This is a genomic window from Streptomyces sp. NPDC005878 (assembly GCF_040629815.1).
In the GTDB taxonomy this organism is placed as follows: Bacteria; Actinomycetota; Actinomycetes; order Streptomycetales; family Streptomycetaceae; genus Streptomyces.
On the sequence record NZ_JBEXWK010000001.1, the window covers coordinates 167,368 to 277,339 of the forward strand.

Here is a 109,972-nt window from a genome sequence, read left to right on the forward strand (position 1 = left end):
CCCATCGCGGTCGTCTCCAGCGACGAACGCGGCGAGTACTGCGTGGAACTGGGCGCCAAGGGCTACATCAACCGCCGCGACTTCGACCACTGGGGCCGGCTGCCCGACACCTCCGACGACGACGCCATGGCCCAGTGGCTCAAGGGCGCGCGCGCCTTCGGCCGCCGCTTCTGGGAGGTGCTGGGTGAGCGCCGGGCGCCCAGGATCGTCCTGGAGCACTCGGGCGCCGACACCATCCCGACCTCCATGTACCTGTGCGACAACGCGGGCATGGTCGTCATCTGCGGCGGCACCACCGGCTACAACGGCGACGTGGACCTGCGGTTCCTGTGGATGCGCCAGAAGCGGCTCCAGGGCTCCCACGTCTCCAACGCGCGCGAGGCCCGTGAGGTCACCACGCTCATCGACCAGGGGCTGCTCGACCCGTGTCTGTCGCTCACCCTCGGCTTCGAGGAGATCGGCAAGGCCCACCAGCTGATCCACGACAACCAGCATCCGGCCGGGAACATGGCGGTCCTGGTCAACGCCAAGGAGTAGCGGTTTGGTCGGGCCGCCGCACCACGGGGGCGGCGGCCCAGCTGAACACCCCGGGCCCGGCCCGGCGCACCCGGACGTCGAGGACATGGCCGGGCAGTGCCCTCGGCCGGGCGCGGAAGCCGCCGGGCACCGGACGTGCCTCGATCGCGAGCAGAGTGGCCGGTGCCTGTCCGGCGGGCAGCAGGGCGGCGAACGCCTTGTAGGCCGCCTCCTTGGCCGAGAACACGGCGAGGAGCCGACGCGCCGCCGTCGGGGCGGACGTGCCGTCCGTCCAGGTCCGCTCGTCGGGCCCGAGCACGATGTGCGCGCTCTCCAGGGGTAGTTCGCGCAGTTCGAGGTCGCACCCCACGGCGTGGAAGCGCGTGAGGGACGCGGCGAGCGCGACGGCGAGGCCGCCGGAGTGGCTGATCGAACCCACCCGCCCGGCGGGGAACCGGGGCCGTCTGCCGTCGCGGAGGATCTCCGGTACGGGATGCCCGGGCCCGGCCAGCGCCCGGCGGGCGGCGAGGCGTCCGGCCAGGAAGTCACGGCGGCGCGGCGGCGGCATGGCGGCGGCGAGTTCACGCTCCCCGGGCCCCGCCGGGCACGTTTGCGGTTCGCCTGCCCGTGCCAGGCCGAGCGAGAGCCCTTCGGCGTGCAGGGCGGGACGCAACAGAAGCAGCGCGTGCTCGGCGGCTGCCGGGCCGGGGTCCGGGTCCGGCCCGATGCCATCTGAGTCCGGGTCCGGCCGGACGCCACCTGAGTCCGGGTACGGCCGGGTGACACCGAAGGCCGGGTGCGGCCGGGTGGTACGGGCGCCCGGCGCCCGGTCCACCACCTCGCGCCGCCCCGCGGCTTCACGCACGCAGCAGCTTCTTGATGATCTTCCCGGCCGGGTTGCGCGGCACCTGGTCGATGAACTCGATGCGCCGGGGGCGCTTGTACGAGGCGAGCCGCTGGGCGAGATGCGTCTGCAACTCGGCGGCCGCGGTGCCCTCCTCGGCGACGACGTACGCCAGCGGGACCTCGCCGAAGTCCTCGTCCGGCACCCCGACGACCGCCGCGTCGCGTACCGCCGGGTGGGCCTGGAGGGCGCGCTCGATCTCCGAGGGGTAGACGTTCTGGCCGGCCCGGATGATCAGGTCCTTGCTGCGGTCGATCAGCCGGATCAGTCCGTCCCGGTCGATGTGGCCGAGGTCGCCGGTGCGGATCCAGCCGTCCACGGTGATCTCGGCCGTGGCCGCCTCGTCGCCCCAGTAGCCGCGCATCAGCCCGGGTCCGCGCACCCAGATCTCCCCGATCGCGCCGGGCGCCACCTCCTGGCCGCGCTCGTCCAGGGCGCGCGCGGACATCCCCGGGACGACCCGGCCGGCCGGGATCACCTCGGGCACCGCGTCGGGTGCCGGGTGCTCCTCCGGGCCCAGCGTGACGAACGGGCCGCCGACCTCGGTCATCCCGTACACCTGGCGGAAGCCGCAGCCGAGCCGTTCGACGGCCTCGGCGTAGATGTCCGGCGGCATGGGCGCGGCTCCGTACAGGATCTCGCGCAGGGTGGAGAGGTCCGTGGTCTCGGCGGACTTCGCGCGCAGCAGGAAGCGGAGCATCTGCGGGACGAGCCAGACGTGGGTGGCGCGGTGGGTCTCGATGGCGGCGAGCGCGGTCTGCGGCTTGAAGCCGGGCATCAGGACCACGGTCGCGCCAGCCGCCATGTAGGTCAGCGAGACGACCATGCTGCCGTGGTAGAGCGGGCAGCAGTTGACCAGCACCATGGCGTCGTCGGGCCGGGCCACGGCCAGCCAGCCGAGCGCGATGGCGCGGAACGAGGCGTGGTCGACGGTGACGCCCTTGGCCTGCCCGGTCGTCGCGGAGGTGTGCAGGATCGCCGCGGGGGCGTCGTCCGGGATGTCGTCGAGCGCCGGTCCGCCCTCGGCGCCGAGCGCGGCGAACGCCTCGTCGTCCAGCGGGATACGGGTGCGCACCGGCAGGTCCGGGTGGCGGGCCAGCAGCGCCGCCTCGCCGATCACCGCGACGGCGCCGGTGCGTTCGACGATCCCGGTCACCTCGGCCGGGGTCAGGCTGTGGTTGAGGGGGACGAAGAGCGCGCCGATACGGGCGAGCGCGAAGTACGTCTCCAGGACCTCGACGCGGTCCAGGGAGAGCACGGCGACGCGGTCGCCGGGCCGGATGCCGAGCCCGGCGAGTCCGTGCGCGAGGGCGATGCCGCGGTCGTGGAACTGGGCCCAGGTGACGGAGCGGTGCTCGTCCACCAGGGCCGTCCGGTCCGGGAAGCACTGGCGGTTGCGCTCCGCCAACTGGGTCAGCCACATCAGGCGGCGCCCGGCTGCGGGGTGGCGGCGTCGCGGCCGGCGATGAACCGCTCGTAGTCGGCGATGGTGGTCAGGCCCTCCATGTCCTCGGCCGTCACCTCGACGCCGGTGCGCTGCTCGATGAGCAGGATCAGCCGGACGAGGTCGCCGGAGTCGATCCCGCTGGCGCTGAGGTCCTCGTCGTCGCCGATGGCCTCGGCGAACTCCGGTGTGCCGGTCAGCTCGACCAGCATCGTCCTGATGGTGCTCATGGGCGTACCCCTCTCGTTGCACGGACTACCGAAGAGAGAGGCGCGGCCGGTCCCGCGCACTCCCCCGCCCCCGCGTGACCTTCGTCACGGGCCGACGGCATGTGCCCGGGGATTGGGCGCCCCGGGCCCGGCCTCTTCCTTCTGTGAAGGCACCGCCACCGCGGCGGTACGGGACGAAGGGGTGGTCGACGGCGTGGAGCAGCTCAACGCGCACTTCGAGGCGCTGCTCGCGGCCGGGGAGCAGATCGAGCCCCGGGACTGGATGCCCGACGGCTACCGGCGGATGCTGATCCGGCAGATCTCCCAGCACGCGCACTCCGAGATCATCGGTATGCAGCCCGAGGGCTCCTGGCTCACCCGGGCCCCCTCACTGCACCGCAAGGCCAGTCTGCTGGCGAAGGTGCAGGACGAGGCGGGCCACGGGCTCTACCTCTACTCGGCGGCGGAGACCCTCGGGGTGTCGCGCGCCGAGCTCCTCGACGCGCTGCACAGCGGCCACCAGCGGTACGCGGCCACCTTCAACCACCCCGCCCTGACCTGGGCCGACACCGGTGCCATCGCCTGGCTCACGGACGGCGCGGCCGTCGTCAACCAGGCCCCGCTGTGCCACACCTCGTACGGGCCGTACGCGCGGGCGATGCGCCGGGTGTGCCAGGAGGAGGCGTTCCACGTCCGCCAGGGCTACGACGTGCTGTGGTCGCTGTGCCGGGGGACGCCCGAGCAGAAGCAGATGGCACAGGACGCGGTCGACCGCTGGTGGCTGCCGGCCGTGGCCCTGATGTTCGGGCCGCCGGACACGGTGGCGGGCGGCGCGGACGACCGCACCGCCGCCATGGGCGCCGCCGTCTCGCAGCGGTCGATGGCCTGGGGCATCAAGCGGCACACCAACGACGAGCTGCGCCAGCGGTTCGTCGACAACGTGGTGCCGCAGGCGGAGCGGATGGGGGTGACCCTGCCCGATCCGGCGATCCGCTGGAACGAGGAGCGGGGGCACTACGACTTCAGCCCCATCGACTGGCAGTTGTTCCGCGGCGCCCTCGGCGACGGCTCGCAGTGCAGTCGCCGGCGGCTCGCCCACCGGGTGGCGGCGCACGAGGACGGCGCCTGGGTCCGCGAGGCCGTCGACGCCTACGCGGCGGGCCTGGCCGACGGGACGGACGGCGACGACGAGGAAAGGCACGTGGCATGAGCGAGCGGTCCGCACGGGGGCTGACGCCGTGGGAGGTGTTCATCCGGCCGCGCCGGGGCCTGGCCCACCAGCACGTGGGCTCGGTGCACGGCGCCGACGCCGACATGGCGCTCGCCAACGCCCGTGACCTGTACACGCGCCGGGGCGAGACGGTGTCGGTGTGGGTGGTGCGCTCCGACGCGGTGCACGCCGCCTCGCCGAGCGAGAAGGACCCGTTCTTCAGCAACGCCGCCCACAAGCCGTACCGCTACCCCGAGCACTACATCCCGCTGAACGAGGAGAGCGGCCATGACGGCTGAGCCCTCCCGTACGGACGCGGACCTCGCCGCCTACGTCCTGCGGCTCGGTGACGACGCGCTGGTGCTGTGCCAGCGGCTGTGCTCCCTGGTGACCCGGGCCCCCACCATCGAGGAGGACCTGGCGCTCGCCAACATCGCGCTCGACCTGCTCGGCCACGCCCGCACCCTGCTCGCGTACAGCGGCCGCCTCGACGGCACCGGCCGCGGCGAGGACGAACTGGCCTACCAGCGCACCGATCGCGAGTTCCGCAACGTCCTCCTGACGGAGCTGGCGCCCGCCGACTTCGCGGTGACGGTCGCCCGCCAGCTGGTGTACGCGCACTACAGCACGCTGCTGTGGAGCGCGCTGGAGAAGTCCCGCGACGACACCCTGGCGGCCTTCGGTGCCCGCGCCGCCCGTGAGGCGGAGTACCACCGGATGCACGCCGACCAGTGGACGGTCCGCCTGGGCCGGGGCACCGCGGAGAGCCGTCGCCGGATGCGGGCCGGGCTGGACCTGGTGTGGCCGTACGTGGACGAACTCTTCGCGGCGGACGACCTGGTGGAGCGGCTGGACGCGGACGGGACCGCCGTCGCCCCGGCGCGGCTGCGCGAGGAGTGGGAACGCGGTGTGACCGCCGTCCTCGACGACGCGCGCCTCACGGTGCCCACTGCGTCATGGCGGGCGACGGGCGGCCGGGACGGGCTGCACACCGAGGAGTTCGCGCCGCTGATGGCCGAGTTCCGGTCCGTGCGCCTCCAGTACCCGGGAGGCACCTGGTGAGTACCGCGCGGCTGGACGCCGACGAGGTGCGGGCCCGGGTGAACACCGTGCCCGACCCCGAACTCCCCATGATCACGCTGGCCGACCTCGGGGTCATCCGCGCGGTCGCGGCGGCGGACGACGGCGCCCTGGAGGTCGTCATCACCCCGACCTACCTCGGCTGCCCCGCCATGCCCGAGATCGAGGCCGGGATCCGGGCCGTGCTCACCGAGAGCGGCCACCCCGACGCCCGGGTGCGTCAGGTGCTCTCGCCCGCCTGGACCACCGACTGGATCACCGCAGAGGGCCGCCGCAAGCTCTCCGAGCACGGCATCGTGCCGCCCGGCTCCGCGCGGGCCCCCCTGTCGGTCCGGCTCGGTACGGGCGTGCCCTGCCCGCACTGCGGCTCGGTGGCGACCCGGCCGCAGAGCCCGTTCGGGGCGACCCGCTGCCAAGCCGTCCTGGTGTGCACCGCGTGCCGGGAGACCTTCGCGCATCTGAAGGCGATGTGACGCGCCATCATGACGACAGTGACGCCAGTGACGACTGACGGCGCCCCGGTGGCCGCGCGCCGGGCGACCGGCTGGTACCGGCTGCCGGTCACCGCGGTGGAGGCGGTGGGCGAGGAGTCGGTGGCGATCAGCCTGGCCGTGCCCGGCCCGCTCACGGAGGTCTTCGCGCACCGCGCCGGCCAGCACGTGGTCGTCCGGCACCGGCCCGAGGGGCGGGAGCTGCGGCGCAGCTACTCGGTCTGTCTGCCGCCCCGCGATCCGGCGGGTCTGCGGATCGTGGTCAAGCGCCTGGGCGCGGACGGCTTCGCCGAGTACGCCACCACGGACCTCGCCGTCGGCGACACCCTCGAACTCGGCCCGCCCACGGGCGACTTCCGGCTGGCAAACGTGCCCGGCGCGCACCACGTGCTGGTGGCGGGCGGCAGCGGGATCACTCCCCTGCTGAGCATGGCGGCCGCGGCCCTGCGCCAGGACCCCGCCTGCCGGGTCTCGCTGGTGTACGCCAGCCGCAGCGCCCAGTCGGTGCTCCTCGCGGACGAGCTGACCGACCTCAAGGACGCCCACGTCGGCCGGTTCTTCGCCCTGCACGTGCTCTCCCGCGAGGAGCGCGAGAGCGAGCTGCTGTCGGGACGGATCGACGCGGCCCGGCTGCCCCGGCTCCTCGCCCTGCTGGGCGCCGAGCCCGACCCGCGCACCCACTTCTACCTGTGCGGGCCGTGGGGGCTGGTGGAGACCGTCCGTGAGGCGCTCGCCGCGTGGGGCGCGGACGAGGCGCGGGTGCGCTTCGAGCTCTTCTCCACCGGCGGCGGCCTGCCGCCCGCTCCCCCGCCCGAGCCGCTGGGCCGCACCGGTCTCATCTCGGCCCGGCTGGCCGGCCGTACCACCGAGACGGTGATGCGGCCCGAGGACCGGGTGGTGCTGGACGCGGTCCTGCGGGCCCGGCCCGAGACCCCGTACTCCTGCCGCGACGGCCTGTGCGGCAGCTGCCGCGCCAAGGTGGTCCGGGGCAGTGCGGTGATGGACCGTCAGTACGCGCTCGGCCCGGCGGAGTTGGCCGCCGGTTACACGCTGCCCTGCCGGGCCCGGCCGGAGTCGGACGAGATCGCGCTCGACTTCGACGCCTGAGAGGGCCGCCCCGGCGCCCGCGCCCCGCACACGCAGGGCCGTTTCCCCGGCCGCCGCGACGAACCGCGCGGCCCCCGAGATCACAGGAGTGTGGAGCATGACCAGTACGGGCAGGCTGAGCGGCCGGACGGCGCTGGTGACCGGCGGCAGCCGCGGGATCGGCCGGGCGATCTCGCTGCGGCTCGCCGCCGAGGGCGCCCTGGTGGCCGTCCACTACGGGTACCGCACCGAGACGGCCGAGGAGGCCGTCGCCGAGATCGAGGCGGCGGGGGGCCGGGCGTTCGCGCTCCGCGCCGAACTCGGCGTGCCCGGCGACGCCGAGGCCCTGTGGACCGCCTTCGACAAGGGGCTCTCCGAGTACGGCGCCCGGCCCGGTCTGGACATCCTCGTCAACAACGCCGGCATCACCCTGCCGAAGCGGATCTCGGACGTGAGCGAGGAGGAGTACGACCGGCTCTTCGCCGTCAACGTCAAGGCCCCCTTCTTCGTGATCCAGCAGGGGCTCGGCCGGCTGCGCGACGGCGGCCGGATCATCACCATCTCCTCCGGCGTCACCCGGATCGCCATGCCGAACATCTCCGCGTACGCGATGACCAAGGGCGCGCTCGACACCCTGACCCTGGCCCTCGCCCCCGAGCTGGGCCCGCGGGGGATCACCGTCAACGCGGTGGCACCCGGCTTCACCTACACCGAGATCAACCCGACGCTGAAGGTGCCCGAGGTGCTGAACGCGTACGCCGCCGCCTCCGTCTTCAACCGGATCGGCCGCCCCTCGGACATCGCCGACGTGGTGGCGTTCGTGGCGAGCGACGACGCGCGCTGGGTCACCGGCCAGTGGCTGGACGCGACCGGGGGCGCGCACATCGGAATGCCGGCCTGACCGCCCGGCCCGCCCACGACCTACGGAGACCCATGACCGAGCAGACCAGCGCCCCCGCCCCGCCCCCGGCCGACGCGCCCCAGGTGCGGTTCGAGGGGACGACGCCGTACGAGGACTACATCCACGCCTCGCTGCTGTCCTCCCTCCAGCGGCCGCTCTCCCACGACCCGGGCGAGATGGCGTTCATCGTCACCACCCAGGTGATGGAGCTGTGGTTCACCCTCATCGTGTACGAGTGGCGCACGGCCCGGGACGCGCTGCTCAAGGACGATCTGGAGCAGGCCATGGACGCGCTGCGCCGCAGCCGCCGCTCGCACCGGGCGCTCAACGACTCCTGGACGCCGCTGGCGGCGCTGACCCCGGCGCAGTTCAACGGGTTCCGCGCCGCGTTCGGCGAGGCCTCCGGGTTCCAGTCGGCGATGTACCGGCACATGGAGTTCCTGCTCGCCGACAAGTCCCGCTCCATGGTGCAGGCGCACCGGGGGCACCCGGCCGTCTACGCCGAGCTGGAGCAGGCGCTGTCCGAGCCGTCGCTCTACGACGAGGTGCTGCGCTTCCTCTACCGGCGGGGTCTGCCCGTGCCGGAGCACGTGGTGGAGCGGGACGTGACCGAGGCGTACGAGCCGGACTCCTGGGTCGAGGAGGTGTGGCGGCAGATCTACGCGGGGCCGCAGGACGATCCGCTGGTGCGTCTGGGCGAGGAGCTCACCGAGGTCGCCGAGCTGGTGCTGCGCTGGCGCAGCGACCATCTGCTCGCGACCCGCCGGGCGATGGGCGCCAAGGCGGGCAGCGGCGGCTCCCCGGGCGTGGCGTGGCTGGAGAAGCGCGCCCGCCGGTCGGTGTTCCCCGAGCTCTGGACGGCACGCAGCCATGTCTGAGACACCCGCGCGCCGGAGCCCCTCGGCGTTTGCGCTGGAGGAGGAGCGCCGGGTGCTGGGCATCCGCCCGGTACTGGCCCCCGTCCACCGGAAGTACGGCGCGCATCCGCACCAGGTGTACGACCTGTGGCCGGCCGAGGATCCCGAGGCACCACTGGTGATGCTGCTGCACGGCGGCTACTGGCGCTACGACCGGATGCATCTGACCCCGTTCGCGGCCCATCTCGCGCGGCACGGGTTCACCACGGTCCTGCCGGGCTTCCGCCGCTCGGGCGGGGCGGGCGGCTATCCCGCGACCTTCGACGACATCGCGCTCGCCGTGGACACGATTCCCGAGGGCCGGCCTTTCGTGCTGGCGGGCCACTGCTCGGGCGGCCATCTCGCCCTGTGGGCCGGGGCGCGCGGCCTGCTGCCCGAGAGTTCGCCCTGGTACACGACCCGGCTCCCCACGGCGGTCCTGGGCCTCGCCCCGCTCACGGACCTGGCGGCCACGATCCGCGACGACCTCAGCGACGGCGCCGGACTGCAACTGCTGGGCGGCGCCGAAGAGGCCGAGGCGCGGCTGCCGCTGGTCGACCCGCTGACGCTGCTGCGGGGCGCGGGGACGACCGGGGTACGGACGGTGGTGCTGCACGGGGAGGTGGACGAGGAGGTGCCACTGGGGCAGTTCGCCGACTACATCGCGGCGCACCGGGACGCGGAGCTCGTGGTGCTGCCCGGGACCGGGCACTACACGCTCATCGAGCCGGGCTCCGAGGCTTCCCTCGCGGTGATCGGGACGCTGGGGCGGCTCGCTTCGGCGTTCGGCTGAGCACACCGGCCGTGGCGCTGTCCGTCCGGCGTGTCCGGCCGCTTCCGAACCGGGGACACGGGGGTGCACAAGCGTTTACCCTGGAGGGGGTGAACACGCGTGCACCCCCGCCCCGACCAGCCTCTGGAGCAGCATGACCGCGGCGCCGGCGCCCGCCGACCCCCTGCACCAACCCCGCACCCGCTTCATGGTGCCCGTGCTCGCCTTCTGCGGCGTGGTCGTCGCCGTGATGCAGACGCTGGTCGTGCCCCTGCTGCCGCATGTCCCGGAGCTCACCGGCAGCACCCCGGGCGCGGCGGGCTGGCTCGTCACCGTCACCCTCCTCACCGGCGCGGTCTTCACCCCCGTCCTCGGCCGGGTCGGCGACATGTACGGCAAGCGGCGCGTCCTGCTCGCCTCGCTCGGCGTGCTCACCGCCGGCTCGGTGCTGTGCGCCGCCACCTCCGACATCGGCGTGCTCATCGCGGGCCGGGCCCTCCAGGGCGCCGCCCTCGCCGTCATCCCGCTCGGCATCAGCATCATCCGCGACGAGCTGCCGCCCGCCCGGGTGCTGCCCTCCATAGCCCTGATGAGCTCCACCCTCGGCATCGGCGCCGCCGTGGGCCTCCCCGTCGCGGCGCTGGTCGTGGAGAACTTCGACTGGCACACCATGTTCTGGGCGTCGGCCGCCCTCGGCCTGCTCGATCTGATCCTGGTGCTCCGGATCGTCCCGGAGTCCCCCGTGCGCACCCCCGGCCGCTTCGACGTGCCCGGCACGCTCGGGCTCACCGCGGCCCTGGTCGGCCTGCTGCTCGCGATCACGCAGGGCTCCGACTGGGGCTGGACCTCGGCGCCCACCCTCGGCCTGCTGGCCGGTTCGCTGGTGATCGCCCTCGTCTGGGGCCGCTACGAGCTGCGGACCGAGTCCCCGATCGTCGACCTGCGGGTCTCCGCGCGGCCCACCGTCCTGCTCACCAACATCGCCGCGCTCTTCATCGGCTTCGCCTTCTACGCCAACTCGCTGGTGACCGCGCAGATGGTGCAGGAGCCCAAGGCGACCGGGTACGGACTGGGCGCCTCCATCGTCGTCAGCGGACTCTGCCTGCTGCCCGGCGGCCTGTCGATGGTGGCGCTGTCACCGGTGTCGGCCAGGATCTCCGCCACGTACGGCCCCCGGAGCGCGCTCGCCCTGGCCGCCTGTGTGATGGCGGTGGGCTACGTCGTACGGTTCTTCACCAGCCACAGCCTCTGGCTGATCGTGGCCGGTGCCACCGTGGTCTCCGCCGGCACCGCCATCGCGTACTCGGCGCTCCCGGCCCTGGTGATGCAGGGCGTCCCGGTGAGCGAGACCGGCGCCGCCAACGGACTCAACACCCTGATGCGCTCGGTGGGTCAGGCGTGTTGCAGCGCCGTGGTCACCGCGGTCCTGGCCAACGTCACGTTCGTGGCGGCGGGCCGCACCGCGCCCACCCTCCACGCGTATCTGCTGATCTTCCTGATCGCGGCGGGCGCCGCGCTCCTGGCCCTGGTGGCGACGGCGTTCCTGCCCGCGCGGCGGCCCGACCGCGCCGGGGCGGCCGTCCCCGGTACGGTCGAGGGGACGACCGCGCGGCCCGCGGCCCAGGAGGGCAGATGACCACCGCCGAACACACCGCCACCGGCGCAGCCGAGCACGGCACGGGCCGCGACGCCATCCTGCGGGCCGCGCGCCGCGCCTTCGCGCTGCGGGCCTACGCCGAGGTGACCCTGCGCGGCATCGCGGCCGACGCCGGCGTCAGCCCCTCCCTGATCGTGAAGCGCTTCGGCAGCAAGGAGCGGCTGTTCCACACGGTCGCCGACTTCCAGCCGGTCGCCGACGAACTGTTCGCGGCGCCGCGCGCCGTGCTGGGACGGCATCTGGTGCTCACGATGCTGCGCCTGCGCGAGGAGTTCCGGGGCGATCCGCTGCTGCGGGTCGTCTTCTCGCTCGGCCGGGACGACGAGCGCACCCTGCTGCGCGACCGGTTCCGCGAGCAGATCACCGCACGGCTGGCAGCCCTGCTCGCGGGGCGCGACGGGGAGCTGCGGGCCGAGTTGATCGCCGGGCAACTGCTGGGGCTCGGGGCGACCTTGAGCCTGCACCGCCCCGGCGCGGGGAACCTCGCCACGGCGGAGCGCGTCGCGGACCTGTACGCGCCCGGTCTGCAACGGCTGATAGACGGCGACTGAGCGCTTCGGACTCGCGCACCCCTGCCTGCCGAGCAGGCGCGACAGGGCAGAGTGGGGCCCGCGCCCGGGTGCGCGCCCGGAGCCGGGGATCGAGGGAGAGGGCCGCTTGATGAACCAGCCATTCGGTTTCTACCAGAACGAGATCTACTTCGAGGGCCTCGGCGGTGTGGTGTCGCGGTTCCCTTTCACCTACGAGGAGTTGGAGTCCCGAGCCGGGGCGGCGCTCGGGCCGTCGCTGTGGTCGTACGTGGCGGGCGGCGCGGGCGACGAGCGCACCCAGCGGGCCAACGCCTCGGCCTTCGAGCGCTGGGGACTGTTCCCGAGGATGTTCGTCGGGGCGGCGCAGCGGGATCTGTCGGTGGAGCTCTTCGGGATGACGCTGCCGTCGCCGCTGTTCATGGCGCCGATCGGCGTCGTCGGGCTGTGCGCCCAGGACGGGCACGGGGATCTGGCGACGGCCCGCGCGGCCGCCCGCACCGGCGTCCCGATGGTCGCCTCGACGCTGTCCGTCGATCCCCTGGAGGAGGTGGCCGCCGAGTTCGGCTCCACGCCCGGCTTCTTCCAGCTGTACACGCCCACCGACCGGGAGCTGGCCGAGAGCCTGGTGCGGCGGGCGGAGAAGGCGGAGTTCAAGGCCGTCGTCGTCACCCTGGACACCTGGGTCACGGGGTGGCGCCCCCGCGATCTGAGCACCGGCAACTTCCCCCAGCTGCGCGGCCACTGCCTGGCCAACTACACCAGCGACCCGGTCTTCCGGGCCGCCCTGGAGCGTACGCCGGAGGAGGACCCCAGGGCCGCCGCCGGCCGCTGGGCGCAGATTTTCGGCAACCCGCTCACCTGGGACGACCTGCCCTGGCTGCGGTCGCTCACCGAGCTGCCGCTGATCGTGAAGGGCATCTGCCATCCCGAGGACGCCCGGCGCGCCAGGGACGGCGGGGTGGACGGCCTCTACTGCTCCAACCACGGCGGACGCCAGGCCAACGGCGGGCTGCCGGCGCTCGACGCGCTGCCCGGGGTGGTCGAGGCGGCCGGCGGCCTGCCCGTCCTGTTCGACTCGGGGGTGCGCACCGGGGCGGACGTGGTGAAGGCCGTCGCGCTGGGCGCCACGGCGGTGGGTGTCGGTCGCCCGTACGCGTACGGGCTGGCCCTGGGCGGTACCGACGGTGTCGTCCACGTCCTGCGCTCGCTGCTCGCGGAGGCGGACCTGCTGATGGCGGTGGACGGCTATCCCACCCTCGCCGACCTCACCCCCGAAGCCCTCCAGCGGGTCCTCTGAGGAGGCGCACCGGCCGGGTCCGGCCGCACCGGCCCGGGGTTGGTCCGGGCCGGGCCGGTGCTCGCGCGGCCGGTGGATGCGTCAGCGCGAGGCCGTCACGCCGACGGCTTCCAGCCGGGCCGGATCGGCCCGCAGGATGGCCTCCTGGGTGAGCCGCAGCGGCGGGCCCGGCTCGACGCCGAGCTCCTCGCGGATGACCTGGCGCGCGCTGCGGTAGACGCCGAGGGCGTCGCCCTGGCGGCCCACCCGGTACAGGGCCGCCATCAGCTGCCGGTAGAAGGGCTCGCGCAGCGGGTGCTGGACGACCAGTCCCTTGAGCTCCTCTATCACGGCGTGGTGGCGGCCGAGCGCCAGGGCGGATTCGATATTCAACTCGATGCAATTGAGCCGTTTCTCGTCCGCCACGGCGGCGAACGAGCTGATCTCGGAAGACCCCGACATGCCGTCCAGAACAGGCCCCCGCCACAGTGCGAGGGCATTTCTCAGACACTCGGACGCGGCCGGGTAGTCGGCCGCCAGGTAACGGGCCCGGCCGCTTTCATACAGCCTCTCGAAGGTCCGGACATCGAGTTGGTTCGGACCGGCTTCGAGAATGTAACCCGGGGAAACAGTGACGATGGGCGAGGCGCGTCCGGGCGCGGCGAGCAGCTTGCGCAGCTGTGACACATAGACCCGCAGGCTGGCCGCCGCACAGCGCGGCGGATGCTGTTCCCAGAGCTCCGCCATGAGTTTGTCGCCCGGTACGGTCTCCCCTGCCCGGATCGTCAGCAGAGCCAGCAGCTTGGCGATCTTCGGTGGCGCCGGCGTCAGATCGACGTCGCCGCGGGTCACCCGGAGCCGCCCCAGTACCTCGTAGCGCAGCGGATGACTGGGTCGTGCAGAGGACAGGGACACGTGACGCAACCCCCTTGAATGCATGCCGGGCATTCAACTAGTTCGGATCTCCCCGTTCATCCCGGGCTCTCGCGCCCACGATGCACGCGATTGCCGATAAACATCGTAGTCGAGCAGTCGTTACGTCACCATTAAAAGGGCGCTAACACCTGGAGCGCAGCACCCACGAGCCATTTCGGCCATCAATCAGCGGGAATTCGATTACTAATTCCGGGCGCCGTATACGGACGGCGGAGGCGGGCGGCCCGGGGTTCACCGGGGCCGCCCGCCTCGGGCGCGGGAGCGGATACGCTCAGACGGACGGTGCCGGTTCGGGCTGCGGGGCCCCGGCCTTGGGCGTCTCGGCGAGCCAGGAGAAGACCCGGTCGTGGAAGAGCGTCATGGAGCCGGAGTGGCAGTGCGCTCCCCCGCCCTCGTCCGCGCTGAAGACATGCAGGGTCTTGGGACTGTTGAGGCCGGTGTACACCTTCTTCGCGTGTTCCAGACCGGCGAAGAACATGTCCTCCTCGGCATCGAGCACGAGGACCGGACAGCGCACCCGCCCGATCACGTCCGCGAGGCTGAACGCGGGCATCCGGCGCAGCAGTTGGGCCGGACTGTGCGCGCCGAACGTCCACATCGCCTGCCGCAGCAGCCAGCGCGTGAAGGTCTGCTGGACCGCGATCCCGTACATCACCGGGTTGGCGAAGTCGTCGCAGCCCTGCTCCACCCATTCCAGGACGAAGGGTGGCAGCCACACCACGTCACCGAGCTGCCAGACGGCGTCGTGGACCACGCACCCGGCGAGCCGGTGCTCGAACGCGGCGGCCCGGACGGCGAGCAGCCCCCCGAGGCTGGTCCCCATCAGGGTGACGCGCTCGGGGTCCACTCCCGGCTGGGCGAGGGCGAAGTCCACCACGGGCGTGACCACCTCCTCCCAGTCCGGCCGGAAGGTGAGCCCCTGTTCGCGCAGGACCGAGCCCTGGCCGGGCCCCTCGAAGCAGAGGCAGTGGTAGCCGCGCGCCTGGGCGGCGGCCGCGACGAAGAAGTAGCCCTCTTCGAGCGTGGAGTCGATGCCGCCGTGGTGGACGAGGGTCGGGCGGGGCCCCTGGGAGTCGTCGGCGCGGTAGAAGTACCCCGGCAGCGAACCGTCGCCGTACGGGATGCGCACGAACTCCGGTGGGCGCTCCATGAGGCGGGCGGCCTCGGCGAAGGTCTCCTTGGAGAGCCGCATCAGCCGCGCCGCCTCGGGGTCGTGCGCCGGATCGTCGCGCAGGAAGAACTCGGCGGTGCGGTAGTAGGTGTGGGCGCGCAGCAGGGCGGCGCGGGCGTCGACGGCCCGGTCCCGGGCGAGGGCGGCGGTGGCGAGGTGGTGGACGCGTTCGGCCAGCGCGGTCCACTCGCGCCGCCAGGCGTCCGTGTCCCCGTCGGGGATGCGCGAGGCGACGGCGATGACCTCGCCGAGCTGGGCGCCGCCGAAGTCGGCGTAGCCGGCCGCCCGTAAGGCCTGGTAGTCGAAGGCGGGGTCGTCGAAGAGGAACTTCATGGGTGCGGCTCCTGGGTGGGGAGGCGGTTCGGGGCCCGTCCGCGGGGACGGGCGGATGGCCGTGCGCGTACGCGCGGCCGACCAGTGCGTACCGGTGTCCGGCCGGGTGGTGCGCCGGGCTACCGGGGTGTGGGGCGGGTCCTGGTGCCGTCGAGGAAGGTGTCGACGATGGCCTCGGCGAAGGCCGCCGACTCCACCGGACGCTGGCGCAGGATCAGCCGCGCGAGCATCGGTCCGGTGAGCAGTTCGACGGCCTGGTCGACGTCGAGTCCGGGACGCAGCTCCCCGCTGTCCAGACCGTCGCGCAGCACCTGCCGCATGGCGTCCCTCCGCGCGGCGACCGCGGTGTCCTCGTACCGCTCCACGAGCTGCGGGCGGTGCACCGCCTCCCCGAGGAGGCCGGCCAGGAGGCGGTGCAGATTGGTGTCCTGGCCGCGGTGGCGGATCTGGTCGACCAGGTCCACGAGCCGGTCGCGCAGGGGCAGTCCCTCGGAGGGGGTGACGGGCACGTCGAGGCTGCTCAGGGCCGCGAGCACCAGCTCTTCCTTGTTGCGCCAGCGGCGGTAGACCGTGGCGCGGGCGACTCCGGCCCGCTGCGCCACCAGGTCCATCGACAGCGCGCTGAAGCTGAGCCCCTCGCCCAGCAGGCCCAGGGTGCTCTCCAGGATGGCGCGGTCGGCGGCGGGGTCGCGCCGGCGCCCGCCGCGGGCGGGATTCCGGGCGGGTGGCGCGGGGACGGGCCGGAGGCCGGCGGGCGCGGCGCCCTCGGCCTCCGGTGACACGGGTGGGGGCATGCTCAGACCTCCGTGGGGTGGTGGACTCTGGTGGTTTCCTCCGCTCCGGCGTGCCCGTCCGGGGTGCGGGCCGGCAGCAGGAGCAGGCTGATCAGGGCGCCGAGGAGGGTGACTCCGGCGGCGACCAGTGCGGTGAGGTGCATCGCCGAGACGAACGCGTCGACGGCGTGGTCCGCGAGGGCGGCGCCGCGCGGACCGAGCCCGTCGGCCACGGCGAGGCCGCTCTGCACGGACTCCCCGGCCCGGTCGCGCAGGTGGTTGGGTACGGCCGTGAGGTGGCCGGACATCCGCGAGCGGTACGCGGTGGAGAGCACCGAGCCGAGGACCGCGACGCCGAGTGCCCCGCCCACCTGGCGGAAGGTGGTGTTGACGGCGGAGCCGGTGCCGGCCCGCTGCCGGGGCAGGGCCGACATCACGGCGGCCGTGGCGGGCGGCATCACACAGGCGATGCCCACGCCGAGCACGAAGAAGACGGATTCGAGCAGCCACAGCGAGGTGTGCTCGTCGACGGTGGCGACGGTGACGAAGGCCAGGGTGGTCAGCAGCATCCCGGTGGTGCACACCGGCCGTACCCCGATCCGCTTGGCGGCCAGGGTCGCGGGCGGTGAGCACGCCAACTGGGCCACGGCCAGCGGCAGCAGGCAGTACCCGGCCTCCAGGGGCGTCCAGCCGCGCACGCTCTGGAGATAGAAGACCAGGAAGAACGTGGCGCCGAGCAGCGCGAAGAAGACCAGGCCGATGACGGTCACGGCGGCCGAGAAGCGCGGGACGCGGAACAGCGCCACGTCCAGCGCGGGGCGCGCGGCCCGCCGCTCCCAGGCGACGAAGGCCGCCAGGACCACGAGCCCGCCGAGCATCGTCGCCCAGACCCGGGCCGCCGCCCAGTCGTCCTTCTCGCCGCCCTGGATCACCCCGTACACCAGCAGCGTCAGACCCGCCACGGACAGGGCGACGCCCACGGGGTCGTAGCCGCCGCGTCCGGGGTCGCGGGACTCCGGCACGACGACGAGCGCGGCGATGACGCCGATGACGACGATCGGGATGTTGATGAGGAAGACCGAGCCCCACCAGAAGTGCTCCAGGAGCGCGCCGCCGGTGATGGGGCCCACCGCGACCGCCAGTCCGGCCGCGCCGGCCCAGATGCCGACGGCCTTGGCGTGTTCGGCGGGCGGGAAGACGTTCATGATGATCGCCAGCGTGGCCGGCATCACCAGGGCGCCGCCGACGCCGAGTCCCGCGCGGGCGGCGACGAGTTCGCCCGCGCTGCCGGCGTAGGCGGACCACAGCGAGCAGCCGCCGAAGACGACGAGCCCGGCCACCAGGGTGCGTTTGCGGCCCCAGCGGTCGGCCAGGACGCCGGTGCTGAAGAGCAGGGCCGCGAAGACGAGCGTGTAGGAGTCCACCGACCACTGGAGCGCGCCGGAGGAGGCGCCCAGGCCCTGGGGTGCGGGCTCGGCGAGCGTCTTGAGCGCGACGTTCAGGATCGAGGTGTCGAGGACCACGAGCAGGAGGCTCACCACGAGGACGCCCAGGACCCACCAGCGGTGGGCGGCGGCCTGGTCCTGCTCGGCCGGACGGGATGCGAGCTGAGTGGTCACGGATGCCGCTCCTCGGAAGGAAGAGGGTGCTGCGTGAACTGCCGTCTGTCGCTGTGCGGTTACCGACGCTAGACCCGGCCGCCAATCGAGTCAATGCCGTATCGAAACAGTGCTGACTCCTATCCGGGCGGCTCGGACGGACACACGAGAGCGCGGCACTGCGTGCCAACTCCCCCTCCTCGTACGTACGGACGGACTCCGCACCCCCCTCTCCACGGCACGCTGCGGGAAGGCCCGAAGCTGCGACGTGCGGCGCAAGGCTGCCTTTACAGGTCCTTTTCACTTCCCGCCAACGATGGTTCGACAGATGGCACTTGGTGCCGCGACAGCCCGGACCCGGCGACACCGGACCGAGCGCCACCGGACCCAGCGACAGGGGAAGAGATGCACAGGACGTTGACCGAGGCCGTACGCGCCGGAGCGGAGCAGCACCCCGACCGGCCCGCGTTCGTGTACCTGCACGAGGACGGCCGGGCCATGCGGCCCGAGGAGCTCACCTACGGCGAACTGGACCGCCGCGCCCGGCTGATCGCCACCCGGCTGCGCCGGGAGTCGCCGGGCGACCCGGACCGGCCGGTGCTGCTGCTCTACCCGCCCACCCTGGAGTTCGTCACCGCCTTCCTCGGCTGCTTCTACGCCGGGCGCACGGCCATCCCGGCGCCGCTGCCGGACGAGCCGGGCGAGCGCATCGCCCGGGTCAGCGGCATCCTGCGGGACGCCTCGGTCGGCGCGGTCCTCACCGTCCCCGGGCAGCGCCAGGCGCTCGCCGCCTGGCTGGCCGCGTCGGGCGAGCGGGACGTGGTGTGCCTGGCGCCGGAGGACGACGGCGAGGACCCCGCGCTGTGGCTCCCGCCGCAGGTCCGCGACGACGACATCGCCTTCCTCCAGTACAGCTCGGGCTCCACCAGCCGCCCCAAGGGCGTCATGGTCACGCACGCCAACCTGGCCGCCAACCAGGAGGCCATCCACCGCGCGATGCTCACCGGGCCCGGGGTCGTCACCGGCAGCTGGCTGCCGCTCTACCACGACATGGGCCTCATCGGGATGACGCTACACCCGCTGTGGATGGGCGGCACCAGCGTCCAGATGTCGCCCATCTCCTTCATCAAGCAGCCGCACCGCTGGCTGCGGATGATCCACGACTACCGCGTCGAGGGCACCGCCTCGCCCGACTTCGGCTACGAGCTGTGCGCCCGCCGCACCACCGACGAGCAGGCCGAGGGACTCGACCTGTCCAGCCTGCGGGTCGCGCTCAACGGCGCCGAGCCGGTGCGCGCCGCCACCATCCGCACCTTCACCGCCCGCTTCGCGGCCCACGGGCTGCGCCCCGAGGCCCTGTTCCCCTGCTACGGCCTGGCCGAGAACACCCTGCTCGCCTCCGCCGGGGACACCACGGCCCACCACGTCGAACTCGTCGTCGACGCGCACCTGCTGGAGCAGCACGAACTGCGCCCCGCCCGCCCCGACCGCACCTCCAGGACCCTGGTCGGCTGCGGTGCTCCGGCCGGCAGCGAGGTGCTCATCGTGGACCCGATGACCCGCGAGGCCCTGGCCGACGGCCGGGTCGGGGAGATCTGGCTGCGCGGGCCCTCCGTCGCGCGCGGTTACTGGAACCGCCCCGAGGCCACCGAGGAGACCTTCCGCGCCGAGACCGCGGACGGCCGCCCGGGCTTTCTGCGCACCGGCGACCTCGGCGCCCTGGTGGACGGGGAGCTCTTCGTCACCGGCCGCATCAAGGAGATGCTCATCCACCACGGCCGCAACCTCTACCCGCAGGACATCGAGCAGGCCGTGCAGGACTCGGGCCCGGCCCTGCGCCGAGGCGGCGGCGCGGTGTTCACCGTCGGGGACGAGGAGGACGACCGCAGCCATGTCGTGGTGGTGCAGGAGGTGCGGCCGAGCCGCCAGGGCGAGCACGACCTGCCCGCCCTCGCCGCGCAGGTCCAGGCGGTGCTCAGCCGCAGGTTCCAGCTCCCCGCCACCAGTGTGGTCCTGGTGCGCCCCGGCGCGGTCCGCAAGACCACCAGCGGCAAGACCCAGCGCACCCTGATGCGCCGTCTGTTCCTCGACGGCTCCCTGTCCGTACTCCACCAGCGCCTGGAACGGCCGGTGGCGGCCCTCGCCGCCCCGCCCGCCCAGAGCGCCGAGCAGTCCGCTCCGCTGGCCGCCCCCGGCCGCTGAGCCCGCCCGGCCCACCGAGCGCCCCCAAGGAAGAGGTTCCCCATGTCCATCGCGCCCGACACCCGCACCGCGATCCGCCCGCAGACCCCCGTCCTGGCCCCCGCGGACCTGGAGAAGTGGCTCATCGACCGGGTCGCCTTCCATCTGCACCGACCCGCCCGGGAGATCGACCCGACGACCCCGCTCGCCGACTACGGCATCGACTCCGTGGCCGCCATCGGCATCTGCGGCGAGATAGAGGAGCGCCATCTGCTGGCGGTCCCGCCGACCCTCGCCTACGACTTCCCGACGGTCCGTGCCATCGCCGGGCACCTGGCCGCACTGCTCGCCGTGGGGGACGCCGGGGCCGCCTCATGAGCGCACCCGAACCGGTCGCGGTCGTCGGGCTCGACTGCCGCTTCCCCGGGGCCCGGGACGCCGGCGAGTTCTGGCAGCTCCTGATGGAGGGCCGGGACGGCACCCGGCGCGTCCCCGAGGAGCGCTGGGAGGCGGACCGCTACCGGCTCGACGGCCCGGCGGCCCCCGGCGCGGCCCGGCCCCCGGGCCGTTCCAACACCGTACGCGGCGGGTTCATCGACGACCCCGACGCCTTCGACCCGGCCTTCTTCGGGATCGCGCCGCGCGAGGCGGCCGCCATGGACCCGCAGCAGCGGCTCCTGCTCCAGTGCTCCTGGCGCGCCGTCGAGGACGCGACGGTGGCCCCCGAGGACCTGGCCGGCACCGACACGGGCGTCTTCGTGGGGGTGATGGCCAACGAGTGGGCCCATCTGCAACTCGCCGACTACGACCGGATCACCGCCCGGCACGGCTCCGGCAACGGCTACTTCATGGGCGCCAACCGCGTCTCGTACCACCTGGACCTGCGGGGTCCCAGCCTCGCCGTCGACACGGCCTGTTCGTCCTCGCTGGTCGCCCTGCACCTCGCCGCCACAGCGCTGCGGGCGGGCGACTGCGACTACGCGCTCGCCGGGGGCACCAACCTGATCATGACGCCGGTTCTCAACATCTTCTACACCCAGGCGGGTCTCTCCGCGCCGGACGGCCGCTGCAAGCCGTTCAGCGCCTCGGCCGACGGGATCGGGCGCGCCGAGGGCGTCGCCGTCCTGGTGCTGCGCCGGCTCGCCGACGCGCTGGCCGACCGCCAGCCCGTCTACGCCGTACTGCGCGGCACCGGCGTCAACCAGGACGGCCGCAGCAACGGCATCACCGCGCCCAACCGGTGGGCCCAGCAGCAGCTCATCGAGCGGGTGTGGCGGGCGGCCGGGGTGGGTGCCGACGACATCGGCTTCATCGAGGCACACGGTACCGGCACCCTGCTCGGCGACATGATGGAGGCGCAGGCGCTCGGGCACCTCACCGGCGGCCGCAGCGGCGGCAGCGTCGCCCTCGGCTCGGTCAAGAGCAACTTCGGGCATGCCGAGGGCGCGGCCGGGATCGCCGGGGTCGTCAAGACGGTCCTCGCGCTGCACCACCGCACCGTGCCGCCCAGCCGGTTCGCCGACGACGAGAACCCCGGGCTGCAACTGCCCGAGCGGCGACTGAGGTTGCTCAGATCGCCGCTGCGGCTGCCGTCCGGCACCGTGCACGCCGCCGTCAGCAGCTTCGGCATGGGCGGCACCAACGCGCACGCCGTACTGGCCTCGCCGCCGCGCGCGGTGCACCGCTCCGGCGCGCGGGTGCCGGGTGTGTTCACCGTCTCGGCCCGCTCGGCACGCCAGCTGGGCCCCAATCTGCTGGCCCAGGCCGACGCGCTGGCCCGGCTGCCTCAGGACCGGCTCGCCCAGCTGTGCTGGACCAGCAACCGGGTCAAGTCCCGGCTGCCGCACCGGGCCGCCGTCGCCGCGGGCGATATGGCGACCCTGGTGGCGGGGCTGCGCGAGGCGGCCGCGCGCACCCGTGACGAGGACGGCGGGGTGCGGCGCACGGCGCCCGCGGTGGCGTTCGCGTTCACCGGCCAGGGCGCCCAGCACCCCGGTATGGCCGCCTCCTGGTACGCCTCCTCCCCCGTCTACGCCCGCCTGCTCGACGAGATCGACAAGCAGCTCGCCGTCCACGTCGGGCGCTCGGTGCGCGACGCGGTCCTGGAGGGCGACCCGGGGGTGCACCGCACGGGCCTGGCCCAGCCCGCGCTCTTCGCGGTCGAGTACGCGATGGCGGGCGCCCTGGCCGACGCCGGGATCCGGCCCGCCGCCGTCATCGGCCACAGCATCGGCGAGTTCGCCGCCGCCTGCGCGGCCGGGGTGCTCGACCCCGCCGACGCGGCCCGGCTGGTCGCCCGCCGCGGAGCCCTCATGGAGGCGCTGCCGGACGGCGGCGGCATGCTCTCCGTACCGCTGCCCGAGGCGGAGACGCGGGCGCTGCTCGGCGACCCCGCGCGGGTGTGCGTCGCCGCCGTCAACGGCCCGCGCACCACCGTCGTCGCCGGTGAGCTCACCGAACTGGTCAGGTTGCGCGCCGAGTTGGCGGACCGGGGCGTCACCGCCCGCCCGCTGACCGTCTCGCACGCCTTCCACTCCCCGCTGATGCGCCCGGCTGTCGAGCCGTTCCGGGCCGAGGGCGCGGACCTGGCGGTGCGCCCGCCCGCGGTGCCGGTCTTCTCCACCCTGTACGGACGGGTCATGGGCGACGAGGAGCGTATGGACGCCGCGTACTGGGCGCGCCAGCTCACCGCACCGGTACGGTTCGCCGACGCCGCCGCCGAGCTGCTGGCCTGCGGCGTCACCCACGTCGTGGAGATCGGTCCGCGCGCCGTGCTCACCCCCCTGCTGGCCCGGCTCCGGCCCGCCGACGCGGAACCGGTGCACTGCCTGGCCGCCCACCCGGGCGAGCGCGCGCCCCGCCACCCGCTGCACCACCTGCTCGGCGAACTGTGGAGCACGGGCGCCGACCCCACCTGGGACGGCCTCTACCCGGAGGCGGACCGGGTGCCGCGCCGACTGCCGCCGTACGTCTTCGACGACACCTTCCGCGCCTGGCGCTCGGCCACCGCCCCCGAACCGGCCGCGCCCCACGTGATCACCCGGGAAACGGCGGCGTCGGAGCCGACAGCGGCGGACCCCGCGCCGGCGCCGCCGGGCGGTGGCGCCCCCCAGCGGGTGTCCGAGGTGACCCGCCGCCTGGTGTGCCGGGTCGGCGGACACGACCCCTCGGTGGTACGGGACCGCTCCCGCCTCGCCGAGGACCTCGGCTTCGACTCGATCCAGGTCATGGAGCTCAAGACCCGCGTCGAGAACGAGCTGCCCGAGCTCGGCAGTCTGCCCGTCGAGGAGCTGCTCGCGAGTCTGGAGACCGTGGGCGACCTCAGCCGCTATCTCACCGAGCGCCTGCTCGTCCCGGCCGCGCCCGCGGCGGCGCCCGAGCCGTCCACTCCGGAAGGACCGCGCACATGAGCCCGTCACCCGCACCCGTCGCCCACCTGGTCTCGGTCGGCACCTGTCTGCCGGGCGAACCCGTGGACAACGCCACCCTGGCCAAACTCGTCGGCGTCGACGAGCAGTGGGCCGAGATGTTCATCGGCAACGTCAGCCGGCACTTCGCCGTCGACCTGGAGACCGGCCTGGTCCGCCACTCCCTGGCGGACATCGCCTCGACCGCCGCCGACCGGGCGCTGGCGGCGGCGGGCCTGGAGGCGGCCGACATCGACTGCGTCGTCATGGGCACCGCCACCCCGGACCAGCTGATGCCCGCCACCGTCAACCTGGTGGCGGACCGCCTCGGCATCGACAACGTCCCCACCTACCAGCTCCAGTCCGGCTGCGCCGGGGCCGTCCAGGCGCTCGACGTGGCCCGCACCCTGCTGCTGGCCGGGCGCTGCTCGACGGTCCTGGTGATCGGCGGCGACGTCTGCGCCAAGCACCTGGAGACCGACTTCGACGCCGGCTCGCGCACCCCCGCCGAGCTGGTCAACTACATCCTGTTCGGCGACGGGGCGGGCGCCGCCGTCCTCAGCGCCGAGTCCTTCGGGGAGCGCGTCGAGATCCGGCAGGTCCTCAACCGCCTGGTGGGCCTGGGCAAGGCGCCCGGACAGGTCATCGACTGGTTCGGCCTGGGCGACCGGCACAGCGAACGCACCGCGGTCAGCGAGGACTACAAGGCGATCGAGGCGGCCGTGCCGGTGCTTGCGACCCAGATGTTCTGGGAGCTCATCGGGGACGTGGGCTGGACCGCGGACCAGGTGGACTACCTCCTCCCGCCTCAGCTGTCGGGCCGGATGAGCGACCGCATCTCCGACGCGATGCCCGCCCCGCTGGCCCGGCGCGTCAACGTGGTGCGCACGGTGGGCAACAACGGCAACGCCCTGCCCTTCCTCCAGCTCGCCGAACTGCTCGGCCAGTGGGAGGGCGGCGGACGGGCCGTCACCGTCGCCGTGGAGTCCAGCAAGTGGATCAAGTCCGGTATCGCCCTGGAGCGCGCATGACGACCACCGAACCGCTCAACGCCCCCGTCGGCACCGGCGGTTGGCTCGACCCGCAGGCGCTGCGGACCCTGCGCGGCCTGTACGCGGCCGGACGCCTGGAAGCCGAATACCCCTCGGTACGGACCCTGCTCGCCCGGCTGCCCGGGGCGCAGCTGCCCGCCGCGGGGCAACTGCTCGCCCGGCTCGACCGCGAGGAGGTCGCCCGCCACCACCCGGACGCACCCGTGGTCACCGTCGCCGTGACCGGCCAGTCCACCGTCGCCCCGCTGGTGGCCCCGCTCACCGCGGAGCTGGCGCGCCACGGGCTGCTCCTGGACCCGGTGCTCTCGCCGTACGGCTCGTATCTGGCCGATCTGCTCGGGCCCGGCACCCCGGGCGGCGCCCCGCCGCGCCTCACGCTGTGCCTGCTGGACGCGCACACCGTCTTCGAGGAGGTGCCGCTGCCCTGGCGGGTCGAGGACGTCCGGGCCGCGGCCCGGTCCCGGCTCGCCCTGCTCGGCCGGGCCGTCCGCGCCCACCAGGACGCCGGGCGCGGCCCGCTCGTCCTCAACACCGTCCCGCTGCTGCACGGCCACGCCCGCCAGCTCGTCGACCTGCGCTCCCGGGCCCGGCTCGGTGTCGTGTGGCGGGAGTTCAACAGCGGGCTGCTCGCCCTCGCCGAGGAGCACCCCGGGCTGACCGTGGTCGACCTCGACCCGCTGGTCGGCCAGGGCACCCCCGCGTACGAGCCGCGCACGGGCCTGTACGCCAAGGCGCGCCTCGCCGAGGGCCTGCTGGCGGCCTATGCCCGCGATGTCGGCCACCTCGTCACCGGGCTGCTCGGCCGGACCCGCAAGTGCCTCGTCCTCGATCTGGACGGGACGCTGTGGGGCGGGGTGCTCGGTGAGGACGGCGTGGAGGGCGTGGAGCTCGGCGGCGGTTTCCGGGGGGAGGCGTTCGTCGAGTTCCAGCGGGTCCTCGCCCAGCTCGGCTCCCAGGGCGTGCTGCTCGCCGTCAGCAGCAAGAACGACGACGACCAGGTGCGCCGGGCGCTGCGCGAACACCCCTCGATGCTGCTGCGCGAGGACGACTTCGTCCGCGTCAACGCCAACTGGTCGGCCAAGCACGACAATCTGCGCGACATCGCCGAGCGGCTCGGGATCGGTCTGGACAGTTTCGTCTTCGTCGACGACAGCACCTTCGAGTGCGGTCTGGTACGGGAGCAGCTGCCGCAGGTCGCGGTGGTCCGGGTCGACGAGGAGCCGGCCCTGCACCCGGCCGCGCTGCTCGCGGACGGCTGGTTCGACCTGCCCGTGCTCACCGACGAGGACCGCGAGCGGGCCGGCCGCTACCGCACGGAGGTGCGGCGCCAGGAGTTCCGCGAGGACGCCGGCTCCTACCAGGACTACCTCGACGGCCTCGGCATCGAGGTGACGGTCCGCCCGCCGGAGCCCGCGGAGCTGCCCCGGGTCTCCCAGCTCACCCTGCGCACCAACCAGTTCCACCTCGCCCCCGAGCGGCTGCAACTGCCGCAGGTGCGGGCGTGGGTGGAGGATCCGCGGCGCACGGTGCTGGTGGTCCACGCCCGCGACCGGTTCGGCGACCACGGCCTGGTCGGCGCGGTGTTCCTGCGCCGTGACGCCGAGGACCTGCACATCGACAACTACGTGCTGAGCTGCCGGGTGTTCTCGCGCGGCATCGAGAGCGGCTGCCTGGCGGCCGTCCTGGAGCACGCGGCCTCCTCCGGCGCCCGCGGCGCACAGGCCCGCCACCGGCCCACCTCGCGCAACGCCGCCTTCTCCTCCTTCTACCCCGACCACGGCTTCGTCCCCACCGGCGTGGCCCCCGACGACCCCACCACCGTGGTCTTCCGCCACGCCCTGCGCGACCTCACGCCCGCCCCCGCCCATCTGCGGCTGCACACCGCCTTCGAGGAGAGCTGACCATGACCGCCACCGCCATCGCCGACGCCGCCGGGTTCTGCGCGCTCCTGGAGGACGAACTCGGCATCCGCCTCACCCCCGAGGATCTCGACCGGCCACTGGACGAAGTGGCCGAGTGGGACTCGGTCCATCTGCTGCGCCTGGTCACCGTGGTGGAGAGCGTCACCGGCCGCCGCATCCCGGTGGCCGGTCTCCTGGAGGCCGTGACCTTCCAGCAGATGTACGAGGTGGTGCGCGCGTGAACGCGCCCGCCACGGTTCCCCGGTGCCTGGTCCGGGCGCCGCGCGAGGACGCGGCGCTGCGGCTGTTCTGCTTCCACCACGCGGGCGGCGGCGCCTCGTTCTACGGCCCCTGGCCGGCCCGGGTGGTGGACGGCGTGGACGTCGTGCCGGTGCAGCTGCCCGGCCGCGAGTCCCGGTTGCGCGAACCGCGCTTCCAGGACGCGGGAGCCGCGGCCGGGGCCCTGGCCGGGGAACTCGCCCCGTGGCTGGACCGGCCGTACGCGGTGTACGGGCACAGCATGGGCGCGCTGATCGCCTTCGCGGTGGTGGCGGCCCGGATGCGGGCGGGGGGCCGGGCACCGCTCGCCCTGTTCGTCGGCGCGTACGCGGCCCCGCACCTCACCCCGCCGCTGCCGCCGGCCGAGCTGTACGGGGACGCGGACCTCGCCCGGCTGCTGGTGGACGTCGGCGGGCTGCACCCGCAGTTCCTGGGCCGCGCCGACTGGCTGCGCGCGCTGCTCCCCGTCGTCCGGGACGACCTGCGGATCTGCGCCAGCCACCGGGAGGCGGGGCTGCCGGACCCGGACGAGGAGGGGCCGCCGCCGCTGGACATCCGGGCCTTCGCGGGCGCGGACGACGCGCTCGTGGACGCCGGCGCGGTGTACGCCTGGGAGCGGTACGCGCGGGAGTTCCGGCTCACGACGGTGCCGGGCGGGCACTTCTTCCCGCGCGAGGCCCCCGAACCGTTCTTCGAGGAGCTCAACCGCTCCCTGGCCGGGCTGCTCGACGAAGCCCGGCGGGCCCCGGTCTGACGGGTCCCCGTGTGAGGGGCCGCCTCACCGCGGACGCACCACGCGGGGCACCCCGGCCATGCGCCGCCGTGCCTCCTCGGCGTTCTTCTCGTACAGCGCGCGCTGCTCGGCCACGCCGGGCATGACCCACAGGGGGCGTGTGGTGCCGTCGGCGAACGCGAGCCCGTCGGTGTCGGGGCTCAGGCCGGTGAGGGTGAGCGCGAACGGCTCCTGATAGTCGACGGCGCCGTCCGCGGTGAGCCGGAAGGGGCGGTCGTGGCCGGGGTAGATGACGTCGGCCTCCCGCACCACCCGGTCGATGCTGCGAGCCGCGAGGTCGGCGTCCCAGAAGACGAGGGGGTTGCGGCCGGTGGTGGCCACGTACGCGAAGTGCAGGGCGTCGCCGGTGATCGCGGCCACCCCGGCGTCGGTGTCGACCAGGACGCCGATGCTGCCGGGCGAGTGGCCGGGCAGGGCGATGACGCTCACGCCGGGCAGGATCTCCTCGCCGTCCGCCACCTCCCGGACCGGCAGTTGTTCGAGCAGGAGTCCGGTCCAGGCGGGGGTCGCCCAGTCGTTGGAGTGCGGCGCGTGGGCGTAGCGGCGTTCGTCGCCGTGGAGGAGGAGCTCGGCGCGGGGGAACAGGTCGATGTTCTGCACGTGGTCCCAGTGGGCGTGGGTGAGCACCACGGTGTCGATGTCCCGCGCCGTCAGGCCGCGGGCGGCGAGCGCCGCCCACAGGTGGGGGCGCCGCCCGACGTGGGCGGCGTCGACGAGGACGGTGCGGGGGTGGCCGGTGGCGTCGGCGCCCCGGACGAGGAAGACGCCGCAGAAGGCGGGGTAGCCCTGGTCGGTGTCGAGGGCGAAGCCGGGCAGGAGGATGTCGATCGTCGGCATGGGACTCCCTTGGGTGTGGCCGCCGGGAAGGCGCGGCGGCCGGTCCGGTGTCAGCCGTCGGCCGCCTCGTGGAGGGCGGCGCGCAGCGCCTGGAGGCTGTGCGGGTTGGCGAGGGTGGACAGGTCGCCGGGGACGTCCTGGGTGACGCAGTCGCGGATGAGGCGGCGCATCACCTTGCCGGTGCGGGTGCGCGGCAGTTCGGGCAGGGCGACCACCCGGCTGGGCCGGAAGGCGGGTCCGAGCGCCTCGGCCACCCGCGCCCGGATCCGCTCGGCCTGCGGCGCCGACAGCGTCCCCGACGCGGGCACCACGAAGCACCACAGGGCCTCGCCCTTCACCGGGTGCGGCACCCCGACCGCCGCCGCCTCGGCCACGGCGGGGTCCTTCAGCGCGGCCTCCTCGACCTCGGCGGGGCCGAGCCGTTTGCCGGCGACCTTCATCACGTCGTCGAGGCGGCCGTGCACGAACCACTCCCCGTCGGAGCGGGACACCAGGTCGCCGTGGGACCACCGGCCGGGTCTGCGGCCGAAGTAGGTGCGGGCGAACCGCTCGGGCGAGCGCCACAGGCCCCGGGTCATGCCCGGCCAGGACTGGCGCACCACCAGCTCGCCCAGCTCGCCCTCGCCCGCCTCGGCGCCGTCGGCGTCCTCGATGACCGCGTCGATGCCGAGGCACGGCCCGGTGAAGCCGCACGGGGTCTGGGGGACGGTGGGCGCGGACGCCAGGAGCGAGCCGCCGACCTCCGTACCGCCGCTGATGTTGATGACGGGGCAGCGCCCGCCGCCGACCTCCTCGAAGTACCAGCGCCAGGCGTCCTCGGTCCAGGCCTCGCCGGTGGAGCCGAGGACGCGCAGCCCGGACGCGGCGGGCCCCGGGGCGCCGGTGGCCATCATGGCGCGCGCGAGACTGGGCGAGCTGCCGAAGACGCTGACCCGATGCTCCTCCAGGAGCCGCTCCAGCCGGTCCGGGCCGGGGTGGTCGAGGGCGCCCTCGTACGCGAGGACGCAGGCGCCCGCGAGGGTGCAGCCGATCACGACGAGGGCGAACATGATCCACCCGGGGTCGGTGACCCAGAACGCCACGTCGTCGGGGCGTACGTCGAGGTTGTAGCGGACCTCCGAGCCGACCTGCACGGGGAAGCCGCCGTGGGTGTGGACGGCGCCCTTGGGGCGCCCGGTGGTGCCGGAGGTGTACAGCAGCAGGAAGGGCGCGCCGGCCGCCAGCGGAACCGTCTCGGCGGGCTCGGCCTCGGTGAGCGCCCGCCAGGCGGTGGTGGCGACGGCCGCCGTCGGCGCGGTGCCGGGCGGCTCGTCGACGACCACCAGGTGGGCCACGTCCGGGACCTTCTCCACCGCGGCGCGGGCGACCGGCAGCATCTCGTACCGTTTCCCGCGCCGGGTGGTGGCCCCGGCCGTGACCAGCACCCGGGCCCCGGCGTCGGCGAGGCGCACCGCCAGGGCGTCGGTGCCGAAGCCGGAGAACATGGGGACCAGGACCGCGCCGATCCGGGCGCAGGCGAAGAGCAGCAGGAAGGCCTCGGGACCGGGCGGCAGATACCCAGCCACCCGGTCCCCTTCCCCCACTCCCAGGCCGCGGAGTCCCGTCGCGACCCGGGCGCTCAGGCGCGCCGCCTCGCGGTAGCCGAGGCGTCCGCGTGTGCCGTCCTCGCGCTCCCACCGCAGCGCGGTGGCGTCCGGGCGCCCGCGCCGCACGTGGCGCTCCAGACAGGAGTCGACGAGGTTGGTGCGCCCGCCGGGGAACCAGCGGGTGGCGGCGATCCCGCCGCGCCCGTCGCGGGCGCACAGCGGCTCCTCGTGCCAGACGACGCCGATGTCGCGGGCGGCGGCCGTCCAGTACCACTCCGGGTCCGCGACCGAGCGGGCCTGCAACGCCCGGTAGCCGTCCAGGCCGTGGGCCCGGCAGAACCGGGCGACGTTGCTGTGCTCGGTCAGCTCCCGGCCGGGGTACCAGGCGTACTCGCCCATCTCACGCCTCCGGGTTCTCGACGAGCGCGGCGATGCCCTGGCCGCCGCCGACGCACAGCGCGACGACGGCGAACCGGCCGCCGGTTCGGCGCAGTTCGTGGGCGGCCTTGAGGAGGAGGATCGTGCCGGTCGCGCCGACCGGATGGCCGAGCGCGATCGCCCCGCCGTTGGGGTTGACCCGCTCGGGGTCCAGCTTGAGGTCGTCGAGGACGGCGAGGACCTGCGCGGCGAACGCCTCGTTGAGCTCGACCACCGCGATGTCGCCGACGTCGAGCCCGGCGCGCCGCAGCAGCTTCCTGATGGCACCGGCCGGCGCGAAGCCCATGATCTCCGGCTCCAGCGCGGTGACCACCACATCGCGCAGCAGACACAGCGGGACCGTTCCCGCGCGCAGGTCCGTGACGCGCGTCAGCACCACGGCGGCGGCCCCGTCGTTGATCCCGGCCGAGTTCCCCGCGGTGACCGTGCCGCCGGGAGTGAACGCGGGGTCGAGCCGGGCGAGGCGCTCCTCGGTGGTGCCGGGGCGCGGGTGCTCGTCCTGCTCGACCGTGCCGTCCGGGGTGGGTACGGGGACGGTCTGGGCGGTGAACCGCCCCTCGGCCAGAGCTTCGGCGGCCCGCTGCTGGCTCCCGGCGGCCCAGCTGTCCTGGCGCGCCCGGGAGATGGCGAACCGCGCGGCCACCGCCTCTCCCGTGAGCCCCATCGGCCCGCCCGAGAAGGGGTCGGTGACCAGGGAGAACGTCCCGTCGATCCGGGGCTCCCCGGGGAGTTCGTCGGCGGCCCGCTCGCCGTAGTCGAGCAGCGGCTGACGGGTCATCGACTCGTTGCCGCCGGCCACCATGACCTGTGCCTCGCCCAGAGCGAGCGTCTGGGCCGCGGACCAGACGGCCTGGAGGCCCGAGCCGCACAGCCGGTTGACGTTGTACGCGCGGACCCCGGTGGGCAGTCCGGCGGCCAGGGCCGCGCGCCGCGCGTTGAACGCGTCCGGTCCGACCTGGCCGACGCAACCGAGGACGACCTCGTCGACGGTGTGCGGGCCGACGTCCGCGCGCAGCAGCGCCTCCCGGATCACCAGGGCACCGAGCCGGTGCGCCGGGACGGACCGCAGCGCCCCTTTGAAGCGGCCCACGGGGGTGCGCGCCCCCTGGACGACGGCGATGTCGGACAGCATCGGATGTCCCCGCCCCTCTGGCCGGTCGACGACCACTGGTGGAGGTGGAGGGCCGCGCCCTCCCTGCCGGACTGACGGAACGGTACCGTTCCGGCTCGTAGGGCGTGAACGTACACCAGCCCGTCACGGAACGCAACCGTTCCGTTCCGTGTTAGTCTCCGATCATGACCGCCCTCCCCGACCACGACGTGCGCCACGACGGCGACGCGCGCCGCCCGCCCGCGGGCGCGGGTGTGCTGCGCGAGTCCGTGACCGAGACGATCCGCCGCGCGATGTTCGAGGAGCTGGCGGAGTCCGGGTATGCGCGAATGTCCATGGAGGCCGTGACGCGCCGCGCGGGGGTCGGCAAGGCCGCGCTCTACCGGCGCTGGCCGTCCAAGGAGGCCATGGTCGTCGAGCTGGTCTCCGAGGCGGCCGCGGCCCACATCCCGACGACCGGCGACTCGGGGTCGCTCCACGGCGACGTCGAACGGTTCCTCCGCGAGACCCTGAGCGCGCTGCGGCACCCGCTGGTCGGCCGGATCATCCCCGACCTGCTGGCCGAGTCGGCCCGCAGCGCCTCGCTCCACGAGGCGCTGCACCTGGCCGTCCTCGGGCCGCGCCGCGCGGCCGTCGCCACCCTCCTCGACCGCGCGGCGCTCCGGGGCGAGCTGCCGCCCGGCATCGACACGGCCCTGGCCACCGACCTGTTCGGCGCGCCGCTGTACTTCCGCGTGCTCGCGGCGGGCGGCCCCACCGACGACGCCTATGTCACGCGCCTGACCCACGCCGTCGTGGCGGCGGTCGCCGCGAGCCGCTGACCGCCGGGCGCGCTCACCCCGGCAGCGGCGCCGCCTCCATGTCGCAGCATCCGCCGCGCCGCATCAGCCGCCCCACCGACAGCCACACCTCGTCGGCGTCCGCGTGCCGCTCCGGCGGCTCGAAGTCCGGCGGCTCGAAGGCGGCCACCAGCTCCTCGGTCTCGTACGGCACTCCGCCCCGCAGCACCGAGACGGTCCGCACCAGCGCGTCGAAGTCCTCGAACGGGTCGCCGTCCACCACCGTCAGATCGGCGATCTTCCCCCGCTCCACGGTCCCGAGATGCCGCTCCAACCCGAAGAGGCGGGCCGGGAACACGGTCGCGGTGCGCAGGGCCGCCGCCGGGGAGAGCCCGCCCCGGTGCAGCGCGCGCAGCCCCAGGTGGAGCGAGAGGCCCACGGGCACGATCGGCGCGTCCGTGCCGAGCGCGACCAGACCGCCCGCCGCGAGCACCCTGCGGTAGACGTCCGTCTCGGTGCGCAGGGTGGCGAGCTGGGCCTCGGTCGGCGGCATACCCGCCGACTGCCGTACCGCCGCGGAGTCCCACGGCGGCATGACCACGGTGACCCGGGGATCCGCCGCGAGAGCGGGATCGGCGCCGATGAGTGGCGCGGAGGTGAACGGGGTGGCGATGAGCGCGAAGTTCACCCCGCGCGCCGAGTAGATCTCCACCACGTCCTCGTACGCGTGCCCCGACGCGGTGGTGGCGTGCCCGGACTCGGCGCGCTGGGTCGCCTGGAGATGGGTCGTCAGGTCCTGGCCGACCTGGACACCGGGTGAGAGCAGATGACTTCCACAGCGCACTCCGATGCGCTCGTGGGCGAACCGCGCCGCCTCCTCCATCACCCAGCCCGGCGCCCGGACATAGGTCTTGACGAAGTCCCAGTCGAGTGCGGCGGCCCGCTCCAGCGTCCGCCGCAGCCCGTCCCGGGTGCGATGGGCGCGCCCCATGCTGTACGCCACCCGGGAGCCGTCGAGCAACTCCCCCGTGGTCAGCAACCGGGGCCCGGCGAGCTGCCCGGCGGCGACCGCCTCGCGGATCCTGGCCTGTTCGTACGCGAAGCCGCCGAGCGAGACGGCGGTGGTGATCCCGTAGGTGAGCTGGCCCACCGTCTGACGGCCGCCGTAGGTGCTCTGCCAGGGGTGGGTGTGCGTGTCCCACAGTCCGGGCACGACCGTACGCCCCGAGGCGTCGACCCGCCGCAGCGCGCCCCGGCCGGCCCGGTGCGGCTCGACGGAGGCGACGCGCCCGCCCCGTACGACGATGTCGACGTCGTCCCGGACCCTCTTGCCCGTGCCGTCCCACAGCCGGCCCGCGTGCACCACGGTGTCGGCGGGCGTGGGCCTGCGCGCCTCCAGCGGTACCCGCACGGTCCGCGCGGGCCCGCCCTCGACGCCGATGAGCCGCAGGCGCGCGCCGGAGAGGTACAGCAGCGTCCTGGAGTCCCCCGACCAGGAGGGGTGGTCGGCGGGCTCGTCGGTGAGGGTGCGCGGCGGGCCCTGCGGGGCGCCGTCGGGGGCGACGGGCAGCAGACAGAGGGCGGACTCGACGATCACCGCCATCCAGCGCCCGTCCGGTGACCAGACGGGCCCCGAGTCGTACCGGTCGGAGAGGGACGCGTGCGGCGCCACCGCGTGCAGCCGGGCGGTGCCGGTCGCGGTGTCGACGACCCGGATGAGGTTGTAGCCCTCCCTGAAGCGCGCGTTGAGGCGGTTGCGGTCGCAGAACGCGAGATGGCGTCCGTCGGGCGACCAGCTGGGGCGGCCGGGCAGACCGCCGCCGCCCAGGGGCGTGGCCAGGACGCGTTCGGCGCCGGAGGCGAGGTCGCGCAGGAGGAGGCGGCCGGTCATGTCGAAACAGGCGAGCCGTGTGCCGTCGGGCGAGAGCGCCGGGTGCACCCGGCCGCCGGTCGCCAGCGCGGTCTCCTCGCCGGTGGCCAGCTCCCGGCGGTGGACGCCGAGGAGCCCGTCGCGGTCGTCGGTGTAGAGCAGCGCCGTTCCGTCGCGGGTCCAGACCGGGCCGAGCAGATAGCGCGTGGGCGCCGACGCCCGCAGCCGCCGGGGCGGGCGGCTGCCCGAGGTGTCCGCCAGCCACAGCGTGTTGAGGGCGGCGAACGCGATGTGCCGCCCGTCGGGCGAGAGCGCGGGCAGATGGATGCCCCGCACCGGCCGCACCCGGCCCTCGCCGAGGTCGTACTCCTTGACCCGGTACCGCGGCCGCTCCACGGGCAGCACACCCTCGAACGGGATCGGCTCCGCGGCACCGGGCCGTTCCGGCCGTACGAGGGTGAAGTGTCCGTCGACGGTCAGGAGCAGCTCGCCCGCCGCCGTCCAGCGCGGCGGCACGGGCGCGATGTCCCCGGCGACGGCCACCGCTTCACCGTCGACGACGAGCACGCAGGAGCCGTTCGGCGCGGCCGTGGTGCGCAGATACGCGAGCCGGCGGCCGTCGGGCGCGAGCGCGGGGCACATGACCTGCGCGGCCGCGGTCTCCGTGTGCACGACGCCGACGGACCCGGTCCCCTCCGCCGCGACGGCGGCGACGGTCCGCGCCTCCACCCCGAGCCCTAGCGCGGTCGTGACGACCTTGGCGCGCACGAACAGGACGCGTGTCCCGTCCGGCGACCAGGTGGGGTCGAAGTCCTCCCAGGCGCCGTCCTGGAGCGGCCCGTCCTGGCCGGGGAGCCCGGTCAGCCGGGTGAGCCGGCCGGTGCGCAGGTCCAGCACATGGACGCGGTACGCGCTGCCGGCCACCGGGTCGCCCGCGCGCTCGGAGGCGAACGCGATACGCGTCCCGTCGGGCGACCAGGACGGCCCCCGGTCGTCCCACGGACCGTCGGTGCGCCGGCGCAGGTCCGAGCCGTCCGGCCGCATGGTCCACACGTGGTAACCGCCGCCCTGGTAGGCGCAGAAGGCGATGAGCGACCCGTCGGGCGCGTGGACGGGCCGCACCGGTTCCAGCCCGGCCGGGGTGAGCGGCACCGCCTCGCCGCCGTGCCGGGGCAGCGACCACAGCACGCTCTGGACCTCCGCGACCAGCCGGTCCCCGGCGGGCGACAGGCTCGCGGAGCCGTTGGTGGCCGCGCTGAACGACAGGGAGAGCCCCGCGCGTCGGCGGGCCGCCGCGGGTGTCGTCCCGACGGCGGTCACGGCCCCGGCGGCACCGGCCGCAGCGAGCAGTTGGCGACGGGAGAGGGAGCTCGCGGCGGGGCCGCCGGTGTCACGATCCATGCCCCCACACGCTGGCGCACCACGCTCCCCAGCGGCAACGGTGCCATTCCGGCCAAACGGGCGACGGTCAGATCCGCCAGGACCGTATCCGGTCGGCCGCGTCGTACGCGTCGGTGTGACCCGCGTCCATGTCACGGGCGAGATCGATGAGGGCGCCGTACGGGGCATCCAGGCCCTCGCCCGCCGCGTTCATGTACGCCACGACCACGGCCGCGCCGAAGAGCGCGTTGCGGGCGGGCAGCGGGCGCAGACGGATGATCGCGTGCATCAGGGCCCCGGCGCGCCAGGAGTTGTCGACGGTCGCCTCCACCCGGGGGGTGTTGACGCGGTGGCGGCCGACGGCGGCCACCAGGCCGGAGAAGTCGTGGACGGTGGGCTGTTTGGGCAGCACTTCCGTCTGGCGCTCCAGCAGCCAGCGGATGTCGATGTGGAACTCCACCGTCAGGCGGCCCGCCCCGAGGTGTCCCCCCGGCCGGGCGCGTCGTCCGGGAAGGCCGCGTCGAACGCGTCGCCCTGTTCGGCGATGAAGGAGCGGAAGACCTCGGCCGCGCCCTCCAGCCGTGGATCGCGCACCGCCTCGTACGCCGCCTGGGTGATGAGCGCGGTCACCGTCGACCCCTCCGCCGCCGCGCGCTCCTTCAGCAGCGCGTGCAGATGCTCGTCGACGCGGATCGTCACCGACTTGGACATGCTTCGACCGTACCGCAGGGCGCGCGGCGCGGGACCGCCTCGTCCGAAACGGTCCCGGCGCGCAGGCGCCCGCCGGGCAAGTCCGGTAAGGGCGTCAGCCGTTCGCCGCGTACCGCCAGAAGTCGTTCATCGCGTCGGGGAGCGGGCTGGGGCCGGTCAGCTCCAGCTGGGTGAGCAGGATCGTGGCCGTGCCGGTGGAGGGGACGATGTGCGAGGCCGTGCCGGTGCCGCCGATCCAGCCGTACCGGCCCGGCACGTTCCACGGCTCCTGCGGCTCGACGTCGACCGAGCCGCCGAAGCCCCAGCCCTGGCCGAGCAGGAACAGCCTGCTCCCCGCGCGCTGGGCCGGGGTGAGGTGATCGGCCGTCATCTGCCGTACGGCGGCGGGCGACAGGACGCGGCGGCCGTCCAGCGTCCCCTCGCCGAGCAGCATCCGGGCGAAGGCGTACACGTCGTCGACGGTCGAGACGAGGCCGCCCGCCCCGGACGGGAAGGCGGGCGGGGCGCTCCACTGGCCGTCCTGGGGGTCGACCAGTTCGAGCCCGCCGCGGTCGGCGCTCCCGGCCCGGTAGTACCCGGTGAAGCGGCCCAGGTCGGCGGCCGGGACCGCGAACCCGGTGTCGGTCATGCCCAGGGGTTCGAAGATCCGCTCGGCCAGGAAGTCGGCGAGGGGGAGCCCGCTGACCCGGGCGGCCAGGACGCCCTGGATGTCCGAGCACGCGTTGTACAGCCAGGCCTCGCCCGGCTGGCACAGCAGGGGGATACGGCCGAGCGCCGCCATCCACGCGTCCGGGGCCGCCACCGCCTGCGGCTGCGGGGGGCCCTGCAGCAGTTCGGTGAAGAGCGGCGCGACCGCCGGGAGGGAGAAGTCGCCCGGGAAGCCGTAGCCCGCGCGGAAGGTGAGCAGGTCCTCCACCGTGATGGGGCGGGCGGCCGGGACCACGTCGTCGAGGGGGCTCTCGGGGGTGCGCACCACCTTCGGGGACGCCAGCTCCGGAAGCCACCGCGCCACCGGGGAGTCCAGCGCGATCCGGCCCTCGTCGACCAGCGTCATCACCGCCGCCGCCATGATCGGCTTGGTCAGCGAGGCGATACGGAAGATCGAGTCCCGGGCCATCGGGGTGCCGCCCCCGGCGTCGGTGGAGCCGACGGCCGCCACCTCCACCCGGTCTCCCCGCGCCACCAGGGCCACGGCCCCCGGCGCACGGCCGTCGCCCACGTGCTTGCCGAGGATGTCGTGCAGCTCGCTCATCGGTCCGCCTTCACAAGTAGGTACTGGGCCGTCGGAAAGTAGACTGCCGGCCGCCCCGAAACTCATCGGTCCCGCCGCCGCCGCACCATCGCGGCCCCTCCCACCTGCGCAAAAGGCTAGGATCACAAGGATTTTTCACCACGGGGAAGGAAGACGACCGGTGCGGGTTCGGGGCAGGGGCATCGCGCTGGCGACCGCGGGAGCGGCGCTGGCGGTGATGCTGGCGGGGTGCGGAAGCGGCGAGTCCGAACACGAGGCCGCGGGCGGCGGTTCGGGCGCGCCCGAACCGGAGCGGGGCGAGGGCGAGGGCGCGCCGGGCAAAGGGCCGGACGCGGGGAGCGGCGGACGGGCCGACGTCCGCGCCGCGTTGATGGCCGCGGCCAGGAAGACGGGCGAGCAGAGCTCGTACAAGACGCTCCAGAGCGGGGAGCCGGGCGCGGGCCGCTCCGAGATGATGTTCCGGAAGTCGCCGTCCGCGAGCACCATCAAGGCGTGGAACACGCCCTCCAAGGCGAACCCGAGCGGCTTCACCCAGATGATCTCGGTCGGCGGGCAGACGTACCTGCACACCGACGACGTGCCCGGCAAGAGCTGGTACACGATGGACGACACCGCCGACACCGCCGACACCGCCGACACCGCCGACACCGCCGACGCGGGCGGGGACAAGGGCTCCGGCGGGCCGCGGGCGGCCGGATACGTCCCGGAGTTCGCGGGCGCGCTCGCCGCGTCCCCGTCCACCCGGCGCGTCGGGGAGGAGCGGGTCGGCGGGCGGGCGGCCGACCACTACCGGGGCACGGTCGTCATGGACGAGCTGGCCGCGTACACCGGGCCCGCCATCGACCGGCGGGTCCGCGACGACTATGTCGCCGCCTCCCGGCAGCAGGGCATGAAGTCGGTCGTCATCGACCTGTGGGTCGGCAAGGACGGGCTGGTCCTCAAGTCCCGTGAGGCGGGGCAGGGCCAAGAGGGGCCCGGGCTGCTCGTGGAGGAGTACTCGGACTTCGGCGCGGTCCCGCCGATCACGGCGCCCGCGGCGGACACGGTCGCCACCTGGAAGGAGTTCGTCGACGGCCTGTCGCAGCGGTCGTAGGCGGCGGAGATACGTGTGAGGGGTGCCGCCCGGCCGGGCGGCACCCCTCGGTCGTCGTGGACGGGGATCAGCGGTTGAAGACGCTGGTGCGGCTCCCTTCGACGACCGCCGTGCCGTCCAGCGGTGCCTGGTTGGCGAGTCCGCACAGCTGCGCGGGCGTCAGACCCGCCAGCGCCTTGAAGTCGCGGTTCAGATGCGCCTGGTCGTAGTAGCCGCACGCCGCCGCGAGTTCGGCGAGCGACTTGTGCGAGCCGTACGGGAGCGTCAGCGCCCGCTGGAACCGCAGGATCCGGGCGACCGACTGCAACGGCAGACCGATCTGCTCCCGGAAGAGCACCTGGAGTCGGCGCCCTCCGCGGCCGGTGGCCCCGGCCAGTTCACCCAGTGTCATCCCGCCGTGGCGGGCGCTCAGCCTGCTCCACGCCTCGGCGACCACGGGTGACGGCACGGGTCCGTCGGCCAGCAGGCCCGCCAGGGCGTCGTCGAGGAGCGCCCAGCGCGCCTCCCAGTCGGGCGCCGCGGCCAGCCGTTCGGTCAGCCGCTCCGTCCATCTCCTGCCCAGCAGTTCGTCGGGGTGGACGGTCTCGTTGGCCAGGTGGTGCATGGATATGCCCAGGCACATATAGGCGCCCAGCGGAGTGAAATCCACTTCGACGGCCTGCCCCGAGCCCCGGTAGCCACCGAGGACGGGTGAGGTCCGCAGACCCCCGACCAGCGAGTACCACGACCCGCCCGATCCGCGGTCGGCGGCGTCGAACAGGTGCAGCGGGTCCCCCCAGCCGACGATCAGCGTCACCGTGGCGGCGGGCAGGGTCAGGCGCGCGGGCATGCCCCCCGGTGTGCGCCGGCCCCGGTACTTGACCACCTGGCCCCGCAACCAGTCGGGCGCCGCTCGTTCCACACTCTCCCCTCGGTCTTCGGTAATCAAGGATGCTTTGGCCTCCACCTGCAACCCTCTCCTCACCATGCGCGTGTTCCGCCGACCGGAATCCGGCAAGGCAGTGCGCCTTCTTACAAGACCAGCGGTCGGCCTCGGCAGCAGTCTGGGATGGCACAGGCAGTGAAGGCCAGGAATGGACGAACCCCTGGCCGAATATCGGCCATCACCCGAGGCCGGGCGCATATGCCTCTGGTCTACGGCCAGTCGGGCGGTGGTGCGGACGGCCCGGCGGGGGCCGGTCCGCCCTCCTGCTGCCACCCGCCCACGGGGGTGGCGGGTGGCAGCAGGAGGGCGGACCGCGCCGGGGGAACCGCGTGGCCGGACCCCGGCGTCCTCCCCGGCGTCCGGCTGATCACCGCCTGTCGCACGGAGGACGTCCCCCATGGCCGCACCGGCTGACCGCTACCTCTACCTCGCCCGCCACGGCGAGGCCCTGCCCGACGAGAGCGGACTGACGGAGAACGGGCGCCGCCAGGCCGTCCTGCTCGGCCGGCGGCTCAGGGGCAGCCCGCTCTCCGTGGTGCTGCACAGTCCGCTCGCGCGCGCGGAGCAGACCGCGCGCCTGATCCACGGCGAACTCGACGGCGTCCCCCTGGAACCGTCGGAGCTCGCCGGCGACTACATCCCCTACGTACCGCGCGCGGACGAACTGCCGCCGCGGTGGGCCGAGGGGATGCTCGACCGGCTCGCGCACTACCCGGCGGAGATGCGCGAGCGGGGGCGGGAGCTGGCGCCCGCCGCGCTGGAGCGGTTCGCGCGGCCCGCCGAGGGGGACGGACCGCGCCACGAACTGGTGGTCACCCACAACTTCCTCATCGGCTGGCTCGTCCGCGCCGCCCTCGACGCCCCGGACTGGCGCTGGCAGGGCCTCAACCACGCCAACGCGGCGCTGACCGTGATCCGTTACGCGACCGACCGCCCCGCCTCCGTCGTCTTCTTCAACGACATGGGCCATCTGCCCCCGGAGCTGCGCTGGACCGGCTTCCCCCCGGAGTTCCGCGTCTGAGCGGCGCGACCGCGGCCCGGCGGCGCCGTCGGCCAGCCCCCGGTGGGCGGTGAGCGCGGATGGCCGGATTCCGGGCGGCGGTACGCCCATGCCGTCTGCCTATGATCGTTTCGGAGATCCGGGCGGGGCGCCGATCCGGCGATCGGGGTACCGGCCCGGCGCGACCGCACACGACCACGGAGGCTGAACGGGCATGGCTGAGCGACAGGTTGTCATCGTCACCGGAGGCGGGACCGGGATCGGCGCCGCCACCGCCCGGCTGCTGGCCGACGCCGGACACCGCGTGGTCGTGGCCGGGCGCCGGCCCGAGCCGCTGCACAAGGTCGCCGAGGAGACCGGCGCCCTGGCCCACCCCTGCGACATCGGCGACCCCGAGGCCGTCCAGGGCCTGGTGGACGCGGCCCTCGCGGCGTACGGGCGGCTCGACGGTCTGGTCCTCAACGCCGGGACCGGGCGCAGCGGAGCCGTCGGTGACACCTCCGTGGAGGACTGGGAGCTGGTGATGCGCACCAACCTCACCGGCCCGTTCCTGCTGCTGCGCGCCGCGCTGCCGCAACTGGTCGAGGCCCGCGGCTCCGTCGTCGCGGTCGCCTCGGTGTCCGCGCTGCGCAACGGGATGGGCAACGCCGCCTACGCCACGTCGAAGGCCGCCCTGCTCCAGCTCTGCCGCTCCCTGGCCGTCGACTACGGGGCGCGAGGGCTGCGGGCCAACACCGTGTGCCCGAGCTGGGTGCGTACCGAGATGGCCGACCGGCGCATGGCGCGGTTCGCGGAGGAGGCGGGCCTCGCGGACGTCGACGAGGCGTACGAGACGGCCACGCGGCTGCTGCCCGCCCAGCGTCCGGGCGAGCCGCGGGAGGTCGCCGAGGCCATCGCGTGGCTGCTCTCCCCGGCCGCGTCGTTCGTCAACGGCGCGACGCTCACCATCGACGGCGGGGCGACGGCGCTCGACCCCGGGACCCTGCCCTTCGGCTACCGCGTCGAGCGGCGCGGGGAGGCGACCTGACCCGCGGGGACCGGTCCGGCGCCCGCCGGGGCCGGCCTCTCAGGCGAGGCCGGTCAGCAGCTGGCCGTGGAGGGCGATCCGGCCGTCGCGGGTGGGGACACGGCTGAGCGCCTGTCCGCCCGCGCGGCGCGCGAGGTGGGCGATGTTCCAGACGGTCGCGGTCGGATCGCGCTCCCCCACCGGGTCGGCGACGGGGCCGAGCAGCCGCATCCACTCGTACGCCGAGGGCGTGGCCGAGGCGACCTTGTCGTCGGCGCCGACGACCGCGACGCCGGGCGGGAGGCTGTGGCGCGACGGCCGCAGCGGGGCACTGGCCACGAACCGCTTCAGCACGGCGGCGAGCGGTTCGGCGAGCGTCTGCGCGTGCGCCGCCTCGGCGGCCGAGAAGGGCCGGTCGTCCCTCTCCCGTACGAGGATCAGGCCGCCCCAGGCCACCCGCGCGTGGGTGAGCCCGATGCGCATCTCGGCGCAGGACCCGTGGGGGACGCTCACGTCGCGCAGACGTACGCGGTGGCGCCGCCCCGCCGGGACGTCCCGGACCGCTCCGTGGCCGGCCGCTCGGCCGCGGAGCCGTCGAGTGCCGTCCGGCGCGAGGCGGCCTCGCTGTAGTCGTGTTCCTCGGTGAAGAGACAGCCGGGTCTGTTCAGCGGGTCGAGTCCGGCCAGCAGGTAGCCGTCGTGCGGCACGATCCGCGCCAGCTCGTCCGAGAGCGCCCGCCCGAGGTCCGGCACGGTCGCGGCGGCCGGCGCCTGGGCCGACAGGGCACGAAAAAGATCGCTTCAATTCCCCCGGTCACCCCACGAGCGTAGCCCGTGGGGGTCGCGCGATCGCGGTGATTACGGTGGGTCCGTGGTCATCCGACCCGAGGCGCCGCGCCGGAGCGCACGTCGCCGCCCGGTTGCCCGGATTTCGGACAATTCACGGGCGGCGCGCCGTGGTTGCCGGGACCGCCCCGGCTCCCGGTCAGGGGCCCGAGACCAGGTTCACCACGTTGCCGGCGGAGTTGGCGGTGCCTCCGTTGTTGTTGATGACGTGGTTGATCGTTCCCGTACCGCCCAGCGAGACCGTCACCATGTCGTGGAAGCGGACGCCGGCGGTGTTCGGCGCCTCGAAGGCCCGCTCGGCCACCACCGAGGGGTTGGCGTTGAAGTAGCAGTAGCTGCCCAGGCCCCACGCCTCATGGCTGGTCACCGAGCTCGCGACCTTGTAGGCGTCGTAGCCGCGGGTCGGGCCGTTCATCCACGCGGGCTGGTCCGGCGGGTCGTAGGGCATCTCGTTCTGGAAGAAGTACGTACGGCCGCCGTCGCCGTTCCAGATCACCTGGTGCTGCTGGTAGTGCTCGACGAACAGGCCGTACATCGTCACGGCGGTGCCGTTGACGACCAGTCCGTTCGCGGCCGTGTTGCTGGTCCAGCCGACGCCGTCGCCGTGGTCGGCGCGCCACAGCCACATGTGGTCGCCGATCACGTCCGAGCTGTTGATCACCAGGCTCTGGGTGGCCCGGCCGACGCCCGCGCCGCCGACGCGGAAGAAGACGTCGTGCAGCGAGGTCGGGTCGGCGGTGTGCCGGGCGGTCGCGCCCGGGGCGCCCACCCGCATCAGGAGCGCGGAGTTGGCGGGTCCGGCGTCGATGAGCAGTCCGGCGACCTTGACGCCGTCGACGTCGGCGACGTTCATGGCGGTGATGCCGTTGTCGGGTATCAGGGTGGCCAGGCCCAGGCCGAGGACGACGGTGTCCGGGCGGTTCACCTCGATGGTCTGGTTCAGGTGGTAGACCCCGGGCGTGAACAGCAGGTTCTTGCCCTGCGCCAGCGCTCCGTTGATGTCCGTCGCGGTGGCACCGGGCTTGACGACGAAGAACTGGCCGATCGGGAGCGAGGTGCCCGCGGGGGTGCCGCCGGCCCAGGTCGTGCCCTGGGTCGCGGTGCGCAGCGCGGGCACGAACACCTTGTACGCGCCGGCCGCGTCCACGTACAGGAACGGCTTCTCCCGGGTCACCGGGCTCTGCGCGACCGTGGTGTAGGGCGGGTTCGGGAAGGTGTTGGCCGGGGCGTTGGTGTCACCGACGAAGACCATGTTCCAGTTCGAGCCGTTCCAGCTGCCCCACTGGCTGTTGCGCGAGAGCCACTGCTGCTGCGAACCGGACCGGACCTGTCCGTCGATCCTGGAGTCGGCCATGAACCCGCCGCTGGACCAGCCGCCGTCGTCCAGCTGGAGGTTGCCGCGCACATGCATACGGCGGTACGGGGCGGCCTGCGATACGGCCCAGCGGTCGCTGCCGCCGGTGGGGGTGACCGACAGGTTCTCGGCGGAGCGCCAGAAATTCTGGGTGGCGTTGCCCTGGAACCAGTCGGCCTCGGCGTGCACGGCGCCGTTGATGGTCACCGCGTCCGGGGTGAGGCCGAGCCCGGCCACCTGGGTGTAGAAGCCGACGTTGGCGTCCACCGTGTAGCTGCCCGGCTTGAAGAGCAGGGCGTAGCGCTGGGCCCCGAACTGGTTGGACTCCTGTTGGCTGAAGACCTGGTTGAGCCTGCTCTGGACGGTGGCCGGGGACATCGACGGGTCGAAGACGGACACATAGGGTCCGAGGTCGGGGTCGCCCCCGCTCGGCGGCTGGCTGTCGACGGCGCTGACCTGGAACGACTGGGCCGTGCTGCCGTTGCACGCGTACTGCTGCACCCGCGCCCCGTCGGCGGTCGAGGCGCCCGGGACGTCGAGGCACTTGCCGCTGTTGCGGTTGACGAAGTGGTATCTGCCACCCGCCTCCTCGACGGGCTTCCACTGCTGGTTGCCCCCGCCGCCGTACGTCCAGAGCTGGACCGGCGCCCCGTCGGCGGTGGAGACGTCGGTGACGTCCCAGGACTTGGCGGGGTCGTTGCGACTGTCCACCCGGACATAGCCGTCGCCGGTGGCCTGGAACCGCCACTGCTGTGCGGCGGTGGTGTTGCAGGCGTACTGCTGGACGGCCGTGCCGTCGGCGGTACCGGCCGCCGCCGCGTCCACGCACTTGCCGCTGTGCTGGGCGGACACGGTGACCCAGCCGGTGGGCAGGGTCGCGGCTTCGGCTCGGGGGGCGGTGAAAGCACCGGTGGTCAAGGAGGCGGCGAGCGCCCCTACGGCCACCAGTGAGGCTGCTCTGCCACGCGCGCTCCGACGGTCGGGCGGAGTGGGGGTTGCGGGAATGGTCATGGCCTCACCCTTTCTTCAAGGCGTGAAGTTAGGACTCCCTCATGAACACGTCAAGGGTTCAGACCTCGAACGTCCGGTCTGGGCCAGGGGCTTGACAAGCTGTTACCTCACCACTTAAGTCACGGGATGAAAGAAGAGGTTCCGCCAAGGTGTAGACCAATTTCGGAAGAGACGCCTTTCGTTCAATACATGAACGAATAATCCTCGCATTGTGGCAGGAGGGCACATTTCCTGAAGGCATAGGCGCCGGACTAGACCACCTGAAGCCCCGTCATGACTAAAGCCCCGCTGAGCTGCGAGAGTGTCATTCGATCGCCCGTCAAATTGACGAACCATCAGGAATTATCGGGACAAGCGAAACGCTCCGGAAAGACCGTTTCACCCCGGATTGCGGGGCAGATTAAGCCCGTCCGGCCCGTATCCGAAAATTCCGTTGTCATCTCGTTAAGGGCTAACTTCTTGACGGCATCCCCCAGGCACGGTTGGCTTCCAGCCACCTCGGCCGAAATTTATGCGGCCATGTCAGGGAGGTTGTTTTTCAGTGAGCACGCGTACCGGCCGTGGAGCGATGACAGCGGGTGTCATCGCGATGGCCGTCACCCTCGCCGCATGCGGCGGCGGGAGCAAGTCCGGTGGGTCCGGCGAGGCCTCCAAGAAGAAGGACCTCAAGATAGGTCTGCTGCTGCCGGAGAAGCAGGCTGCTCGCTACGAGAAGTCCGACAAGCCGCTGATCGAGAAGATGGTCGGCGAGCTGACCAGCGGCAAGGGCCAGGTCGTCTACGCGAACGCGGAGCAGGACGCGGCCCGGCAGAACCAGCAGGTCGACGCCATGATCGCCAAGAAGGTCGACGCGCTCATCATCGACGCGGTGGACTCCAAGGCCATCGGTGGCGCGGTGCAGCGGGCCAAGGACGCGGGCATCCCCGTGGTGGCCTTCGACCGGCTCGCCGAGGGCCCGGTGGACGCCTATGTGTCGTTCGACAACGAGGACGTCGGCCATGTGCAGGCCAGGGCACTGCTGGACACCCTGGGCACGAAGGCCAAGGACGGCCAGATCGTGATGATGAACGGTGCCCGCACCGACCCGAACGCCGCCCAGTTCAAGAAGGGTGCGCACGCCGAGCTGGACGGCAAGGTGAACATCGGCAAGGAGTACGACACCAAGGAGTGGAAGCCGGAGAACGCCGCCGCGAACATGCGCAGCGCGATCGCCGCGCTGGGCAAGGACAGGATCATCGGCGTCTACTCCGCCAACGACGGCATGGCCGGCGGTGTCATCAGCGCCCTCAAGGCCGCGGGTGTCTCCAAGCTGCCGCCCATCACCGGCCAGGACACCGAGCTCGCGGGAGTCCAGCGCATCGTGGCGGGCGAGCAGTACATGAGCGTTTACAAGTCGTACGCGGAGGAGAGCCCGATCGCCGCGCAGATGGCGGTCGCACTGGCCAAGAAGCAGAGCCTCATCTCCATCGCCAACTCCAAGACCAACAGCCCGACCAAGAGCGACATCCCCACCGCGCTCGTCCCGGTCGTCGCCGTGATCAAGGAGAACATCCGCTCCACCGTCGTCAGCGACGGCCTCTACACGATCGACGAGATCTGCACGGCCAAGTACAAGGCCGCGTGCAAGTCCGCCGGACTGCAGTGACGGCCGCGCCCGCGGCGCGCGCACTCCGACCGTGAAGACCTCTGGCCCGGCCCGCATGACGCGGGCCGGGCCAGAGGTCTTCGTACCGGTACGGGATCGGACTGCGGGCCGCTCAGCCGTCGTAGGCGGCGGCCTTCGGCGGGCGGCGCAGCCGGGGCTCCGGACGCGCCGCACCCGAGGCGCACGGCTCGAACCCGAAGGGCGCGAGCAGCTCGGCCTGGAAGGACGCCGGGGCCGTGGCGTAGGCCGGCAGGGACGCGCCGTCCACGATGCGCAGGACCGGGTCCAGGACGGCCTCCAGGGCCGCCGGGTGGGCGGCCGGGGAGAGGCCCACGGCCGCGAGCAGCCAGTGGTCCTCCTCGCCCGGTATCCGTCCCTCGTGGTCGCGCGCGGGCATCAGGGTCGGCCGCAGTCCGTGCAGCCGCAGCAGCGCTCTGTGTTCTTCCTCGTCGATGGAGACACCCGGCGGGATCCACACCGCGGCCGCCTCGGGCGCTCCCGACCCCGACTCGGCGACCCACACCTTGCCGGTCTCCAGACCGAAGTGCGCGAGGATGAGCCGGAGTTGGGCCTGTGATGCCGAGACGAGAGCGGCGGTCTCGGGCGGCAGCCCGTGGTCGCCGGAGAGCAGGCGGACTATCGCGTTCACATCCTGCAGGGACGCACGCCGAGCGCTGACCCTGTGCGCAAAGGTGAGGGCCATAAGCCGTGCCTTTCGCTGTGGTGCGTGAGGACGACTGTGGCCTCACGCACCTCTTTGGCTTCTCTTTACCGAGGCTACCCGCCCAAGGGTAAGGGCATCGTATGAATCCGGGACCCCTCGTCCGGCTGAGATTTCTGCGCCGAGGGAGGCGCCCGGGGCGCACGACGCCATCCGGGCGCCGCGGGGGCACCTCGCAGGGGCCGGGGCCCGGACGGACGGCCGGGTCGGCGTCGTTGTCTCCCCCCCGGCCCAGCCTGCGGCGCGGGCGTCCGGCCGCCCCCGGCCGCCCGCGTGGGCGGGCACCACGCGGCGTGGGCGGCCCCGCTGGGGGGGGAAAGGCCGGGGCCGTGACCGACGCCGTACGCGTCCCGGACCCGGCGCCGTCCTCCGCGTCCCGGAGGCGGTGGGTGACGTCTCAGAGGCTGTGGGCGACCGGGTGGCGGGGTTCGTAGAAGGCGAGCTCGGCCCCGCTGGGCAGCCGGACCGCCGCGATCCTCCCCCACGGCTGGTCGGTGACGGGGCGCGTGATCGCGACGCCCTTGGCGAGGAAGTCCTGCACCTGGGCGTTGATGTCGTCGCACATCAGATACAGCTCGTGCCGGGGCTCGTCCGTGGTGGGGTGGACGGCCAGCTCGGCGGGCGGGAGCCGGAAGATGAGCCAGCCCTGGCCCGCGTCCACTCCGGGGAAGCCGAGCACGTCCCGGATGAAGGCCCGGTCGGCGTCGGCGTCCGTGCTGTAGAAGATGGCGTGCGCGCCACTGAACATGCTGCCCTCGCTTCGTCGTTCTTCCGCACCGGCTCGTCCCCGGCATCCTCGCAGCGGGGCCGCGGGCCCCTGGCCGACACGCGCGACCCGGCCGGACCCTATCCGGTCCGGGTACGGCGGGAGTGGAGCGCCGCTGGAGCGGGGCGAGGCGGCGCGTCTCAGCTCAGCTCAAGCTCAACCCGGCTCGGCTCGGCTCAGCTCAGCTCGGCTCACGGTTTTCGCCTGTGGGCACCTCACTCCCGTGCCCCGCCCCCCAGGCCACTAGCGTCACCCAGCGTCACAATGGGACCGTGGAGTGGTTCGTCGCACCCGACTACTGGCTGAGCCGCCTGGTCTTCCAGCGGGCGCTCGCCGCGATCTACCTCGTCGCGTTCCTGGGCGCGGCCCGGCAGTTCCGGGCGCTGATCGGCGAGCGCGGCATGCTCCCGGTGCCCCGCTACGTCGAGCGGGTCCCCTTCCGGCGGGCGCCCAGCGTCTTCCACTTCCGCTACTCGGACCGCTTCTTCGCCGCATGGGCGTGGGCGGGTGTCCTGGTCTCGGCGGGCCTGCTGGCGGGGGTCGACGGACGGGTGCCGCTGTGGGGCGCGATGCTGCTGTGGCTGCTGCCCTGGGCGCTGTACCTGTCGATCGTGAACGTGGGCCAGACGTGGTACGCCTTCGGCTGGGAGTCACTGCTCCTGGAGGTCGGGTTCCTCGCGGTGTTCCTCGGCAACGACGACGTGGCGCCGCCGGTCGTCGTGCTGTTCCTGATGCGGTGGGCGCTGTTCCGCGTGGAGTTCGGGGCGGGGCTCATCAAGATGCGCGGCGACGCGTGCTGGCGCACGCTGACCTGTCTGGACTACCACCACGAGACCCAGCCCATGCCGGGCCCGCTGAGCTGGTTCTTCCACCATCTGCCGAAGCCGTTCCACCGGGTGGAGGTCGCCGCCAACCACGTCACCCAACTGGCCGTGCCGGTCCTGCTCTTCACCCCGCAGCCCGTCGCCACGGCAGCCGCCTCACTGATGATCCTCACCCAGCTGTGGCTGATCCTGTCGGGCAACTTCGCCTGGCTGAACTGGACGACGGTCGCCCTGGCCGTCACCGCCGTCGACTTCTCCCCCCTCACCGGCGACCGGCACTTCGCGGCGACCCCGCTCTGGTACGAGGTGGTCGTCCTGGCCGTGGCCGCGGGCCTGCTCGCCCTGAGCTACCGTCCGGCCCGCAATCTGTTCTCGCGCCGCCAGATCATGAACTACTCCTTCGACCCGCTGCACCTGGTCAACACCTACGGTGCGTTCGGCAGCGTCAGCAGGCTGCGGCTGGAGGTCGTCATCGAGGGCACGGCGGACGCGCTGCCCCGCCCCGACTCCGACTGGCGCGCGTACGAGTTCCGGGGCAAGCCCGGGGATCTCCGTCACTGGCCCCGCCAGTTCGCGCCGTACCATCTGCGGCTCGACTGGCTGATGTGGTTCGCCGGTCTCTCCCCGGGCTACGCGCGGCCGTGGTTCGGCCCCCTGGTGGAGCGCCTGCTGGACAACGACCGCGACACCCTGCGCCTGCTCAGGCGCTCCCCGTTCCCGCCCGACAGCCCGCCCCGCCACATCCGCGCGCGGCTGTTCCGCTACCAGTACACGACGTGGCGCGAGCTGCGGACGACGGGGGCGTGCTGGAAGCGGAGTTACGTACGCGACTTCCTGCCGCCGACGCGCCTCGGGACGGCCGGGGGCACACCGCAGGGCACGACCGGGAGCACGAGCAGGAGCGGGAGAGCGGACTGACGGACTGGCGGGCCGGCGGCCGGGATCAGGCCTGGCAGACGCCGCGCTCGTAGTCGAACGTCGCGGTCGCCTTCGAGTACCGCCACTGCGGGGCGAGCAGCTTCGCCGTCAGCTGGGCGGCGGCCTCGGGGCTCTCCACCACGTATCCGAAGTCCTGGAGCCAGGAGGGGTACAGGTTCTTCGAGCCGAGGTAGAAGGCCGAGCCGTCGACGGAGACCAGCTTGTGGTGCTGGGCGTACGGGTGGCCGTCGGCCCACTTCGGGCTGTCCGAGCTGCGGAAGGTGGCCAGCTGGAGGGTGGAGCACATCGTCGCTCGGGCGGCGGCCTTGTCGCCGGTGAGCAGGGCGAGACGGTCGCGCAGGGTGTCGCTGATCTCGGAGAGCGACTTGATCTGCGAGTAGCCGCCGCTGCCGATCGCGCCGCGGTTGGCGGGGTCGCTGACGACGATCCGCACCTTCACCCCGGCGGCCATCCTCGCCGCGAGCGCGTCGTAGAGGCGGATGTCGTAGCGCGGGAGCGGCGGGCAGGTGGCGTTGAGGTCCTGCTGGGAGATCTCGATGTGGTCGCGGGCGCCGGCGACGAGCGCGCGCAGGGCGCTCTCCTCGGGGTTGACCGTGTCGTAGTCCCGGTCGGCGTTGGTGTTGTCGTGCAGCCCGACGACGCACTTGGTGTCGGCGGCGGTGGGCAGCGTCGGACGGAACGCGGAGGCCGGGTCGCTGTTCCGGATGCCGACGCCGAGACCGCCGACGGCGATCACGGGCACACCGCCCGTGGCGGTGGCCGGGGCGGGGGCGTCCTGGGCCAGCGACGGCATGCAGCCGGCGCCGCCCGAGGAGGCGAACCAGACGCCGGCGATGTTCGACTTGTTCTGGCAGGTCCAGGCCCACAGCGTGTCGAGGTACCTGCCCGCGGAGCCGGCGGCGGGTCCCGTCAGCGCGAGGTCGACGTCCGACACCGGGTGGGCGGTGTCGAGGTAGTCGTCCTTCCAGCCGTTGATGCCACCGGTGACCACCGAGCGGTTGTCGACGACCAGCAGCTTGGAGTGGTTCCAGGAGAAGGCGGTCTTGGAGGTCGTCATCGACGCCACGTTGAGCGTGATGTTCTTCGCCGCGTCGCCCAGCCTGCCGACGAGCTCGTCGCGGTACTTGGAGGGGACCACGTTGAGGTGGTAGATCGGCGCGGCGCCGACGAGGACGCGGACCTTGAGCCGGTGCCCGGCGGCGGCCGAGGCCTTGAGGCCGTCGACGACCGCGTCCTCGAACGCCCCGTTGGGGAACGGCGCGAGGGTGGATATGTCGACCGTGTGCTCGGCCGCGGCGATGTTCTCGGTCATCTTGGCGAGCAGCCGCTTGGTCCCGGGCCGCTCGGCGCACGTGTCGTCGCCCCAGCAGCCGGGGGTCTGGAGCAGCCAGTCCGAGGGGTCGGCCGCCGAGGCGTCGAGCCGGTTGCCCGCGGTGCGCTCCCAGACGCTGCCCTCAAGGCCGGGCGAGACCTGGCGCAGAGCCTGTTCGACGGCGTCCAGGTGGGCGGTGGTCGTTCCCGGGGCGGCCGGGGTCGGGCCGGAGTCGGCGAGCGCCGGGGCGGCGGGCAGGACCGCGAGCACGGTGGAGCAGGCCACCAGGTGCCCGGCGAGACGGGTGCGGCGGCGAAGCTGACGGTGAGCCAATGGTTTTCGCATTCTGGTCGGGGAGGGGCGTTCGCGAACGCCCGCGCGGGGTCGGCGAATCGGGCCCATGGGGGCCCGCCCACCAAGATCAACTACCCAGGTTACCCATCGGTCGGAAGCGGTCGGACCGGAGCGGGGAGGCGGGCCGTGACGATGGCCGAGAACCGCCGGTCGGCCGCCTGTCAGGGCCCGCCCCGAGCCTCCCGGAGCGCGCGTCCGTGACCACCCCGCGCGCCCCGCCCCCACCCCGCCGCGACGCGCGTATCGTCGCGGCCGTACCCGTCAACCCGACTCCGGCGAGGCTGCCATGCGAAAGATCATCCTGATGATCGGGGTATCCCTGGACGGATTCTTCGAGGGGCCCGGGCGCCGGATCGACTGGCACCGCGTCGACGACGAACTGCACGAGCACTTCAACGAGGAGCTGCGGGCGATGGGCGGCTTCCTCCACGGCCGCGTCACCTACGAGTTGATGGCCGGGGTGTGGCCGACCGCGGAGGCCGATCCGGCGAGCACCGCGCCGATGCGGGACTTCGCCCGGATCTGGTTGGACAAGCCGAAGTTCGTGTTCTCGCGGACCCTGGAGCGGGCGGAGTGGAACACCACGCTCGTACGGGAGGTCGTCCCCGAGGAGATCCGGGCGCTCAAGGACCAGCCGGGCGGTGACCTGACGCTGGGCGGACCCGACCTCGCCGCCGCGTTCCTGCGCCACGGCCTGGTCGACGAGTTCCGCGTCTACGTCCACCCCGTCCTCATCGGACGGGGCAGGGTCCCCTTCCCGCCCCTGGACGCGGAGGTCGCGCTCCGGCTCACCGAGAGCCGGAGCTTCGGCAACGGCGTCGTCCTCCTGCGCTACGAGCGCGCCGGCTGAACCCGCCGCTCAGGCCCGCCCCTTGCGGTCCTGCTGGCGCTTGCGGGGACCCGCCTTCGGGGACGGGTGGGGGTCGAGCTCGTGGAGTTGTACGCGGTGCAGCAGATCGGCCAGATCCACGCCCGGCCGACGTGCCTCCGCGCGCAGGGCGTCACAGCCCGGACAGCCGTACTGCATCGCCCTCTGTCCTCTCCCACCGGCCTGACGGACGCGGCAACTCCATCACGCCGCCCCCGCTCCAGCCCCGCAGCGAAACGATTCATCACTCCGATGGCCGGTCCGAACTCCGATGGCCGGTCCAATGGCCGTTCCGTCGGCCGGTCCTATGGCCGGTCCGGTCCGGCCCCCGCGCCCGGCGCGCCGTTCAGGCACGTGCCCCGCGCGGGACGGCGAAGTCGGTGAGCAGGGCGGTCCCGGGCGCCAGGTCCGACCAGGCACCGCGCCAGGTGAGCACCGCGATCGCCGCGGTCGGGAACTTCGCCCCCACCCGGTCCAGGCTCTCCCCGAGGGCCTCACCGGTGAGCAGCAGGGTGAGGTCCTGCACGCCGGGGTTGTGGCCGACCAGGAGCAGCGTCCCGACGTCGGCGGGCCCCTCGCGCACCGCCCCGAGCAGAGCGCGGGCGTCGGCGGCGTACAGCCTCGGGTCGTGGCGGACCGGGGGCGGGCTGCCCAGCTCGGCCGCCGCCAGCTCCCAGGTCTCACGGGCCCGGCGGGCGGTCGAGCACAGGACCAGATCGGGCAGGCAGTCCGCCGCGCTCAGCCAGCGCCCGGCGGCGGGCGCGTCGCGCAGCCCGCGCCGCCCGAGCGGCCGGGCCGGGTCGGGCACGCCCTCGGGCCACGCCGACTTGGCGTGCCGCAGGACCACGAGCCGCCGCAGAGGGCTCATGCCCGTACTCCCCCGGCGGGCGCGGTACCGATCTCGCGGGTCAGCTCCAGGCCGAGGACGCGGTCGAGCCGGGCGAAGGTCTCGAACTTGGCGCCCGCCGGTACTCCGCCGTCCGCTGCCAGGTCCTCCAGCGCCCGCAGCGCCGCGGCCGTGTCGAGGCTGTCCTCCAGTCCCTCGCGTGCGGTGCGCACCAGCGCGTCCAGGAGCGGCTTGGACGGCTCCTCGGCCCACCCGGCGACAGCAGCGCGCCACCGCGCGAGACGACGGCCCGCGTCTTCGACGGCCCCGGCCGTGAGCGTGACGGGCCGGTGGTACGGCTGGTCGAGCAGCGCCAGCCGTACGGCCAGGCCGTCCCCGTCCTCGGCCCCGTCCCCACCCTCACGTACGGCCTCGGCGACGCGCAGGGAGAGGCCGCCGCCACCCTCGTACGGCCGGCCGCTGAGCTGCACGGCCGGCGGGCCGCCCAGGGCCTCGGCGATCTCCTCCGGGCTGCCCTCGGCGTCGGCGGGATGGATGCCGGTCGCGGCGGCGCCGGGGACCTCCGGGCCGGTCCGGCCCGTCAGGACGGCCCGGCCGCGCAGTTCGACGACGCGCGCGAGGACGTCGGCGGTCAGCAGGACCCGCAGCCCGGTGAGGTCGCCCGGGCCGTCGGCGGGCGGCACATGGGCACAGATCCGCAGCGGCCCCCGGCCGACGAGATGATCGAAGATGCGCAGCACGTTCCCGAGCCTAGGCGTTCACCCGGCCGCCGACAGGGACTCGGGCAAGCGGAAGCGAGCGGAATCCGACCTTTCCGCACCGGTTCCGGCCAAAGGGACGCCGGGGCGGGCGGCGGCGCCGCCGGGTGCGGGACCGTGGTCCGGGCGGGAAGCCCGATCGCCCGCGCGGGGGGAACGATGCCGTACGACCTGGTACCCGGGGTCTTCGTCGCCAGGGAGCGGGAGCGGCAGCGGGTGCTGGGGCCGTGCTGACCAGGAGAGGGGCCGCGGTCGTCGGGCCCGGCGGCGTCGGCAAGACGGCCCTGCTCGCGGCCGTCACCGCGCGGCTCGGCGCCTCCCGCTTCGCGATCGTCAGGACCGCCGCCACCGAAGCCGGCCGCCGGGTGCCGTTCGGGGCCTTCCGCGCCCTGCTCGGGGACGGGGGCGGCCTCGACGAGGGCCGGGCGTACGGGCTGCTGCGCGGCGAACTCGCCCGCCGGGCGGGGCGGCGCGTCCCGGTCCTCGTCATCGACGACGCCCACCACCTCGACGACGCCTCCGCCGCCCTGACACTGAGTCTGGCCGCCGAGGGGGGCCCGCGTCTCGTCGTCACCGCGCGGCCGGGACTGCCCGCCCCCGACGCGGTCGTGGCGCTCTGGAAGGACGGCTATCCGGAGCGCCTGGACCTCGCCCCGTTCGGCGTCGCCGACACGGCCCCGCTGGTGCGCGCGCTGCTGGACGGCGCCGCGGCGCGCCCCACGGTGGAGCTGCTCCACCGGTGGACCGGCGGGAACCCGCTGTTCCTCACCGAACTGGTCCGCCACGGCCACGCCACCGGGCACCTGGTGAGCGGGGGCGGGGTGTGGTGGTGGCGCGGCCCGCTGACCGCGCCGCCCCGGCTGGCCGAGCTGGTCGAGCGCGAGCTGCGCGGCCTCGACCCGCGCCACAGGGACGCCCTGGCGGCGGTGGCCCTGGGCGAACCGCTCCCGCTGCCGGTACTCGAAAAGGTCGTACCGTGGAAAGCCATCTGACCCGGATCTACCGCGAGCTCGGCGTGCACTCGCGGCGCGACCTGCCACCCGTGCTGCGAGGCTGAGGGCCCGGCGGACGGGCGCGGTGGCCGCTCCGGGACAGAAGCGGCCACCGCCTCGGACATCAGCGACCGGTACCGACGGTCGGGGGCGGATACATCATGGGAGTCACCTCCTCGACCTTCGACGTCACCGGAGAGGAACGTAACCGGTGGAGCGGGGAGGGCAGATCCGTAGCCGACTACGCAACTCGGCGCCGCCACTACGTAGTCGGCGTCTCCGCGCGGCTCAGCGCGGCTCGCGGATGCCGTCGATGATGCGGGTCCAGTTGTCGCCGCCGTGCCCGTCCGCGACGGCGCGCCGGTAGTGGCCGCGCACGGCCAGCGGGAGCGCGAGATCGAGGCCGAGCGACGTACTGGTCTCGACGATGTGGTCGGCCGTCGCCCCCATCATGGTCACCGTACTGAGGTCGCCCGGATGCTCCCCGGCGTCGAGCGCGGTGCCGGGACTGTCCTCACCGGCCCGCAGGATGGCGCCGGTCGAGTCGGCGGAGGCGAGCAGCTCCGGCAGCGCCTCGCTCGCCTTCATCCCGGCGGTGCCCAGCATGGCGGTGGCGTGCATCAGCGCGGACAAGGTGGTGAGGAAGACAGCCAGTTGGGCCTGGTACATCATCTGGGCGAGCCCCGGGTCCTCGCCCAGGTACCTGGGTGTGCCGAGCAGCGCCAACGGCTCGCGCAAGCGTTCCATCGCCTCGCGCGGGCCGCTGTAGTAGACGTGGGCCGCGTCCGTGCCGACCATCGGCGCGGGGACCATGACCCCTCCGGTGAGGAAGGCGGCGCCGTGCCCGGCCGCCCAGTGGGCCGCCTCGCGGGTGCGGTCGGGGGTGTCGGAGCTCAGGTTGACGAGCGTCCTGCCCGCGAGCGATCCGGTGGCGCCGTCGAGGATGTCGTACATGGCCCGGTAGTCGGTGAGGCTGAGGATCACGAGGCCGCTCGCCTCGACGGCCTCGGCGGGCGTCGCCGCGAGGGTCGCGCCGTCGGCGACGACGCCCTCGGCGCGGGCGGCGGTGCGGTTCCAGACGGTCACCGGATGCCCGGCGGTGAGAAGGGTACGGGTCATCGCCCGGCCCATCGGGCCGAGTCCGATCACGGTGACGGCGCCGGGCTGTTCGGTGGGGGTGCTGGTGTGTTGTTCGTTCACCCCTCCATGCTCGAAGAGCACCACTATTCTCGGAAGTACCCACTATTTACTGCGGTACTTACCTTTTAGTAAGGGGACTGGGGATGGCCAAGGGGCCGAGGAACGGGCCGTACATCTGCGGCATCGACGCCGCGCTCGACGTGGTGAGCGGCAAGTGGAAGGGGCTGATCCTCTGGGAACTCGAAGCCCACGGGATACGCCGCTTCGCCGAACTGCGCCGCGGCCTGCCGGGGGTGAGCGAGAAGATGCTGACGCAGCACCTGCGCGAGATGGAGGCGGACGGCCTGGTCCACCGGGAGGTCCACGCCGAGGTGCCGCCACGGGTGGAGTACTCGCTGACCGAGCACGGGCACACCCTCAACCGGGCGCTCGGGCCGCTCGGCGTCTGGGGATCGGAACGGATGCGCCGGAAGGGCTTCGAGACGGTGGACGTGGTGGCGCCCTCGCACGGCTGAGCCCGGGGCGTCCCGTCCCCGCACGTCCCCGCCCGCGCGGCGGTCCCGGCGGCCGTCGCCGTGGTCGCGGCCAGCCGCCGGAACCGCCGGCCGCGGGCGCGGCGGCGCGAAGGCGGTCAGGCGACGGTGAATCCGTGGCGGGCGCCGAGCCGGGTGAGCGAGTCACGGCCGGGGATGCCGTCCGCGTCCGGGCCCGAGTAGCCGCAGCGCCGCTGCCAGGCGGCGTACGCCGTCTTCGTCTTGGTGCCGAAGGAGCCGTCGACCCAGGTGGCGCTGAGCAGCCCCTCGGCCTGGAGGGCGCGCTCGACGACCAGGACCTCGCTCTTGTACGTGGTGCCGCCCTGCGGGAGGCCCGGGTCGCGCCGGGCCGCCGCGATCACATGGGCCAGGGAGACCCTCGCCGTCGGCGGGGCCCCGGTGAACTGGGGCCAGGAGCCGGGGTCCTGATGGGTGTTCTCCGGCACGTGCTGGTGTCCGTACCAGCCGCCGTGCGTCTCCCAGACGCGTTCGTCGCGGTGGGAGGTGAAGTCGGCCGGCCGCCCCATCGGCCAGGTGTCGGGCACGCCCCAGGAGCGCACCCAGGCGTTCAGCGTCGCCCAGCCGGCGCACGGGGTGTCGACGAGCCTGGCGTAGACCTTGCCGTTGACCCGGCAGTACGGGAAGAAGTGCGCCTCGATCTGGATGACGACGGTGCCCGCCCTGTTGGTCCGGGTGCCGCCGGACAGGTCGACCAGCGACTTGGAGCGCGAGTTGGCCGGGAAGAACTGGGTGAACGCGCCCGTGAACGGCGACCAGAGCAGGTGGGGGGCGGACCCCTTGCCGTCGGGGTTGCGGCCGAACCAGTCCTGGAGGTTGCCGTAGGGGACCTGGTCCTGCGGGTGGGCGGCGGTGGCGTTCTTGTCCCAGGTGATGTGGGCGATGGCCTTGGCGGGGTAGGTGCTGTCGGTGGGGGCGTGGTCGCCCACGTCGATCCGTTGTGCGCCGGGCAGCCAGAGGTCGGGCATCGGTGCCTCCAGAGCGGAGCCCCGGTCGTGCGGGGGCCCGTGGGGGGAATGGGGAATGGGTGGGGGGCCGGCTGGTGACGTCGAAGCCGAAGGCCCCCTCGGGCGCGTCCCCGCCCGAGGTCTTCCGTGACTCTCCGTCGACCAGCCGGTGGGTCGAGGCGGAGTTGGCCTGTCATGAACAGTGTTACGCGCAACGGCACCGCCGAAACGGCCCAACGCGCCTCTGTATCCACGGTGTTGCCGTCCGGCCCCGGCCACTCGGGAGCGACCCCCGACGGCTCCACCCGTTCCTCACCCCTGGAGCAAACCCCCGTCCCACCGGCACCGACCGTCACGGTGTGCACGATCCGGCAAGGAGCACGCACGGATCGTCAAGGACATCTCTAGTCGACCCTCGTTGAATGAGGCACAAGTCGACCAGGAGGGGGCAGGCCAGTTGAACACCCCATCGCCAGCAGACCATCGATCCGCCCACACGGACACCTTCGTACGGGACCACTTACCGTCCGGGCCGCTCCGGCCCGATCTGCTCCTCGGGATGCCCTCCCTGCGCTTTCCCGCGCGGCTGAACTGCGCGTGGGAACTCCTGGAGGGCGGTGGGGCGCTGGACCGGGCACAGCGGCCCGCCGTGCTGTCCCAGCACGGCGTGCGCTGGACGTACGGGCAGCTGACCGCGGTCGTGGCGCGTGTGGTGCACGTCCTGACCGAGGACATGGGCCTGGTGCCGGGCAACCGGGTGCTGCTGCGCGGCGCCAACACCCCGATGCTGGCGGCGATCTGGCTGGCGGTGGTGCGGGCGGGCGGGGTGGTGGTGACGACCGCGCCCACCCTGCGGGCCGAGCAGCTGACCGGGGTGATCGACAAGGCGCGGGTGACCCACGCGCTGTGCGAGTGGGGCCTGCGCTCCGAGCTGGAGTCGGCGGGCCGCGCGCCCCGGACCCTGTTCTTCCTCGGCGGGGCGGGCGCCGGGGCCGGTCTGGAGCGGGCCATGGCGGACAAGCCCGACTGGTCGCTCCCCGTCGACACCGCCGCGACCGACCCCTGCCTGATCGCCTTCACCTCCGGCGCCTCGGGGCCGCCCAGGGCCACGGTCCACTCGCACCGGGACGTGATGGCCGCGTGCAACTCCTTCCCCCGGCACGTGCTGCGGGCCACCGCCGACGACCGCTTCATCGGCACCCCCTCGCTGGCCGACACCTACGGACTGGGCGGACTGCTCCTCTTCCCCCTCCACGTCGGCGCCTCGACGGTGCTGCTCGACACCTCCTCGCCGCGCCGGCTCGCCCGCGCCGTCGCGGAGTTCCGCGCCACCGTCTGCTTCAGCGGACCCGCCCGCTACCAGGCGATCTGCGCCGACCCCACCCCGTACGACCTGGCATCGCTGCGCGAGTGCGTCTCCTCCGGGCAGGCGCTGCCCCAGGAGACGCGCCGCAGATGGAAGCAGCGGACCGGCAACAGCCTGATCGACGGGCTGGGCTCCACCGAGATGCTCCACATCATCGTGTCGATGCGCGGCGAGCAGGCCTGGTCGCACCCCGGCGCGATCGGGCGGCCCGTGCCCGGCTACCTCACCGCGATCGTCGACGCCTCCGGGCGGCCCGTCCCGTACGGCCAGGTCGGCGCGCTCGCCGTCAAGGGGCCCACCGGCTGCCGTTACCTCGACGACGACGAACACCAGCGGGACACCGTGCGCAACGGCTGGACCTTCACGGGCGACGCCTGCTGGACGGACGAGTACGGCTTCCTCTACTACCACTCCCGCGTCGAGGACGGGGAGGACCCCGTCAGCGATTCAGGGCTGCCTCGCGGTAGTCACGCGGGCTGATCCCGTGGGCCGCGCGGAAGGCGCGGCTGAAGTGGGATGGCTCGACGAACCCCCAGCGGGCGCCGATCGCGTACACCGGGCGGCGGCGCAGCAGCGGGTCGGCGAGGTCCCGGCGGCAGCACTCCAGCCGCCGGGCCCGGATCCACGCGGCGACCGTGGTGCCGCGCGAGTCGAAGATCTGGTGGAGGTGGCGCAGGGAGATCCGGTGCGCGGCGGCGACGGTCGCGGGCGTGAGGGACGGGTCGCCGAGGTGCCGGTTGATGAAGTCGCAGACCTCCACACGCAGGGCCTGTCTGCGCGCCTGCGGGCTCAGCTCGTCCTCGACGGCCAGCCGCCGCCCCAGCACCGCCGCGAGCAGGTCCACCGTCACCGAGGCGAGCGCCGGGATGTCGGCGGGCGCGCACTCGTCGGCGCGGGCGTCGAGGTCGGCGAGCCAGCGGCCGAACACCCCGCCCAGCCCCCGGTCGGCGGCGATGGGAGTGGCGGCGACCCGCTGGACCACGTCCTGGGGCAGCGGCAGCCGGGTGCGGGGCAGTTGCACCACCGTCATGGACGAGTACCCGCCGTCGAACCGGCCCTCGAAGGGGCGGCTGCTGTCGACCAGGACCAGCTCCCCGGCGCGCAGGGAGGCCTCCCGGCCGCCCTGCGCCGCGCGGCCGCTGCCCGACGTCAGGACGTTGACCTGGTAGACCTCGGGGTCGTCCTGCCGGATCAGCTTGGGTGTGCGCGTGATCTCCACGCTCGGGTACGTCAGGGTCGACACGCGGACGTCGCCCAGGTCGAGGACGCGCAGCCAGGCGTGGAAGTCCTCGGCGCACTCGCTGCTGAGCCAATTGCGCACGTGCGACTGCGCGGCCAGTTCGGTCCACAGCGCGAACCGCTCGGCCGCCGGCACGACCGCGGTGCTGAACTCGCTCGTCAGACCCATCCCCCACCCCCCTTGTGCAGCAGGTCCACCCCGCCACGACGATGGCACACGTGTTCGCCGGGCGTCGAGCGCATGATCGGCCATCCGCTCCGGCCGGACGGCCGCGCCCCGGCCGGAGCGCCGGATCGCGAACGCCGGGCGAGGGCCGGGGAGCGCCCCGCCCGGGCCGTCCCGGCTCGGGGCCGGCCGAAATCCGTTGCCGGGCGGCCGCCGTATGAGGAAGGCTTCCGGGCATGTCAGCGAACTCCCCCGGCGACACGTCGGCGCACACCACCGACGCCCCCGCGCGGACCACCGGCTCGCACGCCGTGGCCGCGCTCTTCTCCCACGGCCGTCTGACGGCCATCCCGCGCAAGGCCGCCCGCCGCGAGCAGCTTCTCGTCCACCTCACGGAGACGCTCTTCGAGGCGGGACGGCAGTACACCGAGCGCGAGGTCAACGAGGCGCTGCTCACGGTCCACGACGACTTCCCGGCGCTGCGCCGCTATCTGATCACGGCGGGCCTGCTGACCCGGACCCGGGACGGCGCCCGCTACCAGCGGGCCGCGTAACCACCCGGCCGTCTGCCCGGGGCCGGGCCCGGGAGAGCGGGACCGGTTGCGGGGTGCCGGGGAACGACGCAAGGTGAGTCGGGTGCCGCCGATTCGGGTGCTACTTACACGAAACGGGGTACCCGTACCGGGAAGCCCCTCCGATACGGTGAGCGGCATCATACGCAGCGTAGCCATTACACTGCGCGACGGCACACCACCACAGGCGGTTGGGTGCGGTACGCCCGATGTGCGGGAAAATGGTGACCGCAGGAAGCCGCCAAGCGAGAGCGATCGGCATCAGTGATGGACAGGACAACCACGGTCCCGGACTGCAAGGCCTCGTCGAGTGCGGCGGTGCTCGGGGCACCGTGCTGGGTGAGCCTCATGGCGCGCGAACTCGAACCCGCGCTCCACTTCTACGGAGCCGTCTTCGGCTGGACGTTCCGCGGTGGGCGCCTCGGCGAGCAGTTCCGCGTGGCGCTGGACGACGGCGAGCCCGTCGCCGGGATCGGGGCCCTGGCACCCGCGCTCCAGGTGGCGGTGGCCTGGACGCCGTACTTCGCGGTCGAGGACGCCGACACCACCGCGTCACGTATCCGCGAGCGGAGCGCCACGGTCGCCGTGGGCCCGGTCGCGTTCCAGACGGGGCGCGGCGCGCTCGCCGCCGACCGGGACGGCGCGGTCTTCGGCATCTGGCAGGGCAAGCTCGTCGACGACTGGGAGTCCTGGCGCGACCGCGAGCCCGCCTGGCTGCGGCTGCGCACCCGCAACGCCTTCGAGGCGGCCATCTTCTACGGCGAGGTCCTCGACTGGGCGGCCGAGCGGCCGGGCTGCTGCGACGTGCGGTACGAGGCCGAGGAGGTCGTGCTGCGGCACGGCGGCCACATCGTGGCCCGCCTCAGCTCCGGCGCGCTGGAGGCGGCACCGGATCCCACCATCCGGCCGCACTGGGAGGTCCACTTCGTGACCACCGACGTGCCCGCCAAGACGGCGACGGCCCGCGCCCACGGCGGCATGGTCATCGCCCAGGGCACGGCCGCGAACGGCCCGTGGGCGACGATCCGCGACCCCGACGGCGCCACCTTCACCATCAACACGCGCGCGACGGCCCCGGCGGAACCGACACCCTCGTAGAAGCCCCCTCGCCCCCTCGCCCCCGGTCGCCTCCGGTCAGCGCGCACCCGGGCTCAAACGCGGCGATTACTCACCGAATTGACTGGTAGCGGAAGTGATAGCTTGGCGCGATGGCACTGCGCAACGCCGTTCTCGCCGCCCTCCTGGAGGGCGAGGCCTCCGGATACGACCTGGCCAAGGGGTTCGACGCGTCCGTCGCCAACTTCTGGATGGCCACCCCGCAACAGCTCTACCGCGAACTGGAGCGGATGGAGTCCGAGGGCCTGGTCCGGGCGCGGCTCGTCCAGCAGGAACGCCGGCCCAACAAGCGCCTGTTCTCCCTCACCGACGCGGGCTTCGCGGCTCTGCGCTCCTTCACCGCCGAGCCGCCCCGCCCCAGCGCGATTCGCGACGAACTCCTGGTGCAGGTGCAGGCCGTGGACGCGGGTGACACCGCGGCGGTACGGGACGCGGTGGCCGAGCGGCTGGAGCGGGCCCGCGCCAAGGCGGCCCGGTACGAACGGCTGCGGGACCGTCTGCTCGACGGCCGCACCGAGGACGAGTACCTGGCCTGTTCCGCACGCGTCGGCCCCTACCTCACCCTGATGCGGGGGCTCTCCTTCGAGGAGGAGAACATCCGCTGGGCCCGGCGGACGCTGGTGGTCCTGGACCGCCGCGCGGCCGCGACCGGGCAACCCTGAACCCCGGGCGCGGCCGGGCCGGGGCTCAGCCCACCCGGTAGCCCGGCACCGACGGCCAGCGGACCGTGAGGACGACGGACTCCTCCTCCGCGTACCAGGAGTGGTCCACCCCCTTGCCCCACACGACGTAGTCGCCCTGTTCGGCCAATGTCACGTCGCCGTCCGGCAGTTCCACCCGGAAGCGGCCGCTGATGAGCACGAGCAGCGCCGTGCGCTCCTCCCCGGTCACCCACCGCGCCCGCTCGTCCCCACGGGGGTGGACGCCCCATTTGATCTCCACGGCCTCGCTGTGCCGCGGGTCCCCGGCGTCCTTGAAGTGCCCGAGCAGCCACCCCCGGTCCAGCGCGGCGTCCTTGCCCGCGTTCCCCGTGTACACCCCGTCGGCGCGCCCGCCACCAGCGGAGACACCCTTGATGTCCGTGTCCATGGCGTTGAACCCTAGCCGCCGCCCCGGATCGGCGTGCGCCCCCCGTCCAGCGGCAGGAACACGCCCGTGACCTTGCCGGACGGGCCGCTCGCCGGCAGCCCCACCGCGTCGGCCGCGGCGGCTCCGTGCGCGCCCGGCGCGCGGACGCGGTCCGGCGTCACTCCCGCCACCCGTATGACACTTTTGTGTACTTTCATCCGGATCCGAGAAGTCTTCCCGCATAGGTCTGGAATGATCCACCACGGCTGTCCGGCAGCCCGCCCGACCCCCGTCACCCGACCGGGCGCCGCCTACTTCTCAGGATGTTCCGCCCATGGCCGTCTTGTGCCGACCTGCCGTCGCCGTGCCCGAGCACGTGATCACCTCGGAGCAGACTCTCGATCTGGTGCGCACGGTTCACGCCGACCATCCCCAGCTCGCACTCGCGCTACGCCTGATCGAGAACACCGGCGTGGCCAAACGGCACCTCGTCCAGCCGCTTGAGGACACGCTGCGCCACCCGGGCTTCGAGGTGCGGAACAAGCGCTACGAGACGGAGGCCAAGGCACGGGTGCCGCAGGTGGTGCGGCAGGCGCTGGAGACGGCCGAGCTGTCGCCGCGCGACATCGATCTGATCGTCTACGTCTCCTGCACGGGCTTCATGATGCCCTCCCTGACGGCCTGGCTGATCAACACCATGGGCTTCCGGCCGGAGACCCGGCAGGTGCCGATCGCCCAGCTCGGCTGCGCGGCGGGCGGCAGCGCGATCAACCGGGCGCACGACTTCTGCACCGCCTACCCCGGGGCCAACGTCCTCATCGTGGCCTGCGAGTTCTGCTCGCTTAGCTACCAGCCGACCGACCTCGGCGTCGGCACCCTGCTGTCCAACGGCCTCTTCGGCGACGCCGTGGCCGCCGCCGTCGTCCGGGGCTCCGGCGGCACCGGGATCCACCTGGAGCGCAACGGCTCCTATCTCGTACCGGGCACCGAGGACTGGATCGCCTACGCGGTGCGCGAGACCGGATTCCACTTCCTGCTCGACAAACGGGTCCCCGGCACCATGGAGGCCCTGGCACCCGTCCTGAGCGCCCTCGCCGACCAGCACGGCTGGAACGCCTCCGGCCTGGACTTCTACATCGTCCACGCGGGCGGCCCGCGCATCCTGGACGACCTCTGCGCCTACCTCGGCGTGCCGCCCGAGGCCTTCCGCTTCAGCCGCGCCACGCTCACCGAGTACGGGAACATCGCCAGCGCCGTCGTCCTCGACGCGCTCGGGCGGCTGTTCGACGAGGGCGGCGCGGAGCACCGGGCGAAAGGCCTGATCGCCGGGTTCGGGCCGGGCATCACCGCCGAGGTGGCGCTGGGGCACTGGACCGTCCAGGGCGCGCCCCGGCGGGCCGTGGCGCCCGAGGAATCCGCCGTGGCGAGGGCCGCCGTGCCGGAGCCGGCGGTCTGACACCGCAAACCACCGAGACAGGAGAGAACGCCATGGCCGCACCGCAGATCCACTTCTGGGCGCCGCCGGACCTGCCCGGCCTCGCCTTCGATCCGCTGCTCGCACGGCTGCTGCACGAGGAGCCGGTGGCCCGGGTGCGCCTGCCCAACGGCGAGGGCCACGCCTGGCTGGCGACCCGCTACGACGACGTGCGGTTCGTCTCCGTGGACCCCCGCTTCAGCCGGCAGGCCGTGATGGGCCGCCAGGTCACCCGGCTCGCCCCGCACTTCATCCCGATGGACGGAGCCGTCGGGTTCGCGGACCCGCCGGACCACACCCGTATGCGGCGCGTGGTCGCCAGCGCCTTCACCGCCCGCTCGATGCGCCGGCTGCGCGACCACGCCCAGCAGGTCGCCGACCGCCTCCTCGACCGGATGGCGGACCGGGGCGGCCCGCTGGACCTGATGGCCCACCTCAACCGGCCCTTCCCGCTCGCCATGGTGTGCGCGCTGATGGGCGTGCCGGACGAGGACCAGGCGAAGATGGCGCACTGGTCGGACACCATCATCTCCGCCGCGCGCGGCCGCGAGGCCAGCGAGCGGGCCAAGGCGGAGATGGCCGCGTACTTCCGCGACCTCATCGAGCGGCGCCGGGCCGAGCCCGAGGAGGATCTGGCGGGTGTGCTGGCGGGCGCCCTGGAGAACGGGGTGCTCGACCAGGACGAGGCCGTCGGCCTCGCCGTGCTCATCCAGATCGGCGGCGCCCACGCGGTCCGCAACAACAGCGCCAACATGGTGTACGCGCTGCTCACCCGGCCCGGACACCTGGCCCGGCTGCGCGCCGAGCCCGAACTCCTGCCCCAGGCCGTGGAGGAGCTGCTGCGCTACATCCCGCACCGCAACGCGGTCGGCCTCTCGCGGATCGCCCTGGAGGACGTCGAGGTGGGCGGGGTGACGATCCCCGCGGGCGACCCCGTCTACGTCTCGTACCTCACGGCCAACCGCGACCCGCGGGTGTTCGCCGACCCGGAGCAACTCGACTTCGACCGGAAGCACAACCCGCACGTCGCCTTCGGGCACGGCCCCCACTACTGCCCCGGCGCGACCCTGGCCCGGATGGAGTCCGAGATCCTGCTGCGCTCGCTGTGGGACCGCTTCCCCGGCCTGCGGCTCGCGGTGCCGGAGCAGGAGCTGGTGTGGGAGCGCGGGGCGCTGATCCGCGGGCCCAAAGAACTGCCGGTGCAGTGGTGAGCGCGCCCGACGTGCCGTACCGAGAGGAGACAGCCGTGGACGACCCCGGCCCGTACACCCGCCCCACCGAGGGTCTGGTGATCCCGCCCGGCGGCGGGCGGACCGTCAGGACCGCCGCCCAGCAGGTGACCTTCAAGGTCACCGGGGCGCACTCGACGGTCGCCTCCACGTTCGAGGTGGTGGTGCCGCCCGGCTTCGACGTCGGGGCGCACGCCCACAGCCGCAGCGAGGAGCTGTTCTACCTGCTGGAGGGCGAGCTGGACGTGATGGCCTTCGAGCCGAAGGTGCGCACCCGAGACGACTGGCGGGAGTGGGAGTCGCCGTCCGGGCAGCGCCACATCCGGGCCACGGCCGGGACGATGATCCTGGTGCCGCCGGGCTGCCCGCACGCCTTCGCCAACCCGACCGGCCGCCCCGCCCGGATGCTCTTCCAGGCCGCCCCTCCCCCGGACCACGAGCGCTACTTCGAGGAGCTCCTCGAACTCCTCGACAGCGGCGGCGGGTTCGACCCGGCGGCCGTACAGGAGCTGCGGGTGCGCTACGACATCGAGCAGCTGACGCCTCTGCGGCACTCCTCCGCCGCCCCGGCCCCGACGGCGGTGACGTCATGAGCGAGGACCTCATCACCGGTGAGCTGAGCCGGCGCACCTCCGAGGAGGCCACCGAGCACTTCTGGCCGGTGGAGCACCTGCACGAGCTGGAGTTCGACCCGCTGCTGCACCGGCTGCTGCGCGAGGAGCCCGTCGCCCTGGTGCGGATGCGGTTCGGGGAGGGCAACGCCTGGCTGGTGACCCGCTACCAGGACGTCAAGGAGGTCACCTCGGACCCGCGGTTCAGCCGGGCGCTGACCGTCGACCGGCCGGTGACCAGCATGACCCCGCACGTCGTGGCCCCCGCCGGCGGCATCGGCCGCACCGATCCGCCCGACCACACCCGGCTGCGGCGGCTCCTCGCCCAGACCTTCAACCGCAAGCGGGTCGCGGTCCTCAGGGTGGAGGCGGAGGCGATCGCGGAACGGCTGGTCGGGGAGATGCTGGCGCGGGGCGCGCCCGCCGACCTCACCGAGTACGTGACCGGACCGATGCCGGAGCAGGTGATCGGGAAGCTCCTCGGGGTGCCGGAGGCCGACCTCGGCCGGCTCCAGACCTGGCGCGGCGTCATCCTCTCCAGCGACCACTCCCTGGAGGAGAGCAACGCGGTCAAGGCCGAGATCGCCGGATACTTCAGGTCGCTCGCGGACCACCGCCTCGAACACCCGGGCGACGACCTGTTCAGCGAGCTGTCCCAGGCACAGGCGGAGGGCGCGCTCAGCCGCCCGGAGCTGATCTCGCTCGCCGTGATGATCGTCCTCAACGCCCTCGACCAGGTCCGCAACCAGTGCTCCACGATGGTGTACACCCTGCTCACCCACCCCGCGCAACTGGCACGGCTGCGGGCCGAGCCGGCGCTGCTGCCCATGGCCATCGAGGAGTTGCTGCGGTTCATCCCGCAGCGCAACGGTGTGGGGCTGCCCCGGATCGCCACCGAGGACGTACCCGTGGGCGATGTGCTCATCCGCGCCGGGGAGGCCGTCTACGTCTCGTATCTGGCCGCCGACCGCGACCCGGAGGTCTACACCGAGCCGGACCGCCTGGAGCTGACCCGCGACGAGTCGCCCAACCTCGCCTTCGGGCACGGCGCGCACTACTGCCTGGGGGCCGCCCTGACCCGGATGCAGCTGGAGGTGATCCTTTCCACGCTGCTGCGCATGGCCCCCGGTCTGCGGCTCGCGGTCGCGCCGGAAGAGGTGCGCTGGCGGCGCGGCTCGATCAACCGCGGCCCGGAGACACTGCCACTTGCCTGGTGAGGGCGCGTGCCCGGGGAAGGCGCTTGCCCGGTGAGGGTGGCGGACGGCATCGTACGGGAATGACCTCACCCCGGAACGACTTCCTGGCCCTGGCGAACACCGTCCCGGACCTGCTGCGCGACCCGGCCGTCGCCGCCGCGTGGTCCGGGCCGAGCGCGCTCGCCGCGTTCTCCGTGGCCGGTCTCGCGGGCCATCTCGCCTACCAGGTCCTGTCGATCCCGGCCGCGCTCGCCGGTCCCGTACCGGCCGAGCCCGTGGTCCCGCTGCTCGGGCACTACGAGCGGGTGGAGTGGATCGGGGCGGAGCTCGACGCCGAGATCAGCGTACGGATCCGGCGCGGCGGCGAGAGCGATGCCGTGGACGGCCCGAAGGCGCTGGCGGACCGGGTGGCCGAGGCCGTGGCCGAGCTGACGGACACCCTGGCCTCGGTGGAGAACCGGCCGGTCCGCATCCCGCTCTGGGGCCCGTGGTCGCTGCTGCTCGACGACTTCCTGACCACCCGGACGATGGAGATCGCGGTGCACGGCGACGACCTGGCGGTGAGCGCGCACATCCCCACGCCGCCGTGGGCGCCGGACGCGGTGGAGGGCGTGGTCGACCTGCTCGCGCGTCTGGCCGTGCGCCGGCACGGCCCGACGGCGGTACTGCGGGCGCTCAGCCGCGAGGAGCGGGCGCCCCGCACGATCGCCGCCTTCTGACCACGGCGGGGCCGCCGCCCGGACCGGCTACAGCCCGAGCTCCGGCGCGACCGTGCTCACCTTGGTGAACACCGAGACCGGGTGCTGGGTGTCGCAGTACTTGTTGCCGGTCGACACGATGCCGATCAGCTTGCCGTCCGCGACCAGCGGGCCGCCCGAGTCGCCGGGGCAGATGCTGTCGGTGGTGCCGGTGCGCGGCAGCCCGCAGACGCGGAGGTCGCGGGTGTCGGCGGGGTCGGTGTAGGGGGCGCACGAGGCCTGCGGGGCGAGCCGGAGCGTGGCCTGCTTGAGCCGGGTGCCGGGGGCGCCCGGGCCGGTCATCCCCCACCCGTACACGGTGGCCGTACGGCCGTCCCGGTAGAGGGCGGTGTCCTTCTTCTTCGCCAGGGGCAGCGGCTTGTACGGAAGGGGCTTGTCCAGGGTGATCAGGGCCGCGTCGTGGTCCAGGTTCCAGTTGAAGTCGGGGGCGACCTCGAACGCGGCCACATGGCGCACCCGGCCGCCGGTGGAGGACAGGTCCGCCCGGCCGCCGACCACCAGCAGGGCCTTGGGGTCCGCCGCGTTCCCGAGGCAGTGCCCGGCGGTCAGGACCTTGTCCGGCGCGATCAGCGTGCCGCCGCACCACTGCGAACCGTCGGGATTCTCCAGGACCACCGCGAACGAGGGCGTGCCCGTAGCGGTCCCGCCCCCGTGCACGGCGGAGGCCGGGACGGCACCGGCCGCCACCAGCGCGGCGGCGGCCACGACCGCGCCCACGACGGTCCGGCTCGTCTTCTTCGACATGGCGGTCTCACATTTCGTCAGGAAGGGCGGGACCGGCCGGTCCCGCGGCCCCACACTCGCCCCGGCGCCGTCCCGGCCGCCAGCCCCGGCGGCGAGTTGGGGACGCCGGGACGTTCCAACGGCTCCCACCTGCGCGTACGCGGGTCCCTGGAACAGGGAACTGGGACGCGTACGGCCCGGGTCCGCCTCTTCTCGCCCCGCGCGAGAGGAAGTTCCGACCGTCTGACAGGGCGTTCGCTCCGCCGATACGGTGTGCGGGCGAATCCGTATGCGGTATCCGGGACGGAGTGCGATGGCGAGACGTGGGGGGCGCGGCCGTGCCTGGCTGGTCGGCGGCGCGGGGGCGGCAGCGGTCGGCACGGTCCTGGTCCTGGCCCCGGGCGGAGTCCTGTCGTGGTCGGGCGGGGTGGTGGCGGCCGCGACCGCCGCGTATCTGAGCCAGGACCTGCCCCGAAGGTTCAGCGACCGGCTGGCGCGGCGCCGGGCGGGTGAGGACGCCGGCACGGCGGTCCCCGTCCTCGTCTCCGCACAGATCAGGAACCAGGACTACGTGGTGCTGGACGAGGGCGGCCGGACCGTGGAGATCCCCGCGAGCGGGCACACGCTCCGGCTGGTCGTGACCGGCGCGGGACCGCTGCCCGTGGTGCTGACGGAGCTGCGCGCCGAGGTGATCGCGCGGGCCGACCGCGGCGGGGACCTCTCACGGCACGCCGCCGAGATCCCGTTACGGCGGTTCGAGGTGCTGCTCGACGCCGATCCGCCGCGCGTCCGCCCGCTCTCCGGCAGCGACTTCCCGTACCAGGTCGGCCAGGAGGCGGTGGAGGTTTTCGACCTGGAGGTCAGGACCGGGACCGGGGACGTCACCTGGGCGCTGTGGCTCGACTGGTCCTGCGGGGGCCGGACCGGGAGCGTACGGGTGGACCTCGGCGGCCGTCCGTTCCGCACCGCCGCCCGCCACGCGCGTCCGGCCGCCTGATGGCGCCGGACCCCACGCCCCGCGGCGTGGCCCTCGCCACCCTCGCTCCGCTCGTCCTGGGAGGCGCGGTCCTGCTCGCGGGCGGCACCGACCTCTGGCCCGCGTGGGCGGGCGTCTTCGTGGTCGCCGCCGTGTCGGGGAGCCTGGCCGCGCGGCGCCGGAGGTCCGTCCGGCCCTCTTCCCCGCCGGCCCCTCCCCCGCCCGAGGGAAGCGGCTCCGCGATGTACGCGATGCAGCGGCCCGTCCGGGACGTGCCCGCGACCGGGCTTCCCGACGACGTGCCGTACACGCTGCGGGTGACGAGCCGCAGCCAGCTCGCGCTGATCGGGCCACCCGGTTCGGGGACCGGCTCCGAGGCCGCGTTCATCCCGCTCACCGGCCACAACCTGGTGCTGTCGCTGACCGCGGACGGCCCGTCGGAGGTCACGCTGGTACGTCTGCAGGCCCGGGTCACCGAGCACGCCTCGCTCGTCGCGGACGGCGTCAGCATGGCGCACAGCCGGGTGCCGGACATGGTGCTCAGCCCCGATCTGCTGGAGTCCATCCAGCGGTCCGTGGAGGCGTACGAACCGTTGCGGCGGCCTGACTTCGAGGTTCGGCTCGACGACGGCCCGGCGGCCGTCCGGCCCGTCGACGAGGACGCGCCCGCCCTCCCGCTCACCGTCCCCCGGGGCGGCGGCGCCACCCTCGTGCTGGCACCCGTCACCGCGTCCGGCGCCTGGGTGCACTGGCGGCTCGACGCCGAGATCGTCTGCGACGGCCGTACGTACCGCCCGCGTTGGGAGCTGACCGTCACCGCCAGGACCGGCATCTCGACCTACCAGCCGGGCGGCGCCCCGAACAGCACCCCGGTGCACCAGCTCCACCCGGACCACTGGGACCCGGCCACCCGCGACGAGCCACCGGGCCAGGACGCCGTGTCGCGGAGCGCCTTCGCGGTCGCGGCCCACGCCACCGCCGACGGCACCGGCATCCTGCGCGGCCCCTCGCGCACCGGCCCGGACCCGGAGACCGGTGAGGCCCTGCGCCTGCGCGAGGCGGGCGACCGGCATCTGGCGGCCGGCCGGCCGCGCGAGGCGGCGGACGCCTACCGGGCCGCCGCCGGGGCGGGCAGCGGCCAGGCCGCGCTCACCCTGGGCCAGTTGCTCCACGACCGGGGCGACCTCGCGGGCGCGCGGCGCTGGTACGAGCTGGCGGCCGAGCGCCGGGTCGGGAACGCCTTCAACAACCTCGGCCTGGTGGCGCTCCAGGACGGCCGGAGCGAGGAGGCCGAACACTGGTACCGGCGCGGCATGGACGAGGGCGACTGGGCCGCCGCCGACGGGCTGGCCGCCCTCGTCGCCGAACGCGGCGACACCGCGCAGGCGGAGACGCTGTGGCGGCTCGCCGCCGCGGGCGGGCGGACCAACGCGGCGCAGAACCTCGCGGTCCTGCTCAACCGCCAGGGGCGCACCGCCGAGGCCGAGGAGCTGTGGATCCGCGCGGCCGGGGAGGGCAGCGACGAGGCCGCCGTCCACGCCGGGTTCCTGCGGCACCGGGCCGGGGACCTCGTGGCGGCCGAGCGCTGGTGGCGCGAGGCCGCCGAGCGGGGGCACGGCCGGGCGGCCTACTACTACGGCATGCTGCTGGCCCGGGACGGCCGCACCGATGCGGCGGAGCACTGGTGGCGGCAGGCCGCCGAGCGGCTCACCGCCCCGGAGCGGCCCACCGGGAGCGGCCTGCGCCACCGGATCGGCGAGAGCGGCGACTCGGGCGAGGCGCTGTGCGCGTACGAACTGGCCTGCCTGCTCGACGAGAAGGGCGACCGGGCCGGGGCGGAGCGGTGGTGGACCGCCGCGGCCCGGGCCGGGCACGTCGAGGGGGTGCTGCGGGTCGCGCAGGTGGCGATGAACGACCACGACGACCTCGACGGGTGTCTGTCCTGGCTGCGGATCGCCGTCGAGGACGAGCGGACGCCGGTGGACCGGCTGGCGACGGCGGCGGACGCGCTGCGGCGGCTCGCGGAGGGCCTGTACGACGCCACGCGCCCCGACAACCCGGACGCGCTCGCGGCGTGCGCGCTGGCGGTCGAGGCGTACGCACGGCTGCGCGGTCCGGATCCGGCGGCCTACGAGGAGGCCTACCGCCGGGTGCTCGCCTTCCGGGCACGTCTGGGCCGGTAGCGGAACCGGCTCGATCCGGCTGTCCGCGCGGGGCGTTGGCTTGTCGGTCGGGCGCACGGGGCATAGCCCTACCGTTCGCTGTGCACCCGGCGAGGAGGGCGTGTGGACAAGGACGAGGAACGGCGGCTGCGGGCCGTCGCGCCGGAGATCTCCCGTACCACGATCGATCTGCTGCGCACGGTCGTCGGCATGGAGCCCGCCGAGCGGGTGCCCGAGGAGGCGCTGAGGGCGGCCGACCGGGTACTGGCGCGGCACGGTCCCGACGGGCTGCGGGTGCTGGTCATGAGCATGGCCGGGTGGGCGGCGATCGGTATCGAGACGAACGCGCGCCTGACCGGCAAGACGCACGAGGCCTACCTCGACGAGATGGAGCTCACCTGCCTGGAGGCCAATCCCGACGGCTGACACGGACGGCCGACGGGGACCGGTGACGGGCCGCCGCGGAGGGCCGCGGCCGCGCGCCGGACCGGCCCCGGCACCCCCTCCGACCTGGGCCGCCGCCCCGCCCGAACCGGTGCGCGGGCCCCCGCGAGGGTGCCCGGAGCGCGGGTTCGCCGGACGGGATGTCAGGATGGGGGCATGACGACCAAGGTCTACTTCGACATCACCATCAACGACGAGCCCGCCGGGCGGATCAACTTCAACCTGTTCGACGACGTGGTCCCCAAGACCGCGGAGAACTTCCGCGCGCTCGCCACGGGCGAGAAGGGCTTCGGCTACGCCGGTTCCTCCTTCCACCGTGTGATCCCGGACTTCATGCTCCAGGGCGGCGACTTCACCCGCGGCGACGGCACGGGCGGCAAGAGCATCTACGGCGAGAAGTTCGCCGACGAGAACTTCACCCTCAAGCACGACCGCCCGGGCCTGCTGTCGATGGCCAACGCCGGCCCGAACACCAACGGCTCGCAGTTCTTCGTCACCACCATCGTCACCGGCTGGCTGGACGGCAAGCACGTCGTCTTCGGCGAGGTGGCGGACGAGGACAGCATGAAGCTCGTCCGGAAGATCGAGAGCCTCGGCTCGCAGAGCGGCAAGACCAAGGCGAAGATCACCATCTCCGCCTCCGGCCAGCTCTGACGGTTTCCCTCCGTCAGCTGTCCGCCGACGGCGGTCCGAGGGGCGCACGTCCTGCGTGAGCCCCTCGGCGCGGCGGCCCACCGCGTCACCCGAGTGGACGATCCCGATCCGGCCTCCCGCGTGATCGGTGCTTGACTCGACCGCATGATCCTTCGTACGCGAGTCCATGCCGCCGGGATCGCGGCGGCCGCCGCGCTGCTCGGCCTGCCGGCCGCCGGGCCCGCCGCCGCCGGTCCCCCTCCCGGCTCCGACCCCGTTCAGGCCACCGTGCCCGCGCCCGCGCCCGTGTCCGCCCTCGCCGCGCAGGACCAGGTCGAGGCGTTCCTCGCCGCGTACCTCAAGGCCCGTATGGGCACCACCGAGGACGCCACCCCGGACGAGGTGCGCAGGACGTTCCTCACCCCGGAGCTGAACCGGGCGCTCACCGCCTGGGCGGCGGCCCACCCCGCCCAGGACCCTGTGTTCCGCGCGCCGAACGCCCCTTCCTCCTGGACGTTCCGGGGCGCCGGCCGCGACACGTCGAGCGTCGTCGTCACCCAGCGGTGGGGCGACGGCACCACGGCGGACGTCCTGTACACGGTCCGGCCGGGCGACCTCCTGATCACCTCCATCGCGGACCGGCCCGCCACCGGCTGATCCCGGTCCGCGGGTTTCACCCGCGGCACCGCCGGGGAGAGTCGGGCATGACTCCAAGGCCCTCCGCCAGGCCGTCGCTGCGCCGACGGGCCGGCGCGCTCCCGGTGCTGCCCCTGACCGCGGCCCTGCTCACCGCAACCGTCGCCCTCTACATGGCACTTGTGGCGCTCGGGAACATCACGGACTTCGGCACCAACCGCGCGTTCGTCCACCATGTGCTGGCCATGGACACCACGTTCAAGGACCCCGACCTCACCTGGCGGGCCATCGACTCCACCGCGCTCCAGGACGTCGCGTACGTCCTCATCATCGTGTGGGAGACGGTCGCCGCGCTGGTGCTCGTCGCGGCGGGCGTGGTGTGGGCGCGGGCGCTGCGGGGCGGCGGTGCCTTCGTGCGGGCGCGTCGGCTGAGCACGGTGGGGCTGCTGATGGTGCTGCTGCTCTTCGGCGCCGGGTTCATCGCGATCGGGGGCGAGTGGTTCGCGATGTGGCAGTCCAAGACCTGGAACGGACTGGAGGCGGCGACGCGGAACTTCGTCCTGGCCGCGGTCGCCCTGCTCGTCGTCCACCTCCCGGGTGTCGAGGAGCGGAGCGTCTGACGCGGGCCGGCGTCAGCCCTCGCGGCCCGCTTCCGCCCGCTCGCCCGCTTCCACCCGCTCGGTCTCTTCCACCCGCATCGCCGCCCGGGTGATGTTGCGCGCCATTCCCCCGAAGACCACGGCGTGGAACGGCGACACGCTCCACCAGTACGCGTGCCCGAGGAGACCGTGCGGATGGAACAGGGCGCGCTGGCGGTAGCGGGTGCGGCCGTCGGGTTCGCGCTCGGCGTACATCTCCAGCCAGGCGAGCCCCGGCAGCCGCATCTCGGCGCGCAGCCGCAGCAGACGCGGCCGGGTGATCTCCTCCACGCGCCAGAAGTCCAGCGAGTCCCCCACCCGCAGCCGCGCCGCGTCACGGCGTCCCCGGCGCAGCCCCGCGCCGCCGGAGAGCCGGTCCAGCCAGCCGCGTACGGCCCAGGCGAGCGGGAAGGAGTACCAGCCGTTCTCGCCGCCGATGCCCTCGATGACCCGCCACAGCGCCTCCGGCGAGGCGTCCACCACGCGCTCGCGGCAGTCGGTGTAGAGGCTGCCGCCCGCCCAGTCGGGGTCGGTGGGCAGCGGCTCGCTGGGGGCGCCGGGGAGCGCGGCGGAGGACCAGCGGGTGACCACGTTGGCCTCCTTGATCCGCCCCAGGGCGAGCGCGATCGCCTCGTCGAAGCCGATGGGCGTGCCGGGCGGGTCGGGCACGTACCGCGCGATGTCGTGCCCGTGGCAGACCATCTCGTGGCGCAAAGACTCCGCGAGCGGTCGCGCCAGACCGCCGGGGACCGGGGTGACCAGGCCGATCCACTCGCTGGATAGCCGCGGCGGCAGCATCGGCACCCGCAGGATCAGCCGGTGCGGCAGCCCGGCGACCTCGGCGTACCGGCGCATCATCTGCTCGTAGCTGAAGACGTCGGGGCCGCCGATGTCGAAGGTCCGGCTGACGTCGGCGGGCAGCCGGGCGCACCCCACGAGGTAGCGCAGCACGTCCCGTACGGCGATGGGCTGGACGCGGTTGCCCAGCCAGCTCGGGGTGATCATCACCGGAAGGCGTTCGGTCAGATGGCGCAGGATCTCGAACGAGGCCGAGCCGGAGCCGATGATGACGGCGGCGCGCAGCACGGCCGTCGGCACGGCCGAGCCGAGCAGGATGTCGCCCACCTCGGCGCGGGAGCGCAGATGCGGCGACAGTTCCCGCTGCGGTACGCCCGCGGGGATGAGGCCGCCGAGGTAGACGACGCGCCGGACCCCGGCGGCCGCGGCCTGCTCGGCGAAGATCCGGGCGGCCGAGCGGTCGGTGGTCTCGAAGCTCCGCCCGGTGCCGAGCGAGTGCACCAGGTAGTACGCCACGTCCACACCGCGCAGCGCCGCCCCGACCGACTCCGCGTCCGTGACGTCGCCCCGTACGGTCTCCACGCGCCCGGCCCACGGGTGGTCGCGCAGCTTGCCCGGGGTACGGGCCAGACACCGCACGCGGTACCCGGCGTCCAGGAGCTCGGGCACCAGCCGGCCGCCGATGTAGCCCGTCGCGCCGGTCACCAGGACGAGTTCCGGGCCGTCGTCGCTCTTCATTCCGCCTCCGCCGCTCACCGTGCCCTGCGCCCACGATCTCCCGCGGGCACCGTTTCCGCACGGCACGACACCGTTTCCGGCCGCACGGTTTGCCCCGGGCGTCCCGGCGGAGGAGGCTCGAAGCGTAGGCCCCTCGCGGCCCACCAGGCGCGGGCCGCGACCTTCTGGAGGAGGTCATCATGGGCACCGCCTTCGACACGGAGACACTGCGCCGCGGCATCGAGGGCCACGACGCGAAGGCCCTGCTGTCGCTGTACGCGGACGACGCGGAGATCCGCGTCGTCGACCGCAACAGCCAGCCGAGCCGCCCGATGGTCATGCACGGCCAGGGCGAGATCTCCCGGATGCTCGACGACGTCTACGGCCGGGACATGACGCACAAGGTGGAGCGGTGCGTGGTCCAGGAGGACACCGTCGCGTACACGGAGTCCTGCGAGTACCCCGACGGCGTACGGGTGCTGGCCAGTTCGATGATGTCGCTCAAGGACGGCAAGATCGTCGACCAGACCGTGGTGCAGGCCTGGGACGAGTAGTCCGCCCGGGGACGAGGCACCGGAGGGGCTACTGCACGCAGAACTCGTTCCCCTCCGGGTCCGCCATGACCACGTGGTTGGTGCCGGGCTCCACGACCACCTGGAGCACGGTCGCCCCCAGGCCCTCCAGGCGCTCGACCTCCGCCTCGCGGTGCTCGGGGCCGAAGTGCAGGTCCAGATGGAGGCGGTTCTTCACCCGCTTGGGCTCGGGAACGCTCTGGAAGAGCAGCCGGCGGCCGAGACCCATGCCGGAGGCCGCCTCCACGGGGTCGTCGGGGTGGCGCACGGCGGCCAGGGTCCGCCAGGCCGTGCGGCCTCCGGTCCGCGTGTACAGCTCCTCGGTGACCGCTCCCGCCGCGGCCAGCCGCTCGATGAGCGCCGTGTGGTCCTCCACCTCGTAGCCCAGGGCCTCGGCCCAGAACGCGGCGAGGCGCCGCGGCCGGGCGCAGTCGACGACGAGCTTCCAGTGGACGGCCATGCGGCTCTCCCGGTGGGGGACGTTTTCTGCGGACGTTGCGGACGTACGGAGCGTCGGCGCACACGTGGCGCCGCCGGCGCGCGGGATGACAGAACGGGGGCGCCCGGCCGCGTGGGCGCGAGCGCCCCCGTTCCGTACGGGAGACTCAGTTCGTTCTGACGAGGGTCCAGGCGTTGGGGTCGAAGCTCGGGACCACCGAGTAGCGGCAGGCGCTGTTGTAGAACGTGCTGGTGATGGTCCAGCCCGCGGGCGGGTACGTGGAGGCGCAGGCGTTGACCCTGGTGCCGACCGGGTAGCCCGTGAGCTGCATGATCCTCTTGCTGTTCGGGCTGAAGCCGGATCCGCAGCCGGCGCTGTTCCACCACTGGGTGGCCACCCACCCGGTCGGGGTGAGCGTCGAGGCGCACATGTTCAGGGTGTCACCGGGCGCGGCGTTGGCGGGGGTCGTCCCGGCGACGCAGGCGGCGGCGGCCAGAAGGGCGAGACAGGCGAAACGGGTCCGTATCACGGGCGGTCTCCTCGTCAGTGCAGCGGAGGTACACCGACCATGCCGGCGTCCGGTCACTTGCGCTGAGCAATTCCTACCGGCACGTGCGGCCCGCGGACAGCCACCTTTCGGCCCGGGCGGCGAACAGGTATTCGGCCGCTGTCCGCCGTCCGGCCGCCCGCGCTCCCTATCCGAGGCCCGGCATCAGGCCCATGATCGGCGCGACCGGGTCGGTGACCTGGTGGAGCTGGTTGAGGTCGTTCAGCTTGTTCAACTGGGAGAGCTGGGGCCCCACGTGGGGCATCCGGGCGCGCTCCTCGGCCGGGACGGAGCTGTTCACGAGCCCGTCGAGCACGGCGATCGGGGAGAGGCCCGCGGACTTGGCTCCGGCCGGGCCCGCGGCGTCCGCCGCGGAGGCGCCGAGGCCCGAGACTCCGGCGGCGAGGGCGAGGACTGTGGCGATACGTCGTGTTGAGATCACGCCCTGACAACCGGCCGACACCGCCGATGGACACGGCCACCCGCCCGCCTCACCCGAGAAGACGACGCCGCCCCGCCACGGCGGCCGCCGGTCGCCGCCCGTACGTCAACCGCGCGCGGGGGTACGGCCCTGCCGCGTCCACGCGAGCAGCTCCTCGCGCGTCCACGTCGTGACGACCCGCTCCGCCGGGACCCCGCACTCCTGCGCACGGGCGCAGCCGAAGACCTGCCAGTCGAGTTGGCCGGGGGCGTGCGCGTCGGTGTCGATGGAGAACAGCACCCCCGCCTCGACCGCCCGGCGCAGCAGCCGGCGGGGCGGGTCCAGGCGCTCGGGGCGGCTGTTGATCTCGACGGCCGTGCCCGACTCGGCGCACGCGGCGAAGACCTCGTCCGCGTCGAACTCCGACTCGGGGCGCTTGCCCCGGCCCCCGGTGACCAGCCGGCCGGTGCAGTGCCCGAGCACGTCGGCGTGCGGGTTGCGGACCGCGGCGACCATGCGGCGGGTCATCGCGGCGGCGTCCATACGGAGCTTGGAGTGCACCGACACCACCACGACGTCCAGCCGCTCCAGGAGTTCCTCCTCCTGGTCGAGCGAGCCGTCCTCCAGGATGTCGCACTCGATGCCGGTGAGCAGGCGGAACGGCGCCCACCGCTCGTTCGCCTCCGCCACCACGTCCAGCTGCCTGCGCAGCCGTTCCGGGGAGAGGCCGTTGGCGACGGTCAGCCGCGGCGAGTGGTCGGTGAGGACCGCCCACTCGTGGCCGATCTCCGCGGCCGCCCGCCCCATCTCCTCGATGGGGCTGCCGCCGTCGGACCAGTCGGAGTGGAGGTGGCAGTCGCCGCGCAGGGCCGCGCGCATCCGCTCACCGCCCTCGGCGAGGGGCGCGGCGGCGCCTTCCTCCTCCAGCCGCCGCAGATACCGGGGCTCCTCGCCCGCCAGGGCCTCCACCACCACCTGGGCGGTCTTCGGGCCGATCCCCCGCACGGACTCCAGGGACCCGGCGCCCGCACGCTTCTCGGCCTCGCCGTCCGCCATGTCCGCGATCACGTCGGCGGCCGTACGGAACGCCTTGACGCGGTACGTGGGGGCCTGGGTGCGCTCCAGCAGGAACGCGATCCGCCGCAACGCCGTCACCGGGTCCATCGCCACCTCCGACCGTCCCCATTGTCCGCCGCCGTCCCGCCCGGCGCACTCCGCGCACGGGCCGGACGGCACGGAGGCGGGGCACCCCTTGGGGGATGCCCCGCCGTTCGTACGGATGTGCCCGGGAGCGCGCTCGGTCAGAACGCGAAGAGGACGCCCTGGCCCGCCTGCTTCAGGCAGGGGTTGCCGAAGGTGTACTTGTACGAGACGCGCTGGCCCTCCCACACGCCGTCGGCCGTGACCGTCATCGGCTTCCACTCCTTGGTACACACCACCCCGGCCGGCGGGCCCGCCGTGATCGCGGCGAAGTTCCCCTGGTTGCGCCGGAGCTCCTGGCAGGCGTCCTTGGGCGCCGGGTGCGTCCCGGAGGGGGCGGGCGCGCAGGTGAGGGTGACCGCGCGCAGCACGGAGGCGCCGTCGTCCCCAGTGCCGGGCGCCACGGTCAGGACGAGCGCGGACGGCGCGTACAGGCTCATCGCGGCACCCCGGGTGTCGTGCTGATCGGCGCCGGCCGCACCCGGTACGGCGACCGCGGCACCGGCCAGAGCCAGCGCGGCCACCAGAGTCGTACGCCCAAGCGTCTTACGCATATCGAACACTCCTGTCATTCAGGGACGGATGAACGAGGGCGAGTCTTGTCCAGGTCCGGGCGGGCCGCAGCGCGTCGTATACGGATTCGGTCACCCTCCGCCACCCCCCGATCGCGTAAAGTTGCAGGCCAGAGCCACCCGAACGATCGGACGGGCTGATGGGTGCCTGCGGAGAAGAAGGCGCAAAGCCGCCTCTGCTTGGGTTTCTAAAGCAACGAGAACATTGAATCTTGAATAGTAAGGTTTCGGCCCGCATTCATGCGTGGGTCACCACCCGGCTCCCCGGCCGTGCCCGAGTGGCGCCGCCGGACGTGCGCGGATCCGGGGCGGGCGTCAGAGTGGGGGCGGTGCCGCGCCCCCCCCCACCCGGCACCCCTGGGCCCCACGAAGGAGCAGCACGCGATGGAACACCACATCGTCGCCGAGATGACCGAGCCCGACGACACGCTCAAGGAGTGGCACATGGTCCGCGCCGGCCAGGACGTGTCCATGTGCGGCCGCGCGCTCGACATGAGCCGGCCCCAGCTGCCGTCCGACGCGTGGGGAACCGAGCGGGCGCGGCCGTTCTGTCACACCTGCGGCGCCCTGTTCCTGCGCGAAGTGCCGTGAAACAGGGCGCCGGGGCCGTACCGCGGTCCGTCTATCCGCACAGATGCGGCTCGCGCTCCAGTGGGATCCCCACCGGGCGGCGCACCACCGTGGCGGGCGGGCGCTGCGCCGCCGCCAGTACGGGCAGGGGCTTGGTGCGGACCAGGGCCTGCGCGTCGGGCGCCTCGGCCCGCAGCGTGAACCAGACGACCTTGCCGCCATCCGTGGCGTGGGTGCCCCAGCTGTCGCTGAGCGAGGCCACCATGGCCAGGCCGCGGCCACGGGCCGCGAGGGGCTCGTCGCCGCCGAGGACGGGCAGGCGCGGGTCGCGGTCGAGGACGGCCGCGGTGAGCCGGCGGCCGGTCCAGCGCAGTTCGAGCGTGCAGTTCTTGTCACCCTCGGCGTGCCGGAACACGTTGGTGAGCAGCTCGCACACACCGAGGCTGACCGGCTGGATCAGACACTCCAGCCGCCAGTACCGAAGGTGTGCGGCGACGATCCGGCGGATCTGCGGCACCCGCTCGGGGGCCGCTTCCAGATCCAGGGTGTACTGACGGTTGACTTCCACGACCACGCCCACGACTGCGCTCCTCATCAGGACGGCCGGCGGAGCCGGCTGCTGCCGCTTTGACATGACAGCCCCGAGAAAGCGGTAAGTAGTCACTCAGATACAGAGCGAACGCAATCAGCGTGACCCCAACCGGGTGAACGCGCAACACAGGCGGCCGGTCGGCCCCCCTCCACCCCTGGTCAGGGCAGCAAAAGAGCCCCGGCAGGACGGGGGAGACCTGCCGGGGCTCGTACATGGGGCGGGTGAACCGGCGCCTCAGCGCGGCCCGCATATAGATGAATCATAAACCATGGCTGGAGTGCCGCTCGACTAGGCCGGCAGGCTGTCCATGAAGGAGCTCACCGAGAACACCGCGTTCCCCGGCCCCGCGGGCCCGTAGCCGGGCGGGGAGGCCAGGCCGTACTCGTCCATCGTCGCCCGGTACGCCTCCAGCAGGCGGATGTGGTACTCCAGCGGCGCGCCCTGCGGGTTGGCCTTGCCCAGCGGGGTCGTCGGCTCGGGGCACCAGGTGGTGAAGCGCGGGGTGATCCCGCGCGACATGAAGAAGCGCAGGCCCTCGACCGTGGACGCGATCGCCTCGTCGACGCCTGTGAAGCCGAAGGGCTCGGCCATCTCCACGCCCGCGACGAAGTTCGGGATCACATGGCGCGGGCCGAAGATCTCCGCCGAGTCGAGGATCCGCCGGTGCCACTCGTCGCGGCCGACGTACTCCTCCTTGCCCGGGCAGTACAGCTCGAACAGCCGCCGGTCCCACACCTCGTAGTTGGGGTGGTAGATCCGTACGCCGTAGTCGTGGAAGCGTTGCACGTCCTCCTTGGGAAGGGCCTGGGCGACGACCTTGCCCGTCCAGCGGCCGGGGAAGCGCTCCTCGATCGCCTTGGCGTACATCCCGTAGAAGTCGGCCTCGTCGCGCCCGCCGACGTGCGAGGTGATCGCGCCGCCGGTGAGGGTGTACGCGGTGGACGCCTTGGCGGTGTCGTACCGGTCGATGATCTCCAGCGCCTCCAGGATCTCCTCGACCGGCTTCACGCCCGTGTAGGGACGCCCGGCGGCCTTGTGCTGGCGCCAGTTGTGGTTGATGTCGCAGTACTGGCACTCCTGCTTGGCGCCGAAGTACTGGCAGACCCGGAAGACGGTCAGATAGATGAGATAGCCCCACTGGATCGTCGGGGCCACCTCCATCACGGACTTGCCGTTGGACAGCTTGTGCTTGTAGTACTCGGGCATCGGGGGCAGCCCCACGTCCGAGATCCGTTTGCCGTCCAGGTACAGACCGAGCATGCCGTGGTCGTCGGCCGCGACCCGGTACGGGGACGCCGGGTTGACCCGCACCGACACCACCGTGCGGCGCAGGTCGTACGGGCCGCCGGTCAGCACGATCTCCTCCGGCGGGCGGCGCAGCGCGGCCGCGCCCAGCTCCGGGAGGGTGCGGTGGTCGAAGGAGAAGATGAAGTACGACTTCGGCTTGACCTCTCCGGACTCGTTGTCGCTGAGCGCGGAGTCGTCGAAGGCCATGCCTCCGCGCAGCAGATCTTCCTTGATCACGGCTTCCCGGGGCACTCCCGGGAACCGGGCCATCAGTGATTCGACCTCGTCGGTACGGCTGAGCATCTGCGGGCGTCCTCCGGTCCAGTCGCTTACCTGTCCCACTGAACCTATGCTCTCGCCGGCTTCGCCGATGGACTGGGCATCGACGACGAAGCCGGCGAGCGGGAGCCATGCTAGTGGCGGGGCGATCTTCACCGGATCGGTCCCAGGTCGCGCTTGTCCTCCGTCCAAAGGCGTAGGCACCGCGGGAGCGGCCCGGGCGTCCGTCGCCCGGGCCCGCTCAGTGGGCGATCGAGTCGATCAGCTCACGGGCTCCCTGGCGCAGCAGGGTGACGGCGACGGAGGTGCCGAGGGTGGCCGGGTCGAGCGGGCCCGCCCACTCGTGGGCGTTGAGGACGGTCTTGCCGTCGGGGGTGAACACACAGGCGCGCAGCGACAGGTCGCCGTTGCGGGCGGCTCGCGCGTATCCGGCGATCGGGCTGTTGCAGTGGCCCTGGAGGACGTGCAGGAACATCCGCTCGGCCGTCGCCTCCCGGTGGGCGTCGGGGTCGCCGAGGTCGCTCACCAGGTCGATCAGGTCGCGGTCGCCCTCGCGGCACTGGAGGGCGAGGATGCCCGCGCCGATCGGCGGGCACATCACCTCCGGGGAGAGCACCTCGGTGATCGCGTCGGTGCGGCCGATGCGCTCCAGACCGGAGGCGGCGAGCAGCAGGGCGTCCGCCTCGCCGGCGGCCAGCTTCTCCAGGCGGCGGTTGGCGTTGCCGCGCATGGGGACGCAGCGCAGCTGGGGGTGGGAGGCGGCGAGCTGGGCGACGCGGCGGACGGAGGAGGTGCCGATACGGGTGCCGTCGGGCAGCTCGTCGAGGGTGCGGCCGCCGGGGTGGATCAGGGCGTCGCGGATGTCGTCGCGCTTGAGGAAGGCGGCGAAGACGGTCCCGGCGGGCAGCGGGCGGTCGGCGGGCACGTCCTTGACGCAGTGCACGGCGAGATCGGCCTGCCCCGCCAGCAGCGCGGCGTCCACCTCCTTGGTGAAGGCGCCCTTCCCCTCGACCAGCGAGAGATCGCCCATCCACTTGTCGCCGGTCGTCCTGACCGGGACGACCTCGGTGGCCACCCGGGGGTGCAGGGCCGCGAGTTCGGCGCGTACGCGTTCCACTTGCGCGAGCGCCATGGGCGAGTCTCGCGAGACGATCCGGATCAGCTCGGGGGTGGGCATGCGTCCACGATAGGGGCAGCGCGCGGATATCGCGTACAACACCCCTGGGACCCCAGAGGCTGTGCCGGGCACGGGAGTTGACGCGCGGTTGCGACGATCAGCAGAGACGATCAGCAGACGGGGAAAGCCGACGGGCCCGCCGGACGCGGGCGGGCCCCCGGCCGCGGCTGGCACGGGCGGGGACCCTCGGAAGGGCGGCTGTGCGGGCAGCCGCCGCGGATCAGGTGGCCCTCTTGTTCTTGCTCATCAGCATGCCGCCCGCGACCAGCGCGAACAGGCACACCGCGCCACCGGTGATGACGTTGCTCAGGACCGCGCCGGTGCCGGGGTGGCGGGCGACCACCCAGGGAGCGACGATCAGCCAGGCGCCCATCAGCAGGACCACGAGGTTCAGGTCCTGCGACCGCTCCGGGACGATGGACATGCACAGGCCCACGACCGCGAGAGCGATGCCGACGATCAGGTTGGTCAGGGCCAGCGTCGGCAGGGAGTTGGAGAAGTGCACGGTCCAGCCGGAGATGGCCGCGTAGATGCCGGCGAGGATCACTAGTTCCTCGACCGCCGCGACCCCTCGGGTCTGCAGCATCGCCGCGTACCTGTCCCGCATCTCCGGTACGTCGGGGTGCCCGGAAAGGTCACCTGGTCGGTGGTGAGAGACGTCGGCCATGTGACTCGCCTCCTTCTGGTCTCTGCAAGTCTTGGCCCCGATGCGACATCCGGTCGCGGTTCCAGTGTGCTCTTATCTGTCCTTTATGCGAAGTTTTACCGTTATTCAATATCTACAGAACTTATGAGCGTTCTGTGTGGAGATGCTCAGGCCAGGGCCTCGGCGGCGGCCACCGCGCGCCGGTTGCGCCACCGCGACCAGCCGCGCCGCAGGGCGGCGGGCCCCAGATCCACGCGGCCGTGCAACAGGCCGAGCACGATGGCCGTACCCACCGCGATCAGATGCTCACGCCCGGCCAGATTGGGCTTCACGACCGCTTCGAAGAGCATCGAGCCGCCGGTCAGGGCGAAGACGACCGGGGCGCGGCGGACCACGGAGAGATAGGTGAACAGACCGACCACGGCCGCCGACGGGCCGGTGTCCAGCACCTGCCCGACCTCGCGCGGCAGGCCCAGACCGCCCCAGGTGCCGGGGCCGAGCGCGATCATGACGCGGGCGCTGAGCGTCCCGGCCAGGGTGGTCACGTACGCGATCACCAGCGTCCGGGTGCGGCCGATCACCAGCTCGGCGAGGGCGAAGCCGAGGAAGAGCTGGGTCAGGCCCGCCCAGACGGGCAGGTCGAGGGCCGGGACGAAGAGCGAGACGGGGGTGCGCAGCAGGGCCAGCCACAGCGGCAGATCGGCCCTGACCTCACCGGTCAGCCGGACCACCACCGCGCCGGCGTGGGTCAGGTGGATGGCGTGGAAGACGGTCACCGCCACACAGGCGAGCACGCCGAGGAAGAGACCGCGCAGACCCCGGTGGACCAGTTGCCGTACGGGGTCGACCACGATGCCCTGGAACTCGCCGCGCAGGGTGCGCGCCACGAACCGGACGCACCGCGCGGACAGTTCGGCCCCCCGCCCGGGTCTCCTGGCGCTCGTCGCGGGCGGCGCGTCCACCGCGCCGGCTCCCCGGACGGCGTCGCCGCCCCCCACCCCGTCACGACGGCCGTCGGCAAGTCGGAACACTGGTCGATCAACCCCTCAACGCTGCGACGCCCGGCAGTCAAGACATTCGGCGCGTAGCTCCCCACGTACCCCCAGATCGTGCACCAGGTCGGACACGCGCCGCGCACGGGGGTCCACACCAAGGTAATCACCGGCGGAAGGAGCTTCAAGGATTCGGTTCACTCACCGAACCATTCTGGGTTAGGGTCGGCCCATGACGCTGCCGCGCGACTACACCGGCCAGTCCTGCTCCCTGGCGCGCTCCCTGGAGATCGTCGGGGAGCGCTGGACGCTGCTGATCGTGCGGGACGCCTTCTACGGGGTGCGCCGCTTCGGCGAGTTCGCGGCGCATCTCGCGATCCCCCGCGCCGTTCTGACCGACCGGCTCACCACCCTCACCGAGGAGGGCGTCCTGACGAGGGTCCCGGCCGGGCGCCGCGAGGCGTACGAGCTGACGCCGAAGGGCGTGGCGCTGTGGCCGGTGGTGCGGGCGCTCACCTGCTGGGGCGACGAGTACTACGCGCGGGGCGGCCCGCGCCGGGTCTACCGGCACGCGGCCGACGAGGCGCCGATCGCGGCCGACGGGCGGTGCACCCGCTGCGACCAGGCCGTGGAGGCGGCGGACATCCTCGTCACCCCCGGCCCCGGACTGGGCCCGGCGGGTGAGGACGACGACCCGGTGACGGTGGCTCTGAGCCGCCCCCACCGGCTGCTCCAGCCCCTGCGCGCCTGACACCGCTCCTCCCTCTCGTACGACGAAGTCCAAGACGATGTCCACGACGATGTCCACGACGAAAAAGGTGTACGCATATGAAGATCCTGGTCGTCGGCGCCGGAGCCACCGGTGGCTACTTCGGCGCCCTGCTCGCCCGCGCCGGACGCGACGTCACGTTCCTGGTGCGGCCACGGCGCGCGGCGGTGCTGCGCGAGCGGGGCCTGCGGCTGACCGGCTCGGGCGAGGACGAGGTGCTCACCCCGCGTCTGGTCACCGCCGACGAGATCACGGGGCCGTACGACCTGGTCCTGCTGTCGGTGAAGTCCACCGCCCTGGAGCAGGCCGTCGAGGACCTCGCCCCGGCGGTCGGTCCGGGCACCGCGATCGTGCCGCTGCTCAACGGCATCCGCCATCTCGACGTGCTCAACGGCCGCTTCGGCAAGGAGGCGGTGCTCGGCGGGGTCGCCAAGGTCATCACCACTCTGAACGACGAGGGCGACATCGTCCGCCTCGCGCCGCTGGCGGTCCTCGTCCTCGGGGAGCAGGACGGCGGCACTTCCGCCCGTGCCCGTACCGAGGAGATCCGCGCCGTGCTGGCCGGGGCGGGCATCGACGCGAGCGTGTCGCCCGACATCCTCGCCTCGATGTGGCACAAGTGGGTCTTCATCACCACCCTGTCGACGGTGACCTGTCTGATGCGCGGCGAGGTCGGTGACGTCGTGGCCGTCCCGGGCGGCGCCGGGATCGGGCCGGCCGTCCTCGCCGAGGGGGCCGCTGTGGCGGCCGCGGCGGGATACCCCGTTCCCGAGAGCGAACGGGAGTTCACCACGTCCCTGGTCACCCAGGCCGGCTCCGCCTTCGCCTCCTCCATGTACCGCGACCTGGTGTCCGGTTTCCCCACCGAGGTGGAGCACGTCTTCGGGGACCTGACCGCGCGGGCCCGCGCCCTGGCGGTGCCCACGCCGCTGCTCGACCTGACCACCGCGCATCTGCGGGTGCACCAGCACCGCGTGGAGGCCGGGCGATGACGACGAGCCCCTGGATCAAGCGGTTCCATCCGGCGCCGCAGGCCCCGACCCGCCTCGTCTTCTTCCCGCACGCGGGCGGCTCGGCCACCTCCTTCTTCGCCGCCTCCAGGGCGCTGGCACCGGAGGTGGACGTGCTGGCGCTCCAGTACCCGGGGCGGCAGGACCGGCTGGCCGAGCGCCCGGTCGAGGACATGGGCACGCTGGTCGACCGCGTCACCGAGGAGCTGATGCCGTGGACCGACCGGCCACTCACCCTCTTCGGCCACAGCATGGGCTCCTCCGTCGCCTACGAGGTGGCGCTGCGGCTGGAGGAGAAGGGGATGCAGGCGCTGGGCCTCTTCGCGTCCGGCCGGGCCGCTCCCCGCGTACCCGTGACCCGTCGGCTGCATCTCGCGGACGACGACGAGCTGATACGCCACCTCGGCGAGCTGTCCGGCACGGACTCCCAGCTCCTCGCGGACGAGTCGCTGCTGCGGATGGTGCTGCCCGCGCTGCGCGGCGACTACCGCGTCCTGGAGACGCACCGCCCCGAGCCGGACCGGTCGCTCAGCTGTCCGGTGGTGGCCCTGTGCGGCGACGCTGACCCGGTGGTCGATCCCGCCGACGTGGCCCTGTGGGAGCGGCACACCTCGGCGTCCTTCCGGATGCGGGTCCTCGCCGGCGGCCACTTCTTCCTGGACGCCCATCTGCCCGTCGTGGTGCGGGAGGTCCACGACCACATCGCGGCGGCGACCGCGCGCTGAGGGACGGGCGCGGGGACGGGCGCGTGGACGTGGACGTGGACGTGGGCGGGAGCGTGGGTGGGGGCGCTCACGCCCGCGCGCTCACTCCCCCGCGCCCGCCCGCGCCACGACCACACCGGTGGCCACCAGTTCGCCGCTCTCCCCCTCCACCGTGCGCCACCGGCCCCGGAACACGTCGTGGCGGACCCCGTCCACCACCGGGCCGGGCACCCGCAACGCGCCGGTGAACGTGCCGCGTTCGGGGTCGGGGGTGATCACGCAGTCCTCGAAGTCCAGCCAGCGGCCGGTCAGCGGGAACCACGCCTTGAAGACGCTCTCCTTGGCGCTGAACAGCAGCCGGTCCCACGCCACCGCCGGGTGCGACACGGCGAGCCGGTCCAGGACCAGGCGCTCCTCGGGCCGGGTGACCATCTCCCGTACCCCGTCGGGGACCGGCGCGTTGGGCTCGGCGTCCACCCCGACCGAGGCGATGGCCGAGGCGGGGGCGACGGCGGCGGCGCGGTAGCCGTCGCAGTGCGTCATGCTGCCCACCACGCCGTCCGGCCAGCGCGGGGCGCGCTGCGCCCAGGCCGGGCCCTCCATCACGGGCAGGATCGGGACCGGCGGGTGCCCCAGCCGGGCGAGCGCGGTCCGCGCGCACAGCCGCACGGTCGCGAACTCCCGTCTGCGCTTGTCGACCGCCTTCGCCACCAGCTCCGCCTCCTGCGGGAACAGGTCGACCGACGACGGGTCGGCGAACAGCTCCGCCACGACCACCTGGGCCGGCAGCAGCCCGTGCAGCAGCGCGCGGCTCACCACGGCCGCACCGAGGACGGCCCGGGCAGCACCCGGCACAACCCCTGCGGCGGCGCCGACCGGCTGCCCCACTCCCGGGGATAGCCCAGCGACACCTCCAGGTGCGGCACCCCGTCGACCTCGATGGCGCGCGGGATGTGCAGATGCCCGTAGACGACGGCGGCGGCCCGGTAGCGCACGTGCCAGTCGGCGGTGGCCTCGGTGCCGCACCACTGCGCGAACTCCGGATGGCGCAGGATCCGGGTGGGCTCGCGCACCAGCGGGAAGTGGTTGACCAGCACGGTCGGCAGCGCCGGGTCGACGGCGTCCAGGCGCGAGCGGGTGTACGCGAGCCGGGCCCGGCACCACGCGTCGCGGCTGGGATGGGGATCGGGATGCAGCAGGTACTCGTCCACGCACACCACCCCGGTCGCGTGGGCGACGGCGAGCGCCTCCTCCTTGGTGTGCGCGCCTTCGGGCCGGAAGGTGTAGTCGTACAGCACGAAGAGCGGCGCGACGACCACCGGCCCGTCCGGGCCCGGCCACTGGCGGTAGGGGTCCTCCGGGGTCGCCACCCCCAGGTCCCGCAGCCGCTGGACGAGATAGGCGTAGCGGGCCTCGCCGCGCAGCCCCACCGGGTCGGCCGGCGGGGTCCACAGCTCGTGGTTGCCGGGCGCCCAGACGACGGTGGAGAAGCGTCCCGCGAGGAGCTCCATCGCCCGGAGCACCTCGTCGGCCTTCTCCCCCACGTCCCCGGCGACGACGAGCCAGTCCTCGGGCGAGTCCGGACGCAGCGCGTCGAGGATCGCGCGGTTCTCCGCATGGCCGACATGCAGATCGCTGATGGCTAGAAGACTCATGATGACCGCAGCCTACGGGGGGCCGCCCATCGCCCGGTCACCGTCGGCCGGTTCCGGCCGCCGCCCACCGGCCGCCCGCCGGAGCCCGGCCGGAGCGGTCCCGCTCGCGGTGGGCCGGGCGGGCGAGGCTCCGGGCGCCCCGGTCCGGGCGCGGGAACGGGGACGGCTCGACGTCGATCTCCTCCATCCGCTCCACGTACAGCAGATGGCGGCGCCGGGCCTCGCCGTGCCGGCCCGCCCCGGCGAGCAGGGCGATCAGGGCGAGATGGGCCTCCTCGTCGTACGGGTCGCGCGCCAGCAGGCGCAGCCGGAAGTGGACCTCGGCGTGGTGGCCGCCGCGCTCGGCCGCCGCGGTGGCGAGCCGGGCGAGCAGCTCCGCGTGGACGGCCCGGGCCTCCGCCACCCAGCCGGTCGCGGCCAGGGCCCGGATCCGGGTGCGGCCGGGGCACTGTCCGGCCGCGCGCCGTGCCAGCCGGGCCGCGGCGCGCGGCTCCGCGGCGCCGCGCGCCAGGGCGAGCCCGGTGAGCGCCGCCGCGAGGACCTGGCGGTCGCCGCACTGCTCGCCCCGCACCACCGCCTCCTGGTAGGCGGCGCGGGCCGGGCCGCGGCGGCCGGTACGCCCCACCGCTCGTCGCCGGTGAACTCCAGGTGCTGCCGCACCCACTGGCGCAGCGTCACCCCGTCGACGGCCTCCTGGACGAGGAAGAGGTCCCCCTGCTGGACGAAGAGGGCGACCGGGGCGGGGGTGAAGCCGCTCCCGGCGAACGCCTCCAGCATGGCCGCCTCGTGGGGCCGCAGGTCGCGTGCGTCCCGGCCGGTCAGGGTGGCGGCGGTGTGCGGGCGCGCCTGCTTGATGATCACGGGGGCGCCGGTGGACTCGTCGACGCCCCGGAAGACACCGCCGCCGAAGGCGTGCCGGATCACCGCGTGGACGAGGAAGCGGCCGTCGAGCAGCACCTCGACCGGCGCGGTCCGGTCCGGCGCTGCGGGCTCGCGCCGGGTGAAGGGGTCGCGCGGGGCCCACGCGGGCGGCGCGAACCAGGCCCGGCGCCGGTCGGGCACCAGCCGGCCGTCGGGGGCGACCAGCATGGCGCGGCGGATCCCGTCGTCGCCGAGCGCGGGCACCCCGCCGAACACGCCGTACCGGTAGTGGACCAGGCTGCCGGGGAAGCAGGGCCGGTCGGAGAGGATCGCGGGGCCGGGCAGTCCCAGGGTGGCCCGGTGCAGTGCGGCGGCCAGCTCCCGCAGCCCGGCGTCGTCCCGCTCGGGGTAGACGGTGAGGAACTTGCCCCCGCCGCCCCGGTCGTGGCGGTGCGCGACGAGGTCGCCCGCGCGACCGTGGTCCCGGCGAACTTGAACCGGCATCCGTGGCGCACCAGCACCTCGGCGGCCCGCGCCAGGACCAGGGGCGCGGCCAGCGGTGTCGCGGCGACGTGCAGCTTCCAGCCCTGTGACCGCCCGGCGTCGCCCGGCGGTGAGACATGGCACCAGAAGTCCCCCTCGCGCAGCCGCCACGCACCGCCGGTGCCCGGCCCGACCCCCGTGCGGGCCGGCACCGCTTCCACGATCTCCACGAGCAGCCGTCCGGCCGGCTCGTGGTCCCCCGTCGCAGACTCCATGCCCCCACTGTGGCCGCGGCTCTGTCGGTTGCCTTACGCCCGCCTCGCGGGCCGCGTCCCCGGGCGGAACACAGCGGTACCGGGCCGGGGGTGACGCCGCGCCACGGGATCGAGCGCGGGTCCAGCGGAGCGTGGTACCGACGGTCCCTGGTTCCGGTGGACGGCGTCCGCCATGATGTTGATCATGACGACCGACCGCCGCCAGCTCGCCGATTTCCTGCGCCGCTGCCGTGACCGGGTCACGCCGCGGGACGCCGGGCTGCCCGCGGGGCCGCGCCGGCGCACCCCGGGGCTGCGGCGCGAGGAGGTCGCGCAGCTCGCCGGGATGTCCGCCGACTACTACATCCGTCTGGAGCAGGCACGGGGGCCGCAGCCCTCGCCGCAGCTGCTCGCCTCGCTGGCCCGCGCCCTGCGGCTGAACGACGACGAGCGCGACCATCTGTTCCTGCTCGCCGGACACCGCCCGCCCGCCGCGCACTCCGCGGACGGCGAGGTGAGCCCCGGTCTGCTGCATCTGCTCGACCAGCTCGGGAGCACCCCGGCGGTGGTCCTCAGCGACCTCGGTGACGTACTCGTCCAGAACCCGATGGCGCGGGAGCTCCTGGGCGAGGTGTGCACGGTCACCGAGCACGGCCGCAACGTCGTGTGGCGCTGGTTCACCGAGCCGTCCGCCCGCCTTCCGTACCCCAGGGAGGAGCACAGCTACTACAGCCATCTCCATGTGGCGGATCTGCGCGCCGCCGCCGCACGCCGCTTCGGCGACGCGGAGTCGGCGCGGCTGATCTCCCGGCTGCACAGCGTGAGCGCCGAGTTCACCGAGCTGTGGGAGCTGCACGAGGTCGCCGTCCGCAGACGCGACCGGGTCCGCGTCCTCCACCCGCGGCTCGGCCCGTTCGACCTGTTCTGCCAGGTGCTGCTCGCCCCGGAGGGCGATCACCGCCTGGTGCTCTTCACCCCCGCGCCGGGGAGTGCGACCGCGGACCGGCTGGCGCGGTTCGGTGCCTCGCGGCGCGGCTGAGGACCGGGCCCGCGCGGCGCGTCCGGCTCATTCGGCCCCGTGGTCCAGGCAGGGGTACTCGCGGCCGCACCAGCAGCGCCCCTGCATGGGCGTGGTGGCGAGCAGCAGCCGGATGACCTCGTCCACGTCGAAGCCGTCCAGCTCGCTGCCCTCGGGGACGAGTTGGTAGGTACGGGAGAGGAATTCGGCGACGTCCTCGATCTCGGCGAGGAGGTCGGCGCTGCCCTCGTCCGAGTGCAGCCGGATCCGCAGTCCGCTGTCGCCGTACTGCCAGACCCGGACGTCACCGAGGCCGACCGGGCAGCGGGAGATCAGTCCCTCCGCCACGAGGTCGCGGCCCATGGTCCAGGTCGTGTGCAGGCCATTGCCGCAGACGAATTCCACCGAAACGGCGAGCGGGTCGGCGGGATCGTAAGCCATCAAGGCCTCCACGGGGGTCATGGCATCACCCTCGTGCAGTAGTTCGACATACAACGGAACGCAGATCTCTTCCATGTCGCCCCCCCTCGTCGGGACAGTCCCCGGCGGCCGGTCGCCGGGCGTTGCTCGGTATACGCATCTATGACGTACTCAACGGCCGTGATAGTGACCGACTTCGCGAACAAATTCGCCCCGGGTTGTGGAAACTGTGCGGACGGTGACGCAAATTCGCATGCCCGCAGGGATCGCTTACCCCGTACCGCGCCGCTCGATCCCCCCGTTCCCGGTTCCGCTTCCCCGGCTCCCGCCCCGGCCACCAGCGGGGGCACGGGTTCCGGGGGCCGCCGGGCCCTGTGTGATGAAGGCTTCACAATCCCCGCCGCCGGACCGCCGATTCGGCCGGAACAGTGCGTTCAGCCGACGTGTCGTGATCGCGACAGCCGACCGCCCGCGGCCGCGTCGTCGGCGGCCGCGGGCGGCGGGGGGAAGCGGCGGGGCTCAGCAGAACTTGTCCAGTTGCCCCGCTTTCGCCGCGCGAACCATGGCGGCGATCTCGGACCGGGTGTACCGGAGCACGGGCGCTTCGGTGTCCTTCGTATGCGTCACGGCGATCCGGTCACCGTCCACGGCGAATCCGACGCAATCCTTGGAGTAGTCCAGGTCGCTGAATGACGACTTCTCGAATGCGAGGTGAGGGGCATTGCGGTTGACGTATTCGGTGACCTCGACAAGGCGCGAGTGGTCCACGGAAGAGCTCCTTCGTGCAGCAGTGGGGGCTGCTCAGCACGCTACGAGCCCGAGTCCGCGTATTTCTAGTGGTCTTGACAGCCGGACACCTGATGCGCTAGCGGTTCCTGGGACCCGTGGCCGGGGGCACCCGCGCGCCGCGGATCCCCGCCGGACGCCCTACACGAGGCCGAGGTTGGCGGCGGGCGAGCCCTGGAGCGTGGGCGCGAGGAGCCCGGCCTGCGGCTCGCTCAGCTCGGGCAGCCCGAAGAACTCCGCCTGCGGCGGGGTGAGGGGCGCGTCCAGGATCGCCCCCGGGCTCTCCGCGCGCAGCGGCGAGGACGGCGTGGTGACGGTCGCCGAGCCGATCTTGTCCTCGGTGAGCGGGTCGGCCAGCGGCACCTTGACCAGGGTCGGCGGCACCTCCGAGGTGACCGGCAGCGCGGGCAGCACGGGCGAGGGCATCAGGGAGCCGACGACATGGCGCGGCCCGCCGGGGGAGCCCGGCACGGGGATCGGGACGGCCGTGCTCACCGTGGGGGCTTCGAGCGGCAGCGCCGTCTCCAGGCTTTCCAGCGGTACCCCGACGGGAGCGGACACTCCGGCCGCGGCGGGGGTGACCGCCGCCGCCGTGGCCATGCACGTCATCATGGCCGCGAGGCCGGCCCGCTTGGTGAGCTTCATAGGTACTTCCATCCCTCTTGGGTCTCGGATCACTGACGGACAGGTGCCGTCTGGAAGAACGAGAGCGCAGGGGCGATCCCTCCAAAATTCGCCTGTTCAGCGGAGCGGAAAAGGAACTCCCCGCTCGGAATCGGGGCGTGTTCCGAAGATCCGACGTTCCGATTCGCCGATCGGAACATCATTGATGCTCGCCTCGCGCCGGGCCATGAGACCGTTCCCGTCGAACTCCCAGAGCTCGTTGCCGTAGCTGCGCCACCACTGCCCCGCCGCGTCCCGGCTCTCGTACTGGAAGCGCACCGCGATGCGGTTGCCGTCGAACGCCCACAGCTCCTTGCGCAGCGCGTAGTCGCGTTCGCGGGCCCACTTGGCGGTGAGCAGCTCGACGATCTCCGCGCGCCCGGTGACGAAGGTGTCCCGATTGCGCCAGCGGGAGTCCTCCGTGTAGGCGAGCGAGACCTTCTCGGGGTCCCGGGTGTTCCAGGCGTCCTCGGCGGCCTGGACCTTCTGCCGGGCGGTGTGGGCGTCGAAGGGGGGCAGGGGCGGGCGGGCGGTCATGGCGGATCCTCCGGTCGAAGGGGGGCGGGCGGCCAAGCGGGACGGCACGGGGCGGGACGGCACGGGGAGAACGATCGTTCTCCGGTCCTGCGGCTACCCTAGAGAACGGACGTTCTCAGGACAAGGAGGGGTGGGGCATGGACAGCGCGGTCGCACAGGAGCGGGTGCTCGAAGCCGCCGGGACGCTGTTCTACGAGCGGGGGGTCCAGAGCGTCGGCATGGACGAGATCCGCACCGCCTCGGGCGTCTCGCTCAAGCGCCTCTACGCCCTCTTCCCCGCCAAGGAACAGCTGGTGGAGGCGTATCTGGAGCGCCGGGACACGGAGTGGCGGAGCCGTCTGGCGCGGGACGTCGAGCGGTGTGCGCGGCCCGAGGAGCGCGTCCTGGCGGTCTTCGACCATCTGCACCACTGGTTCGGTGAGCCCGGATTCCGCGGTTGCGCGTGGATCAACGCGTACGGCGAACTCGGCGCGACCTCGGCCGGGGTCGCGGCGCGGGCGCGGGCCCACAAGAGCGCGTTCCGCGCCTATCTGGGCTCGCTCGTCGCGGACGCGGGGCTGCCCGAGCACCTCGCCGACCACCTGGCGCTGCTCGCCGAGGGCGCGATGGTCACCGCGGGCATCTTCCGTACCGGTGAGCCCGCGCTCCGGGCCCGCGAGGCGGCGGCCGCGCTGATGACCGCGGCGCGCGGCTGAGCCACCGCGCCGGGGCGCACCCGTCTTCACGGGTCGTTCACCAACTGGCCCCCGTCCGTTGGTCGAAACCGGTACCGGATGCTCATCACCATGATCCTCATGTCGTTCACCCCGTACAACCCACCCGCACCACCCGGCGCACGTGCCGCGCGGTGCGGCCCGTCGGCCGCCCGGGCCGTCGCGGGCCTGGTCGCCCTCGCCCTCACGGCCGTCGGCGTCCTGTTCGCCGCGCCCGCCTCGTACGCGAGCGGGCCGCTGGTGTCCTCGCGCGCCCTCGTCGGCGCCGAGCAGGTGCTGTTCCGCTCCGGCGTGGGCGGTTACGGCTGCTACCGCATCCCGGCCCTGGTGAAGACGAAGGCGGGCAGCCTGCTCGCGTTCGCGGAGGGGCGCAAGTCGCCCACCTGCGCCGACCGCGGCGACATCGACCTGGTGATGCGCCGCTCCACCAACGACGGCCGCACCTGGGGCCCGGCCCACGTGGTCCTGGAGGGCAGCCCCACCGACGGCACCGCGCCCTTCACCCGGGGCAATCCGGCGCCCGTGGTGGACCGCGAGACCGGTTCCGTCCTCCTCCTGTCCACCTCCAACGAGCAGACCCCGACCGGCCGCCGGCTGCCCTGGGTGCAGCGGAGCGACGACGACGGAGTGAGCTGGGACGCGCCCCGGGCGCTGCCGACGTTCAGCGGCGCCAACACCGGCTGGTTCGCCACCGGCCCCTCGCACGGCGTCCAGCTCACCGCGGGCGCGCACGCCGGACGGCTGGTGGTCGGCGCCCACCAGAACCCCGACGCCACCACCCGCTACGCCGGCGTCCTCTACAGCGACGACCACGGCGCCACCTGGCAGGCGAGCGCCACCGCCAACTCCTATGTGGCCGACAAGGTCGAGCCCGGCGAGGTCTCCGTGACCGAACTGCCCGGCGGCAGCGTGTATCTGGCCGCCCGCAACGAGATCGGCGGCAGCACCGACCACCGCACCCGCGCGGTCAGCACCGACGGCGGCACCACCGTCCCCGCCTCGGCCGTCGTCCCCGGTCTGATCACCCCGGAGGTCCAGGGCTCGGCGCTCACGCTGCGCCGGACCTACCAGCGCACGCCCGGCGACACCCTGGTCTTCTCCGCGCCCTCGGACGCCTCCGACCGCAAGCTGATGAAGATCCGCTACTCCACCGACCAGGGCACCACCTGGACGGCCGCCTCCAACGGCCTGATCAGCAACGACCGGGCCTCCTACTCCGACCTGGCCGAACTCGACACGGGTGAGCTCGGACTCCTCTACGAGGGCGGCCCGGCCAACTCCGCCGACGAGATCCGCTTCAACGTGACCACGCCCGGCGCGCTCGGCATACCCGGCACCTTCACCGGCAAGGCCTCCCCGCAGAAGAGCCCCACGGCCGGCCGCACCAGCCCGGACGCGGGGCCGGACGCCAACGACGCCTACCTCCAGGGCGACGCGGCCCTGGGAAGCGGACGGTTCGGGCAGGGCCTGGTCCTGGACGGCACCGGTGACTACGCCGACGTGCCCTACGGCAGAACCCTCGACCCGGGCTCGGGCGACTTCACGTACACGCTGTGGTTCAAGTACGCGGCGACGGCCGCGAGCAGGCAGCAGGCGCTGTTCTGGGCGTACGGGCAGGGCAGCGCCAAGCCGCAGGTGTGGCTGCGCGCCCAGCCCGCCGACGACCGGCTCTACGCCTGGGTGCAGGGCGCGGACGGCGGCGCCTGGCTCACCCTCACCGACCCCTCGCCGGGGGCGGCCTTCGGCGACGACCAGTGGCACCACGCGGCGCTGATCCGCTCGGGCGCGCAGATCCGGCTCACCGTCGACGGGACGGTCACCGGCACGGCGACGGGGGTGGCCGGCGCGGTCACCGACGCGCCGGGCACCGGCGTCGAGGGGATCCGGATCGGCGCCAAGTCCGACACGGGCGCGAGCGACGCCTTCGGCGGCTCCGTCGACGAGTTCCGGCTCTACCGCACGGCGCTGACGGACAGTCAGCTCATCCAGGTACGTGCCAACGCGGCAGAGCTGGACACCGACGCCGCCACCCGTTCGATGGGCGCGCGGCTGCCCTTCCAGGTGATCGACACGGCGGTCGTCCCGGACCGGCGCCGCGTCACGATCGAGGACGACGTCTCCGGCCACTGCGCCCCCGGCACCCTGCTCGGGGGCGTGCCCGCCCTGCCGGCCGGGCGGATCGGCTCGCTGGCGGCGACGGTCGACAGCGCCCACCCGGGCACCGAGACCGGGTTCTCACCGACGCTCGACGTCGGCGCGGGCGACTTCACGTACTCCCTCTGGTTCCGGTACGCGGCGGGCTCCACCAGCCCCGACCAGGCGCTGGTGTGGGCGTACGGCACGGGCAGCGGCAGTCCGCAGCTGTGGGTGCGCGCCCAGCCCTCCCAGGACCGGCTCTACGCCTGGGTGCAGTCGGACGCGGGCTCGGTGGCCCTCGCGCTCCCGGACCCCACCTCGGCACGGTCCTTCGGGGACGGCGCCTGGCATCTGCTGACGCTGACGCGGTCGGCCGACCGGGTCACGCTCGGCGTGGACGCGCGGACCCCGGCCACCGCCACCGGCCTCACCGGCTCGCTCACGCCCGCGCAGGGCAACGGGCAGCAGGGGGTGCGGGTCGGCTCGAAGCTGGACGGCACGAACGTGTTCGCCGGTGACGTGGACGAGTTCCGCGTCTACCACCGGGCGCTCACCTCGGCGGAGACCGCGGCGGTCGCGGGCTCCACCGCGGGCTCGTCCGGCTCCTACCCGGGCGATCTGCCCGCGCTGTGGTGGTCGTTCGAGAACCAGTACACCGGCGCCAGGGACGTGGTGCGGCCCGCCGCGGGCCCGGCGACCCCGGACTCCACGGTCCACTGCGGCCACGGCCTGGTGCGCGGCGGCGCGGCCACCACGCCGGGACGGTTCGGCACCGCGCTCGCCCTCGACGGCTCCGACGACGCCGTCGACCTGCCGTACGGCGCGGCCACCGCGCTCGGCTCGGCCGACTTCACGATCAGCACCTGGATCAAGTACACGGCCACCGGCGCCGGTGCGGACCAGGTGCTGGTGTGGGCGTACGGGACGGGCGCCTCGGAGCGGCAGCTCTGGCTGCGGGCCCAGCCCGCGCAGGACCGGCTGTACGCCGCGTTCGAGACGGACACGGCGACCACGGTGGTGGCCGCGGTGGACGGCTCGGCGGCGGCCGGCTTCGGCGACGGCGCCTGGCACCACGTGGCCCTGGAGCGGGCCGACGGCCGGCTCCTGCTGATCGTCGACGGGCAGACGCTCGGCAGCGCCGCGGTCCCGGCGGGCTCGGTGACCGCCGGGGACACCTACGCCGTGGACGGCTTCCGGCTGGGTGCCAAGCCCGACGGGACCAATGCGCTGACCGGGGCCCTGGACGAGTTCCGGATCACCCGCAAGGCCCTGTCCGAGGAGGAGCTGACCGCGCTGCGGACGCAGAACAGCCTCCCGGGGACGGCCACGTCGACGTGGCTGCCGTTCCAGGTGGTCACGGCCTCCGAGTTCGCCCGGATGTGACCGGTTAGCCTGGCGGCACGAACAGGGTGGCCGTCCGTCGCGCCGCGCGGCGGGCGGCCACCGGCGCGAGGGGGGGGAGCAGGGAATGACCGGGGCACGACCGCGCAACGCCGCCCAGACGCGGGCCGAGGAGATCCTGGCCGAGGTGACCGCCTCCGGCGAGGAGACGGGCGTCCAGGTGGCGGCCTGCCTCGACGGTGAACTCGTCGTCGACGCCTGGGCGGGAGTGGCCGACGTGGAGGGCGCCAGGCCGATGGAGGCGGAGACGCTGGTACCCGCCTGGTCCACGGGGAAGGGGGTCGCGGCGGCGCTCGTGGCGGTCCTGGTGGACCGGGGCGCGCTCGCCTACGACACCCCGGTCGCCGCGCACTGGCCCGAGTTCGCCGCCCGGGGCAAGGAGAGGATCACCCTCGGCCAGGTCCTCTCGCACTCGGCGGGGCTGCCGCACCTGCCGCCCGGGGTGACCCCCGAGGAGTTGTTCGACGTCCCGGCGATCGGGGAGTGGCTGGCGGCACAGGCGCCCCTGTGGGAGCCGGGCACGGCGAGCGGCTACCACGGCTGGACCTACGGCGTGCTGCTCGCCGAGACCCTGCGCCGGGCCACCGGCCGCACCTGCGACGATCTGCTGCGGGAGGAGCTGGCCGGCCGCTGGGGGTCGCGGACTCGCTCCTGTTCTCGGTCCCTGAGCGCCTGGAGCACCGGGTGGCCCGCTGCTACGACGGCGGCTGGTCGGAGTATCTGGACCGGATGCCGCCCGACTCGCCGTTCCTGGTCTTCGCGCCCCGGCCGGTGCTGCCGGTGGCCGCGCTCGCCAACCGCGCCGACTACCGCCGGACCGCGCTCCCGGCCAACGGGACGATGACCGCCCGGGCCGCCGCCCGGATGTACGCGGCACTGGTCGGCGGCGGACTCGACGGCGTACGGCTGGTGTCGCAGGCCACCCTCGACGAGGCGACGACGCCGAGGACCTCGGGCGAGGACCGCTCGCTGGGCTTCCCGCTCCTGAAGGGCTACGGGTTCATGCTCGGCGGCGCGGGCTCCGTGGTGCGCTCCCCCGACGGCGGTTTCGGCACCAACGGCTCGGGCGGCAGCGCCGCCTCCGGCGACCCCGCCCACCGGTTCTCCTTCGCCCTGACGAAGAACCGGATGAGCGTGAACGGCCTGGACAAGCGGCTCTTCCGGGAGATCCGGACGGCCCTCGGCATCCGCCGCGGCTGAGCCCGGGGCGCCCCGGCGCGGCCGTCAGCGGCCCGCGAACTCCCGCAGGTCGGCGGTGAGCCGGTCGGCGTGGGTGACGAACAGGCCGTGGCCGGCGTCCTCGTACACGTGGAAGGTGCTGTCGGGGATCAGACGCGCGGCCCGCTCGCCGGTCAGGTGGATCGGGGCGGAGGCGTCGTGGGTGCCGTGGACGACGAGCGCCGGTACGTCGATCCCGGCCAGTTCGGGGGCGAGGTTCAGGGTCGCCACGAGGTCGCCGAGGGCGTTGGCGGCGCGGGCCGTGGCGCCGGCGCAGCGGTCCTCCCAGTACCGGACCATGGCGGGCGAGAGGTCGTTGCCGGGCCGGTCCAGGGCGAAGAACGGGGCCGCGCCCCGGGCGAAGAAGCCCGGCCGGTCCTTGCGGAACACCTCGTTCCCGGCGGCGACGAGCGCCGGGTCGACGCCCTCGGGGTGATCGGCCGAGCGGACCGGACCGGGCACCATCCCGGCCACCAGGGCGATCCGCGCCACCCGGCCGCCGCCGCTCAGGGTGAGGTGGCGGACGACTTCGGCAGTGCCGAGCGAGTGGCCCACCAGGGTGATGCCGGTGAGGTCGAGGTGGTCGAGGAGCGCGCCGAGGTCCCCGGCGAGGGTGTCGAGGTCGAAGCCGTCCCAGACGTCGTCGGAGCGCCCGTGCCCGCGCCGGTCGAGCCCGACGCACCGGAAGCCCTCGGCGGCCAGCGGGAGCATCTGGAACTCCCACATCTCGGTACCGAAGTAGGAGCTGTTGACGAAGACGACGGGACGCCCTTCGCGGGGGCCGTAGTCGACGTAGTGGAGACGGGTGCCGTCGGTGGTGGTCTCGAAGTACGGCATGACGCTGGGTCCTTCCCCCTCGTTCACCACCCTGGAGCGGGCGGTGTCTGTGGGACCAATGGTGCGCAGGGCGCGGGCCGTTGGTCGATGACGTCACGGGTCATGGCCCCGCCCGCGTCCCGACTGATCGTTTAGCCTGACCGTATGAACGACAGCGTCGCCGGGACCCAGGGCTACGGCGAGGACGCCGACGCGCTGGCCGAGCAGTACGAGAGCGTCACCTTCGAGGAGGTCCACGGCGGGCTGCTGCACCTCTACCCGGCGCCGCCCGGACGGGTGCTGGACCTGGGCGCCGGGACCGGACGGGACGCGGCGGCGCTGGCGCGCCTCGGCCACACCGTCACCGCCGTCGAGCCCACCGCCCAACTGCGCCGCCACGGGGCGCGGTTGCACGCGGACACCGCCCTGACCTGGCTGGACGACGCGCTGCCCGGGCTGCCGGTGCTGACCGGGCGGGGCGAGCGGTTCGACCTGGTCCTGCTCACCGCCGTGTGGATGCACCTGGACGCAGCCGAGCGCGCCCGGGGCATGCGGAGCGTCGCCGCGCTGCTCGCCCCCGGCGGCACCCTGGCGATGACCGTGCGCAGCGGTCCGGTGCCGCCCGGGCGGCGTATGTTCGACGTGCCCGAGGCCGAGACGCCGGCGCTCGCCGGGGCGGCCGGGCTGCGGCTCGTCCACCGGGGCGGGCGGGCCGATCTGCACGGGCGCCCCGGGGTGCGCTGGTCGGAACTGGTGTTCACCGCTCCCTGACCCGGCACGCGACGACGCCACGGACCCCCCACCCCTCCTGTGTTCCCGGCCCGTTGGCCCTCCCGTACCGGCGGGTGGGCCGAAAGCGGACCCGCCCCGGCCGAAAGCGCGCTGTTGCGCCACACGGGGGCGCGTGGTGCCCCGCGGCACGCGGACGGCGGGCCCTCTCGGGTACTTGACGCGTGCTCCCCGAGGCGCTTTCATCCAGCCAGTGCCGGGCCTCAGTGCGGCCCGTCGCTTCGAGAGGTGCGCCCAGCCGGTAGCGGATCCCGACCCGATCCGGAGTCCGGCCCGAGTCGCCAGGACGTGTGTCCCGCGTCCGAGGCGGGGCGCACCCGCTAAGGGATGGACGACCATGCCCGCCGGTCAGGACCGCACCAGCAAGCCCCACCCCGTCCCGGGCCTCCCGCGCCGCCGGGTGCTGCGCACCGGGGCGGGCGTCGTCGCCGGGGCCGCGGCTCTTCCTCTGCTCGACGCCTGCGCCGCGACCACCTCCGACGGCGTCGGCCCCGACGGCCGGGTCACCATCGAGATGTGGCACGGCCAGAACGAGATCGGCAGCAAGGCCATCGAGGCGCTCGCCGCCGACTTCAACCGCTCGCAGTCCCGCATCCGGGTGAACGCGAGCGGCGGCGGCGTGGTGGCCGACGCCATGCTCCAGAAGGTGACGGCGGCGCTCGCGGCCGGCGCCTACCCCGACATCGCGTACATCTTCGGCTCGGACCTCGCGAGCATCGCCCGCAGCCCCAAGGTCGTCGACCTGACCGGCGCGCTGCACGACGGCTCACCGCCGTGGGCCGACTTCTGGCCCTCCGTCAGGGAGGCCGTCACCTTGCACGGCAAGGTACGGGCCGCGCCCTCGCTGCTCGACTCGCTCGCCGTCGCCTGCAACACCACGCTCTTTCGGCGGGCCGGTATCCCGCTGCCGAAGGCGGGCTGGACCTGGCCGGAGTTCGTGGCGACCGCCAGGAAGCTCACCGACGCCCGGCACGGCGTCTTCGGCACCGCCTGGCCGGGCGCGGGCGACGAGGACACCGTGTGGCGGCTGTGGCCGATGATCTGGGACCTCGGCGGTGACGTGATCGCCCCGGACGGCAAGAGCATCGGCTTCGCGCGGGCCGGGCGGCAGGCCCTGGAGACGGTGGCCCACCTGGTCGCCGACAAGAGCATCTACATCGACCCCAAACCCGGCAGCGAGCAGATGTACCAGGTCTTCGTCTCCGGCCGGATGGGCATGGTGATCACCGGGCCGTGGCAGCTGCCCAACATCGTGGAATCCAAGCTGCCGTACGAGGTGGTGCCCATGCCCACCTACAGCGGCCGGCCGCTGACCATCTCCGGGCCCGACACCTGGACCGTCTTCGACAACGGCGGCGCGCGTTCGAGGGCGGCGGTGGAGTTCGTCCGCTGGCTCATCTCTCCGGCGCAGGACGTGCGGTGGGACATAGGGGGCGGCAGTCTGCCGCTGAGCAGACGGACCGAGCGGGAGAGCGCCTGGCAGCGGCACTCCGCCGACACCGTCGGCCTCCCGGTCTTCACCAAGGCTCTGGAGACCGCCCGGGTGCGGCCCATCCACCCCGCCTATCCGCAGATCTCCCAGGCCACCGGCGAGGCCGTGGTGTCCGTGCTGCTCGGCCGCGCCTCCCCCGCCAAGGCGGTGCGCCGGTGCGCCGACAAGGCCGACGCCGCCCTGCTGATTCCCCGATGAGGAGGGTCGTCGTGGACCGAGGATCCCGTACGGGCGCGCCCCGCCCGCTCACCCTGGCCCCGGCCGGCCCGGGGCCCGCCGGACCCGAGCCCGCCGAGCGGCGCCGCGCCCGGCGCCGGCGGGCGCGCGGCGAGACGGCCACCGCCTGGGCGTTCATCACCCCGTCGGTCCTGGTGATCCTGGGGCTGAGTGTCGTGCCGGTCGTCTGGTCGCTGCTGCTGTCGTTCCGCGCCGACGACCTGGTCACGCCCGGCCGCTGGGTCGGCCTGGACAACTACCGGGCCCTGTCGAAGGACCCGGGCTTCCGCAAGGCGGTGGAGAACACCCTGACGTACGCGGCGGTCTATGTGCCGCTCAGCCTGGCCGGGGGGCTCGCGCTGGCTCTGGCCCTCAACCGGCGGATCCGCTTCGTCGGCGTCTACCGCACGCTCGTCTTCCTGCCGTTCGTCATCTCGGCCGCGGCCCAGGGCGTGCTGTTCTCCTTCATCTTCGACCCGCAGTTCGGCGCGGCCAACTCGATCCTGCACAAGCTGGGCGTCTCCCCGCAGGGGTTCCTCACCGACCCGGGCCAGTCGCTGTTCGTGCTGCTGGCGATCTCGCTGTGGAGCGGGACCGGCTTCTGCGTCGTCGTCTTCCTCGCCGCGCTCCAGGACGTCCCCGCCGAACTCATCGAGTCGGCCCGCCTGGACGGGGCGAACCGGGCGCAGGTGCTGCGGTACGTGACGCTGCCGACGCTCGCCCCGGTCACCGCGTTCCTGGTGCTGTGGCAGCTGATCACCTCGCTCCAGGTCTTCGACCTGGTGTACGTGACGACCAAGGGCGGGCCGCTGGAGTCGACCACGGTCATCGTGTACTTCGTCTGGCAGCAGGCGTTCCGCACGTTCACCGCGGGCTACGGCGCCGCCGCCGCGTACGTCCTGGCCGTCGCCCTGCTGCTCGCGGGCACGGCGGTGACGCTCTACCGGCGCCACCGCGAGCGCACCACCGGCGGCGCGGCCAGGCCCCTGCGCGCGGAAGGAGCGGCCCGATGACGGCCTCCACCATGGTCGGCGAGGGCGCGGCGCCCGCGGCGGCGCCGACGGCGCGCGCCGCCCGGCGGCGACGGCTGCCCTTCAGTCCCTGGCACCTGCTGCTGGCGCCGCTGTCGCTCGTCTTCGCGCTGCCGCTGGTGTGGCTGGTGCTCAGCTCGGTGATGACCAACGCCGAGATCAACCGCTTCCCCCCGGCGCTGTGGCCGCGCGGGATCGACTTCGGCGGGTACCGCTATGTGCTGGGCAACGCGATGTTCCCGCGCTGGTTCGCCAACTCCTGCATCGTCTCGGCCGTCGCCGTCGGCTCGAACCTGGTGCTCGGCTCGCTCGGCGGCTACGCCTTCGCCCGGATGCGGTTCCGTGGTTCGCGGGCGCTGCTCGCGCTGATGCTGGCGACGATGGTGATCCCGTTCCAGCTGACGATGATCCCCACGTTCCTGGTGATGAAGTGGCTGGGGCTGATCGACACGCTGGGCGCGCTGATCGTGCCGTCGCTGGTCACCCCCTTCGCGGTGTTCCTCTTCCGGCAGTTCTTCCTCACGCTGCCCCGGGAATTGGAGGAGGCCGCCTGGATCGACGGGTGCTCACGGCTGCGGGTGCTCTTCTCGATCGTGCTGCCGCTGGCCCGTCCCGCCCTCGCCACGGTCGCGGTCCTGACCTTCCTCGCCACCTGGAACGACCTGTCCTGGCCGCTGATCGCCATCAACCACGACACCCAGTACACCCTCCAACTGGGGCTGACCACCTTCCAGGGGCAGCACCACACGCAGTGGGCGGCGGTGATGGCGGGCAATGTGATCACGGTGCTCCCGGTGCTGCTCGCCTTCCTGTTCGCCCAGCGGACCTTCATCCAGTCGCTGACGTCGAGCGGACTGAAGGGCTGAGGCGGGCCCCGCCCTCTTCGCCCTTCCGCCCGCCGCCGACACGGGCCGGGGTCCCCGCCCGGCGGGGCTCCCCGAGACTCCACTCCCCCGCACCAGAAAGCCCTTCGCCATGCCGTCACCACCGCTGCCACCGGCACCCCCGCCCTCTTCTCGCCCCTTCGACCTGCTCGTCGTGGGGGACGCCAACCCGGACGTGGTCCTCGGGCCCGTACCGCGCGACCTCGCCTACGGCCAGCGCGAACAGCTGGTCGAGCGGGCCGACCTCGTCCTCGGCGGCTCGGCCGCGATCATGGCGTGCGGGGCGGCCCGGCTCGGGCTGCGCGTGGCGTTCGCGGGCCGCGTCGGCGACGACCCGGCGGGCGCCTTCGTCCGTACGGCCCTGGGCGCACGCGGAGTCGACACCTCGGCCCTGACGACCGACCCCGATCAAGCCACCCCGCTCACCGCCGTCCTCACCCGGGGCGCCGACCGGGCGATCCTCACCGCGCCCGGCTGTCTGGCCGCGACCGGGCCCGGGGACGTCCCCGAGGCGCTGCTCGCCGCGGCCCGGCACGTCCACGCGGCCTCGTTCTTCCTGATGCCGAGGCTCGCGGGGGCGCTGGCCGGGCTGTTCGGGCGGGCGCGCGAGCTCGGCGCGACCACCTCGCTCGACACCAACGACGACCCCTCCGGCCGCTGGGACCCGGAGCTCCTCGACCCGGTCCTGAAGGTGACGGACCAGGTGCTGCCGAACGCGGCCGAGGCGCGCGCCCTGACCGGGGTCGCCCGGGGGGTGGCCGAGGCGGCGGCCGCGCTCGCCCGGCGCGGGCCGCTCGTCGTGGTCAAGAACGGCGCCCGGGGCGCGCTGGCGCACGACGGGACGCGGGTGACGGCCGTGCCCGCGCTGCCCGTCGAGCCGCTCGACACCGTGGGAGCCGGGGACACCTTCGACGCCGGATTCGTCGCCGCGGTGCTGCGCGGGCTCGGCCTCGCGGACGCGCTGGCCGTCGCCGCGGCCTGCGGGTCGCTGTCCACGCGGGGCCGCGGCGGCACCGCGGCCCAGCCCACCTGGGACGAGGCCGTCGCCCACGTCCCGGGCCCGGGAGCCGGGGAAGGTACGGGAGTTCACGCATGACCGAGACGAGAGGAGTCATCGAGATGGCCGGACCGGCCGAAGTGAAGATCGCCTTCATGGGCGCGGGCAGCGTGGTGTTCACCCAGGGGCTGCTCGCCGACCTGTTCGCCTTCCCCGAGTTCGGCCGGCTGCGGATCGCGCTGCACGACATCGATCCGGAGCGGCTGGCGACCGCCGAGGCGGCGGCCCGGCACATCGCGGGGGCGCTGGAGGTCGCGCCCGTCGTCACCGCGCACCCCGACCGGCGCGGCGCGCTCGACGGCGCGCACTTCGTGATCAACACCGTCCAGGTCGGCATGAACGCGGCGACCCGTACCGACTTCGCCGTCCCCGCGCGGTACGGACTGCGCCAGACGATCGGGGACACGCTGGGGATCGGCGGTATCTTCCGGGCGCTGCGCACCTTCCCGGTGCTGCGGGGGATCGCCGAGGACATGGCCGAACTGTGCCCGGACGCCTGGCTGTTGAACTACACCAACCCGATGGCGATGAACCTGCTCTATCTGCACCGGATCGCCCCCCGGCTGAAGGCCGTGGGCCTGTGCCACTCGGTGTACTGGACGATGCACGACCTGTCCGAGCTGGTCGGAGTGGACTTCTCCGAGGTGTCGTACCTGGCCGCCGGGATGAACCACCAGGCGTGGGTGCTGCGCTTCGAGCGCGACGGCCGCGATCTGCACCCGCTCCTGGACGCCGCCATCGACAAGGACCGCGAACTGCTGCGCCGGGTCCGCGTCGACATGTACCGCAGACTCGGCCACTACCCCACCGAGACCAGCGAGCACTCCTCCGAGTACGTGCCGTGGTATCTGCACCACGACAGCGAGGTGGAGCGGCTGCGGCTGCCGATCGGCGCGTACCTCGACATCATCGAGGACAACACCGTCAGCTACGAGCGCACCCGCAACGCCCTGGCGGCGGGCCGCCCGCTGCCGGTCGAGGGCACCATGGAGTACGCCCCCCAGATCGTCCACAGCATCGTCACCGGCACGCCCCGCACGATCTACGGCAACGTCCCCAACAGCTCCCTGATCCCCAATCTGCCCGCCGACTGCGTGGTCGAGGTGCCGTGCCTGGTCGACGCCTCGGGGGTGCAGCCCACCCATGTCGGCCCGCTCCCGCCGCAGTGCGCCGCGCTGAACCGTACGTACGCGAGCGTCACCGATCTGGTGGTCCGGGCCGCCACCGAGGGCGAGCCCCGGCATGTGCGGCACGCCGCGATGACCGACGCGGCGACCGCGGCCACGCTGACGGTGGAGCGGATCTGGGATCTGTGCGACGACCTCGTACAGGCCCACGGGGAGCTGCTCCAGCCCGAGTTGCGGGTGCTGCTCGGGCACTGAGCGCGCGGTTCAGTACGCCACGGTGAACCGGGTGCGGTGGTGGCGGGGCTCCTCGGCCTCGTCGAGGAGCGCCACCGCGAGGTCCTCCATGGAGATGGCGGACTCGCCGTTCCCGTCCACGACGAGTTCGTCCGCTCCCAGGCGGTAGGTGCCGGTGCGCTCGCCCGGCTCCAGGAGGGCGGCGGGGCTGAGGTAGGCCCAGTCGACCTCGGTCTCCGCGCGGCAGACGGCGAGCTGCTCGGCGCAGGCGTCCGCGATGGGCCGCCAGTCGGCGGGGAAGTCCGGGTCGTCGACGACGGTGGCGCCGCCCCTGCCCGGCAGGGTCAGGGTGCCGGCGCCGCCGACGACCAGCACCCGCACACCGGTTCCGGCGAGCCCGGCCAGCAGCGCCTTGGTCACGGTGACGAGGTCGCCCTCGCTGCCGGGGGCGGGCCGGGTGGCGCTGATGACCAGGTCCTGGCCGGCGCTCAGCCCGGCTATGTCCTCGACGTCGGTCGCGTCACCGGTACGGGCGTGGGCCGCCGGGTGGAGTTCGGGGAAACGGGCCCGGTCGCGCACGACGGCGGTGACCTCGTGCCCCCGGGCGACGGCCTCGGCCACGACGCGGCTGCCGACGTTGCCCGCTGCTCCGAAGACGGTGATGCGCATGAGTGTCCGCTCCTTCTGGGTGGTCCGGTCGCCGCGAGAACTTCTCTTAGCGCTAAGAGAAAAGTATCTCATCGCTAAGAGATTGGCTAGGGTGGATCCGTGACCGACCATGTGGACCTGCTGCTCGCGCAGTGGGGCGAGCGCCGCCCCGACCTCGACGTGTCGCCGATGGCGGTGATCGGACGGCTCAAACGCCTCGCCCGGCTCATCGAGACCGAACTGCGCCGCACCTTCGCCGAGCACGGTCTCGACCCCGCCTCCTTCGACGTGCTCGCGACCCTGCGCCGCAGCGCGCCGCCCCATCTGCTCACGCCCGCCGAGCTGATGCGCTCCGCGATGGTCACCTCGGGTGCCGTCTCCCAGCGCCTCGACAAGCTGGAGGAGCGTGGTCTGGTGACCCGCTCCCCCAGTCCCACGGACGGCAGGGTCGTCCAGGTCGCCCTCACCCCCGAGGGCCGCGCGCTGATCGACCGGGCGCTGCCCGACCACCTCGCCACCGAGGAGCGGCTGCTCACCGCGCTCGCTCCGGAGCGGCGCGACGCCCTCGCCGACACCCTGCGCGAACTCCTCGAATCCCTCGGGGACGGCGTGGACTGAACCCGGCCACCCGCGCGGGCCAGCCCGTCGCGGTCCGCTCCGGGTGACGGATGGAGTACGGCCGACGCGCGTGGGCACGTGCTGGAGGAGACAGTGGACACGACGTCGGCCCGGGGTCCGTTCCCGGGCGCGCGGGCCGGCGCCGCGCCCATCGGCCCGCGTACGCAGGAGGTTTCCATGACCCAGCCGCCCTACCCCGACCCCAACCCGCCGACGCCCGGGCCCACCCCCGGCCCGACGCCGGGGCGCCCCGATCCGGTGCCGCCCACGCCCGGGCCGACGCCCGGCCCGCCCGCGCCCGAGCCAGGACCGCTGCCGGGGCCCCTGCCCGTACCGGAGCCGGACCCCGTGCCCAACCCGCCGGGGCCCGACCCCGTACCGGACCCGACGCCCTCGCCCGGACCCGTCTCCTGACACCGCGGCGCGGGAGCCGGGGCCCCGCTACATCCCGCCCGCCACCCGTATGACGGTGCCCGTCGCGTACGAGGCGTCCTCGGAGAGGAGCCAGGCGACCGCTCCGGCGATCTCGTCCGGCCGCCCGGCGCGGCCCATCGGGATGGCGCCGGCGAGCTTCGCGGGGCGCTGCGGGTCCTCGTGGAAGCCGGTCCAGATGATGCCCGGCGCCACGCAGTTGACCCGGATCCCGTCGGCCGCGACCTCCTTGGCGAGGCCGACCGTCATGGCGTCGACCGCCGCCTTGGTGGCGGCATAGTGCACGTACTGACCGGGGCTGCCCAGGGTGGCGGCGGCCGAGGAGATGTTGACCACGGACCCGCCGCCCCGCGCCGCCATGTCGCGCACGGCCCGGCGGGCGCAGAGCAGATAGCCCAGCACATTGACGTCGATGGCCCGGCGCATCCCCTCCGCGTCGGCGTCGGCGAGACGGCCGTTGGGGCCGCTCACGCCCGCGTTGTTGACCAGCCCGGTGACCGGGCCGAGCGCGGCGGCGGCGTCGAAGAGCCGGTCCACCGCGTGCTCGTCCGCCGTGTCGACCGCCACCGCCAAGGCCGCGCGGCCCGCCGCGCGCACCTGTTCGGCCACGGCTTCGGCGGCTTCCGCGTCCGAGCGGTAGCCCACGACCACGTCGTGGCCGTCGGCGGCCAGCCGGGCGCAGACCGCGGCGCCGATCCCCCGGCTGCCGCCGGTGACCACGGTGACGAACCTCTGTTCCACGAAAGGACCTCCGGCGCCGAGCGGACGACCACTCCCGGGGAAGTGATCTTTCCCCCATCGTAGGGCCGGGCGCCGACAGCGCTCCGGGGCCTGTGGACGAACGGCGAACCGGCGGGCGCGATCCGCGGGCCAGGCGGAAATCCGTGGGACACCGGACCGACCGGGACACCGGCTGCGCCCCGGAC

General features: G+C 73.6%; 111 protein-coding genes and 1 pseudogene (1 of these 112 cut by a window edge). 61 read left to right on the forward strand and 51 right to left on the reverse strand.

Going from position 1 to position 109,972, the window contains the following annotated elements; genetic code table 11:
* Window positions 1–537 carry the final stretch of a crotonyl-CoA carboxylase/reductase gene (gene ccrA, locus ABZ404_RS00805; protein ID WP_358836267.1) on the forward strand. Its footprint begins 624 nt before the window's first position, so the window shows 537 of its 1,161 coding nt (coding positions 625–1,161); the start codon falls outside the window, past its left edge; the stop codon is at window positions 535–537.
* Here the strand turns inward: ccrA and ABZ404_RS00810 are convergent.
* Genes ABZ404_RS00810 through ABZ404_RS00820 form a run of 3 tightly spaced genes read right to left on the reverse strand, consistent with a single transcriptional unit; the run spans window position 521 to window position 3,094 of the window.
* Window positions 521–1,381, reverse strand: a complete 861-nt coding sequence (locus ABZ404_RS00810) for a 4'-phosphopantetheinyl transferase superfamily protein (protein ID WP_358989953.1) — start codon at window positions 1,379–1,381, stop codon at window positions 521–523. The genes ccrA and ABZ404_RS00810 overlap by 17 nt on opposite strands.
* Entirely contained in the window at window positions 1,374–2,843 is a 1,470-nt protein-coding gene (locus ABZ404_RS00815; protein WP_358834454.1) for an AMP-binding protein, read from the reverse strand. Before ABZ404_RS00815 ends, ABZ404_RS00810 begins: the two co-directional genes overlap by 8 nt.
* The gene (locus tag ABZ404_RS00820) at window positions 2,843–3,094 is read right to left on the reverse strand and encodes an acyl carrier protein (protein ID WP_358834453.1); all 252 of its coding nucleotides are present in this window, start codon (window positions 3,092–3,094) and stop codon (window positions 2,843–2,845) included. Before ABZ404_RS00820 ends, ABZ404_RS00815 begins: the two co-directional genes overlap by 1 nt.
* A 193-nt stretch (window positions 3,095–3,287) precedes the next feature.
* Between ABZ404_RS00820 and paaA the strand changes: the two genes are divergently transcribed.
* The 11 genes from paaA (at window position 3,288) to ABZ404_RS00875 (ending at window position 12,993) form a co-directional block, all read left to right on the forward strand.
* A complete protein-coding gene (gene paaA, locus ABZ404_RS00825; protein ID WP_358834452.1) occupies window positions 3,288–4,283 on the forward strand; it encodes a 1,2-phenylacetyl-CoA epoxidase subunit PaaA in 996 nt (331 codons plus the stop codon).
* Entirely contained in the window at window positions 4,280–4,582 is a 303-nt protein-coding gene (paaB, locus tag ABZ404_RS00830) for a 1,2-phenylacetyl-CoA epoxidase subunit PaaB (RefSeq protein WP_358834451.1), read from the forward strand. The genes paaA and paaB overlap by 4 nt, the downstream gene beginning before the upstream one ends.
* Window positions 4,572–5,345, forward strand: coding sequence for a 1,2-phenylacetyl-CoA epoxidase subunit PaaC (paaC, locus tag ABZ404_RS00835; protein WP_358834450.1), 774 nt, complete (start codon window positions 4,572–4,574; stop codon window positions 5,343–5,345). Before paaB ends, paaC begins: the two co-directional genes overlap by 11 nt.
* The gene (gene paaD, locus ABZ404_RS00840; RefSeq protein WP_358834456.1) at window positions 5,339–5,836 is read left to right on the forward strand and encodes a 1,2-phenylacetyl-CoA epoxidase subunit PaaD; all 498 of its coding nucleotides are present in this window, start codon (window positions 5,339–5,341) and stop codon (window positions 5,834–5,836) included. The genes paaC and paaD overlap by 7 nt, the downstream gene beginning before the upstream one ends.
* A 27-nt stretch (window positions 5,837–5,863) precedes the next feature.
* A complete protein-coding gene (locus ABZ404_RS00845; protein WP_358834449.1) occupies window positions 5,864–6,961 on the forward strand; it encodes a 2Fe-2S iron-sulfur cluster-binding protein in 1,098 nt (365 codons plus the stop codon).
* 97 nt (window positions 6,962–7,058) lie between these two features.
* Window positions 7,059–7,841 (forward strand): SDR family oxidoreductase, encoded by a 783-nt coding sequence (locus ABZ404_RS00850; RefSeq protein ID WP_358834448.1) that lies wholly within the window; start codon window positions 7,059–7,061, stop codon window positions 7,839–7,841.
* Window positions 7,842–7,873: 32 nt separating this feature from the next.
* Window positions 7,874–8,719, forward strand: a complete 846-nt coding sequence (locus ABZ404_RS00855) for a tryptophan 2,3-dioxygenase family protein (RefSeq protein ID WP_358834447.1) — start codon at window positions 7,874–7,876, stop codon at window positions 8,717–8,719.
* Window positions 8,712–9,530 (forward strand): alpha/beta hydrolase, encoded by an 819-nt coding sequence (locus ABZ404_RS00860; RefSeq protein ID WP_358834446.1) that lies wholly within the window; start codon window positions 8,712–8,714, stop codon window positions 9,528–9,530. The genes ABZ404_RS00855 and ABZ404_RS00860 overlap by 8 nt, the downstream gene beginning before the upstream one ends.
* A gap of 133 nt (window positions 9,531–9,663) precedes the next feature.
* Complete coding sequence (locus ABZ404_RS00865; protein WP_358834445.1) at window positions 9,664–11,145, forward strand: MFS transporter; 1,482 nt, start codon at window positions 9,664–9,666, stop codon at window positions 11,143–11,145.
* Window positions 11,142–11,717: a TetR family transcriptional regulator gene (locus ABZ404_RS00870; protein WP_358834444.1), complete on the forward strand. Its 576-nt coding sequence runs from the start codon at window positions 11,142–11,144 to the stop codon at window positions 11,715–11,717. The genes ABZ404_RS00865 and ABZ404_RS00870 overlap by 4 nt, the downstream gene beginning before the upstream one ends.
* Window positions 11,718–11,826: 109 nt before the next feature.
* On the forward strand, window positions 11,827–12,993 hold the full coding sequence (locus ABZ404_RS00875) for an alpha-hydroxy-acid oxidizing protein (RefSeq protein WP_358834443.1): 1,167 nt from the start codon (window positions 11,827–11,829) through the stop codon (window positions 12,991–12,993).
* 81 nt (window positions 12,994–13,074) lie between these two features.
* Here ABZ404_RS00875 and ABZ404_RS00880 read toward each other — a convergent pair whose 3' ends face one another.
* The 4 genes from ABZ404_RS00880 to ABZ404_RS00895 all read right to left on the reverse strand — a co-directional run bounded on the left by ABZ404_RS00880 (window position 13,075) and on the right by ABZ404_RS00895 (window position 17,804).
* Complete coding sequence (locus ABZ404_RS00880) at window positions 13,075–13,887, reverse strand: AfsR/SARP family transcriptional regulator (RefSeq protein WP_358834442.1); 813 nt, start codon at window positions 13,885–13,887, stop codon at window positions 13,075–13,077.
* Window positions 13,888–14,179: 292 nt separating this feature from the next.
* On the reverse strand, window positions 14,180–15,412 hold the full coding sequence (locus ABZ404_RS00885; RefSeq protein WP_358834441.1) for an alpha/beta fold hydrolase: 1,233 nt from the start codon (window positions 15,410–15,412) through the stop codon (window positions 14,180–14,182).
* Window positions 15,413–15,531: 119 nt separating this feature from the next.
* Window positions 15,532–16,206: a TetR/AcrR family transcriptional regulator gene (locus tag ABZ404_RS00890; RefSeq protein WP_358834440.1), complete on the reverse strand. Its 675-nt coding sequence runs from the start codon at window positions 16,204–16,206 to the stop codon at window positions 15,532–15,534.
* A gap of 2 nt (window positions 16,207–16,208) precedes the next feature.
* Window positions 16,209–17,804 carry a DHA2 family efflux MFS transporter permease subunit gene (locus tag ABZ404_RS00895; protein ID WP_358834439.1) on the reverse strand — a complete coding sequence of 532 codons (1,596 nt, stop codon included), beginning with the start codon at window positions 17,802–17,804 and terminating at the stop codon, window positions 16,209–16,211.
* A 384-nt stretch (window positions 17,805–18,188) separates the two neighbouring features.
* Here ABZ404_RS00895 and ABZ404_RS00900 point away from each other — a divergent pair, with 384 nt between their 5' ends.
* Genes ABZ404_RS00900 through ABZ404_RS00930 form a run of 7 tightly spaced genes read left to right on the forward strand, consistent with a single transcriptional unit; the run spans window position 18,189 to window position 27,357 of the window.
* Window positions 18,189–19,985, forward strand: a complete 1,797-nt coding sequence (locus ABZ404_RS00900) for a fatty acyl-AMP ligase (protein ID WP_358834438.1) — start codon at window positions 18,189–18,191, stop codon at window positions 19,983–19,985.
* A gap of 42 nt (window positions 19,986–20,027) precedes the next feature.
* A complete protein-coding gene (locus ABZ404_RS00905; RefSeq protein ID WP_358834437.1) occupies window positions 20,028–20,342 on the forward strand; it encodes an acyl carrier protein in 315 nt (104 codons plus the stop codon).
* Entirely contained in the window at window positions 20,339–23,374 is a 3,036-nt protein-coding gene (locus ABZ404_RS00910) for a beta-ketoacyl synthase N-terminal-like domain-containing protein (protein WP_358989956.1), read from the forward strand. The genes ABZ404_RS00905 and ABZ404_RS00910 overlap by 4 nt, the downstream gene beginning before the upstream one ends.
* A complete protein-coding gene (locus tag ABZ404_RS00915; RefSeq protein ID WP_358835019.1) occupies window positions 23,371–24,402 on the forward strand; it encodes a 3-oxoacyl-ACP synthase III family protein in 1,032 nt (343 codons plus the stop codon). The genes ABZ404_RS00910 and ABZ404_RS00915 overlap by 4 nt, the downstream gene beginning before the upstream one ends.
* Window positions 24,399–26,324, forward strand: a complete 1,926-nt coding sequence (locus tag ABZ404_RS00920; protein ID WP_358835018.1) for an HAD-IIIC family phosphatase — start codon at window positions 24,399–24,401, stop codon at window positions 26,322–26,324. The genes ABZ404_RS00915 and ABZ404_RS00920 overlap by 4 nt, the downstream gene beginning before the upstream one ends.
* Before the next feature lie 2 nt (window positions 26,325–26,326).
* Window positions 26,327–26,566: an acyl carrier protein gene (locus ABZ404_RS00925; protein WP_358835017.1), complete on the forward strand. Its 240-nt coding sequence runs from the start codon at window positions 26,327–26,329 to the stop codon at window positions 26,564–26,566.
* Window positions 26,563–27,357: a thioesterase domain-containing protein gene (locus tag ABZ404_RS00930; protein ID WP_358835016.1), complete on the forward strand. Its 795-nt coding sequence runs from the start codon at window positions 26,563–26,565 to the stop codon at window positions 27,355–27,357. The genes ABZ404_RS00925 and ABZ404_RS00930 overlap by 4 nt, the downstream gene beginning before the upstream one ends.
* Window positions 27,358–27,381: 24 nt before the next feature.
* Here ABZ404_RS00930 and ABZ404_RS00935 read toward each other — a convergent pair whose 3' ends face one another.
* The 3 genes from ABZ404_RS00935 to ABZ404_RS00945 are packed head-to-tail and all read right to left on the reverse strand — an operon-like array spanning window position 27,382 to window position 31,389.
* Window positions 27,382–28,233: an MBL fold metallo-hydrolase gene (locus ABZ404_RS00935; RefSeq protein ID WP_358835015.1), complete on the reverse strand. Its 852-nt coding sequence runs from the start codon at window positions 28,231–28,233 to the stop codon at window positions 27,382–27,384.
* 50 nt (window positions 28,234–28,283) lie between these two features.
* Window positions 28,284–30,218 carry an AMP-binding protein gene (locus tag ABZ404_RS00940; protein WP_358835014.1) on the reverse strand — a complete coding sequence of 645 codons (1,935 nt, stop codon included), beginning with the start codon at window positions 30,216–30,218 and terminating at the stop codon, window positions 28,284–28,286.
* 1 nt (window position 30,219) lies between these two features.
* Window positions 30,220–31,389 (reverse strand): thiolase family protein, encoded by a 1,170-nt coding sequence (locus ABZ404_RS00945; RefSeq protein ID WP_358835013.1) that lies wholly within the window; start codon window positions 31,387–31,389, stop codon window positions 30,220–30,222.
* Window positions 31,390–31,553: 164 nt separating this feature from the next.
* On the opposite strand from ABZ404_RS00945, the gene ABZ404_RS00950 reads away from it, so the two are divergent.
* Complete coding sequence (locus ABZ404_RS00950) at window positions 31,554–32,189, forward strand: TetR/AcrR family transcriptional regulator (protein ID WP_358835012.1); 636 nt, start codon at window positions 31,554–31,556, stop codon at window positions 32,187–32,189.
* Between the two features lie 13 nt (window positions 32,190–32,202).
* On the opposite strand, the gene ABZ404_RS00955 is transcribed toward ABZ404_RS00950, so the two are convergent.
* The 4 genes from ABZ404_RS00955 to ABZ404_RS00970 all read right to left on the reverse strand — a co-directional run bounded on the left by ABZ404_RS00955 (window position 32,203) and on the right by ABZ404_RS00970 (window position 37,360).
* A complete protein-coding gene (locus ABZ404_RS00955) occupies window positions 32,203–35,418 on the reverse strand; it encodes an amidohydrolase family protein (protein ID WP_358835011.1) in 3,216 nt (1,071 codons plus the stop codon).
* Window positions 35,419–35,485: 67 nt separating this feature from the next.
* Window positions 35,486–35,857 (reverse strand): toxin Doc, encoded by a 372-nt coding sequence (locus tag ABZ404_RS00960; protein ID WP_358835010.1) that lies wholly within the window; start codon window positions 35,855–35,857, stop codon window positions 35,486–35,488.
* Window positions 35,858–35,859: 2 nt separating this feature from the next.
* Window positions 35,860–36,108 carry a hypothetical protein gene (locus tag ABZ404_RS00965; protein ID WP_358835009.1) on the reverse strand — a complete coding sequence of 83 codons (249 nt, stop codon included), beginning with the start codon at window positions 36,106–36,108 and terminating at the stop codon, window positions 35,860–35,862.
* 94 nt (window positions 36,109–36,202) lie between these two features.
* Window positions 36,203–37,360: a serine hydrolase domain-containing protein gene (locus tag ABZ404_RS00970; RefSeq protein ID WP_358835008.1), complete on the reverse strand. Its 1,158-nt coding sequence runs from the start codon at window positions 37,358–37,360 to the stop codon at window positions 36,203–36,205.
* A 160-nt stretch (window positions 37,361–37,520) separates the two neighbouring features.
* Here ABZ404_RS00970 and ABZ404_RS00975 point away from each other — a divergent pair, with 160 nt between their 5' ends.
* Window positions 37,521–38,453 carry a hypothetical protein gene (locus ABZ404_RS00975; RefSeq protein ID WP_358835007.1) on the forward strand — a complete coding sequence of 311 codons (933 nt, stop codon included), beginning with the start codon at window positions 37,521–37,523 and terminating at the stop codon, window positions 38,451–38,453.
* Between the two features lie 67 nt (window positions 38,454–38,520).
* Here ABZ404_RS00975 and ABZ404_RS00980 read toward each other — a convergent pair whose 3' ends face one another.
* Window positions 38,521–39,282: a helix-turn-helix domain-containing protein gene (locus ABZ404_RS00980; protein WP_358835006.1), complete on the reverse strand. Its 762-nt coding sequence runs from the start codon at window positions 39,280–39,282 to the stop codon at window positions 38,521–38,523.
* 493 nt (window positions 39,283–39,775) lie between these two features.
* Between ABZ404_RS00980 and ABZ404_RS00985 the strand changes: the two genes are divergently transcribed.
* Both ABZ404_RS00985 and ABZ404_RS00990 read left to right on the forward strand, forming a co-directional pair.
* Window positions 39,776–40,399 (forward strand): histidine phosphatase family protein, encoded by a 624-nt coding sequence (locus ABZ404_RS00985; protein WP_358989959.1) that lies wholly within the window; start codon window positions 39,776–39,778, stop codon window positions 40,397–40,399.
* Between the two features lie 193 nt (window positions 40,400–40,592).
* On the forward strand, window positions 40,593–41,405 hold the full coding sequence (locus tag ABZ404_RS00990) for an SDR family oxidoreductase (protein ID WP_358837907.1): 813 nt from the start codon (window positions 40,593–40,595) through the stop codon (window positions 41,403–41,405).
* Window positions 41,406–41,444: 39 nt separating this feature from the next.
* Here ABZ404_RS00990 and ABZ404_RS00995 read toward each other — a convergent pair whose 3' ends face one another.
* The 3 genes from ABZ404_RS00995 to ABZ404_RS01005 form a co-directional block, all read right to left on the reverse strand.
* Window positions 41,445–41,897 (reverse strand): hypothetical protein, encoded by a 453-nt coding sequence (locus ABZ404_RS00995; protein WP_358989962.1) that lies wholly within the window; start codon window positions 41,895–41,897, stop codon window positions 41,445–41,447.
* Window positions 41,894–42,136 carry a hypothetical protein gene (locus ABZ404_RS01000; protein ID WP_358837403.1) on the reverse strand — a complete coding sequence of 81 codons (243 nt, stop codon included), beginning with the start codon at window positions 42,134–42,136 and terminating at the stop codon, window positions 41,894–41,896. Before ABZ404_RS01000 ends, ABZ404_RS00995 begins: the two co-directional genes overlap by 4 nt.
* Window positions 42,137–42,368: 232 nt before the next feature.
* Complete coding sequence (locus ABZ404_RS01005) at window positions 42,369–44,594, reverse strand: RICIN domain-containing protein (protein WP_358837402.1); 2,226 nt, start codon at window positions 44,592–44,594, stop codon at window positions 42,369–42,371.
* Window positions 44,595–45,183: 589 nt separating this feature from the next.
* On the opposite strand from ABZ404_RS01005, the gene ABZ404_RS01010 reads away from it, so the two are divergent.
* Window positions 45,184–46,239, forward strand: coding sequence for a substrate-binding domain-containing protein (locus ABZ404_RS01010; RefSeq protein ID WP_358837404.1), 1,056 nt, complete (start codon window positions 45,184–45,186; stop codon window positions 46,237–46,239).
* 112 nt (window positions 46,240–46,351) lie between these two features.
* Here the strand turns inward: ABZ404_RS01010 and ABZ404_RS01015 are convergent, their stop codons facing one another.
* Both ABZ404_RS01015 and ABZ404_RS01020 read right to left on the reverse strand, forming a co-directional pair.
* Window positions 46,352–46,888, reverse strand: coding sequence for a hypothetical protein (locus ABZ404_RS01015; protein ID WP_358989965.1), 537 nt, complete (start codon window positions 46,886–46,888; stop codon window positions 46,352–46,354).
* A 469-nt stretch (window positions 46,889–47,357) separates the two neighbouring features.
* Window positions 47,358–47,708, reverse strand: coding sequence for a VOC family protein (locus ABZ404_RS01020; protein ID WP_358837289.1), 351 nt, complete (start codon window positions 47,706–47,708; stop codon window positions 47,358–47,360).
* Between the two features lie 290 nt (window positions 47,709–47,998).
* Between ABZ404_RS01020 and ABZ404_RS01025 the strand changes: the two genes are divergently transcribed.
* A complete protein-coding gene (locus ABZ404_RS01025; RefSeq protein ID WP_358837290.1) occupies window positions 47,999–49,468 on the forward strand; it encodes a lipase maturation factor family protein in 1,470 nt (489 codons plus the stop codon).
* A 25-nt stretch (window positions 49,469–49,493) separates the two neighbouring features.
* Here ABZ404_RS01025 and ABZ404_RS01030 read toward each other — a convergent pair whose 3' ends face one another.
* Window positions 49,494–51,134 carry a phospholipase gene (locus tag ABZ404_RS01030; protein WP_358837291.1) on the reverse strand — a complete coding sequence of 547 codons (1,641 nt, stop codon included), beginning with the start codon at window positions 51,132–51,134 and terminating at the stop codon, window positions 49,494–49,496.
* Window positions 51,135–51,441: 307 nt separating this feature from the next.
* On the opposite strand from ABZ404_RS01030, the gene ABZ404_RS01035 reads away from it, so the two are divergent.
* Window positions 51,442–52,005: a dihydrofolate reductase family protein gene (locus ABZ404_RS01035; RefSeq protein ID WP_358837292.1), complete on the forward strand. Its 564-nt coding sequence runs from the start codon at window positions 51,442–51,444 to the stop codon at window positions 52,003–52,005.
* A 9-nt stretch (window positions 52,006–52,014) separates the two neighbouring features.
* On the opposite strand, the gene ABZ404_RS01040 is transcribed toward ABZ404_RS01035, so the two are convergent.
* The 3 genes from ABZ404_RS01040 to ABZ404_RS01050 form a co-directional block, all read right to left on the reverse strand.
* Window positions 52,015–52,182, reverse strand: coding sequence for a hypothetical protein (locus ABZ404_RS01040; protein WP_358837293.1), 168 nt, complete (start codon window positions 52,180–52,182; stop codon window positions 52,015–52,017).
* A gap of 187 nt (window positions 52,183–52,369) precedes the next feature.
* Complete coding sequence (locus tag ABZ404_RS01045) at window positions 52,370–52,891, reverse strand: histidine phosphatase family protein (RefSeq protein WP_358989968.1); 522 nt, start codon at window positions 52,889–52,891, stop codon at window positions 52,370–52,372.
* Window positions 52,888–53,610, reverse strand: coding sequence for a hypothetical protein (locus ABZ404_RS01050; RefSeq protein ID WP_358834865.1), 723 nt, complete (start codon window positions 53,608–53,610; stop codon window positions 52,888–52,890). The genes ABZ404_RS01045 and ABZ404_RS01050 overlap by 4 nt, the downstream gene beginning before the upstream one ends.
* Before the next feature lie 245 nt (window positions 53,611–53,855).
* On the opposite strand from ABZ404_RS01050, the gene ABZ404_RS01055 reads away from it, so the two are divergent.
* Entirely contained in the window at window positions 53,856–54,620 is a 765-nt protein-coding gene (locus ABZ404_RS01055; RefSeq protein WP_358834866.1) for an AAA family ATPase, read from the forward strand.
* Between the two features lie 288 nt (window positions 54,621–54,908).
* Here the strand turns inward: ABZ404_RS01055 and ABZ404_RS01060 are convergent, their stop codons facing one another.
* A complete protein-coding gene (locus tag ABZ404_RS01060; protein WP_358834867.1) occupies window positions 54,909–55,820 on the reverse strand; it encodes an NAD(P)-binding domain-containing protein in 912 nt (303 codons plus the stop codon).
* 83 nt (window positions 55,821–55,903) lie between these two features.
* Between ABZ404_RS01060 and ABZ404_RS01065 the strand changes: the two genes are divergently transcribed.
* The gene (locus tag ABZ404_RS01065) at window positions 55,904–56,275 is read left to right on the forward strand and encodes a helix-turn-helix domain-containing protein (protein WP_358834868.1); all 372 of its coding nucleotides are present in this window, start codon (window positions 55,904–55,906) and stop codon (window positions 56,273–56,275) included.
* 116 nt (window positions 56,276–56,391) lie between these two features.
* Here the strand turns inward: ABZ404_RS01065 and ABZ404_RS01070 are convergent, their stop codons facing one another.
* On the reverse strand, window positions 56,392–57,279 hold the full coding sequence (locus tag ABZ404_RS01070) for a peptidoglycan-binding domain-containing protein (protein ID WP_358834869.1): 888 nt from the start codon (window positions 57,277–57,279) through the stop codon (window positions 56,392–56,394).
* Between the two features lie 538 nt (window positions 57,280–57,817).
* Between ABZ404_RS01070 and ABZ404_RS01075 the strand changes: the two genes are divergently transcribed.
* Window positions 57,818–59,104, forward strand: coding sequence for an AMP-binding protein (locus ABZ404_RS01075; protein WP_358834870.1), 1,287 nt, complete (start codon window positions 57,818–57,820; stop codon window positions 59,102–59,104).
* Here ABZ404_RS01075 and ABZ404_RS01080 read toward each other — a convergent pair.
* Window positions 59,064–60,032, reverse strand: a complete 969-nt coding sequence (locus tag ABZ404_RS01080; RefSeq protein ID WP_358834871.1) for a helix-turn-helix domain-containing protein — start codon at window positions 60,030–60,032, stop codon at window positions 59,064–59,066. The genes ABZ404_RS01075 and ABZ404_RS01080 overlap by 41 nt on opposite strands.
* Before the next feature lie 233 nt (window positions 60,033–60,265).
* Here ABZ404_RS01080 and ABZ404_RS01085 point away from each other — a divergent pair, with 233 nt between their 5' ends.
* The 3 genes from ABZ404_RS01085 (at window position 60,266) to ABZ404_RS01095 (ending at window position 62,379) form a co-directional block, all read left to right on the forward strand.
* Window positions 60,266–60,583 carry a DUF2087 domain-containing protein gene (locus ABZ404_RS01085; protein WP_358834872.1) on the forward strand — a complete coding sequence of 106 codons (318 nt, stop codon included), beginning with the start codon at window positions 60,266–60,268 and terminating at the stop codon, window positions 60,581–60,583.
* A gap of 285 nt (window positions 60,584–60,868) precedes the next feature.
* Window positions 60,869–61,699, forward strand: a complete 831-nt coding sequence (locus tag ABZ404_RS01090) for a VOC family protein (RefSeq protein ID WP_358834873.1) — start codon at window positions 60,869–60,871, stop codon at window positions 61,697–61,699.
* 110 nt (window positions 61,700–61,809) lie between these two features.
* A complete protein-coding gene (locus ABZ404_RS01095) occupies window positions 61,810–62,379 on the forward strand; it encodes a PadR family transcriptional regulator (RefSeq protein ID WP_358834874.1) in 570 nt (189 codons plus the stop codon).
* A gap of 25 nt (window positions 62,380–62,404) precedes the next feature.
* Here the strand turns inward: ABZ404_RS01095 and ABZ404_RS01100 are convergent, their stop codons facing one another.
* Window positions 62,405–62,806, reverse strand: a complete 402-nt coding sequence (locus ABZ404_RS01100) for a signal peptidase I (protein ID WP_358834875.1) — start codon at window positions 62,804–62,806, stop codon at window positions 62,405–62,407.
* Window positions 62,807–62,817: 11 nt separating this feature from the next.
* Complete coding sequence (locus ABZ404_RS01105) at window positions 62,818–62,967, reverse strand: hypothetical protein (protein ID WP_358989971.1); 150 nt, start codon at window positions 62,965–62,967, stop codon at window positions 62,818–62,820.
* A 152-nt stretch (window positions 62,968–63,119) separates the two neighbouring features.
* On the opposite strand from ABZ404_RS01105, the gene ABZ404_RS01110 reads away from it, so the two are divergent.
* From ABZ404_RS01110 to ABZ404_RS01130, 5 genes are read left to right on the forward strand one after another with little or no spacing between them, the layout of a single operon-like run.
* A complete protein-coding gene (locus ABZ404_RS01110; RefSeq protein ID WP_358834877.1) occupies window positions 63,120–64,241 on the forward strand; it encodes a type III polyketide synthase in 1,122 nt (373 codons plus the stop codon).
* A 32-nt stretch (window positions 64,242–64,273) separates the two neighbouring features.
* Window positions 64,274–65,470, forward strand: coding sequence for a cytochrome P450 (locus ABZ404_RS01115; protein ID WP_358834878.1), 1,197 nt, complete (start codon window positions 64,274–64,276; stop codon window positions 65,468–65,470).
* 35 nt (window positions 65,471–65,505) lie between these two features.
* Window positions 65,506–66,081, forward strand: a complete 576-nt coding sequence (locus ABZ404_RS01120; RefSeq protein WP_358834879.1) for a cupin domain-containing protein — start codon at window positions 65,506–65,508, stop codon at window positions 66,079–66,081.
* The gene (locus ABZ404_RS01125) at window positions 66,078–67,316 is read left to right on the forward strand and encodes a cytochrome P450 (protein WP_358834880.1); all 1,239 of its coding nucleotides are present in this window, start codon (window positions 66,078–66,080) and stop codon (window positions 67,314–67,316) included. The genes ABZ404_RS01120 and ABZ404_RS01125 overlap by 4 nt, the downstream gene beginning before the upstream one ends.
* A 59-nt stretch (window positions 67,317–67,375) precedes the next feature.
* Entirely contained in the window at window positions 67,376–68,014 is a 639-nt protein-coding gene (locus ABZ404_RS01130) for a maleylpyruvate isomerase N-terminal domain-containing protein (protein WP_358834881.1), read from the forward strand.
* A gap of 27 nt (window positions 68,015–68,041) precedes the next feature.
* On the opposite strand, the gene ABZ404_RS01135 is transcribed toward ABZ404_RS01130, so the two are convergent.
* Window positions 68,042–68,797, reverse strand: coding sequence for a serine protease (locus tag ABZ404_RS01135; RefSeq protein WP_358834882.1), 756 nt, complete (start codon window positions 68,795–68,797; stop codon window positions 68,042–68,044).
* A 292-nt stretch (window positions 68,798–69,089) separates the two neighbouring features.
* Here ABZ404_RS01135 and ABZ404_RS01140 point away from each other — a divergent pair, with 292 nt between their 5' ends.
* The 6 genes from ABZ404_RS01140 (at window position 69,090) to ABZ404_RS01165 (ending at window position 74,247) form a co-directional block, all read left to right on the forward strand.
* The gene (locus ABZ404_RS01140; RefSeq protein ID WP_358834883.1) at window positions 69,090–69,773 is read left to right on the forward strand and encodes a hypothetical protein; all 684 of its coding nucleotides are present in this window, start codon (window positions 69,090–69,092) and stop codon (window positions 69,771–69,773) included.
* A 26-nt stretch (window positions 69,774–69,799) separates the two neighbouring features.
* Window positions 69,800–71,935, forward strand: coding sequence for a tetratricopeptide repeat protein (locus ABZ404_RS01145; protein ID WP_358989974.1), 2,136 nt, complete (start codon window positions 69,800–69,802; stop codon window positions 71,933–71,935).
* Window positions 71,936–72,037: 102 nt separating this feature from the next.
* The gene (locus ABZ404_RS01150) at window positions 72,038–72,340 is read left to right on the forward strand and encodes a hypothetical protein (protein WP_358837848.1); all 303 of its coding nucleotides are present in this window, start codon (window positions 72,038–72,040) and stop codon (window positions 72,338–72,340) included.
* A gap of 174 nt (window positions 72,341–72,514) precedes the next feature.
* A complete protein-coding gene (locus tag ABZ404_RS01155; protein WP_358837847.1) occupies window positions 72,515–73,012 on the forward strand; it encodes a peptidylprolyl isomerase in 498 nt (165 codons plus the stop codon).
* Between the two features lie 144 nt (window positions 73,013–73,156).
* Window positions 73,157–73,648: a hypothetical protein gene (locus ABZ404_RS01160; RefSeq protein ID WP_358989977.1), complete on the forward strand. Its 492-nt coding sequence runs from the start codon at window positions 73,157–73,159 to the stop codon at window positions 73,646–73,648.
* Window positions 73,649–73,695: 47 nt separating this feature from the next.
* Window positions 73,696–74,247, forward strand: coding sequence for a DUF2165 domain-containing protein (locus tag ABZ404_RS01165; RefSeq protein ID WP_358834352.1), 552 nt, complete (start codon window positions 73,696–73,698; stop codon window positions 74,245–74,247).
* Between the two features lie 12 nt (window positions 74,248–74,259).
* Here the strand turns inward: ABZ404_RS01165 and ABZ404_RS01170 are convergent, their stop codons facing one another.
* Window positions 74,260–75,801: an SDR family oxidoreductase gene (locus ABZ404_RS01170; RefSeq protein ID WP_358834353.1), complete on the reverse strand. Its 1,542-nt coding sequence runs from the start codon at window positions 75,799–75,801 to the stop codon at window positions 74,260–74,262.
* A gap of 179 nt (window positions 75,802–75,980) precedes the next feature.
* On the opposite strand from ABZ404_RS01170, the gene ABZ404_RS01175 reads away from it, so the two are divergent.
* A complete protein-coding gene (locus tag ABZ404_RS01175) occupies window positions 75,981–76,334 on the forward strand; it encodes a nuclear transport factor 2 family protein (RefSeq protein WP_358834354.1) in 354 nt (117 codons plus the stop codon).
* Window positions 76,335–76,362: 28 nt separating this feature from the next.
* On the opposite strand, the gene ABZ404_RS01180 is transcribed toward ABZ404_RS01175, so the two are convergent.
* From ABZ404_RS01180 to ABZ404_RS01200, 5 genes are all read right to left on the reverse strand, one after another.
* Window positions 76,363–76,812: a VOC family protein gene (locus ABZ404_RS01180; protein WP_358834355.1), complete on the reverse strand. Its 450-nt coding sequence runs from the start codon at window positions 76,810–76,812 to the stop codon at window positions 76,363–76,365.
* Window positions 76,813–76,957: 145 nt separating this feature from the next.
* Window positions 76,958–77,320, reverse strand: a complete 363-nt coding sequence (locus tag ABZ404_RS01185) for a hypothetical protein (protein WP_358834356.1) — start codon at window positions 77,318–77,320, stop codon at window positions 76,958–76,960.
* 166 nt (window positions 77,321–77,486) lie between these two features.
* Window positions 77,487–77,780, reverse strand: coding sequence for a hypothetical protein (locus ABZ404_RS01190; protein WP_358834357.1), 294 nt, complete (start codon window positions 77,778–77,780; stop codon window positions 77,487–77,489).
* A 105-nt stretch (window positions 77,781–77,885) separates the two neighbouring features.
* Window positions 77,886–78,923: a PHP domain-containing protein gene (locus ABZ404_RS01195; protein ID WP_358834358.1), complete on the reverse strand. Its 1,038-nt coding sequence runs from the start codon at window positions 78,921–78,923 to the stop codon at window positions 77,886–77,888.
* Between the two features lie 137 nt (window positions 78,924–79,060).
* Window positions 79,061–79,513, reverse strand: a complete 453-nt coding sequence (locus tag ABZ404_RS01200) for a subtilase-type protease inhibitor (protein WP_358834359.1) — start codon at window positions 79,511–79,513, stop codon at window positions 79,061–79,063.
* 402 nt (window positions 79,514–79,915) lie between these two features.
* Here ABZ404_RS01200 and ABZ404_RS01205 point away from each other — a divergent pair, with 402 nt between their 5' ends.
* Window positions 79,916–80,122 (forward strand): hypothetical protein, encoded by a 207-nt coding sequence (locus tag ABZ404_RS01205; RefSeq protein ID WP_358834360.1) that lies wholly within the window; start codon window positions 79,916–79,918, stop codon window positions 80,120–80,122.
* A 31-nt stretch (window positions 80,123–80,153) separates the two neighbouring features.
* On the opposite strand, the gene ABZ404_RS01210 is transcribed toward ABZ404_RS01205, so the two are convergent.
* The 5 genes from ABZ404_RS01210 to ABZ404_RS01230 all read right to left on the reverse strand — a co-directional run bounded on the left by ABZ404_RS01210 (window position 80,154) and on the right by ABZ404_RS01230 (window position 84,993).
* Window positions 80,154–80,681 (reverse strand): ATP-binding protein, encoded by a 528-nt coding sequence (locus tag ABZ404_RS01210; RefSeq protein ID WP_358834361.1) that lies wholly within the window; start codon window positions 80,679–80,681, stop codon window positions 80,154–80,156.
* A 300-nt stretch (window positions 80,682–80,981) separates the two neighbouring features.
* The gene (locus ABZ404_RS01215; protein ID WP_358834362.1) at window positions 80,982–82,283 is read right to left on the reverse strand and encodes a radical SAM protein; all 1,302 of its coding nucleotides are present in this window, start codon (window positions 82,281–82,283) and stop codon (window positions 80,982–80,984) included.
* A 217-nt stretch (window positions 82,284–82,500) separates the two neighbouring features.
* Window positions 82,501–83,436 carry a hydroxymethylbilane synthase gene (hemC, locus tag ABZ404_RS01220; protein WP_358834363.1) on the reverse strand — a complete coding sequence of 312 codons (936 nt, stop codon included), beginning with the start codon at window positions 83,434–83,436 and terminating at the stop codon, window positions 82,501–82,503.
* Window positions 83,437–83,656: 220 nt separating this feature from the next.
* Window positions 83,657–84,103: an SPW repeat protein gene (locus ABZ404_RS01225; protein WP_358834364.1), complete on the reverse strand. Its 447-nt coding sequence runs from the start codon at window positions 84,101–84,103 to the stop codon at window positions 83,657–83,659.
* Between the two features lie 146 nt (window positions 84,104–84,249).
* Complete coding sequence (locus ABZ404_RS01230; RefSeq protein WP_358834374.1) at window positions 84,250–84,993, reverse strand: hypothetical protein; 744 nt, start codon at window positions 84,991–84,993, stop codon at window positions 84,250–84,252.
* A gap of 313 nt (window positions 84,994–85,306) precedes the next feature.
* On the opposite strand from ABZ404_RS01230, the gene ABZ404_RS01235 reads away from it, so the two are divergent.
* The 3 genes from ABZ404_RS01235 to ABZ404_RS01245 all read left to right on the forward strand — a co-directional run bounded on the left by ABZ404_RS01235 (window position 85,307) and on the right by ABZ404_RS01245 (window position 87,578).
* On the forward strand, window positions 85,307–85,825 hold the full coding sequence (locus tag ABZ404_RS01235) for a helix-turn-helix domain-containing protein (protein WP_358834365.1): 519 nt from the start codon (window positions 85,307–85,309) through the stop codon (window positions 85,823–85,825).
* A gap of 77 nt (window positions 85,826–85,902) precedes the next feature.
* Entirely contained in the window at window positions 85,903–86,835 is a 933-nt protein-coding gene (locus ABZ404_RS01240; RefSeq protein ID WP_358834366.1) for a ketopantoate reductase family protein, read from the forward strand.
* Entirely contained in the window at window positions 86,832–87,578 is a 747-nt protein-coding gene (locus ABZ404_RS01245; protein WP_358834367.1) for an alpha/beta fold hydrolase, read from the forward strand. The genes ABZ404_RS01240 and ABZ404_RS01245 overlap by 4 nt, the downstream gene beginning before the upstream one ends.
* Before the next feature lie 81 nt (window positions 87,579–87,659).
* On the opposite strand, the gene ABZ404_RS01250 is transcribed toward ABZ404_RS01245, so the two are convergent.
* The 3 genes from ABZ404_RS01250 to ABZ404_RS01260 form a co-directional block, all read right to left on the reverse strand.
* Window positions 87,660–88,361 (reverse strand): 4'-phosphopantetheinyl transferase superfamily protein, encoded by a 702-nt coding sequence (locus ABZ404_RS01250; protein ID WP_358834375.1) that lies wholly within the window; start codon window positions 88,359–88,361, stop codon window positions 87,660–87,662.
* A gap of 8 nt (window positions 88,362–88,369) precedes the next feature.
* Window positions 88,370–89,212, reverse strand: a complete 843-nt coding sequence (locus tag ABZ404_RS01255; RefSeq protein WP_358834368.1) for a metallophosphoesterase — start codon at window positions 89,210–89,212, stop codon at window positions 88,370–88,372.
* Between the two features lie 255 nt (window positions 89,213–89,467).
* Window positions 89,468–90,577 carry a hypothetical protein gene (locus ABZ404_RS01260; protein WP_358834369.1) on the reverse strand — a complete coding sequence of 370 codons (1,110 nt, stop codon included), beginning with the start codon at window positions 90,575–90,577 and terminating at the stop codon, window positions 89,468–89,470.
* Window positions 90,578–91,006: 429 nt separating this feature from the next.
* On the opposite strand from ABZ404_RS01260, the gene ABZ404_RS01265 reads away from it, so the two are divergent.
* A complete protein-coding gene (locus tag ABZ404_RS01265; RefSeq protein WP_358834376.1) occupies window positions 91,007–91,849 on the forward strand; it encodes a helix-turn-helix transcriptional regulator in 843 nt (280 codons plus the stop codon).
* A 27-nt stretch (window positions 91,850–91,876) separates the two neighbouring features.
* On the opposite strand, the gene ABZ404_RS01270 is transcribed toward ABZ404_RS01265, so the two are convergent.
* From ABZ404_RS01270 to ABZ404_RS01285, 4 genes are all read right to left on the reverse strand, one after another.
* Complete coding sequence (locus ABZ404_RS01270; RefSeq protein ID WP_358834370.1) at window positions 91,877–92,269, reverse strand: SsgA family sporulation/cell division regulator; 393 nt, start codon at window positions 92,267–92,269, stop codon at window positions 91,877–91,879.
* Window positions 92,270–92,767: 498 nt separating this feature from the next.
* Window positions 92,768–93,016, reverse strand: coding sequence for a DUF397 domain-containing protein (locus ABZ404_RS01275; RefSeq protein WP_344070880.1), 249 nt, complete (start codon window positions 93,014–93,016; stop codon window positions 92,768–92,770).
* Between the two features lie 159 nt (window positions 93,017–93,175).
* A complete protein-coding gene (locus ABZ404_RS01280) occupies window positions 93,176–93,679 on the reverse strand; it encodes a hypothetical protein (RefSeq protein WP_358834371.1) in 504 nt (167 codons plus the stop codon).
* A gap of 96 nt (window positions 93,680–93,775) precedes the next feature.
* Window positions 93,776–94,234 (reverse strand): nuclear transport factor 2 family protein, encoded by a 459-nt coding sequence (locus ABZ404_RS01285; protein WP_358834372.1) that lies wholly within the window; start codon window positions 94,232–94,234, stop codon window positions 93,776–93,778.
* 137 nt (window positions 94,235–94,371) lie between these two features.
* On the opposite strand from ABZ404_RS01285, the gene ABZ404_RS01290 reads away from it, so the two are divergent.
* The 4 genes and pseudogenes from ABZ404_RS01290 (at window position 94,372) to ABZ404_RS01305 (ending at window position 99,684) form a co-directional block, all read left to right on the forward strand.
* Window positions 94,372–94,929, forward strand: a complete 558-nt coding sequence (locus ABZ404_RS01290) for a TetR/AcrR family transcriptional regulator (RefSeq protein WP_358834373.1) — start codon at window positions 94,372–94,374, stop codon at window positions 94,927–94,929.
* Between the two features lie 99 nt (window positions 94,930–95,028).
* Window positions 95,029–98,466: a sialidase family protein gene (locus ABZ404_RS01295; RefSeq protein ID WP_358989980.1), complete on the forward strand. Its 3,438-nt coding sequence runs from the start codon at window positions 95,029–95,031 to the stop codon at window positions 98,464–98,466.
* Window positions 98,467–98,551: 85 nt separating this feature from the next.
* Window positions 98,552–99,109: pseudogene (locus ABZ404_RS01300) on the forward strand (serine hydrolase domain-containing protein); the annotation flags it as partial.
* A 59-nt stretch (window positions 99,110–99,168) separates the two neighbouring features.
* A complete protein-coding gene (locus ABZ404_RS01305; RefSeq protein ID WP_358837151.1) occupies window positions 99,169–99,684 on the forward strand; it encodes a serine hydrolase in 516 nt (171 codons plus the stop codon).
* Window positions 99,685–99,708: 24 nt separating this feature from the next.
* Here the strand turns inward: ABZ404_RS01305 and ABZ404_RS01310 are convergent, their stop codons facing one another.
* Entirely contained in the window at window positions 99,709–100,539 is an 831-nt protein-coding gene (locus ABZ404_RS01310; protein ID WP_358837152.1) for an alpha/beta hydrolase, read from the reverse strand.
* Window positions 100,540–100,683: 144 nt separating this feature from the next.
* On the opposite strand from ABZ404_RS01310, the gene ABZ404_RS01315 reads away from it, so the two are divergent.
* The 6 genes from ABZ404_RS01315 (at window position 100,684) to ABZ404_RS01340 (ending at window position 107,369) form a co-directional block, all read left to right on the forward strand.
* Window positions 100,684–101,289 (forward strand): class I SAM-dependent methyltransferase, encoded by a 606-nt coding sequence (locus ABZ404_RS01315; RefSeq protein WP_358989983.1) that lies wholly within the window; start codon window positions 100,684–100,686, stop codon window positions 101,287–101,289.
* Between the two features lie 355 nt (window positions 101,290–101,644).
* Entirely contained in the window at window positions 101,645–102,997 is a 1,353-nt protein-coding gene (locus tag ABZ404_RS01320) for an ABC transporter substrate-binding protein (RefSeq protein ID WP_358837424.1), read from the forward strand.
* 53 nt (window positions 102,998–103,050) lie between these two features.
* The gene (locus tag ABZ404_RS01325; protein WP_358837425.1) at window positions 103,051–104,028 is read left to right on the forward strand and encodes a sugar ABC transporter permease; all 978 of its coding nucleotides are present in this window, start codon (window positions 103,051–103,053) and stop codon (window positions 104,026–104,028) included.
* Window positions 104,025–104,912, forward strand: a complete 888-nt coding sequence (locus ABZ404_RS01330) for a carbohydrate ABC transporter permease (protein ID WP_358837423.1) — start codon at window positions 104,025–104,027, stop codon at window positions 104,910–104,912. Before ABZ404_RS01325 ends, ABZ404_RS01330 begins: the two co-directional genes overlap by 4 nt.
* A gap of 109 nt (window positions 104,913–105,021) precedes the next feature.
* On the forward strand, window positions 105,022–106,026 hold the full coding sequence (locus tag ABZ404_RS01335) for a carbohydrate kinase family protein (RefSeq protein ID WP_358989986.1): 1,005 nt from the start codon (window positions 105,022–105,024) through the stop codon (window positions 106,024–106,026).
* Window positions 106,023–107,369, forward strand: coding sequence for an alpha-glucosidase/alpha-galactosidase (locus tag ABZ404_RS01340; RefSeq protein WP_358836679.1), 1,347 nt, complete (start codon window positions 106,023–106,025; stop codon window positions 107,367–107,369). Before ABZ404_RS01335 ends, ABZ404_RS01340 begins: the two co-directional genes overlap by 4 nt.
* A gap of 9 nt (window positions 107,370–107,378) precedes the next feature.
* On the opposite strand, the gene ABZ404_RS01345 is transcribed toward ABZ404_RS01340, so the two are convergent.
* Window positions 107,379–108,017 carry an NAD(P)H-binding protein gene (locus ABZ404_RS01345; protein WP_358836678.1) on the reverse strand — a complete coding sequence of 213 codons (639 nt, stop codon included), beginning with the start codon at window positions 108,015–108,017 and terminating at the stop codon, window positions 107,379–107,381.
* A 99-nt stretch (window positions 108,018–108,116) separates the two neighbouring features.
* On the opposite strand from ABZ404_RS01345, the gene ABZ404_RS01350 reads away from it, so the two are divergent.
* A complete protein-coding gene (locus ABZ404_RS01350) occupies window positions 108,117–108,614 on the forward strand; it encodes a MarR family transcriptional regulator (protein WP_358836677.1) in 498 nt (165 codons plus the stop codon).
* A gap of 177 nt (window positions 108,615–108,791) precedes the next feature.
* The gene (locus ABZ404_RS01355; protein WP_358836676.1) at window positions 108,792–109,028 is read left to right on the forward strand and encodes a hypothetical protein; all 237 of its coding nucleotides are present in this window, start codon (window positions 108,792–108,794) and stop codon (window positions 109,026–109,028) included.
* A 27-nt stretch (window positions 109,029–109,055) separates the two neighbouring features.
* On the opposite strand, the gene ABZ404_RS01360 is transcribed toward ABZ404_RS01355, so the two are convergent.
* The gene (locus tag ABZ404_RS01360) at window positions 109,056–109,787 is read right to left on the reverse strand and encodes an SDR family oxidoreductase (protein ID WP_358836675.1); all 732 of its coding nucleotides are present in this window, start codon (window positions 109,785–109,787) and stop codon (window positions 109,056–109,058) included.
* Between the last annotated feature and the right edge of the window lie 185 nt (window positions 109,788–109,972).

What these genes read in the sequence shown, in the direction of transcription:
- ABZ404_RS00815 (WP_358834454.1), bottom strand. Translation starts at nt 2,843, where the DNA reads ATGTGGCTGACCCAGTTGGCGGAGCGCAACCGCCAGTGCTTCCCGGAC.
- ABZ404_RS00820 (WP_358834453.1), bottom strand. Translation starts at nt 3,094, where the DNA reads ATGAGCACCATCAGGACGATGCTGGTCGAGCTGACCGGCACACCGGAG.
- paaB (WP_358834451.1), top strand. Translation starts at nt 4,280, where the DNA reads ATGAGCGAGCGGTCCGCACGGGGGCTGACGCCGTGGGAGGTGTTCATC.
- paaC (WP_358834450.1), top strand. Translation starts at nt 4,572, where the DNA reads ATGACGGCTGAGCCCTCCCGTACGGACGCGGACCTCGCCGCCTACGTC.
- ABZ404_RS00850 (WP_358834448.1), top strand. Translation starts at nt 7,059, where the DNA reads ATGACCAGTACGGGCAGGCTGAGCGGCCGGACGGCGCTGGTGACCGGC.
- ABZ404_RS00855 (WP_358834447.1), top strand. Translation starts at nt 7,874, where the DNA reads ATGACCGAGCAGACCAGCGCCCCCGCCCCGCCCCCGGCCGACGCGCCC.
- ABZ404_RS00860 (WP_358834446.1), top strand. Translation starts at nt 8,712, where the DNA reads ATGTCTGAGACACCCGCGCGCCGGAGCCCCTCGGCGTTTGCGCTGGAG.
- ABZ404_RS00865 (WP_358834445.1), top strand. Translation starts at nt 9,664, where the DNA reads ATGACCGCGGCGCCGGCGCCCGCCGACCCCCTGCACCAACCCCGCACC.
- ABZ404_RS00870 (WP_358834444.1), top strand. Translation starts at nt 11,142, where the DNA reads ATGACCACCGCCGAACACACCGCCACCGGCGCAGCCGAGCACGGCACG.
- ABZ404_RS00875 (WP_358834443.1), top strand. Translation starts at nt 11,827, where the DNA reads ATGAACCAGCCATTCGGTTTCTACCAGAACGAGATCTACTTCGAGGGC.
- ABZ404_RS00885 (WP_358834441.1), bottom strand. Translation starts at nt 15,412, where the DNA reads ATGAAGTTCCTCTTCGACGACCCCGCCTTCGACTACCAGGCCTTACGG.
- ABZ404_RS00890 (WP_358834440.1), bottom strand. Translation starts at nt 16,206, where the DNA reads ATGCCCCCACCCGTGTCACCGGAGGCCGAGGGCGCCGCGCCCGCCGGC.
- ABZ404_RS00900 (WP_358834438.1), top strand. Translation starts at nt 18,189, where the DNA reads ATGCACAGGACGTTGACCGAGGCCGTACGCGCCGGAGCGGAGCAGCAC.
- ABZ404_RS00905 (WP_358834437.1), top strand. Translation starts at nt 20,028, where the DNA reads ATGTCCATCGCGCCCGACACCCGCACCGCGATCCGCCCGCAGACCCCC.
- ABZ404_RS00910 (WP_358989956.1), top strand. Translation starts at nt 20,339, where the DNA reads ATGAGCGCACCCGAACCGGTCGCGGTCGTCGGGCTCGACTGCCGCTTC.
- ABZ404_RS00915 (WP_358835019.1), top strand. Translation starts at nt 23,371, where the DNA reads ATGAGCCCGTCACCCGCACCCGTCGCCCACCTGGTCTCGGTCGGCACC.
- ABZ404_RS00920 (WP_358835018.1), top strand. Translation starts at nt 24,399, where the DNA reads ATGACGACCACCGAACCGCTCAACGCCCCCGTCGGCACCGGCGGTTGG.
- ABZ404_RS00925 (WP_358835017.1), top strand. Translation starts at nt 26,327, where the DNA reads ATGACCGCCACCGCCATCGCCGACGCCGCCGGGTTCTGCGCGCTCCTG.
- ABZ404_RS00935 (WP_358835015.1), bottom strand. Translation starts at nt 28,233, where the DNA reads ATGCCGACGATCGACATCCTCCTGCCCGGCTTCGCCCTCGACACCGAC.
- ABZ404_RS00940 (WP_358835014.1), bottom strand. Translation starts at nt 30,218, where the DNA reads ATGGGCGAGTACGCCTGGTACCCCGGCCGGGAGCTGACCGAGCACAGC.
- ABZ404_RS00945 (WP_358835013.1), bottom strand. Translation starts at nt 31,389, where the DNA reads ATGCTGTCCGACATCGCCGTCGTCCAGGGGGCGCGCACCCCCGTGGGC.
- ABZ404_RS00950 (WP_358835012.1), top strand. Translation starts at nt 31,554, where the DNA reads ATGACCGCCCTCCCCGACCACGACGTGCGCCACGACGGCGACGCGCGC.
- ABZ404_RS00955 (WP_358835011.1), bottom strand. Translation starts at nt 35,418, where the DNA reads ATGGATCGTGACACCGGCGGCCCCGCCGCGAGCTCCCTCTCCCGTCGC.
- ABZ404_RS00965 (WP_358835009.1), bottom strand. Translation starts at nt 36,108, where the DNA reads ATGTCCAAGTCGGTGACGATCCGCGTCGACGAGCATCTGCACGCGCTG.
- ABZ404_RS00970 (WP_358835008.1), bottom strand. Translation starts at nt 37,360, where the DNA reads ATGAGCGAGCTGCACGACATCCTCGGCAAGCACGTGGGCGACGGCCGT.
- ABZ404_RS00980 (WP_358835006.1), bottom strand. Translation starts at nt 39,282, where the DNA reads ATGCCCGCGCGCCTGACCCTGCCCGCCGCCACGGTGACGCTGATCGTC.
- ABZ404_RS00985 (WP_358989959.1), top strand. Translation starts at nt 39,776, where the DNA reads ATGGCCGCACCGGCTGACCGCTACCTCTACCTCGCCCGCCACGGCGAG.
- ABZ404_RS00990 (WP_358837907.1), top strand. Translation starts at nt 40,593, where the DNA reads ATGGCTGAGCGACAGGTTGTCATCGTCACCGGAGGCGGGACCGGGATC.
- ABZ404_RS01005 (WP_358837402.1), bottom strand. Translation starts at nt 44,594, where the DNA reads ATGACCATTCCCGCAACCCCCACTCCGCCCGACCGTCGGAGCGCGCGT.
- ABZ404_RS01010 (WP_358837404.1), top strand. Translation starts at nt 45,184, where the DNA reads ATGGCCGTCACCCTCGCCGCATGCGGCGGCGGGAGCAAGTCCGGTGGG.
- ABZ404_RS01020 (WP_358837289.1), bottom strand. Translation starts at nt 47,708, where the DNA reads ATGTTCAGTGGCGCGCACGCCATCTTCTACAGCACGGACGCCGACGCC.
- ABZ404_RS01035 (WP_358837292.1), top strand. Translation starts at nt 51,442, where the DNA reads ATGCGAAAGATCATCCTGATGATCGGGGTATCCCTGGACGGATTCTTC.
- ABZ404_RS01040 (WP_358837293.1), bottom strand. Translation starts at nt 52,182, where the DNA reads ATGCAGTACGGCTGTCCGGGCTGTGACGCCCTGCGCGCGGAGGCACGT.
- ABZ404_RS01045 (WP_358989968.1), bottom strand. Translation starts at nt 52,891, where the DNA reads ATGAGCCCTCTGCGGCGGCTCGTGGTCCTGCGGCACGCCAAGTCGGCG.
- ABZ404_RS01065 (WP_358834868.1), top strand. Translation starts at nt 55,904, where the DNA reads ATGGCCAAGGGGCCGAGGAACGGGCCGTACATCTGCGGCATCGACGCC.
- ABZ404_RS01070 (WP_358834869.1), bottom strand. Translation starts at nt 57,279, where the DNA reads ATGCCCGACCTCTGGCTGCCCGGCGCACAACGGATCGACGTGGGCGAC.
- ABZ404_RS01075 (WP_358834870.1), top strand. Translation starts at nt 57,818, where the DNA reads ATGCCCTCCCTGCGCTTTCCCGCGCGGCTGAACTGCGCGTGGGAACTC.
- ABZ404_RS01080 (WP_358834871.1), bottom strand. Translation starts at nt 60,032, where the DNA reads ATGGGTCTGACGAGCGAGTTCAGCACCGCGGTCGTGCCGGCGGCCGAG.
- ABZ404_RS01085 (WP_358834872.1), top strand. Translation starts at nt 60,266, where the DNA reads ATGTCAGCGAACTCCCCCGGCGACACGTCGGCGCACACCACCGACGCC.
- ABZ404_RS01090 (WP_358834873.1), top strand. Translation starts at nt 60,869, where the DNA reads ATGGACAGGACAACCACGGTCCCGGACTGCAAGGCCTCGTCGAGTGCG.
- ABZ404_RS01095 (WP_358834874.1), top strand. Translation starts at nt 61,810, where the DNA reads ATGGCACTGCGCAACGCCGTTCTCGCCGCCCTCCTGGAGGGCGAGGCC.
- ABZ404_RS01100 (WP_358834875.1), bottom strand. Translation starts at nt 62,806, where the DNA reads ATGGACACGGACATCAAGGGTGTCTCCGCTGGTGGCGGGCGCGCCGAC.
- ABZ404_RS01110 (WP_358834877.1), top strand. Translation starts at nt 63,120, where the DNA reads ATGGCCGTCTTGTGCCGACCTGCCGTCGCCGTGCCCGAGCACGTGATC.
- ABZ404_RS01115 (WP_358834878.1), top strand. Translation starts at nt 64,274, where the DNA reads ATGGCCGCACCGCAGATCCACTTCTGGGCGCCGCCGGACCTGCCCGGC.
- ABZ404_RS01125 (WP_358834880.1), top strand. Translation starts at nt 66,078, where the DNA reads ATGAGCGAGGACCTCATCACCGGTGAGCTGAGCCGGCGCACCTCCGAG.
- ABZ404_RS01130 (WP_358834881.1), top strand. Translation starts at nt 67,376, where the DNA reads ATGACCTCACCCCGGAACGACTTCCTGGCCCTGGCGAACACCGTCCCG.
- ABZ404_RS01135 (WP_358834882.1), bottom strand. Translation starts at nt 68,797, where the DNA reads ATGTCGAAGAAGACGAGCCGGACCGTCGTGGGCGCGGTCGTGGCCGCC.
- ABZ404_RS01140 (WP_358834883.1), top strand. Translation starts at nt 69,090, where the DNA reads ATGGCGAGACGTGGGGGGCGCGGCCGTGCCTGGCTGGTCGGCGGCGCG.
- ABZ404_RS01155 (WP_358837847.1), top strand. Translation starts at nt 72,515, where the DNA reads ATGACGACCAAGGTCTACTTCGACATCACCATCAACGACGAGCCCGCC.
- ABZ404_RS01160 (WP_358989977.1), top strand. Translation starts at nt 73,157, where the DNA reads ATGATCCTTCGTACGCGAGTCCATGCCGCCGGGATCGCGGCGGCCGCC.
- ABZ404_RS01165 (WP_358834352.1), top strand. Translation starts at nt 73,696, where the DNA reads ATGACTCCAAGGCCCTCCGCCAGGCCGTCGCTGCGCCGACGGGCCGGC.
- ABZ404_RS01170 (WP_358834353.1), bottom strand. Translation starts at nt 75,801, where the DNA reads ATGAAGAGCGACGACGGCCCGGAACTCGTCCTGGTGACCGGCGCGACG.
- ABZ404_RS01175 (WP_358834354.1), top strand. Translation starts at nt 75,981, where the DNA reads ATGGGCACCGCCTTCGACACGGAGACACTGCGCCGCGGCATCGAGGGC.
- ABZ404_RS01180 (WP_358834355.1), bottom strand. Translation starts at nt 76,812, where the DNA reads ATGGCCGTCCACTGGAAGCTCGTCGTCGACTGCGCCCGGCCGCGGCGC.
- ABZ404_RS01195 (WP_358834358.1), bottom strand. Translation starts at nt 78,923, where the DNA reads ATGGACCCGGTGACGGCGTTGCGGCGGATCGCGTTCCTGCTGGAGCGC.
- ABZ404_RS01200 (WP_358834359.1), bottom strand. Translation starts at nt 79,513, where the DNA reads ATGCGTAAGACGCTTGGGCGTACGACTCTGGTGGCCGCGCTGGCTCTG.
- ABZ404_RS01205 (WP_358834360.1), top strand. Translation starts at nt 79,916, where the DNA reads ATGGAACACCACATCGTCGCCGAGATGACCGAGCCCGACGACACGCTC.
- ABZ404_RS01215 (WP_358834362.1), bottom strand. Translation starts at nt 82,283, where the DNA reads ATGCTCAGCCGTACCGACGAGGTCGAATCACTGATGGCCCGGTTCCCG.
- hemC (WP_358834363.1), bottom strand. Translation starts at nt 83,436, where the DNA reads ATGCCCACCCCCGAGCTGATCCGGATCGTCTCGCGAGACTCGCCCATG.
- ABZ404_RS01225 (WP_358834364.1), bottom strand. Translation starts at nt 84,103, where the DNA reads ATGGCCGACGTCTCTCACCACCGACCAGGTGACCTTTCCGGGCACCCC.
- ABZ404_RS01235 (WP_358834365.1), top strand. Translation starts at nt 85,307, where the DNA reads ATGACGCTGCCGCGCGACTACACCGGCCAGTCCTGCTCCCTGGCGCGC.
- ABZ404_RS01240 (WP_358834366.1), top strand. Translation starts at nt 85,903, where the DNA reads ATGAAGATCCTGGTCGTCGGCGCCGGAGCCACCGGTGGCTACTTCGGC.
- ABZ404_RS01245 (WP_358834367.1), top strand. Translation starts at nt 86,832, where the DNA reads ATGACGACGAGCCCCTGGATCAAGCGGTTCCATCCGGCGCCGCAGGCC.
- ABZ404_RS01255 (WP_358834368.1), bottom strand. Translation starts at nt 89,212, where the DNA reads ATGAGTCTTCTAGCCATCAGCGATCTGCATGTCGGCCATGCGGAGAAC.
- ABZ404_RS01260 (WP_358834369.1), bottom strand. Translation starts at nt 90,577, where the DNA reads ATGCCGGTTCAAGTTCGCCGGGACCACGGTCGCGCGGGCGACCTCGTC.
- ABZ404_RS01265 (WP_358834376.1), top strand. Translation starts at nt 91,007, where the DNA reads ATGTTGATCATGACGACCGACCGCCGCCAGCTCGCCGATTTCCTGCGC.
- ABZ404_RS01270 (WP_358834370.1), bottom strand. Translation starts at nt 92,269, where the DNA reads ATGGCTTACGATCCCGCCGACCCGCTCGCCGTTTCGGTGGAATTCGTC.
- ABZ404_RS01280 (WP_358834371.1), bottom strand. Translation starts at nt 93,679, where the DNA reads ATGAAGCTCACCAAGCGGGCCGGCCTCGCGGCCATGATGACGTGCATG.
- ABZ404_RS01285 (WP_358834372.1), bottom strand. Translation starts at nt 94,234, where the DNA reads ATGACCGCCCGCCCGCCCCTGCCCCCCTTCGACGCCCACACCGCCCGG.
- ABZ404_RS01290 (WP_358834373.1), top strand. Translation starts at nt 94,372, where the DNA reads ATGGACAGCGCGGTCGCACAGGAGCGGGTGCTCGAAGCCGCCGGGACG.
- ABZ404_RS01295 (WP_358989980.1), top strand. Translation starts at nt 95,029, where the DNA reads ATGTCGTTCACCCCGTACAACCCACCCGCACCACCCGGCGCACGTGCC.
- ABZ404_RS01310 (WP_358837152.1), bottom strand. Translation starts at nt 100,539, where the DNA reads ATGCCGTACTTCGAGACCACCACCGACGGCACCCGTCTCCACTACGTC.
- ABZ404_RS01315 (WP_358989983.1), top strand. Translation starts at nt 100,684, where the DNA reads ATGAACGACAGCGTCGCCGGGACCCAGGGCTACGGCGAGGACGCCGAC.
- ABZ404_RS01320 (WP_358837424.1), top strand. Translation starts at nt 101,645, where the DNA reads ATGCCCGCCGGTCAGGACCGCACCAGCAAGCCCCACCCCGTCCCGGGC.
- ABZ404_RS01330 (WP_358837423.1), top strand. Translation starts at nt 104,025, where the DNA reads ATGACGGCCTCCACCATGGTCGGCGAGGGCGCGGCGCCCGCGGCGGCG.
- ABZ404_RS01335 (WP_358989986.1), top strand. Translation starts at nt 105,022, where the DNA reads ATGCCGTCACCACCGCTGCCACCGGCACCCCCGCCCTCTTCTCGCCCC.
- ABZ404_RS01340 (WP_358836679.1), top strand. Translation starts at nt 106,023, where the DNA reads ATGACCGAGACGAGAGGAGTCATCGAGATGGCCGGACCGGCCGAAGTG.
- ABZ404_RS01345 (WP_358836678.1), bottom strand. Translation starts at nt 108,017, where the DNA reads ATGCGCATCACCGTCTTCGGAGCAGCGGGCAACGTCGGCAGCCGCGTC.
- ABZ404_RS01355 (WP_358836676.1), top strand. Translation starts at nt 108,792, where the DNA reads ATGACCCAGCCGCCCTACCCCGACCCCAACCCGCCGACGCCCGGGCCC.